At 70.3% G+C, this 111841-nt stretch carries 100 protein-coding genes and 1 tRNA gene (2 of these 101 cut by a window edge); 48 read left to right on the plus strand and 53 right to left on the minus strand.

Translation table 11 applies throughout. The features are described 5' to 3' along the window. Positions 1–1117, minus strand: partial view of a TolC family outer membrane protein gene (locus tag MCBMB27_RS23100; protein ID WP_051045025.1) — the 5' portion only. The gene continues 473 nt to the left of window position 1, outside the view; 1117 of the gene's 1590 nt are visible here — the first part of the coding sequence; the start codon lies at positions 1115–1117; its stop codon lies beyond the left edge, outside the window. Positions 1118–1948: 831 nt separating this feature from the next. On the opposite strand from MCBMB27_RS23100, the gene MCBMB27_RS23105 reads away from it, so the two are divergent. Further along, the gene (locus MCBMB27_RS23105) at positions 1949–2173 is read left to right on the plus strand and encodes a hypothetical protein (protein WP_043355250.1); all 225 of its coding nucleotides are present in this window, start codon (positions 1949–1951) and stop codon (positions 2171–2173) included. A gap of 33 nt (positions 2174–2206) precedes the next feature. Here MCBMB27_RS23105 and MCBMB27_RS23110 read toward each other — a convergent pair whose 3' ends face one another. Beyond that, positions 2207–4120, minus strand: a complete 1914-nt coding sequence (locus MCBMB27_RS23110; RefSeq protein WP_236952793.1) for a putative bifunctional diguanylate cyclase/phosphodiesterase — start codon at positions 4118–4120, stop codon at positions 2207–2209. A gap of 306 nt (positions 4121–4426) precedes the next feature. On the opposite strand from MCBMB27_RS23110, the gene MCBMB27_RS23115 reads away from it, so the two are divergent. Beyond that, on the plus strand, positions 4427–5494 hold the full coding sequence (locus MCBMB27_RS23115) for a spore photoproduct lyase family protein (RefSeq protein ID WP_043760351.1): 1068 nt from the start codon (positions 4427–4429) through the stop codon (positions 5492–5494). A 64-nt stretch (positions 5495–5558) separates the two neighbouring features. Continuing rightward, positions 5559–6017, plus strand: coding sequence for a nucleoside deaminase (locus MCBMB27_RS23120; protein ID WP_043355254.1), 459 nt, complete (start codon positions 5559–5561; stop codon positions 6015–6017). Positions 6018–6033: 16 nt separating this feature from the next. On the opposite strand, the gene MCBMB27_RS23125 is transcribed toward MCBMB27_RS23120, so the two are convergent. Continuing rightward, positions 6034–6345, minus strand: coding sequence for an ETC complex I subunit (locus tag MCBMB27_RS23125; protein WP_043355257.1), 312 nt, complete (start codon positions 6343–6345; stop codon positions 6034–6036). 25 nt (positions 6346–6370) lie between these two features. Then, positions 6371–6447, minus strand: a tRNA-Pro gene (locus MCBMB27_RS23130). Positions 6448–6799: 352 nt separating this feature from the next. Between MCBMB27_RS23130 and MCBMB27_RS23135 the strand changes: the two genes are divergently transcribed. The 4 genes from MCBMB27_RS23135 to MCBMB27_RS23150 all read left to right on the plus strand — a co-directional run bounded on the left by MCBMB27_RS23135 (position 6800) and on the right by MCBMB27_RS23150 (position 10038). After that, the gene (locus tag MCBMB27_RS23135) at positions 6800–7750 is read left to right on the plus strand and encodes an SMP-30/gluconolactonase/LRE family protein (protein WP_043387050.1); all 951 of its coding nucleotides are present in this window, start codon (positions 6800–6802) and stop codon (positions 7748–7750) included. A 107-nt stretch (positions 7751–7857) separates the two neighbouring features. After that, positions 7858–8565, plus strand: coding sequence for a glutathione binding-like protein (locus MCBMB27_RS23140; RefSeq protein WP_043355255.1), 708 nt, complete (start codon positions 7858–7860; stop codon positions 8563–8565). Positions 8566–8572: 7 nt separating this feature from the next. After that, entirely contained in the window at positions 8573–9148 is a 576-nt protein-coding gene (locus tag MCBMB27_RS23145; RefSeq protein ID WP_083683686.1) for an NUDIX domain-containing protein, read from the plus strand. Further along, a complete protein-coding gene (locus tag MCBMB27_RS23150; RefSeq protein ID WP_075381362.1) occupies positions 9145–10038 on the plus strand; it encodes an inositol monophosphatase family protein in 894 nt (297 codons plus the stop codon). The genes MCBMB27_RS23145 and MCBMB27_RS23150 overlap by 4 nt, the downstream gene beginning before the upstream one ends. Before the next feature lie 92 nt (positions 10039–10130). On the opposite strand, the gene MCBMB27_RS23155 is transcribed toward MCBMB27_RS23150, so the two are convergent. The 3 genes from MCBMB27_RS23155 to clpB form a co-directional block, all read right to left on the minus strand. Continuing rightward, on the minus strand, positions 10131–12077 hold the full coding sequence (locus MCBMB27_RS23155) for a DUF4139 domain-containing protein (protein WP_236952794.1): 1947 nt from the start codon (positions 12075–12077) through the stop codon (positions 10131–10133). Between the two features lie 258 nt (positions 12078–12335). Further along, positions 12336–12680, minus strand: coding sequence for a hypothetical protein (locus MCBMB27_RS23160; RefSeq protein WP_075381364.1), 345 nt, complete (start codon positions 12678–12680; stop codon positions 12336–12338). Positions 12681–12865: 185 nt separating this feature from the next. After that, positions 12866–15502 (minus strand): ATP-dependent chaperone ClpB, encoded by a 2637-nt coding sequence (gene clpB / locus MCBMB27_RS23165; protein ID WP_075381365.1) that lies wholly within the window; start codon positions 15500–15502, stop codon positions 12866–12868. Between the two features lie 199 nt (positions 15503–15701). Between clpB and MCBMB27_RS23170 the strand changes: the two genes are divergently transcribed. Continuing rightward, entirely contained in the window at positions 15702–16472 is a 771-nt protein-coding gene (locus MCBMB27_RS23170) for an MOSC domain-containing protein (RefSeq protein ID WP_075381366.1), read from the plus strand. Positions 16473–16643: 171 nt separating this feature from the next. Here MCBMB27_RS23170 and MCBMB27_RS23175 read toward each other — a convergent pair whose 3' ends face one another. Together MCBMB27_RS23175 and MCBMB27_RS23180 are read right to left on the minus strand one after the other, a co-directional pair. Continuing rightward, entirely contained in the window at positions 16644–17234 is a 591-nt protein-coding gene (locus MCBMB27_RS23175) for a c-type cytochrome (RefSeq protein ID WP_075381367.1), read from the minus strand. Then, entirely contained in the window at positions 17234–18508 is a 1275-nt protein-coding gene (locus MCBMB27_RS23180; RefSeq protein ID WP_083683688.1) for a PQQ-dependent sugar dehydrogenase, read from the minus strand. The genes MCBMB27_RS23175 and MCBMB27_RS23180 overlap by 1 nt, the downstream gene beginning before the upstream one ends. Before the next feature lie 317 nt (positions 18509–18825). On the opposite strand from MCBMB27_RS23180, the gene MCBMB27_RS23185 reads away from it, so the two are divergent. Then, on the plus strand, positions 18826–19479 hold the full coding sequence (locus MCBMB27_RS23185; protein ID WP_043349657.1) for a protein-L-isoaspartate O-methyltransferase family protein: 654 nt from the start codon (positions 18826–18828) through the stop codon (positions 19477–19479). Positions 19480–19557: 78 nt separating this feature from the next. On the opposite strand, the gene MCBMB27_RS23190 is transcribed toward MCBMB27_RS23185, so the two are convergent. The 3 genes from MCBMB27_RS23190 to MCBMB27_RS23200 are packed head-to-tail and all read right to left on the minus strand — an operon-like array spanning position 19558 to position 22770. Continuing rightward, positions 19558–21024: a flavin-containing monooxygenase gene (locus MCBMB27_RS23190; RefSeq protein WP_075381368.1), complete on the minus strand. Its 1467-nt coding sequence runs from the start codon at positions 21022–21024 to the stop codon at positions 19558–19560. Further along, complete coding sequence (locus tag MCBMB27_RS23195) at positions 21021–21923, minus strand: alpha/beta hydrolase (protein ID WP_075381369.1); 903 nt, start codon at positions 21921–21923, stop codon at positions 21021–21023. The genes MCBMB27_RS23190 and MCBMB27_RS23195 overlap by 4 nt, the downstream gene beginning before the upstream one ends. A gap of 1 nt (position 21924) precedes the next feature. Further along, positions 21925–22770 carry an SDR family NAD(P)-dependent oxidoreductase gene (locus tag MCBMB27_RS23200; RefSeq protein ID WP_075381370.1) on the minus strand — a complete coding sequence of 282 codons (846 nt, stop codon included), beginning with the start codon at positions 22768–22770 and terminating at the stop codon, positions 21925–21927. Positions 22771–22869: 99 nt separating this feature from the next. Between MCBMB27_RS23200 and MCBMB27_RS23205 the strand changes: the two genes are divergently transcribed. Beyond that, positions 22870–23532, plus strand: a complete 663-nt coding sequence (locus MCBMB27_RS23205; protein WP_051044742.1) for a TetR/AcrR family transcriptional regulator — start codon at positions 22870–22872, stop codon at positions 23530–23532. A gap of 57 nt (positions 23533–23589) precedes the next feature. Next, on the plus strand, positions 23590–24837 hold the full coding sequence (locus MCBMB27_RS23210; RefSeq protein WP_043760361.1) for a NupC/NupG family nucleoside CNT transporter: 1248 nt from the start codon (positions 23590–23592) through the stop codon (positions 24835–24837). 4 nt (positions 24838–24841) lie between these two features. Here MCBMB27_RS23210 and MCBMB27_RS23215 read toward each other — a convergent pair whose 3' ends face one another. The 3 genes from MCBMB27_RS23215 to pqqA (MCBMB27_RS23225) all read right to left on the minus strand — a co-directional run bounded on the left by MCBMB27_RS23215 (position 24842) and on the right by pqqA (MCBMB27_RS23225) (position 26213). Continuing rightward, complete coding sequence (locus MCBMB27_RS23215) at positions 24842–25795, minus strand: class I SAM-dependent methyltransferase (RefSeq protein ID WP_075381371.1); 954 nt, start codon at positions 25793–25795, stop codon at positions 24842–24844. A 158-nt stretch (positions 25796–25953) separates the two neighbouring features. Beyond that, on the minus strand, positions 25954–26043 hold the full coding sequence (pqqA, locus tag MCBMB27_RS23220; protein ID WP_007559225.1) for a pyrroloquinoline quinone precursor peptide PqqA: 90 nt from the start codon (positions 26041–26043) through the stop codon (positions 25954–25956). An 80-nt stretch (positions 26044–26123) separates the two neighbouring features. Next, positions 26124–26213, minus strand: a complete 90-nt coding sequence (pqqA, locus tag MCBMB27_RS23225) for a pyrroloquinoline quinone precursor peptide PqqA (RefSeq protein WP_007559223.1) — start codon at positions 26211–26213, stop codon at positions 26124–26126. Positions 26214–26648: 435 nt separating this feature from the next. Here pqqA (MCBMB27_RS23225) and mgtE point away from each other — a divergent pair, with 435 nt between their 5' ends. Further along, positions 26649–28019, plus strand: a complete 1371-nt coding sequence (gene mgtE / locus MCBMB27_RS23230) for a magnesium transporter (RefSeq protein WP_043387512.1) — start codon at positions 26649–26651, stop codon at positions 28017–28019. 126 nt (positions 28020–28145) lie between these two features. Here the strand turns inward: mgtE and MCBMB27_RS23235 are convergent, their stop codons facing one another. From MCBMB27_RS23235 to paoA, 4 genes are all read right to left on the minus strand, one after another. Further along, the gene (locus tag MCBMB27_RS23235; protein ID WP_075381372.1) at positions 28146–29687 is read right to left on the minus strand and encodes an acyl-CoA synthetase; all 1542 of its coding nucleotides are present in this window, start codon (positions 29685–29687) and stop codon (positions 28146–28148) included. Between the two features lie 88 nt (positions 29688–29775). Then, entirely contained in the window at positions 29776–31998 is a 2223-nt protein-coding gene (locus MCBMB27_RS23240; protein WP_075381373.1) for a xanthine dehydrogenase family protein molybdopterin-binding subunit, read from the minus strand. A gap of 24 nt (positions 31999–32022) precedes the next feature. Continuing rightward, on the minus strand, positions 32023–32997 hold the full coding sequence (locus tag MCBMB27_RS23245; protein WP_075381374.1) for an FAD binding domain-containing protein: 975 nt from the start codon (positions 32995–32997) through the stop codon (positions 32023–32025). Positions 32998–33007: 10 nt separating this feature from the next. Continuing rightward, entirely contained in the window at positions 33008–33658 is a 651-nt protein-coding gene (gene paoA, locus MCBMB27_RS23250; protein WP_043760372.1) for an aldehyde dehydrogenase iron-sulfur subunit PaoA, read from the minus strand. A gap of 313 nt (positions 33659–33971) precedes the next feature. On the opposite strand from paoA, the gene MCBMB27_RS23255 reads away from it, so the two are divergent. From MCBMB27_RS23255 to lptB, 9 genes are all read left to right on the plus strand, one after another. Then, positions 33972–34796, plus strand: a complete 825-nt coding sequence (locus tag MCBMB27_RS23255; protein ID WP_075381375.1) for an aldo/keto reductase — start codon at positions 33972–33974, stop codon at positions 34794–34796. Positions 34797–34933: 137 nt separating this feature from the next. Next, positions 34934–35950 (plus strand): quinolinate synthase NadA, encoded by a 1017-nt coding sequence (gene nadA, locus MCBMB27_RS23260; protein ID WP_043387528.1) that lies wholly within the window; start codon positions 34934–34936, stop codon positions 35948–35950. Next, positions 35947–37470 carry an L-aspartate oxidase gene (locus MCBMB27_RS23265; RefSeq protein ID WP_075381376.1) on the plus strand — a complete coding sequence of 508 codons (1524 nt, stop codon included), beginning with the start codon at positions 35947–35949 and terminating at the stop codon, positions 37468–37470. The genes nadA and MCBMB27_RS23265 overlap by 4 nt, the downstream gene beginning before the upstream one ends. Beyond that, the gene (nadC, locus tag MCBMB27_RS23270; RefSeq protein WP_043387526.1) at positions 37467–38339 is read left to right on the plus strand and encodes a carboxylating nicotinate-nucleotide diphosphorylase; all 873 of its coding nucleotides are present in this window, start codon (positions 37467–37469) and stop codon (positions 38337–38339) included. Before MCBMB27_RS23265 ends, nadC begins: the two co-directional genes overlap by 4 nt. Positions 38340–38512: 173 nt before the next feature. Continuing rightward, positions 38513–40501 (plus strand): potassium transporter Kup, encoded by a 1989-nt coding sequence (locus MCBMB27_RS23275; RefSeq protein WP_075382083.1) that lies wholly within the window; start codon positions 38513–38515, stop codon positions 40499–40501. Between the two features lie 164 nt (positions 40502–40665). Further along, on the plus strand, positions 40666–42498 hold the full coding sequence (htpG, locus tag MCBMB27_RS23280) for a molecular chaperone HtpG (protein ID WP_075381377.1): 1833 nt from the start codon (positions 40666–40668) through the stop codon (positions 42496–42498). Positions 42499–42727: 229 nt separating this feature from the next. Beyond that, positions 42728–43447: an LPS export ABC transporter periplasmic protein LptC gene (gene lptC / locus MCBMB27_RS23285; RefSeq protein WP_075381378.1), complete on the plus strand. Its 720-nt coding sequence runs from the start codon at positions 42728–42730 to the stop codon at positions 43445–43447. Beyond that, positions 43444–44103, plus strand: a complete 660-nt coding sequence (locus MCBMB27_RS23290) for an LptA/OstA family protein (protein WP_075381379.1) — start codon at positions 43444–43446, stop codon at positions 44101–44103. The genes lptC and MCBMB27_RS23290 overlap by 4 nt, the downstream gene beginning before the upstream one ends. An 8-nt stretch (positions 44104–44111) precedes the next feature. Then, complete coding sequence (gene lptB / locus MCBMB27_RS23295; protein ID WP_374701317.1) at positions 44112–44963, plus strand: LPS export ABC transporter ATP-binding protein; 852 nt, start codon at positions 44112–44114, stop codon at positions 44961–44963. Positions 44964–45016: 53 nt separating this feature from the next. Here lptB and MCBMB27_RS23300 read toward each other — a convergent pair whose 3' ends face one another. After that, positions 45017–46168 carry a dimethylmenaquinone methyltransferase gene (locus tag MCBMB27_RS23300; protein WP_043386967.1) on the minus strand — a complete coding sequence of 384 codons (1152 nt, stop codon included), beginning with the start codon at positions 46166–46168 and terminating at the stop codon, positions 45017–45019. A gap of 180 nt (positions 46169–46348) precedes the next feature. Here MCBMB27_RS23300 and MCBMB27_RS23305 point away from each other — a divergent pair, with 180 nt between their 5' ends. Continuing rightward, entirely contained in the window at positions 46349–47662 is a 1314-nt protein-coding gene (locus MCBMB27_RS23305) for an MFS transporter (protein ID WP_075381380.1), read from the plus strand. A 24-nt stretch (positions 47663–47686) separates the two neighbouring features. On the opposite strand, the gene MCBMB27_RS23310 is transcribed toward MCBMB27_RS23305, so the two are convergent. The 4 genes from MCBMB27_RS23310 to MCBMB27_RS23325 are packed head-to-tail and all read right to left on the minus strand — an operon-like array spanning position 47687 to position 52611. Beyond that, positions 47687–48814 carry a glycosyltransferase family 4 protein gene (locus MCBMB27_RS23310; protein WP_043760383.1) on the minus strand — a complete coding sequence of 376 codons (1128 nt, stop codon included), beginning with the start codon at positions 48812–48814 and terminating at the stop codon, positions 47687–47689. 1 nt (position 48815) lies between these two features. Next, the gene (locus MCBMB27_RS23315; RefSeq protein ID WP_075381381.1) at positions 48816–50198 is read right to left on the minus strand and encodes a right-handed parallel beta-helix repeat-containing protein; all 1383 of its coding nucleotides are present in this window, start codon (positions 50196–50198) and stop codon (positions 48816–48818) included. Further along, the gene (locus MCBMB27_RS23320) at positions 50195–51136 is read right to left on the minus strand and encodes a glycosyltransferase family 2 protein (protein ID WP_075381382.1); all 942 of its coding nucleotides are present in this window, start codon (positions 51134–51136) and stop codon (positions 50195–50197) included. Before MCBMB27_RS23320 ends, MCBMB27_RS23315 begins: the two co-directional genes overlap by 4 nt. Beyond that, positions 51133–52611: a lipopolysaccharide biosynthesis protein gene (locus MCBMB27_RS23325; RefSeq protein WP_043386982.1), complete on the minus strand. Its 1479-nt coding sequence runs from the start codon at positions 52609–52611 to the stop codon at positions 51133–51135. Before MCBMB27_RS23325 ends, MCBMB27_RS23320 begins: the two co-directional genes overlap by 4 nt. Positions 52612–52822: 211 nt before the next feature. Here MCBMB27_RS23325 and MCBMB27_RS23330 point away from each other — a divergent pair, with 211 nt between their 5' ends. Next, complete coding sequence (locus MCBMB27_RS23330; RefSeq protein ID WP_236952795.1) at positions 52823–53344, plus strand: serine O-acetyltransferase; 522 nt, start codon at positions 52823–52825, stop codon at positions 53342–53344. Beyond that, on the plus strand, positions 53341–53943 hold the full coding sequence (locus MCBMB27_RS23335; protein ID WP_236952796.1) for a serine acetyltransferase: 603 nt from the start codon (positions 53341–53343) through the stop codon (positions 53941–53943). The genes MCBMB27_RS23330 and MCBMB27_RS23335 overlap by 4 nt, the downstream gene beginning before the upstream one ends. A gap of 28 nt (positions 53944–53971) precedes the next feature. Here the strand turns inward: MCBMB27_RS23335 and MCBMB27_RS23340 are convergent, their stop codons facing one another. Continuing rightward, a complete protein-coding gene (locus MCBMB27_RS23340; RefSeq protein WP_043354830.1) occupies positions 53972–55114 on the minus strand; it encodes a DUF1972 domain-containing protein in 1143 nt (380 codons plus the stop codon). 72 nt (positions 55115–55186) lie between these two features. Here MCBMB27_RS23340 and MCBMB27_RS23345 point away from each other — a divergent pair, with 72 nt between their 5' ends. Further along, positions 55187–55924 (plus strand): class I SAM-dependent methyltransferase, encoded by a 738-nt coding sequence (locus MCBMB27_RS23345; protein WP_043354823.1) that lies wholly within the window; start codon positions 55187–55189, stop codon positions 55922–55924. A 12-nt stretch (positions 55925–55936) separates the two neighbouring features. On the opposite strand, the gene MCBMB27_RS23350 is transcribed toward MCBMB27_RS23345, so the two are convergent. From MCBMB27_RS23350 to MCBMB27_RS23370, 5 genes are read right to left on the minus strand one after another with little or no spacing between them, the layout of a single operon-like run. After that, the gene (locus MCBMB27_RS23350; RefSeq protein ID WP_075381385.1) at positions 55937–56869 is read right to left on the minus strand and encodes a glycosyltransferase family 2 protein; all 933 of its coding nucleotides are present in this window, start codon (positions 56867–56869) and stop codon (positions 55937–55939) included. Beyond that, on the minus strand, positions 56866–58506 hold the full coding sequence (locus MCBMB27_RS23355) for an O-antigen ligase family protein (RefSeq protein ID WP_236952797.1): 1641 nt from the start codon (positions 58504–58506) through the stop codon (positions 56866–56868). The genes MCBMB27_RS23350 and MCBMB27_RS23355 overlap by 4 nt, the downstream gene beginning before the upstream one ends. Next, entirely contained in the window at positions 58503–59144 is a 642-nt protein-coding gene (locus tag MCBMB27_RS23360) for a CpsD/CapB family tyrosine-protein kinase (protein ID WP_043386986.1), read from the minus strand. The genes MCBMB27_RS23355 and MCBMB27_RS23360 overlap by 4 nt, the downstream gene beginning before the upstream one ends. Further along, positions 59141–60673 carry a GumC family protein gene (locus tag MCBMB27_RS23365; RefSeq protein ID WP_075381386.1) on the minus strand — a complete coding sequence of 511 codons (1533 nt, stop codon included), beginning with the start codon at positions 60671–60673 and terminating at the stop codon, positions 59141–59143. Before MCBMB27_RS23365 ends, MCBMB27_RS23360 begins: the two co-directional genes overlap by 4 nt. After that, entirely contained in the window at positions 60670–61824 is a 1155-nt protein-coding gene (locus tag MCBMB27_RS23370; protein WP_043349351.1) for a polysaccharide biosynthesis/export family protein, read from the minus strand. The genes MCBMB27_RS23365 and MCBMB27_RS23370 overlap by 4 nt, the downstream gene beginning before the upstream one ends. Before the next feature lie 447 nt (positions 61825–62271). Between MCBMB27_RS23370 and MCBMB27_RS23375 the strand changes: the two genes are divergently transcribed. The 4 genes from MCBMB27_RS23375 (at position 62272) to MCBMB27_RS23395 (ending at position 65818) form a co-directional block, all read left to right on the plus strand. Next, complete coding sequence (locus MCBMB27_RS23375; protein WP_043349349.1) at positions 62272–63375, plus strand: helix-turn-helix transcriptional regulator; 1104 nt, start codon at positions 62272–62274, stop codon at positions 63373–63375. 106 nt (positions 63376–63481) lie between these two features. Beyond that, positions 63482–63682 carry a glycine zipper 2TM domain containing protein gene (locus MCBMB27_RS23380; protein ID WP_043349362.1) on the plus strand — a complete coding sequence of 67 codons (201 nt, stop codon included), beginning with the start codon at positions 63482–63484 and terminating at the stop codon, positions 63680–63682. A gap of 413 nt (positions 63683–64095) precedes the next feature. After that, positions 64096–64305, plus strand: a complete 210-nt coding sequence (locus MCBMB27_RS23385; RefSeq protein ID WP_043386991.1) for a hypothetical protein — start codon at positions 64096–64098, stop codon at positions 64303–64305. An 898-nt stretch (positions 64306–65203) separates the two neighbouring features. Continuing rightward, positions 65204–65818 carry a DUF2147 domain-containing protein gene (locus tag MCBMB27_RS23395; protein WP_043349347.1) on the plus strand — a complete coding sequence of 205 codons (615 nt, stop codon included), beginning with the start codon at positions 65204–65206 and terminating at the stop codon, positions 65816–65818. A gap of 13 nt (positions 65819–65831) precedes the next feature. On the opposite strand, the gene MCBMB27_RS23400 is transcribed toward MCBMB27_RS23395, so the two are convergent. Both MCBMB27_RS23400 and MCBMB27_RS23405 read right to left on the minus strand, forming a co-directional pair. Further along, positions 65832–67055 (minus strand): serine hydrolase domain-containing protein, encoded by a 1224-nt coding sequence (locus MCBMB27_RS23400; RefSeq protein ID WP_075381387.1) that lies wholly within the window; start codon positions 67053–67055, stop codon positions 65832–65834. Between the two features lie 51 nt (positions 67056–67106). After that, positions 67107–67616 carry a DUF427 domain-containing protein gene (locus MCBMB27_RS23405; protein ID WP_043349342.1) on the minus strand — a complete coding sequence of 170 codons (510 nt, stop codon included), beginning with the start codon at positions 67614–67616 and terminating at the stop codon, positions 67107–67109. A 114-nt stretch (positions 67617–67730) separates the two neighbouring features. Between MCBMB27_RS23405 and otsB the strand changes: the two genes are divergently transcribed. From otsB to MCBMB27_RS23420, 3 genes are all read left to right on the plus strand, one after another. Further along, positions 67731–68474, plus strand: a complete 744-nt coding sequence (gene otsB, locus MCBMB27_RS23410) for a trehalose-phosphatase (protein ID WP_043349341.1) — start codon at positions 67731–67733, stop codon at positions 68472–68474. A 64-nt stretch (positions 68475–68538) separates the two neighbouring features. After that, positions 68539–68943, plus strand: a complete 405-nt coding sequence (locus MCBMB27_RS23415; protein ID WP_075381388.1) for a DUF4260 domain-containing protein — start codon at positions 68539–68541, stop codon at positions 68941–68943. 118 nt (positions 68944–69061) lie between these two features. Next, positions 69062–70063 (plus strand): glucokinase, encoded by a 1002-nt coding sequence (locus MCBMB27_RS23420; RefSeq protein ID WP_075381389.1) that lies wholly within the window; start codon positions 69062–69064, stop codon positions 70061–70063. A gap of 123 nt (positions 70064–70186) precedes the next feature. Here the strand turns inward: MCBMB27_RS23420 and MCBMB27_RS23425 are convergent, their stop codons facing one another. Then, positions 70187–71659: an MFS transporter gene (locus tag MCBMB27_RS23425; RefSeq protein ID WP_043349334.1), complete on the minus strand. Its 1473-nt coding sequence runs from the start codon at positions 71657–71659 to the stop codon at positions 70187–70189. 159 nt (positions 71660–71818) lie between these two features. Here MCBMB27_RS23425 and MCBMB27_RS23430 point away from each other — a divergent pair, with 159 nt between their 5' ends. Both MCBMB27_RS23430 and MCBMB27_RS23435 read left to right on the plus strand, forming a co-directional pair. Beyond that, positions 71819–72103, plus strand: a complete 285-nt coding sequence (locus MCBMB27_RS23430; protein WP_236952798.1) for a hypothetical protein — start codon at positions 71819–71821, stop codon at positions 72101–72103. 115 nt (positions 72104–72218) lie between these two features. Beyond that, positions 72219–73160, plus strand: a complete 942-nt coding sequence (locus MCBMB27_RS23435; protein ID WP_075381390.1) for a 2-hydroxyacid dehydrogenase — start codon at positions 72219–72221, stop codon at positions 73158–73160. A 229-nt stretch (positions 73161–73389) separates the two neighbouring features. Here the strand turns inward: MCBMB27_RS23435 and MCBMB27_RS23440 are convergent, their stop codons facing one another. Then, positions 73390–74283, minus strand: a complete 894-nt coding sequence (locus MCBMB27_RS23440) for a LysR substrate-binding domain-containing protein (protein WP_043760413.1) — start codon at positions 74281–74283, stop codon at positions 73390–73392. A 111-nt stretch (positions 74284–74394) separates the two neighbouring features. Here MCBMB27_RS23440 and MCBMB27_RS23445 point away from each other — a divergent pair, with 111 nt between their 5' ends. Further along, complete coding sequence (locus tag MCBMB27_RS23445) at positions 74395–75147, plus strand: SDR family NAD(P)-dependent oxidoreductase (RefSeq protein ID WP_043349326.1); 753 nt, start codon at positions 74395–74397, stop codon at positions 75145–75147. 135 nt (positions 75148–75282) lie between these two features. Beyond that, entirely contained in the window at positions 75283–77244 is a 1962-nt protein-coding gene (locus MCBMB27_RS23450; protein ID WP_053610492.1) for a hypothetical protein, read from the plus strand. A 90-nt stretch (positions 77245–77334) separates the two neighbouring features. Here the strand turns inward: MCBMB27_RS23450 and MCBMB27_RS23455 are convergent, their stop codons facing one another. From MCBMB27_RS23455 to urtA, 10 genes are all read right to left on the minus strand, one after another. After that, entirely contained in the window at positions 77335–77904 is a 570-nt protein-coding gene (locus MCBMB27_RS23455) for a ClpP family protease (protein ID WP_043349319.1), read from the minus strand. 26 nt (positions 77905–77930) lie between these two features. Continuing rightward, positions 77931–78986 (minus strand): aliphatic amidase, encoded by a 1056-nt coding sequence (locus MCBMB27_RS23460; protein WP_075381391.1) that lies wholly within the window; start codon positions 78984–78986, stop codon positions 77931–77933. Positions 78987–79208: 222 nt separating this feature from the next. Continuing rightward, positions 79209–79526, minus strand: a complete 318-nt coding sequence (locus tag MCBMB27_RS23465) for an FmdB family zinc ribbon protein (protein ID WP_043353431.1) — start codon at positions 79524–79526, stop codon at positions 79209–79211. Positions 79527–79727: 201 nt separating this feature from the next. Further along, positions 79728–80957: a formamidase gene (gene fmdA, locus MCBMB27_RS23470; RefSeq protein WP_043760420.1), complete on the minus strand. Its 1230-nt coding sequence runs from the start codon at positions 80955–80957 to the stop codon at positions 79728–79730. 62 nt (positions 80958–81019) lie between these two features. After that, entirely contained in the window at positions 81020–82039 is a 1020-nt protein-coding gene (locus MCBMB27_RS23475; protein ID WP_043381787.1) for an alpha/beta fold hydrolase, read from the minus strand. 10 nt (positions 82040–82049) lie between these two features. Then, positions 82050–82814, minus strand: coding sequence for an urea ABC transporter ATP-binding subunit UrtE (gene urtE / locus MCBMB27_RS23480; RefSeq protein ID WP_075381392.1), 765 nt, complete (start codon positions 82812–82814; stop codon positions 82050–82052). Positions 82815–82816: 2 nt separating this feature from the next. Next, positions 82817–83602 carry an urea ABC transporter ATP-binding protein UrtD gene (gene urtD, locus MCBMB27_RS23485; protein WP_075381393.1) on the minus strand — a complete coding sequence of 262 codons (786 nt, stop codon included), beginning with the start codon at positions 83600–83602 and terminating at the stop codon, positions 82817–82819. 7 nt (positions 83603–83609) lie between these two features. Beyond that, a complete protein-coding gene (gene urtC, locus MCBMB27_RS23490) occupies positions 83610–84782 on the minus strand; it encodes an urea ABC transporter permease subunit UrtC (protein ID WP_043353440.1) in 1173 nt (390 codons plus the stop codon). A gap of 13 nt (positions 84783–84795) precedes the next feature. Then, positions 84796–85722, minus strand: coding sequence for an urea ABC transporter permease subunit UrtB (gene urtB, locus MCBMB27_RS23495; protein ID WP_075381394.1), 927 nt, complete (start codon positions 85720–85722; stop codon positions 84796–84798). A 234-nt stretch (positions 85723–85956) separates the two neighbouring features. After that, positions 85957–87225, minus strand: a complete 1269-nt coding sequence (gene urtA, locus MCBMB27_RS23500) for an urea ABC transporter substrate-binding protein (protein WP_043381780.1) — start codon at positions 87223–87225, stop codon at positions 85957–85959. 285 nt (positions 87226–87510) lie between these two features. On the opposite strand from urtA, the gene MCBMB27_RS23505 reads away from it, so the two are divergent. From MCBMB27_RS23505 to MCBMB27_RS23520, 4 genes are all read left to right on the plus strand, one after another. Beyond that, positions 87511–90885, plus strand: coding sequence for a hybrid sensor histidine kinase/response regulator (locus MCBMB27_RS23505; RefSeq protein ID WP_043354168.1), 3375 nt, complete (start codon positions 87511–87513; stop codon positions 90883–90885). Then, positions 90878–91795: a response regulator transcription factor gene (locus tag MCBMB27_RS23510; protein ID WP_075381395.1), complete on the plus strand. Its 918-nt coding sequence runs from the start codon at positions 90878–90880 to the stop codon at positions 91793–91795. The genes MCBMB27_RS23505 and MCBMB27_RS23510 overlap by 8 nt, the downstream gene beginning before the upstream one ends. Positions 91796–91908: 113 nt before the next feature. Beyond that, positions 91909–92133: a hypothetical protein gene (locus tag MCBMB27_RS23515; protein WP_075381396.1), complete on the plus strand. Its 225-nt coding sequence runs from the start codon at positions 91909–91911 to the stop codon at positions 92131–92133. 48 nt (positions 92134–92181) lie between these two features. After that, positions 92182–92556: a DUF6894 family protein gene (locus MCBMB27_RS23520; RefSeq protein WP_043381776.1), complete on the plus strand. Its 375-nt coding sequence runs from the start codon at positions 92182–92184 to the stop codon at positions 92554–92556. 7 nt (positions 92557–92563) lie between these two features. Here the strand turns inward: MCBMB27_RS23520 and MCBMB27_RS23525 are convergent, their stop codons facing one another. Then, positions 92564–93007 (minus strand): DUF488 domain-containing protein, encoded by a 444-nt coding sequence (locus MCBMB27_RS23525; protein WP_043354156.1) that lies wholly within the window; start codon positions 93005–93007, stop codon positions 92564–92566. 202 nt (positions 93008–93209) lie between these two features. Here MCBMB27_RS23525 and MCBMB27_RS23530 point away from each other — a divergent pair, with 202 nt between their 5' ends. Both MCBMB27_RS23530 and MCBMB27_RS23535 read left to right on the plus strand, forming a co-directional pair. Continuing rightward, positions 93210–94094, plus strand: a complete 885-nt coding sequence (locus MCBMB27_RS23530; protein ID WP_051044925.1) for a glycoside hydrolase family 25 protein — start codon at positions 93210–93212, stop codon at positions 94092–94094. A 133-nt stretch (positions 94095–94227) separates the two neighbouring features. Continuing rightward, positions 94228–95010: a Crp/Fnr family transcriptional regulator gene (locus MCBMB27_RS23535; RefSeq protein WP_075381397.1), complete on the plus strand. Its 783-nt coding sequence runs from the start codon at positions 94228–94230 to the stop codon at positions 95008–95010. Between the two features lie 15 nt (positions 95011–95025). Here MCBMB27_RS23535 and MCBMB27_RS23540 read toward each other — a convergent pair whose 3' ends face one another. The 4 genes from MCBMB27_RS23540 to MCBMB27_RS23555 are packed head-to-tail and all read right to left on the minus strand — an operon-like array spanning position 95026 to position 98301. Then, a complete protein-coding gene (locus MCBMB27_RS23540) occupies positions 95026–95799 on the minus strand; it encodes an ABC transporter ATP-binding protein (protein ID WP_075381398.1) in 774 nt (257 codons plus the stop codon). Then, positions 95799–96857: a FecCD family ABC transporter permease gene (locus tag MCBMB27_RS23545; RefSeq protein ID WP_075381399.1), complete on the minus strand. Its 1059-nt coding sequence runs from the start codon at positions 96855–96857 to the stop codon at positions 95799–95801. Before MCBMB27_RS23545 ends, MCBMB27_RS23540 begins: the two co-directional genes overlap by 1 nt. Continuing rightward, on the minus strand, positions 96854–97918 hold the full coding sequence (locus MCBMB27_RS23550; RefSeq protein ID WP_075381400.1) for an ABC transporter substrate-binding protein: 1065 nt from the start codon (positions 97916–97918) through the stop codon (positions 96854–96856). The genes MCBMB27_RS23545 and MCBMB27_RS23550 overlap by 4 nt, the downstream gene beginning before the upstream one ends. Further along, the gene (locus MCBMB27_RS23555) at positions 97918–98301 is read right to left on the minus strand and encodes a VOC family protein (RefSeq protein ID WP_075381401.1); all 384 of its coding nucleotides are present in this window, start codon (positions 98299–98301) and stop codon (positions 97918–97920) included. Before MCBMB27_RS23555 ends, MCBMB27_RS23550 begins: the two co-directional genes overlap by 1 nt. Before the next feature lie 240 nt (positions 98302–98541). Here MCBMB27_RS23555 and MCBMB27_RS23560 point away from each other — a divergent pair, with 240 nt between their 5' ends. Both MCBMB27_RS23560 and fabI read left to right on the plus strand, forming a co-directional pair. Further along, positions 98542–99462 carry a DnaJ C-terminal domain-containing protein gene (locus tag MCBMB27_RS23560; RefSeq protein WP_075381402.1) on the plus strand — a complete coding sequence of 307 codons (921 nt, stop codon included), beginning with the start codon at positions 98542–98544 and terminating at the stop codon, positions 99460–99462. 130 nt (positions 99463–99592) lie between these two features. Further along, positions 99593–100417, plus strand: a complete 825-nt coding sequence (fabI, locus tag MCBMB27_RS23565) for an enoyl-ACP reductase FabI (protein WP_043381765.1) — start codon at positions 99593–99595, stop codon at positions 100415–100417. A 69-nt stretch (positions 100418–100486) separates the two neighbouring features. Here fabI and MCBMB27_RS23570 read toward each other — a convergent pair whose 3' ends face one another. Beyond that, positions 100487–101641, minus strand: coding sequence for an AAA family ATPase (locus MCBMB27_RS23570; RefSeq protein ID WP_075381403.1), 1155 nt, complete (start codon positions 101639–101641; stop codon positions 100487–100489). A gap of 16 nt (positions 101642–101657) precedes the next feature. Further along, on the minus strand, positions 101658–102650 hold the full coding sequence (locus MCBMB27_RS23575) for a polyphosphate kinase 2 family protein (RefSeq protein ID WP_075381404.1): 993 nt from the start codon (positions 102648–102650) through the stop codon (positions 101658–101660). A 96-nt stretch (positions 102651–102746) separates the two neighbouring features. Here MCBMB27_RS23575 and MCBMB27_RS23580 point away from each other — a divergent pair, with 96 nt between their 5' ends. The 3 genes from MCBMB27_RS23580 (at position 102747) to MCBMB27_RS23590 (ending at position 108852) form a co-directional block, all read left to right on the plus strand. Next, positions 102747–103334: a histidine phosphatase family protein gene (locus MCBMB27_RS23580; RefSeq protein ID WP_043353469.1), complete on the plus strand. Its 588-nt coding sequence runs from the start codon at positions 102747–102749 to the stop codon at positions 103332–103334. Between the two features lie 111 nt (positions 103335–103445). Continuing rightward, positions 103446–107513 carry a Pls/PosA family non-ribosomal peptide synthetase gene (locus MCBMB27_RS23585; protein ID WP_075381405.1) on the plus strand — a complete coding sequence of 1356 codons (4068 nt, stop codon included), beginning with the start codon at positions 103446–103448 and terminating at the stop codon, positions 107511–107513. Positions 107514–107697: 184 nt separating this feature from the next. Next, positions 107698–108852 (plus strand): GGDEF domain-containing protein, encoded by a 1155-nt coding sequence (locus MCBMB27_RS23590; protein ID WP_075381406.1) that lies wholly within the window; start codon positions 107698–107700, stop codon positions 108850–108852. 16 nt (positions 108853–108868) lie between these two features. Here the strand turns inward: MCBMB27_RS23590 and MCBMB27_RS23595 are convergent, their stop codons facing one another. After that, positions 108869–110344, minus strand: a complete 1476-nt coding sequence (locus MCBMB27_RS23595; protein WP_075381407.1) for a methyl-accepting chemotaxis protein — start codon at positions 110342–110344, stop codon at positions 108869–108871. A gap of 380 nt (positions 110345–110724) precedes the next feature. Here MCBMB27_RS23595 and MCBMB27_RS23600 point away from each other — a divergent pair, with 380 nt between their 5' ends. Next, positions 110725–110931, plus strand: coding sequence for a SlyX family protein (locus MCBMB27_RS23600; protein ID WP_043353476.1), 207 nt, complete (start codon positions 110725–110727; stop codon positions 110929–110931). Positions 110932–110975: 44 nt separating this feature from the next. Here MCBMB27_RS23600 and MCBMB27_RS23605 read toward each other — a convergent pair whose 3' ends face one another. Next, on the minus strand, positions 110976–111841 hold the 3' portion of the coding sequence (locus MCBMB27_RS23605) for an NAD-dependent succinate-semialdehyde dehydrogenase (protein WP_075381408.1). 568 nt of this gene lie beyond the right edge of the window; 866 of the gene's 1434 nt are visible here — the last part of the coding sequence; its start codon lies off the right edge, out of view — the gene reads right to left on this strand; it ends in the stop codon at positions 110976–110978.

Raw genomic sequence — 111841 nt, forward strand, 5'->3', positions numbered from 1 at the left:
CCACGAATCCGACGAAGAAGCTCTGGTTCGGGCCGGTCTGGTCGTAGACCTGACTGAGGGAGCCCTGCAGGCTGACCTGCGGCGCCAGCTGACCTTCCAGCACCTTCACCTGCGATTCGGCCGCGTCGACCGCGTGGATCGCCGACACGATCTGCGGATGCTCGCGGAGGCCGATGGCGATGGCGGCGTCCAGGCTGTGCGGAACGAACCGGTCCAGCGGCCGGCCGGGCGCAAGCTGGCGCGGCTCGACACCGATATTCTGCCGGTAGATGCCGATGCTCGTCCGCAGGGCCGATTCCGCCGCGCTCACCTGCGAGCGGGCACCCGCGAGACGGGCCTCGGCCTGGGCGACATCGGTCCGCGTCACCTCGCCGACGTTGAAGCGGTCGCGCGTCTGGCGCAGCTGCTCCTCCAAGACCTCGACGTTGTTCCGGTTGAGTTCCAGCGTCGCCGTGTTGCTGAGCACGTTCATGTACGACTGAACGGCGTTGTAGAGCACGGTCAGCTCCGTGTAGCGCAGCGTCTCGCGCTGGCTGTACACGGTCGACTCGGCGCGGCGGGTCAGGTTGTCCGTCTGGAAGCCGTTGAACAGCGTCTGCGAGACCGTCAGGCTCGCGGTGCTCGGCAGGTAGGTGGTCCGGACAGTCCGCTTGGAGGTGATGGTCTGGGCCGAGGCGATCTCAGCCGTGCTCGATGTCGCCCCGGCTCCGCTGGTCGCCGACGTGCCGGCCACGCCGGACGAGCCCGCCCCGATGTCGGTCGTGCCGACACCCGTCGTGCTCGTTCCGACGCCGATCCCGGTGCCGCCCGTAACGCCGCCCGTGGTGCCCCCGAGACCGGCTGTGCCGGTCGCCGACGTGCCGGTGCTGGCCGAGCCTGCCGCGGCCGCGGCGGTGCTGGAGCTGCGGGTCTGAAGGTACTGGACGCCGATCTGCGCCCCGAGATTGACCTGGGGGCGATAGCCCGACTGCGCGATCGCGACGCTCTCGTCGGTCGCGCGCACGCCGGCGCGGCTGGCGTTGAGGCTTGGATTGCCCTGATAGGCTTTCGCGAGCGCGCTTTCGAGTGTCTCGGCAGACGCCGGCATCGCTGCCAGAATCGCGAGCCCGGAGACCATCCCGACCAAACGGAATGTCGAGCAACTCGCTTGTGGACGTCGTGTCACGATGAACAAGCCCTTGCGGTCTCTTTCGGTTCGGATGTCCGAGACGAAAACGGCCAAGGTACGGCGTTTCGCTCGTCTCCGATCAAGCCCGCCCCACCGTCACGCTTAGCGCAAACCGGGCGCTTTGGCTCGCCCCGGCTTAGGGATGGCGGCGGAAAGTCCGGCGTTGGGGCATTAAGGTGACACATCCGGTCTCCGTTACCCCGCGTGCTGGGCTGTTACGGTAAGTGCCGTCCCGAATACCGTATCGCTGCAAATATAAATGGCTGTGGATCAGCAACGTCCGCGCGCCGCCCGAGACGGGGCCAGCTTTGCCACCCGGGAGGGGAGCCGGGTTTCGGGCACCCGATTTGTGGCGGGAGACGGATGTCGGGCGTCGCGTTCACCGCCCGGTTCGGGACCGGCTCGCGGGCGCGCAAGACAGGCGGCCGAGAGAGCCGCCATCCACGGCCGCCATCGACCGCCGCACGGTCGTCGCATCTCGCAGGATCCGCGACCATTCCGGCCACCGAGGGGACGTGTCACGCGGGCGGGACGACAGCGTACGGGTTGATCCGGTCAGAACAGGATGTTCCGGCGCGGGGTGTCGTCCGAATTGAGTATTCGATGGAATCGAACCCCGGCAGTAGCGTCCACTCACCGGGCCGGTTCGGTGCCGGTCGTTCGGGTCGGTGCGCGGAACGGATCCAAAGGCCCTGTAAGCCGGGGCGGCCGGCGATCCGTCGGCCATCACCGTGCGAACATCCGGGTCAGCGGGGCGGCGCCGTGGTGGAGGGTTTCATCGTGGACGAGAACGATCCGCCCTGGGACACCGATCCCCTCTGGTATGACCGGGCGGAGTCCGGGCCGGCACCGGGTCCCGTCCTCGAATGTCTGGCGTGGCTGTTCCTGCTGGCGGTCGCCGTGGTCGCCGGGCTGGTCTGGCTCTACGGAGTTCCCGACCGCCTGTGGCGCGCGGCGACGCGCCGGTTCCTGCGCCGCCGGCCGGCGGGCGCGAAGCGCTTCTGATCCGGTTCGGAAGCTCCGCGGCGACTGCGGGTTTCAGGCCGCCGCGATGCGCGTGACGAGCAGCGTGTCTTCCATGGCCTCCACCGGCATCGGACGGCCGAGATAATAGCCCTGCAGGAACGGGCAACCCATCGCCTGGAGGATGTGCAGGTCGTCGACCGATTCCACGCCCTCCGCCACGACGTCGAGACCGAGCAGGCGCCCGAGGCCCAGGACGGCGAGGACGAGCCCGCGCTTGTCGTCGCATGTGCCGAGCCCGGTCACGAAACTCCGGTCGATCTTGATCCGATCCGCCTTGAGCTGCCGCAGGGAGGAGAGCGACGAGTAGCCGATGCCGAAATCGTCCAGGGTGATCCGGATGCCGGCGCGCGACAGGGCCTGCAGCTTCCCCTGAACCGCGCCGATGTCGAGGGCGGTCTCCTCGGTGATCTCGATCTCGAGCATGGTGGGCGGCAGGTCGAGCAGGCCCAGGCGCTCGATGATGATCTCGTCCACCGGAACCTGCGCCATCTCCCGGGGCGAGACGTTCATCGCCACGCGGACCCCATCGAGGCCACGGCTGCGCAGGATTTCCAGCATCGCGCAGACCTGCTCAAGGATGTAGCGGAGCAGCGATTCGGTCAGGCCCGCCATCGCGGCGGCGGCGATCAGGTCCGGCGGGGCGATCCAGCCGAGCCGCGGATGCTCCCAGCGGATCAGCGCCTCCAGCCCGACCAGCGTGTGGCCATCCGCGGCGTAGATCGGCTGAAACCAGACCCTGGGCGCGTTCTCGACCAGGGCCTGCGACAGGTCGCGCTCCAGGTCGCGCCGCATCTGCAGGCCCTCGCGCAGGCCCGCATCGAACACCCGGAAGCGATTCCGGCCTCCGGCCTTCGCGGCGTAGAGGGCCTCGTCGGCGCAGCTCAGCATCTCGGTCAGACTGGGCTCCGGACCGGCATGGACGCCGATGCTGACCCCGAGCCGGCCCGCGTCGAAACCGTCGAACGGGTGTGCCACGGCCGTGATGAAGTTGGCCGCCATGACGTCGTGGGCCAGACCGGAGGTGGCGGGATCGTAAAGCACGGCGAATTCATCGCCGCCGAGCCGGGCCGCAAGGCCGTTCTCCGGCAGCGCATCCCTCAGCCGGCGCGCCACTTCGACGAGCACCCGGTCGCCCGCCTTGTGTCCGTAGACGTCGTTGACGAACTTGAAGCCGTCGAGGTCGAGCAGCAGCAGGCTGAGCGTCCCGCTGTAGAGCCGGCTTTCCGCCGCCTGGAGGAATCCCGCGCGGTTCAGCAGGCCGGTGAGGTCGTCGTGCGTGGCGCGCCACCGCATCTCGTCGACGAGGGCGCTGGCGCTGGCATGCGCTTCGGCCCGCGACCGGGCGAGGGCATGGGCCTCGTTCTTGAGCCGGCTCGCCTGGCGGAACACGGCCTGGCTCCGGAACGCGGTGTGCGTCAGCGCCATGAGATAGAGGGCGACGCAGGCCGCAAGGCAGTTCCGGTCGAAGTCACCCGCATAGGTCAGGCAGACGGAGACCGACAGCAGCGGCAGAGCGATGAAGGCGATCGGAATGCGCGCATAGGCAATCCCGTGCGTCACCGCCCCGGCGGTCACGCCGCAGGTGATCGTGAGATAGAACAGGGTCTCGGGCGAGGTGTAGCCGGCGGACAGGAGCGGCTGGCAAGCCCAGACCAGGCCGGAGAGAAACGCCGCGAGCGTGCAGACGCGCAGGTGCCGGTCGACGGAGCGCGCGGCGGTCGCGGCCAGGCTCGGCGTCATGTCGGCGGTCAGCGCGAGGCCGAGGCAGGGGATCCGACACAGCACGATCCGCAGGAGATTGACGCAGGTCGATGCCGCAAACCAGGCGGCCCCCAGGGCGCCGTGCCCGCTCTGATAGGCGACCAGGATGCTCGCCAGCCCGAGCAGCATGTTGACGGGGATGGCCGCCAGCACGGTCCCGCGCATGGCCTCGAGCTGGTCCCGCCGGACTAGCGCGTCCCACCTCGGATCCGCAGGGTCGAGAGATTCACCGGAGCCGGGTGAGCCTGGCCCGGATCTCTCCTGGTCCCAAGCGATCATCATATGTCCACTCAAAGCTGAGCGACTCATGACAGCGAATCGTTAGATATCGTTGAACGATCATCGACCACCGCAAGCGATCTCGATCTTTTCGCGCTGCGGATGCGCAGAAGCGCCGGCACGCGGGGCATTCCGGCCGCGCCCGAAAGCACCATATCGACACCCGGGCCGCTCCCGGGCCCCGGATCGTCCATGGCCCTCACCCGCGACCTGCTCGATATCCGGACGATCTACCACGAGCCTGCCGTCCGCGACTTTCCGCTCGGCGGGGAGATCCTGGCCCGTTTCCCGGACGCCGAGCGCATCGTCGTGCCGTCGCACTGGAACATCCCCGAACTCCACGGCAATGCGGGATCGGTGGAGGATTGGGTGCGGATCAAGCGCTCGACCCTGGTCCTCGGCGTGAAGAAGGGTCTCGCGATGCGTCCCAACGGCCGCAGCGCCCATTTCATCGCGCCCTCGACCTCCAACGGCTGCGCCATGGCCTGCGCCTATTGCTACGTGCCGCGCCGCAAGGGCTTCTCCAACCCGATCTCGCTGTTCGTGAACGTCGAGCAGGCCTGCGCGGCGATCGCCCGGCACGCCGGCCGTCAGGGACGCCTGCCGGCGCCGGATCCGATCGATCCGGAATACTGGGTCTACGACATCGGCGAGAACGGCGACCTCTCGGTTGATGCGGCGGTCAGTGGCGGCGTGCGCGCCCTGATCGCGCTGTTCCGCACCCTGCCCAACGCCAAGGCCTCCTTCGCCACCAAGGCCGTGAACCGCGATCTCCTGGCCTACGATCCGCAAGGCAAGACGCGCATCCGCTTCTCGCTCATGCCGGCGCGGATCGCCCGGATCGTGGACGTGCGCACCGCCCCGATCCCGGAGCGGATCGCCGCCATCGACGACTTCGTGGCCGCCGGCTACGAAGTCCACGTCAATTTCTCGCCCGTGATCCTTTACGAGGACTGGGAGGCGGACTGGCGGGCCCTGTTTGCCGAGATCGACGCGACCCTGTCCGACGCCGCCAAGGCGCAGCTCAAGTGCGAGATCATCATGCTGACCCACAATGCGGATCTGCATGCGGTCAATCTCGGCTGGCACCCGAAGGCCGAGGACCTGCTCTGGCGGCCGGACATTCAGGAGGCGAAGGTTTCCGAGGGCGGGGGCACGAACCTGCGCTACCGGGCCGGCTGGAAGGGCCGGTGGCTCGTCCGGTTCAAGGCCCTGCTGGCCGAGACCATGCCCTACTGCACCGTGCGCTACGCGTTCTGAGGCCCCGGTCGCTGAACTTCCCGCCGCGCCCGGCGTTGCCGCGCCAGCGCAGAGGGGATCGTCCATGGGGATGCACGAAGATCATATCCGCGAGGCGGTCGCCCTCGCCGAGGCCAATGTCGAGGCCGGCGGCGCCCCTTACGGCGCGGTGATCGTGCAGGACGGCACCGTGCTGGTCCGCGCGGCCAACACCGTGCACGCCACCAACGATCCGAGCGCCCATGCCGAGATGGTTGCGCTGCGCGAAGCCAGCCGCCTGCTCGGCCGGCGCGATCTCGGCGACTGTGTGATGTACGCGAGCGGCCGCCCGTGCCCCATGTGCCACGCGGCGATGCGGCTTGCCGGCTTCAAGGAAGGCTATTTCGCCTTCTCGGCCGAGGAGGCCGAGACCTACGGTGCCGGCAGCGCGACGATCTACGCCGAACTCTGCCAGCCCCTCGATGCGCAGCCGATGCGGATCAGCCAGATCCGTCCGCCGGGCGATTCGCCCTACCCGGCCTGGAAAGCGCGCCGGACAGCCTGATCCGAACTCGCCGGACTCAATGCGTCCACGGCGCCGTGCGGTTGAATTTGAAATTGTCGGAATAGGACAGGCCCTTGCGCTGGACCACTTTGGCCGGCTGCTCGACGCGGAAGGCGATGCCCTCGCGCTTCGCGTAGGCGACGGCCTCCGCCTCGGTGTCGAATTCCAGGCGGACCTGCTGAAGCATGTCGGAGGAGCCGTTCCACCCCATCAGCGGATCGATCTCGCGCGGGCTGGTCTGGTCGAATTCCAGAACCCACTGCTTGGTCCGGGCGAGGCCAGACTGCGTGGCATCCCGAGACGGACGGAAGATGCGGGCGCTCGGCATCGGACTCGACAAGCTCCTGATCGAATGGTCGGGGCGATAGGATTCGAACCTACGACCCCCTGGTCCCAAACCAGGTGCGCTACCAGACTGCGCTACACCCCGACTGCCACACGGCCTCAATGCCGTAGCGGTTCCGCCGGTCCCCCGCAAGGCGCGGCACGCCGGTGGCCCATTCCCCCGCCTGCGTGCTTCCGGCGCGCCCGCAGCGCCCGGCCGACTTGTCAGACAATTCACGGGGCGATAGCGTCCGATTCGGGACGAGGGCCGGGCCTCCCTGCTGACGAACCAGCGTCCACCATCACTGGGGGGTGGAGGATGGGGCGTTAAGGATCGCCGCGCCGGGAACACCGGCCCTCGTCGCCACCGTCGGGCCTTCGGCCATGCGGGGGCGGTTGTTGGCCCTTGATGACCCTTGCCGGCGGGCGCCGAAACCGCGACGATCGCCGCGAGCGACATGGACCTTCCCGTGTGGACACCGAGCCCGCGCTATCCCGATCCGGCGGTCGAGATCCTCGACGACGCCTTCGCCCGTTACCGGGTGTTCAACACGGCGGTGGAGCGCCTCGCCACCGGCTTCCGCTGGTGCGAGGGCCCGGTCTGGTTCGGCGACGGTCGCTACCTGCTGTGGAGCGACATCCCCAACGACCGCATCCTGCGCTGGGATGAGGAGAGCGGCGCGGTCGGCCTCTACCGGAAGCCGTCCGGCTTCGCCAACGGCAACACCCGCGACCGTCAAGGGCGGCTCGTCACCTGCGAGCACGGGAACCGTCGGGTCACCCGGACCGAGCATGACGGCGCGATCACCGTGCTCGCGGACGCGTTCGAGGGCCGGCGGCTCAACTCCCCCAACGACGTCGTAACGGCCGCCGACGGTGCGGTCTGGTTCACCGATCCGCCCTTCGGCATCGCGGGGTTCTACGAGGGCGCCCGCGCGGAGGCCGAACTGCCGCAGAACGTGTATCGGCTCGACCCGGTTACCGGCGTGCTGGAGACGGTGGCCACCGACCTCGCCGGCCCCAACGGCCTGTGCTTCTCCCCCGATGGCCGCGTGCTCTACCTCGTGGAATCGCGCGGGCGGCCGACCCGGCGGATCGTCGCCTACGACGTGGCCGGCGGCCGTGCCCTTTCGGGCCGGCGCGTGCTGATCGATGCCGGGCCGGGCACGCCGGACGGGCTGCGCTGCGACGTCGACGGCAATCTCTGGTGCGGCTGGGGCATGGGTGACGACGCCCTGGACGGCGTCATGGTGTTCAATCCCGACGGCCGGCCGATCGGGCGCATCCGGCTGCCGGAGCGCTGTGCCAACCTCTGTTTCGGCGGCCGGCACCGCAACCGCCTGTTCATGGCGGCGAGCCAGTCGCTCTATGCCCTCTACGTCGAGGTCCAGGGCTGCGCCGGCGGATGAGGCCAGGCCGGGATACCGCGGCTCGCCCGCGCCGCCGGTTGCGTGCTTGACCGGAGCGCCGCGCCGACCCACTTCCCGTCCGCCGGGGCATAACGGGACACCAGCCGATGATCGAACTCCACTACTGGCCGACGCCGAACGGCCATAAGATCACGATGTTTCTCGAAGAGGCGGGGCTTGCCTACCGCATTCACCCGGTAAATATTGGTAAGGGCGAGCAGTTTAATCCGGATTTTCTCAAGATCGCGCCCAACAACCGGATGCCGGCGATCGTCGACGATGAGCCGGCCGGCGGCGGCGCGCCGGTCTCGCTGTTCGAATCGGGAGCGATCCTGCTCTACCTCGCCGAGAAGACCGGGCGCTTCATCCCGGGGGATCTGCGCGGCCGGGCAGAGGTGCTGCAATGGCTGTTCTGGCAGATGGGTGGCCTCGGCCCGATGCTCGGCCAGAACCACCACTTCTCGCAATATGCGCCGGAGAAGATCGACTACGCGATCAAGCGCTACGTCAACGAGACCAACCGGCTCTATGGCGTCCTCGACCGGCGCCTGGCCGATCGCGCCTTCGTCGCCGGCCCTGATTATTCCATCGCCGACATGGCCTGCTACCCCTGGATCGTGCCCTACGAGAAGCAGGGTCAGAACCTCGATGACCACCCGAACCTGAAGCGCTGGTTCACGGCGATCGCCGAGCGGCCGGCCACGCAGGCGGCCTATGCCCGCGCCCCGGAGGTCAATCCCGACTACGGCAAGACCATGAGCGAGGACGCCAAGAAGGTGATGTTCGGCCAGACCGCTTCCAGCACGAAGCGCTGACCGGGACATGACCGAGGCCGCGCCTGCCCTGCCGCTGGAGGTGATCCACCGCGGCTGGAACACCTTCGGCATCGCCACGCTGACGCTGCCGGACGGGAGCACCGTTCGGCGGGCGCTGGAGGATCACGGCGAGGCGGCCTGCGTGCTGCCCTACGATCCCGTTCGGCGCGTGGCGCTGCTCGTGCGGCAGGCGCGGGTCGGTCCGGCCTTCTGGGGCGAGCCGGCCGATCTCGACGAGGCGCCCGCGGGCGGCCTCGACGGCGCCGCGCCGGAGGAGACCGCGATCCGCGAGGCGATGGAGGAGGCGGGCGTCCGCCTCCGGGATCTCGAGCCGGTGGCGCATGCCTACAGCATGCCGAGCATCTCTTCGGAGCGGCTTTGGCTCTACCTTGCGCCCTACAGCGCCTCCGACCGGGTCGGATCCGGCGGCGGCCTCCACGAAGAGGGCGAGCAGGTTCTCGCCCTCGAAGTGCCCCTCGCCACGCTGGGCGATCAGGCCCGCGCCGGTCGCCTGCCCGATCTCAAGACGCTGGTCCTGGTCCAGGCCCTGATGCTCCGAAGCCCCGACTTGTTTGCCGCATGACCTCGTCCGACACGTCCGAATCCGATGTCCTCGCGCAGATGCTGGCCTTCGTCGAGGAGGCCGCGCCCCTGGCCTTAACCATGCGGGCGACGGGCCTGGACATGACCAACAAGGGCCCGGATCTCGGCCAGGCCCTGACCGAGGCCGACCTCGCCGTCAGCCAGCTGATGCACGCGCGGTTCGGCCCCGATTTGATCGAGGAGGAGACCGCCGAGGATCTGGGACAGGCGGCGGCCCGGGCGCTGCTCGCCCGGGATGCCTGGACCTTCGTGGGCGATCCGATCGACGGCACCCGACCCTTCGCGGGCGGCCTGTCGGGCTGGGGCGTGATGGTTGCGGCCTGCCGCACGGGCTGGCCCCGGAGCTGCGTGATGAGCCTGCCGGCCTGGAACGAAGACCGTTCAGCGCCGGCCCGGAGCATCCCGGCGGAGGCGACGGAGGGCATCCTGCTCGCGGCCAGTGAGGGCCGGGCCTTCTGGGCGCCGACCCGCGGCGGCCGCATGATTGCGGCGTTGCGCCCGCTCCACCGGCCGGAGCGCCGGACCGGCCATGTCGGCTGGCTGTCGGTCACGGCGCAGCGCTACACCCTGGATTACGGCTGCGGCTGGTTCCCCTGGAGCGAGGGCGGCGCGATCTCGGATGCCGCGCTCCTGGCCACGGGACGCCTCGACGCGACCCTGAGCAACAACCGCTTGTGGGACCTGGGCCCGATCCTGCCCCTGTTCGAGGCGCTGGGCTTCCGCCTGTTCCACTGGCCGGACCTCGGGGATCCGCCGGCCGCCTTCGTCGACCTGTTCGACGCTGAGCTGTCCGCTCACAACGATCTCTGGCTGGTGTGTCGGGATCGCGATCAGGCGGCCGATCTGGCCGCGGCGATCGGCCGGGCCTAGGACATCATCCCGGAGGCGGGCGCCCGGATCGCGGGACGCCCTTCGCGGACGGGACTTCGGGCCCGGACCGCGAACGGATCCGGGACGGGCGGTCAGAGCGCCGCGATCAGCGTCCGGATCCGCGCCTGTGCGGCCTTCAGCTCGCTCTCGGCCCCGGCCCGGTCGGCGGCCAGCTTCGCCAGTTCGTCTTCCTGGGCGCCCATACGGGTGAGATAGCGCCGCGCCAGTTCGCTGTCCTTGGGGACGGCGCCGAGATTGCTGCGGATGCGCTCCTGCTCGGCCTGCACCTTCGCCGCGCGCTCGCCGATCTCCTCGACGGTGCGCGTCGCCGCGGCAACCTCCGCGCGGACCTGCGACAGGGTCCTAAGCTTGCCGCCGAGGTCCGGTTCGGCGGCGAGGGAGGCCCACCGGACCAGCAGCGCCTCATCGGCATCGACGAGATCGTAGGCATCGATCTGAACGCGTTCGAACACGGCCTGGGTCTCCGCCGACCCGCCGGCGGGAACCGCGACCTTGAGGCGATAGGCCGTTGGGGTTTCGCTGTCACGGGCGGAGGACGTGAAGGTCCAGCCGTCCCGTCGGGGATGCTCGATGATCACGGCCCGGGCGGCGTCCGGCGCACCCTTGATCGTGTAGGTCGTGACCTCCCGGGCAATCATCGTCGCGCGCGCCACGCCGTCGACCACCGTGATCTTGGTCAAGGCCTCGCTCGGCTTCGTCTCCGCCTGGACGGCGACCTTCCGGTCGACGGCGAAGCTGGCCAGCCGCTGCTCGCCGACGGGGGTCGCGGGCAGGCGCGCATCCCCGAGGTAGCCGGCCTTGCGGTCGTAGAGGGTGATGAGACCGGCGGGCAGCATCGCGGCGGTGCCGTTGCGGATCCTGAGGGCCGCGATCGGATGGATCCCCTGACCCGGTTTCCAGAGGGCGATCCGCTCGGCCTCGATCTCGGTATCGATGAACGGCACGGACAGCGTGCCGCCGGCGCGGAGATCGACCGGATGCGGCAGCGTGAAGTTGGCCGACACATCTCCCTCGCTGGCCCCGGCACTCGCCGTCGCGGCCGCCGCCTCGTAGCCGGATTCCGCAGCGTCCAGGCGCACGTCGAGGCGCGCCATCGGAGCCGGAAGGGGCACAGCGGCAGCGGGCGCCGCGGGGGCACGCAGACGGGACAGCGTCTTCGGGGCGACCGTGCCCTGGTCGAGATCGGGCATGCCGACATCGTCGACCATCACCGGCGCCTCCGGTCTCGTGCGCCAGTAGCGCCGGTGCAGGCGCTGGAGGAGCGCCACCGGCGATCCGGACGACAGGGTGACGTCGACGCCCTTCCAGTCCGCGCCGAGGGCATTCTCGAGGACCGCCCAGGCCTGCAGATTCGCCCGGCCTTCGCCGCCGTCGACGATGCGATAGCTCGTCTTCCAGACGGGCGCGGCGACGACGTAGGTCAACCGGACCTCGCGCCGGCCGCGTCCCGCGACATCGATCTCGACCCGGTGGGCATCGCCGACCTTGGCCTTGCCGGCCGCGTCGACGGCCGCGGCGATCCTGGCCGCCATGACCGGATCCTGGATCGTCACGGTCGCGCCGTCCTCGATCGGCACGGATTCGAGCGTGCCCGACCCGGTCAGCACGGTCAGGATCGCGACCTCGCCCGCCTCGGTTCCGGCATTGCGCTCGGATACGCCGAGCACCCGGCCTTCGAGCGTGCGCCCGGCGCTCTGGATCTTGACAGGAATGCCCTGCAGCTTCCCCACGAGGCGCGCCGGCGCGGTCAGATCGTCCGCGGTGAACGGCATCGTCCGCAGCGTCTCGTCGACCTGATCCACCCCGTCCAGACGCAGGGCACCGACGGTGCCGAGCGGATCACGCACGACGAGGCTCTTGAGGATGTCGTCGATCTGCTCGGGCCTGACGTTGAGCCCGATCGTCGTATCGCCGTCGACCGCATGAACCAGGGTCACTTCGGCAAGGCCGCCGCTCGAAAGGGTGACGGCGCGGATGCCGTCGGGGGCTGCCATCAGGGGCGGCGCGGCTGCGATCATGGCCAACAGGGCTCCGGCTAAGATCAGATGCGATGGGATCAATTCGCCTGTCTCCCGTCAGGGGGCACTCCGCCGAGCACGATGCCACTCTGGCCGACCGTGCGCCGTCCGGCAAAGGCTGCGTGACGCCCGCGGCCGCAAACCGATCGCGGTCGGAGCTCGCCTGCTGTCCGGACCGGAGCACGCCCCCATGCGGCACGGATGCCGCTGAACGAATGCGCAGTGCCTCGTCGACATGCTGCGGCCCGCGGCTGCACGCTAGCGTATCCGGCTGTCTGTGCTCCCGCTCCAGAAGGCGATCGGATCGACGGCCTCGACGAACTCGTCCTTCTTCGATGCGGAGACCCGCATCTCGCAGCCTGCGGTGCCGCCGTCCGATGCGGCGTCATCACCGCACGGAACGGCACTCAAACGCAGGACGACGTCGGCCATAGCGCTGCCGTTGACGGCCCGCCGCGTGATGACATCGGGCTCGTGCGTTGCCGCCTCGGATCCGCAGGAGGCCTTGGCCCTGGCGAGGGCAGCCGCGACGGGCGGCGGGTGATGGTCCGCCGCAGCGACGCGGGGTTCGGCGAGAATCAGGGCGGCGTGGGCGCGACGCATGCCGCCAGGATCCCCAGGCCCGTCCACGCTGTCCAGGCAACTAGCTCATCGTGACGCTGGCGGCCGATACGGCACGCGTCGTCACTCGGGATCGCGATCGCGTCGCGAGGGCCGGTGGAACGAAGCCGAGACGGAAAAGGCGGCGCACCCTGTGTGGGCGCGCCACCCGATCGTCTGTCTCAGGATCAGTTCAGCGTCGCGTTGACCGGCCGCCGCTCGGCTCCGACCGTGACGTCGCCGATCATCAGGCCCAGCGCGCCCAGGCGAACCGGCACTTTCTCGCCGTCATGGATCTTGCCCGAGAGCACCAGCTCGGCCAGCGGATCCTGGACATTCTTCTGGATCACCCGCTTGAGCGGCCGCGCCCCGTAGGCCGGATCGTAGCCCTTGTCGGCGAGCCAGGTCTTGGCCTCCTCGTCGACCTCCAGGGTGATCTTGCGCTCGTCCAGCAACTTCTGCAGCCGCCCGAGCTGGATCTCGACGATCGCCCCCATCTCCGACCGCGCAAGGCGGTGGAACAGGATGATCTCGTCGACCCGGTTCAGGAATTCCGGCCGGAAGTGGCCCCGCACCACGCCCATCACCTCGTCGCGGACCGCGTCGGTGTCCTCGCCCGCAGGCTGGTTCACCAGATACTCGGACCCGAGATTCGAGGTCATGATCAGCAGCGTGTTGCGGAAGTCGACCGTCCGCCCCTGGCCGTCGGTGAGCCGCCCGTCGTCGAGAACCTGCAGCAGGACGTTGAACACGTCCGGATGCGCCTTCTCGACCTCGTCGAACAGCACGACCTGATAGGGCCGGCGCCGCACGGCCTCGGTCAGCGCACCGCCCTCCTCGTAGCCGACATAACCGGGAGGCGCGCCGATCAGCCGGGCGACCGCGTGCTTCTCCATGTACTCAGACATGTCGATGCGCACGAGCGCCGTATCGTCGTCGAAGAGGAAGCCGGCGAGCGCCTTGGTCAGCTCGGTCTTGCCGACGCCCGTGGGGCCGAGGAACATGAACGAGCCGATCGGCCGGTTCGGATCCTGAAGCCCGGCGCGGGCGCGCCGGACCGCGGTCGAGACCGCCTCCACCGCCTCGCGCTGGCCGACGACGCGCTTGGCGAGCGCCTCCTCCATGGCCAGCAGCTTCTCGCGCTCGCCCTCCAGCATCTTGTCCACCGGCACGCCGGTCCAGCGGGAGACGACCCCGGCGATGTGGGCGGGGGTGACGGCCTCCTCCATCATCGCGTCGCGGCCGTTCTCCGACTTGGCATCGGCCTTGGCCTCGATCTCGGCGAGCTGCTTCTCCAGGCCCGGGATGACCCCGTAGGCGAGCTCGCCCGCGCGCTGATACTGACCCTGGCGCTGCGCCGCGGCGAGCTCGTTGCGGGCCTCGTCGAGCTTCTTTTTCAAGGTGGCCGCGGTGCCGAGCTTGTCCTTCTCGGCCTTCCAGCGGGCGGTGATCGCCGCCGAGCGCTCCTCCAGGTCGCCGAGTTCCTTCTCCAGCCGGACCAGCCGGTCGCGGGAGGCGGAATCGGTCTCCTTCTTGAGCGCCTCGGCCTCGATCTTCAGCCGGACGATCTCCCGGTCGATGTTGTCGAGCTCCTCGGGCTTCGAATCGACCTGCATGCGCAGGCGCGAGCCGGCCTCGTCCATGAGGTCGATGGCCTTGTCGGGCAGGAACCGGTCGGTGATGTAGCGGTTCGAGAGCGTCGCCGCCGCCACCAGGGCCGAATCCTGGATGCGCACGCCGTGGTGCTGCTCGTACTTCTCCTTCAGGCCGCGCAGGATCGAGACCGTGTCCTCCACGGTCGGCTCTGACACGAAGACCGGCTGGAATCGCCGGGCGAGCGCCGCGTCCTTCTCGACGTGCTTGCGGTACTCGTCGAGCGTGGTCGCGCCGACGCAGTGCAGCTCGCCGCGGGCGAGCGCCGGCTTCAGCAGGTTCGAGGCGTCCATCGCCCCGTCCGCCTTCCCGGCGCCGACCAGCGTGTGCATCTCGTCGATGAACAGGATGATGCTGCCCTCTGCCGCGGTGACCTCGGAGAGCACGCCCTTCAGCCGCTCCTCGAACTCGCCCCGATACTTCGCGCCCGCGATCAGCGCGCCCATGTCGAGGGCGAGCAGGCTCTTGTCCCGGAGACTCTCCGGCACGTCGCCGTCGACGATGCGCAGGGCCAGACCCTCGACGATGGCGGTCTTGCCGACGCCGGGCTCACCGATCAGCACCGGATTGTTCTTTGTGCGCCGGGACAGGACCTGGATGGTCCGCCGGATCTCCTCGTCGCGGCCGATCACCGGGTCGAGCTTGCCGTCCCGGGCGGCCTCGGTGAGGTCGCGGGCATACTTCTTCAGGGCGTCGTAGGCGTTCTCGGCCGAGGCGTTGTCGGCGGTGCGGCCCTTGCGCAGGGCGTTGATCGCCGCATTCAGCGAGGCGGGGGTCACACCCGCCGCCTGGAGCGCGCGGCCGGCCTCGGAATCCTTCTCCACCGCCAGGGCGAGGAGCAGCCGCTCCACCGTGACGTAGGAATCGCCCGCCTTCTCGGCGGCCTTCTCGGCGGTGTCGAACAGGCGCATCAGCTCGCGCGTCGCCTGCGGGGCGGCCGCGTTGCCGGAGACCTTCGGCTGCTTGGCGAGCCACTGCTCGGTCTGAGCCAGCGCCACCCGCGACTGCCCGCCCGCGCGGTCGATCAGACCGGCGCAGAGGCCTTCCGGATCGTCGAGCAGCACCTTGAGCAGGTGACCCGGCTGAAGCTGGGGATGTCCCTCGCGCATCGCGAGGTTCTGAGCCGCCTGCACGAAGCCGCGGGCGCGCTCGGTGTACTTTTCGAAGTTCATGCACAACCCTCCCGTACCGGCATCCGCCGCCCGATGAGAGGCGCGGCGCCACCGAAACGTCGCCCTCCGGCTATCCGCCGCGCGTGGGCCCCGGCGCCATTGGCGGCCGCCGGTGATCCCGATGTGGTGTTGCAATTGGGCACCACAAGGGGCGATGAGGCTCTTGCGTGACGGATCATTTCAGGGCCACGCTTCGCGCATGACCGCATTGATTCATGTCAGCGCTCTCTACCGCTATCCGGTGAAGGGCTTGAGTCCCGAACCCGTCGAGCGGGCGGACCTCGAGACCAGCGGCTTCTTCCCGGGCGACCGGCTCTACGCCATCGAGAACGGGCCCTCGGGCTTCAACGCGGTGGCGCCCCGCCATCAGCCGAAGACGAAGTACCTGATGCTCATGCGTGACGAGGCGCTCGCCCGCCTGCGCACCCGCTACGAGGATGCTACGGCGACTCTCACCGTCGAGGGCCATGGCGAGCCGCAGGCCTTCAACCTCGACACCGAGGCCGGCCGAGAGGGGCTTGCGGATCTGATGCGGCGGTTCATTCCCGGGAGCCTGCGGGGCGAACCGAAGGTGCTCGCCGCCCCGCCGCAATACCGGTTCACGGATTCCCCAACCGGCTACGTGTCGCTCATCAACCGTGCGAGCGTGGCGGCGGTGGAGGATTATCTTGGCGTGCCCGTGGACCCGCTGCGCTTCCGCGGCAACCTGCTCGTCGAGGGGCTCGACCCCTTCGCCGAACTGGAGATGGTTGGGCAGGTGGTCGAAGCGCCGAGCGGGCTGCGGCTCAAGATCACCAAACGGACGGTGCGGTGCGCGGCGACAAACGTCGAGCCGACCAGCGGCATCCGCGACTGCGACATCCCCTGGACGCTCGACGCCCGCCTCGGCCACCGCGACCTCGGCGTCTACGCGGAGGTGATCGCCGGCGGGGCGCTGGCGAAGGGCGACGCACTGCGGGTCGTGCGGTGACGGGACCGGAAGAGCGGTCCCATAAGCCCCCGTCATCCTGAGGGGCCGGAGCGCGGCGCAAGCCTCGGATTGGGGCTTCAGCCGGCCGCGCGATCCCTGGATTACGCCTTGGAGGCCCGCTTCGCGCTCACCTCAGGATGAGAGGAGGCGGGGAAGCGCCCGAGCCCGCCCTCAGAGCCGCGACACGTAGGCCGCCAGATCCTTGATGTCGGCCTCGCTCAGGCCCTGCGCCACCTCGTTCATGGCGGGATCGTAGCCGGGCCGGGCGTTCGACTTGTAGCCGGCGAGCGCCTTGGCGAGATAGTCCTCGCGCTGTGCCCGGATCCGCGGGATCGCGTCCCGACCCGCGAGATCCGGTCCGTGGCAGGAATTGCACTGGTGCTTGGCGACCAGCGCCTGGGCCCGTGCCGTCAGAGCCGCATCGGCCGGCGGACCGGACCAGGCGGGCGGCGGCAGCGTCGCCACCGCGTCGGCGTAGCTGCGCAGGTCGTCGTCGGAGAATCCGGCAGCCACCTCGTTCATCGGCGGCGCCTCCCGCTGCTTCTCCCGGAACTGGAAGAGCTGCGTCACCACGTAGTCCGGAAGCTGCCCCCCGAGCGAGGGCACGCCCTCCGTCGCAGACATGCCCGCACCGTGGCAGCCGATACAGGGGGCGAGGCGCTCCTGCAGCGCCGCGTCCGGGGCGGCGAGCGCCGCACCCGTCAAGAGCAGCCCGCCGAGGGCAGGGGCCAGCCCGCGGATCGACCGGAGGTGGCGGCGCATCACCGGCCGTAGCTGACGCGGTAGATCGCGCCGTTGTAGTCGTCGGACACGAGCAGCGATCCGTCCTTGGCGACCAGAACGTCCACCGGGCGGCCGACATACTTGTTGTCCTGGAGGAAGCCGGTCAGGAACGGCTCCGTTGCTGCGGTCTTGCCGTCCGGTCCGGGCTTGGCCACGACCACGTCGCCGCCGAGCTTGGCGGTGCGGTTCCACGAGCCGTGCCGGGCGACGAATATCGCGTCCCGGTAGGCCTCCGGGAACTGCGTGCCGGTGTAGAACCGCAGGCCGAGGGAAGCCGTGTGCGGGCCGAGGAGCGCCGCCGGCGCGGTGAATTCCGAGCAGGAATGACCCCAGCCGTATTCCGGATCCGTGAACGTGCCCTGGTGGCAGTACGGATAGCCGAAATGCTGCTTGCCCGGCTCCGTGAGCACGTTCAGCTCGTCGTTCGGGATGTCCTCCGAGACCCAGTCGCGGCCGTTGTCGGTGAACCAGAGCTGCTTGGTCTTTGGGTTCCAGTCGAACCCGACGGTGTTGCGCACGCCGCGGGCGATCACCTCGGCGTTCTTGCCGTCGAGGTCCATGCGCCGGATCTGCGCGTGGGTGTCCGGCGGCATCACGATGTTGCCCGGGGCACCGACCGGCACGTAGAGCTTGTTGTCCGGGCCGATGGCGATGAACTTCCAGCCATGGGCCTCGTCCTTCGGCAGCTCGTCATAGACCAGGGTCGGCTTCGCCGCGCCGTCGAGGTGGTTCGCGATGTCGTCGTAGCGCCAGATCTTCGAGAGCTCGGCGACGTACAGCGCGCCGTCGTGGTAGGCGACGCCGTTCGGCCGATGCAGGCCCGACGCGATGGTCTTCACCTCGCGCTTGCCGTCCCCATCCGCCTTCGGAAGCACCGCGTAGACCTTCCCCACCGTCCGGGTGCCCACGTACAGCGTGCCGTCCGGCGCCTGGGTCATCTCACGGGCATTGGCGAGGCCGCTGGCATAGACCTCGATCTTGAAGCCCTCCGGCACCTTCAGCTTGTCGAGCGGCAGCTTGGCGGCTGCGGCCGCCAACGGCGGCCCCGCCACCGGCGCGAGCTTGGCTGCGGCGCCGCCCTCGGGGCGGCCGTACAGCGCCGAACCGCGGTCGACCTGGACGCTGGGCGGCGGGGCCGCGGTGGCGGCCGTCTCCTGTGCCGCGGCGCGGCCGTGGTCCATCAGGCCGAAACTCAGGCCGGCGAGGGCCGCGGTGAGGCTGCGGATCAGGATCGGCTGGCGGATCGGCGTCATGGTGTCTCCCGGTGGGGACGGTCTCACGGACCGCCCGCTCGCTCTGCACTCTTTATTCAACGGTCGGCTGGAGAGCGCGACCGGGATTGGGGGCGCCGAGGCGACACTCCGCGGCCGCCGTAACGCGGCCCGGGATTACGCGCGCTGCCGTGTCCTCCGCGACCGACGTCGGCTGCCGTGTCGGCTCACCTTGCGTTTTGGGCAATGATCTCCGAAAACGCCCCCCGTCCGGGAAGCTTAGGCTTGGCCGGGGCTGCCGGCCGTCCGCCGGAGCCCGGCCGACGCGGCGTTCCGATCCGGTTCGAGGACACGTATCGATGATCGATTACGCGCAGGCGCGGCGGATGATGGTCGACTGCCAGTTGCGGACCTTCGACGTGAACGACAACACGGTGCTCGATGCGTTCGACACCGTGCCCCGCGAGGACTTCGTGCCGAAGGGCCGCGAGCCCTTCGCGTATATCGACCAGACCCTGAGCCTCGGTGAGGCCGGCGGCGAGACCCGCTGCATGCCGGCCCCGATGGTCGTGGCCCGGATGATCCAGGCCCTGCGGATCCGGCCGGGCGTCGCCGCCCTCGACGTCGCCACCGGCACCGGCTACGCGGCGGCGGTCATGGCGCAGCTCGGCGCGCAGGTCACGGCGCTGGAATCGGTGCCCGACCTCGCCGAGGCGGCGCGCACCCGGCTCGGCGCCTCCGCACAGGTGATCGAAGGCCCGATCGCCGCCGGCGCGCCCAAGCAGGGGCCCTTCGACGTCATCCTGATCAACGGCCGCGTCGAGGTCCGGCCGCAGGCGCTGCTGAACCAGCTCAAGGATGACGGCCGCCTGGTCTGCGTGTTCGGCCCGCACCGCAACGCCAAGGTCACGCTCTTCGTGCGTGCCGGCGACGCGTTCGGGGCCCGGCCGCTGTTCGACGCGTCGCTGCCCGGTCTCGAGGCCTTCGCGGCGGAAGCCGGTTTCGCGTTCTGACACCGCGCGCCGGATCACCCCCGCCTCCGTCCTCGCGGGCGGAGCGGGTGGATTCGTGACGGGGCGCGCAGGCCGCGATCAGCCGAGCCTGTAATCCCCCAGCCGGGCCCTGCGGGCGCTCCGGCGATATGCCATGACCGAGTCGGGCCAGAGGGTGTTGTTGCGCCCGCTCGCGTCGAGGTACCAGCTGCGGCAGCCCCCGGCCTGCCAGATGCTGTCGGCCATGCGGCTGTGGATCCGGTCGACGAACCGGGCCTGGGCCTCCGGCCGGACCTCGACGGTCTTCGTCCCGCGACGCAGGGCTTTGAGACAGTCGAGGACGTGCTGCACCTGGATCTCGATCATCGAGACGACCGAGTTGTGGCCGAGCCCGGTGTTGGGCCCGAGCAGCATAAAGTAGTTGGGAAACCCCGCGACCGTGATGCCCTGGTAGGCGCCCATGCCGTCGGCCCAGGCCTCGGTCAGAGACCGGCCGCCGCGGCCGACGAGCTTCATCCGCGCAAAGGTCGCGGTCACGTCGAAGCCCGTGGCGTAGACGATCACGTCGAGGTCGTGGTGCCGTCCGGCCTCGGTGGTCACGCCGGTCTCGGTGATCCGGGCGATGCCGTCCGTCTCCAGGGTGACGTTCGGGCGCTGGAGCGCGGGGTAATAGTCGTCGGAAATCAGCACCCGCTTGCAGCCGAGCCGGTAGCTCGGCGTCAGCTTCGCCCTCAGGGTCTTGTCGGGGACCGCCTTGGCGAGATGGCGCCGGGCCAGAGCCTCGGCCTGACCGGTGAGCTTCGAGACCTTGGTGAAGCCGAGGAGCGCACGCACCTCGTGCAGCCAGAACAGCCGCGCCCGTTCGAGCCGCCGGCTGAACGGCACGCGCCGGTAGCGGCTCTTGGTGCCCTCCGCGATCGCGTGGTCGTTCTTCGGCATGATCCAGGGCGGCGTGCGCTGGAACAGGGTGAGGTGGGACGCGATGGCGGCGAGCTCCGGCACCACCTGGATCGCGCTGGCCCCCGTGCCGATCACCCCGACGCGCTTGCCCTCGAGCGCCACGGCATGGTCCCAGGCCGCCGTGTGGAAGGCGGGCCCGGCGAACGCCTCGCGACCCGGGATGTCGGGATAGGCGGGATGATGCAGCCCGCCCATCCCGGAGACGATCGCGCGCGCCGTGATCGGCCCCCGGTCGGTCTCCACGTGCCACAGAGCGCGCGCCGCGTCCCACGTGGCCCCGGTGAAGGTCGTGCCCAGCTGGATCAGGGGCATCAGCCCGTTCCGCTCGGCGGTGTCCTTCAGGTAGGCCAGGATCTCCGGCTGCGGCGCATACATCCGGCTCCAGTCGGCCTTCGGGGCGAAGGACAGGGAGTAGAGGTGCGAGGGGATATCGCAGGCCGCCCCCGGATAGGTGTTGTCGTGCCACGTGCCGCCGATGCCGTCGGCCTTCTCGATCACCCGCAGCGGGCCGATGCCCGCCTGCCGGCACCGGATCGCCATCGCGAGCCCCGAGAAGCCCGCGCCGACGATCAGGACGGCCAGGGTCTCGGACGCGGTCTCGGTCATCGCAGAGGGCTCCCGGAGGGGGCGTGGGGCGCGTGCGCCTTCAGGAAGGCCGCGGCCTCGTCGAGGGAGGCCCGCGCCTCCGGCAGCATGCCGGCGGCGAATTGCCAGGCGTGGGACACGACCGGGAAGAGCTTGAGTTCGGTCTCGACGCCGGCCGCGCGGGCCCGCTCGGCCATGCGGACGGAATCGTCGCGCAGGACCTCGCGCGCGCCGACATGGAACAGCAGCGGCGGGAAGCCGGTCGGGTCGCCGTAGATCGGCGAGATTCGCGGATCGGCCGGATCGGCGCCGCCCAGATACATCGGCCGGATCGCCGCGAGGGCCTGCGGGTCGAACATGGCATCGCGCCATGCATTGGAAACCCGTGACCCGTCCTCGGAGACGAAATCCGTGGCCGGGGAAAAGAGGGCCGCCGCCCAGGGCATCGGCAGACCCCTGGCGCGGGCTTCGCCCATCAGCACGAGGGCGAGGTTTCCGCCGGCCGATTCCCCCGCCACGCAGGCGGCGCCCTCGGCGCTGAACGCCGCCCAGACCGCCGTCACGTCGTCGACCGCCGCGGGGAACGGATGCTCGGGGGCGAGGCGGTAATCGGGGGCGAAGATCGTGAAGCCCCGGTTCGCCAGGGCGCCCGTGACGGGACGGTGCGTCCGGGGCGAGCAGGCGATGAAGCCGCCGCCATGGATGTAGAGCATCCGCCGGCCGGGACCCGCCTTCGGCCGGATCCACTCGCCTTTGACCCCGCCGACGATGCCCGGCTCGTAGGTCACGCCCTTGGGGTCGGGGAAGGCCGGCGCCTCGAAGATGCGGCGGAACGCGGCCACGTCCCGCGCCCGTGCCAGCGGCCCCCGGACCCGGCTTCGGACCATGTAGGCCCCGAGATACGCACGCAGGCTCGCCATCTCAGAGCGCCCCTCCGGACAGACGCACGATCGTCTTCCAGTAGCCCACCGGCATCAGCCGCTGGATCAGCGCGGCATTCTTGGCGTCCTTGCCGACGACGATCCGGGGCGCCCGGGCCTCGATGCCGCGGATGATCGCGGCGGCCGCGTCGGCGGGCGCCAGGGTCAGAAGCTTGCCGAACGCCTCTCGCGCCTTCTCGTCCTCCACGGACGCGCGCTTCGCCGCCTCCGGATCGGTCGGCGGTCGCCGGCCGCGGGCGTTGCGCGAGATGGCGGTGGCGACACCGCCCGGATGGACCACCGTCACCCCGAGTCCGGTGCCGGCATATTCGTGCCGCAGGGCCTCCGAGAAGCCGCGCACGCCGAACTTGCTGGTGCTGTAGGCGACCTGACCCGGCGGCGCGATCAGCCCGAACAGGCTCGACAGGTTGACGATCTGCGCCGCCGGCCGGGCACGCAGCATCGGCAGGAAGGCGTGGCACAACCGCACGACGGCGCGCAGGTTGATGTCGAGCAGCCACTCGAAATCGTCGAGATGCGTCTCGTCGAACCGGCCGCCGAGGGCGACGCCGGCATTGTTGATCAGAATGTCGAGATGCCCGGACCGTTCTGCGACCCAGTCCGGCAGCGCGCGGATCCCTTCGGCATTCGTGAGATCGAGGACGCGGGTCTCGACCGAGACGCCGCGGATCTTGCCGGCAGTGGCCGCCAGCCCGGTCGCGTCCCGGTCCACGAGGAGAAGATTGCAGCCCTTCGCGGCGAGGCCTTCGGCCAGGGCCGCACCGATGCCGCTCGCCGCGCCGGTGATCAGGGCCACCGCGCCCGCGAGTTGGAACCGCTGTGCCAAACCGCGCCTCCCCGTACCGTCGACCTGGATCGGTCTTCAGGGGGATAGGCCCGGCCGGCCTGATTGTCTAGGGTGAACACCCTAGACGAGGATGGGATCATGCCGCGGGGCGAGGGCCGCAGGTTCGACTTCGATGTGGAGGCCAGCCCGGAGGCCGGTCCTGCCGTGCCGATCCCGGATACGCGCACGCGAATCCTCGCAGTCAGCCTCGCGCTGTTCAACGCCCGCGGCCTCGGCCGTGTCACGACGGCGGAGATCGCGGCCGCGGCGGGGATCCGCGAGGGCAATCTGCAGTATCACTTTCCGCGCAAGAGCGGCTTGGTCGAAGCCGTGTTCGCCGCCTTCGAGGCTGAGGCCCTGGCGGTGGCCGGCCGCATGCCCGCCGACCCCGCCGCTCCGGAAGCGCTGCTCGGCTACCAGCGGGCGTGGTTCGACCTGATCTGGCGCTACCGCTGCATCTACCGCGACGGGATCGCCATGGTGGACATCGCCCCGGCACTGCGCCCGCGGATCCATGCCCTGCGGGCCGAGACCCAGGCGCTGGCCCGCGGTGTCTTCGAGGCGGCCGTGCGGGCGGGACGGCTGCGGATCGCGCCGGAGGCCCTCGGGCGGCTCATCGACAATGCCTGGATCGTGTCCAGCCACTGGATGAACCATCGCCTCCAGGGGGGCACCACCCTGACGGAGGCCGATCTGGACTGGGGCTTCGCGCAGCTCCGCGACCTGTTCGCCCCCTATCTCGCACCGGACAGCCCGGATTGACGGCGTCTGGCCTGAACCTTCCATACGCTCCGGCCAAGCTCGGAGCCGAAGGACACGATGCTCGACCGCCTGATCCATGCCGGCCTCAGCCTTCTGGTGCTGCTCGCCGTCGCCATCCTGTTCTCGACCAATCGGCGGGCGATCCGTCTCCGCGTGGTGCTCGCCGGGCTGGCCCTGCAGGTGGGGCTCGGTGCTCTGGTGCTGTTTCTTCCCGCCGGGCAGGCCGCGCTGCGGGCTGTCGCCGACGCGGTCGTGACCGTGCTGTCCTACGGCGATCGCGGCACCGCCTTCCTGTTCGGCGGTCTCGTCGAGCCGAGGATGTTCGAGCTGTTCGGCGGCTCGGGCTTCATCCTGGCGCTGCGGGTCCTGCCGCAGATCCTCTATGTCTCCGCGCTCATCGGCGTGCTCTACCATCTCGGCGTGATGCAGGCGCTGGCTCGCCTCCTCGGCGCGGCGCTCCGGCGCATTCTGGGCACGTCCCCCATCGAGTCGTTCTCGGCGGTGATCACCATCGCCATCGGCCAGAGCGAGATCGCTGTCGCGCTGCGCCCGTTCCTCGCCCTGCTCACCGGGGCCGAGTTGTTCGCCGTCATGTCGAGCGGCGCCGCGTCCACGGCAGGATCGATCCTGGCGGGCTACGCGGCCCTCGGCGTGCCCATGACCTACCTGCTCGCAGCCTCGGTGATGGCGATCCCGGGGGGGCTCGTCTACGCCAAGATCCTGATGCCATCGACGGAGTCGACCCGGATCACCACCACCCGGGTCGAGTTCGGCGAGACGCGGGCGGCCAACATCATCGAGGCGGCGGCCGACGGGACCCAGAAGGGGCTCGCGGTGGCGGTCTCGGTAGGGGCCATGCTGATCGCCTTCGTCGGGCTGATCGCCCTGGCGGACGGCCTCTTCGGCATGCTGGGCGGATGGGTCGGTTATCCCGCCGCCTCGTTCGAGGGCGTGCTCGGCTGGGCCCTCGCCCCGCTGGCCTGGCTCCTCGGCGTGCCCTGGGAGCAGGCGACCCTGGTGGGCGGGGCGATCGGCCAGAAGCTCGCCTTCAACGAGTTCCTGGCCTACGCCAACCTGTCGCCGGTCCTGAAGGCCGGCACCCTCGAGCCGCGCGCGCAGGCGATCGTCTGCTTCGCCCTGTGCGGCTTCGCCAACTTCGCCTCGATCGCGATCCAGCTCGCGAGCTTCTCCAGCCTCGTCCCGGAGCGCCGCGCCGAGGTCGCCCGGTACGGCCTGCGGGCGATCCTGGCGGGGACGCTGTCGAATCTCACGAGCGCGGCGATCGCGGGGCTGTTCGTGGCGTGAGGGATCAGGTGCCCGTCCGCGCCACGAGCAGCAGCGCGTTCGGGCGCGTCCGTTTCGGCACCGGCAGGCAGCGGTCGAGGACCGACCCGACGCCGTAGGCGAAGGCGAGCGCCAGCGCCCAGGACCACGTCCGCCGGAAGAAGCGGTCGCGGCAGCGGACGGGGCTGACCTTGGCCATCCAGTGAATCAGCGAATCGTGCCGGTCCATGCCGATGGCATGGACCCCCTCGGCGGTGCAGCCCAAGGTTCCGGCCAGTGCCTCGAGAGCGGCGGGCGTCCACCACGTCAGATGGTGGGGCGGCGCGTTGATGACGAAGTTCGGGATCGTGGTGTTGGGCGAGGGCCAGAGCGGCGTCCCGATCAGAATCAGGCCGCCCGGCTTGACGCAGGCCGCCAGCGCCCGGGCGAATCCCAGCGGGTCCGCCACATGCTCGATGACCTGGAAGGCGCAGGCCACGTCGTAGACCGGACCGAGGCGCGCCGCGTGCGCCTCCACGGTCTCGGCGAGGATCGTCCCGGTCGGGTCCTCGGCGGAAAAATTCGGGTCGAGGCCGGTATAGGTGGCCTCCGGCACGTAGGCGCGGAAACCGCCGTGGCCGCAGCCCACGTCGAGCACCCGGGCACCCGACGGCACATGCGTGGCGGCCTGGCGGAACTCCAGGCGCTCCGTCTCCGGCCCGGCGAGCTTATCGTGCGCGGCGATCCGGCCGTAGAACGCCCGGTAGAAGGCCGCATCGCCAGCCACCGGCGGATCGAAGAAGATCAGCCCGGTCGGTGATTCCCAGAGCCGGAACGTCCCGGCGGGGCGCAGCAGCGGCCCGACATCGACGCGGCCGGAATAGTGCCAGAGCAGCGTCAGGAAGGCGGCGTCCAGGCGCTCGACGCAGCGCAGGGCGGGGGCACCGGTGATCGGGCAGGGTGGGATCGCTTGATCGGCCGAATACGCAGTGTCCGCCAAACCCGTCCTCGCTCGCTCTGCAGGCTCACATGGCCCGGTGGCGGTTCAGCGGCACAGTTTGGTGTGGCAGGTCAAGCCGAGGCGCAGCATGTCATGCGCGCACAAAAGAAAAGCGCCGCTTCGGATGAAGCGGCGCCCCAGAACGTGATGTCGACGTCTCAGTTGAACGTGTCGATCTCAGCCGACTCGTAGCTGGTGACTTCCATGCCGACGCAGATCTCAGACACGACGGGGGCGGACCAAGCCATGATTTCCTCCAAGTGAATTGATGCGATGGATGAAGAAGCCGCAAAGGCCGGAGCGTCGGGCGCTCCGAACCGTGAGCGACTTAGTTGAACGTATCGATCTCAGCCGACTCGTAGCTGGTGACTTCCATGCCGACGCAGATCTCGGACACGATCGGGGCGGACCAGGCCATGGCGTTTCTCCTCGCTGTTGGTGAGATCCATATAGGCAATATCTTGGACGCAATACAAGTGAGCACAACACTTATATTTCTCATAGGCTGGGTTGCTGGCCGGCGGGGCCCACCCGTCCGTGGCCGCGCGGCCACCCGACGGAGCGTCGTTCGGCATCGGCTGCGGATGGGCGCTGTTTCGGCTTGACGGGCCTCTTGCTCGGGCGCACGACGCACCCGCGCGACGGCGTCTTCGACGGTGCCGCGTTCCCTTTCCAGCAGCGACCAGCGAAGCGACGTGCCCGACCGATCGTGCCTGCCGTGCCCGGCCCCGTGTCGTCATCCCGCCTGAGCCGCTGAGAGGCCTGGCCGCGGGGCGATCGACGCGGCGGCCGGCCACGGCCCTGATCTAGGATGACCGGCGACGCGTCGCCTCGTAACCCACGAGGCGAGGCCATGAACGAGATCGCGCCCTTCGACACGCGAGTCGATCCCTCCGTCTTGGCCGCACGTCTTTCGGACGAACGGGCGCCCGACATCGTCGAAGCGCTGAACGACGAGGCTCCGGAGGTTGCCGCCGCCATCCTGCTCGGTCTGCCGACGGAGCGGGCGATCGAGGTGCTGGACCAGCCGGAACTCGACTGCGCCGCCGACATCATCGAGATGCTGCCCCGGGACCGGGTGGCCGGCTACCTGTCGGGCATGTCGGCCGACCGGGTCACGGACGTGTTCCGCGAGATCGAGGAGCCCGGCCGCTCCGACCTGCGCGCGCGCCTCGACGCCGAGACCCGCGGCGCCGTGGACCGGCTCTCGGCCTACGGCGAGGAGACCGTGGGCTCTCTGATGACCACGGAGTTCGTCACCGTGCCGGGCACCTGGACGGTGGGCCAGACCCTGGAGCACATCCGCCATGTGGAGAAGACCCGCGAGACGATCTACGCGATCTTCGTGCTCGACCCGCGCACCCGCGCGCTGACCAAGGCGGTGCCCCTGCGGCGGCTGATCTCGGGCGATCCGAGCGACAACGTCCTCAGCGTCGCGCCGGGACGCCGGCCCCTCGCCGTCTCGCCGACGGCCAGCCGCGAGGAGGCGGCCCGACTGATCTCGAAATACGATCTTCTCGCGCTGCCGGTGGTCGACGCGGTCGGGCACGTGATCGGCATCGTCACGGTCGACGACATGATCGACGCGATGATCGAGAAGCAGACGCAGGACGTGCAGCGCTTCGGCGGCATGGAGGCGCTGCCCGAGCCCTACATGGATATCGGCTTCTTCACGATGATCCGGAAGCGCGCCGGCTGGCTGTGCGCGCTGTTCCTGTCGGAGATGCTCACCGCCTCGGCCATGCAGGGCTTCGAGGGGGAACTGGAGAAGGCGATCGTCCTGACGCTGTTCATCCCGCTGATCATGAGTTCGGGGGGCAATTCCGGATCTCAGGCGACCTCGCTGCTGATCCGGGCGCTGGCCCTGCACCAGATCCGGCTGCGGGACTGGTGGCGGGTGGCCCTGCGGGAACTGCCCACCGGGATCGTGCTCGGGGCGATTCTCGGGGTGATCGCGGTCATCCGCATCGTCGCGTGGCAGAAGTTCGGCCTCTACGATTACGGCGAGCACTGGCCGCTGGTGGCCGCAACGGTGGGCGCGGCGCTCGTCGGGATCGTGACCTTCGGATCGCTCGCCGGCTCGATGCTGCCCTTCCTGTTGCAGCGGATCGGCTTCGATCCGGCCACCGCCTCGGCGCCGTTCGTGGCGACGCTGGTCGATGTCACCGGGCTCGTCATCTATTTCTCGGTGGCCCTGCTGATCCTGCGCGGGACGCTGCTGTAGGGGGCGTCCGGTCCGGCAAGCCTCGGCAAGACCCGATCCCTCCCCCCGACCCTCTCCCGGACGGGAGAGGGGGCCTGTTGCGGCGCCCTCGAAACGCCGGGGCGAACCAGCGGGCGGCGGCGCCGGTCAACCGGCCGCAGTCGCGGCGAGCCGCTTGCGCTGGACCTTGCCGTTGGGCGTGCGCGGCAGGGCGTCGAGGAAGCGGATTTCCCGCGGCCGCTTGTAGGCGGCGAGCCGCTCGGCGCACCAGGCCAGCAGGCCCTCCGCGTCGGGCTCGGCGTCCGGCTGGAGCACCACGAAACCGCAGATGACCGAGACGTCTGCCCGCACAGGCAGTTCGGCCACGCCGACCTCCGCCACGGACGGGTGGTCGGACAGCACCGCCTCGACCTCGTTGGGCGAGACCCGGTAGCCCATCGCCTTCATCAGGTCGTTGTTGCGGCCTTCGAACCAGAGGTAGCCGTCCGCATCGAACCGGGCGAGATCGCCGCCGACGAACCAGTCGCCCCGCATCACCTCGGCCTCTTCCTCGGGGCGGTTCCAGTAGCCGAGCATCAGCGCCGGCTCGGTCCGATGGACGGCGAGGAGCCCGCTCTCGCCGGCCGGCAGCGGGACCGGCTCGCCCTCGACGGGCAGGATCGCCACCCGCCGACCGGGCTGCGGCTTGCCCGGCGAGCCGGGACGCACGGGAATCGTCGGGCCGCTGGAGATGTAGGTCGAGATCTCGCTCATCCCGAGCGCCTCGTAGAGGGGCTTGCCGGTGGCCTGCCGCCAGGCATCGAGCAACTCCACCGAGAGGGGCTCGCCCGCCGTGCAGCCGTGGCGCAGGCTCGACAGGTCCTGGGCGCCGAGGTCGCCGTATTTGAGGATCTGGCGGTAGAGCGTCGGGACGGCGGCGAACAGGGTCGCGCCGTACCGGGCGATCAGGCGCGGCCAGACGGCGGGATCGCGTGGACCGTTGTAGAGCACCGCCGTCGCGCCCACCGACCAGGGATCGCTCAAGCCGACGCCCAGCGTGTAGGTCCAGTTCATGGTGCCGGCATGCAGCATCACGTCGGATTCGGTGAGGCCGAGCCAGTGGTCGCGCATCGGCCGGCGGCCGTAGGTGGCGCGGTGGGCGTGGAGCACGCCCTTCGGCCGGCTCGTCGTGCCGGAGGTGTAGATCAGCATCGCCGGGTCGTCCGCGGCGGTGTCGGCGTAGGCCGGCAGGGGCGGCCCCGCCTTCATCCGCGCGATGGCGGCGGCGTCGAGCAGGAGGCGTCCGCCCAGGGCCTCGGGCGCGACCGTGCAACCGCCTCCGATCACCACCGCGGCGGCGCCGGAATTCTCCATGAGGAACGCCGCCTCGCCCGCGGTGAGCTGCGGCGAGGAGGGCAGGGCGACGAGGCCCGCCGCCAGGGCCCCGAAATAGACGAGGACGTAGTCGGCCTCGTTGCCCATGCGGATCATCACCCGGTCGCCGGGTTCCAGGCCGAGATCCAGCAGGCCCGCCGCGATGCCGCGCACCGCCCGCTCGACGTCGCCGAAACTCAGCCGCTCCGCGGTGCCGTCCCCGACCATCACGAGCGCCGTCTTGTCGGGGCGCAGGCGCGCATTCTCGGCCAGGCAGTACCGCGCGGCGTTGAACCGCGCGGGCGGATGACGGTCGTTGGCAAGGCTGTCGGGCACCGGGCGCTCCCCGTATTCGGGCTTTCGGCCGGGTGTCCCGCCTGCGCGGGCGGCCGTCAACCGCGACCGCCCAGGCCTTTGCCTCCGGTCAGGTCCGCCGCTGCGCCTGGCCCTCCTGCTCTTCGAAGCCCTTGAGCATCTTGTCGAGGGTGAGCGGATAGTCCCGCACGCGGATCCCGGTGGCGTTGTAGATCGCGTTGGCGAGCGAGGCGCCGGCGCCGCAGATGCCGAGCTCGCCGAGCCCCTTGCTCTTCAGCGGGTTCGCCTTGTCGTCGAGTTCGGGCAGGAACACCGCGTCGATCGCCGGGAGGTCGGCGTGGACCGGCACATGGTACTCGGCCATGTCGTGGTTGACGAAGTAGCTGTAGCGCGGATCGACCACCGCATCTTCCATCAGAGCCGCCCCGACCCCGAAGGTCATGCCGCCGATCGCCTGACTGCGCGCCGTCTTGGCGTTGAGGATGCGCCCCCCGGTGAAGACGCCGAGCATCCGCCGCAACCGGATCTCACCGGTATCGACATCGACCCCGACCTCGGCGAAGTGCGCACCGTAGGAGTATTGCGAGAACTTCTGCTTCATCTCGCCGGGCTTGATCTCACCGGCGGCCTCCATGCCCGACCGGGCGAGATCGGTCAGCGACTCCGTCCGGTTGCCCGAGGTCACCGCGCCGTCGCGGAACACCGCCCCGTCCGGGTTCAGGTCGCCGGCCTTGAGCAGGGCCTGCCGGAGGTTGTCGCAGGCGACGTAGAGGGCAGAGCCCGCCGACGCAGCGCCGAACGAGCCGCCGGAACCCGAGGCGAAGGGAAAGTCGGTGTCGCCCATCTCGACGCGGACCCGCTCGGGCGGCAGGCCCAGCATCTCGCCGGCGATCTGGGTGAGGATCGTATAGGTGCCGGTCCCGGGATCGGTCATGGCCATGCGCACCACCAGCACGCCGTCCGGCCCGACACGGACCTTGGCGGCGGAGGGCATCAGCGGGTTGAGGCGGGCGGCGGCCGACATGCCCATGCCCACGAGCCAGTTGCCGTCGCGGCGGCTGCCCGCCGCCTGCCGCTTGTCCCAGCCGAACAGGCGCGCCCCCTCGCGCATGCAGGGCACGAGCTGGCGGGTGGAGAACGGGACTTTCTTCTCGGGATCCTCGGCCGGCTCGTTGCGCACCCGCAGCTCGATCGGATCGACCTTCAGATGCTCGGCCAGCTCATCCATGGCGCACTCGAAGGCGAGCTGGCCCACGGCCTCGCCAGGGGCGCGCATCGACGAGGCGATGGGCATGTTGAGGTTCACGAGCCGATGGCGCGTGATCCGGTTCTGTGCCGCGTAGAGCGACCGGGTGACGTTGGCCGACGTCTCGAAGAACCCGTCGCCCTCGGCCGTGTCGGACCAGGATTCATGGCTGATCGCCGAGAGCCGCCCGTCCTGATCGGCACCGAGCCTGATCCGCTGGATCGTGTCGGTCCGGTGGGTCCCGACGTGGAACTCCTGCTGCCGCGTGAGCGCGACCTTCACGGGGCGCTGGATCAGCTTCGAGGCCAACACGGCGAGCGTCGCCTCCGGCTGAGCCTGGAGCTTCGAGCCGAAGCCGCCGCCGATATAGGGGCTCACGATCCGCACCTTTTCGGGCGGCAGCTTGAGCACCGAGCCGAGCGCCTTCTGACCGCGGTTCAGCATCTGGTTGGCGGTGTAGAGCACCACGCCGTCGCCCTCCCACGACGCGATCGTGGCGTGCGGCTCCATCTGCGCGTGGATCTGGTTGGGCGTGACGTATTCCACGTCGAGCTTCACCGGCGCGGCCGCGAAGGCGGCGTCGAAGTCGCCGAGCTTTGAATCCGGCGGCGAATTGACGGGCTTCGGCTCGTAGGCCGCCGCCAGGTTGTCCTTGAGCAGCCCCTTGGGCTTGGCCGCGTCGTAGTGGACCTTCACCAGCATCGCGGCGGCGCGGGCCTGCTCGAAGGTCTCCGCCACCACGAAGGCGACGGGCTGCCCATAGAACGTGACCTTCGTCCCCTGGAGTTGCGGCCAGACCTGCTCCTTCTTCTCGCCCTGCTCGGGGACGTTCTCGTGGGTCATGACCAGGATCGTGCCGGGCGCCCGGCGGGCGGTCTCGGCGTCGATCGACGTGATGGTGCCGGCCGCGATCGTCGCCGGCACGATGAAGCCGTAGGCGGGGTTCTTCAGCGCCTGGGTCTCGTACGCGTAGGGGGCGTGGCCCGTGACCTTGAGCTTCCCTTCGACGCGGTCGAGCGGCTTCCCGACGAGCCCGTCGGCGCGGTCGTCGAGGGGCGTCCGGCCGATCGGCTGGTTCATCTCCATGGGGACGGTCCTTGATCGGGGGGCTTAAGCGCGGGTCGCCTGCGCCACCACGGCGCGCAGGGTCCGCCGGGTCAGCGGAATCTTGAAGTCGTTGCTGCCGTAGCCGCGGGCACCCTTCAGCACCGCGTCGGCGGCCTCATCCGCTGAGCCGGTCCGGACCAGGGCTTCTTCGGCCTCGGCCACCCGCCAGGGCTTGTGCGCCAGGCCGCCGAAGGCGAGCCGCGCAGCGCTCGGCTTGCCGCCCTCGGCGCCCGCGATCACCGCCGCCACCGAGACGGTTGCGAAAGCGTAGGACGCCCGGTCGCGGACCTTGCGGTAGATATGCATGCCGGCCACCGGCTTCGGCAGGGTCACGGCCGTGATGATCTCGCCCTTGCGCAGGTCGGTCTCGATCTGCGGGGTGTCGCCGGGGAGCTTGTGGAAGTCGGCGATCGGGATCCTTCGGGTCTGACCCGCCGGATCCATCGTCTCGACGGTGGCGTCGAGGGCCCGCATGGCGACAGCCATGTCGGACGGGTTGGTGGCGATGCAGGAGTCGCTGGCGCCCACCACCGCCATGATCCGGTTGAACCCGCCGATCGCCGCGCAGCCCGAACCCGGCTCGCGCTTATTGCAGGGCATGGCCGTGTCGTAGAAATAGTAGCAGCGGGTCCGCTGGAGCAGATTGCCGGCGGTGGTCGCCTTGTTGCGCAGCTGCCCCGAGGCGCCGGCCAGCAGAGCCTTCGCCAGGACGGCGTAGTCCTTCCGGACCCGCGGCTCCGCGGCGAGGTCGGAGTTGCGCACCAGCGCACCGATACGCAGGCCGCCCTCCTGCGTGGCCTCAACCTTGTCGAGGGGCAGCCGGTTCACGTCGATCAGCGTGGCCGGCGTCTCGATCTGCAGCTTCATGAGGTCGAGCAGGTTTGTGCCGCCCGCGATGAACTTGGCGTTCGGCCGCTCGGCCGCGAGCTTGGCCGCGTCCTGAACCGTGGCGGGACGCTCGTAGGTGAAAGCCTTCATGTCCGCCCCCTCAGAGGTTGCTGGCGGCGGTGTCGCGGATCGCCGCGACGATGTTCGGGTAGGCGCTGCAGCGGCAGATGTTGCCGCTCATCCGCTCGCGGATCTCGGCGTCACTGAGCGTCGGGGTCGAGGCGAGATCCTCGGTGACGTGGCTCGGCCAACCGGCCTTGGCCTCGTTCAGCATGCCGACCGAGGAGCAGATCTGGCCCGGCGTGCAGTAGCCGCATTGGAAGCCGTCATGTTCCAGGAAGGCGGCCTGCATCGGGTGAAGCTTCTCGCCGTCCGCGAGGCCCTCGATCGTGGTGACCTGATCGCCCTCGTGCATCGCCGCGAGCGTCAGGCACGCATTGATCCGACGCCCGTCCACCAGCACCGTACAGGCGCCGCACTGGCCGTGGTCGCAGCCCTTCTTGGTGCCGGTGAGAGCCAGATGCTCGCGCAGCGCATCGAGGAGCGTGGTGCGCGTGTCGAGGACGAGATCGTGCGGCTGCCCATTGATGGTGAGCCGTACCGGCATCGTCTGCGGAGCGGGGTCTCCCGGCGCCGCCGCTGCGGGGGCCGGTCGGAAGCCGAGGGCGCCGAGCGCCCCGGCCGCCGCGCAGCCTTCCACCACGGCGCGCCGCGTCAGGGCGAACGGCTTCTTCGAAGTCGCGTCTGTCATGCTGCCATCCCGTCCGTGCGCCGCGCTCGACGGCGCGGCGCAACCTGGAATCCGGTGCGCCAACGTGCGGTCGTGCCGATTAGATCCAGTCCAGACTGCGCCCGTTCACCGCGGGCCGAGGTGGTCCGCTGGTCCATGGGCCGCCCTATCCGATCCGCGACGTGGGGGTAGAGAATCGGCCCACGGCCGCGCGGCAGGGCCGGGCGTGGCGCCTCCGGGCCGCCGCGCTCCGCTTGCAAAGGACGCGATCATCGGAACGCGTCGCACCGCCGGCGTTTGGGTAGATCGGAAAGCGTTTCCGGAGGCTCACCCCATGGCCGTCCCGACTTTGGCCCTGAACGACGGGCGTCGCATCCCGCAGATCGGCTACGGCTGCTGGCAACTCTCCGACGCTCAGGCGCCGGACCTCGTCGGCCGGGCGCTTCGGGCCGGCTACCGCCTGATCGACACCGCCGCCGCCTACGGCAACGAGGCGGGCGTCGGACGTGGCATCCGCGATGCGCAGGTGCCGCGCGCGGAGCTCTTCCTCACCACCAAGCTCTGGAACGACCGCCAGGGACGCGACGAGGCGCGGCGTGCCTTCGACGAGAGCCTGCAGCGGCTCGGCCTCCCGTATGTCGATCTCTACCTGATCCATTGGCCGTGTCCGCAGCGGCGCCTCTTCGTCGAGACCTGGAAAACGCTGATCCAGCTCCGCGAGGAGGGGCGGGCCAAGTCGATCGGCGTCTCGAACTTCACAGCCGAGCACATCGCCACGTTGATCGGCGAGACCGGCGTGGCGCCTGCCGTGAACCAGATCGAGCTGCACCCGCATTTCCAGCGCAAGGCGCCGCGCGCGGACGACGCGCGTCACAGCATCGTGACCGAGTCCTGGAGCCCCCTCGGCCAGGGCAGGGAGCTGAACGACCCGGTCATCCTCGCGATTGCGAAGGCCCATGGGAAGACGCCCGCCCAGGTGGTGCTGCGCTGGCAGGTGCAGATCGGCTGCGTGGCGATCCCGAAGACCGCCCGGCCTGAGCGCATCCTCGAGAATATCGCGCTGTTCGATTTCGAACTCGGTGCCGGCGAGATGGAGGAGATCGCGGCCCTCGACCGCCCCGACGGCCGCATCGGCCCCGACCCGGCGTCCTTCTGCTGACCGGCATTCCTTCGGCGGCGCAGCGTAACATCGCGCCGCAAAAGATTTATGCTCACAGCTAGCATATCTGGACAGGCGCGTCCGGCGCCCATAAGTTAGACGGCACAATGCTCAAACTGAGCATAATGGAGGACGCCATGGCGGCGACCGTTGCACCCGTCTCCCGCACGCCCATCCCGGGCCTGCCGCTTCCGGATCTCTACGCCCGCGTCAGCCGGCACGTTCCGGCGATCGAGTGGCCGGCGCTCGCCCCCGACATCGAGGCGATCCTGCGCCTGAAGCGGGAGCGCAACGCCGTGATCCTGGCGCACAATTATCAGGCGCCCGAGATCTTCCACACGGTGGCCGACATCGTCGGCGACAGTCTCGCGCTCGCCCGCGAGGCGGTGAATGTCGACGCGGACGTGATCGTGCTGGCGGGCGTCCACTTCATGGCCGAGACCGCCAAGCTCCTGAACCCGGCCAAGACCGTGCTGATCCCCGACATGGGCGCGGGCTGCTCGCTGGCCGATTCGATCACGGCCGCGGACGTGCGCGGCCTGCGGGCGAAGTATCCGGGCGTGCCGATCGTGACCTACGTGAACACCTCGGCGGCCGTGAAGGCCGAGTCGGATTTGTGCTGCACCTCCGGCAACGCCGTCGCGGTGGTGAAGTCGCTGAACGCGCCCCGCGTGCTGATGATCCCGGACGAGTTCCTGGCGCAGAACGTCCAGGCCGAGATTCCCGAGGTCGAGATCCTGACCTGGGCCGGCCACTGCGAGGTGCACGAGCGCTTCACCCCGGCCGACATCCGCGAGGTCCGCGACAGCTATCCCGGCGTGACGGTGATCGCGCATCCGGAATGCCCGCCCGACGTGGTGGCCGAGTCCGACTTCTCCGGCTCCACCGCGATGATGATGGACTTCGTCGTGGAGAAGCGGCCGAAGCAGGTGGTGCTCGTCACCGAGTGCTCGATGGCCGACAACATCGCGGCGCAGAACCCGGATATCGAGTTCATCAAGCCCTGCAACATGTGCCCGCACATGAAGCGGATGAGCTTGGCGAACATCCGCCGCGCGCTGGAGACGATGACCCACGAGGTCACGGTCGATCCGGCTTTGGCCGACCGGGCCCGGGCGGCCGTGGAGCGCATGCTCCAGGTGCGCACACGATGAACGCCGTCTCGCCCAGCACCGCCGACCGCGTCGTCGTGGTCGGCGGCGGCGTCGCGGGGCTCAGCGTCGCGCTGCGTCTCGCGCCCCGGCCGGTGACGCTGGTCACCGCGTCGGCCCTGGGCCTCGGCACCGCCACCGGCTGGGCGCAGGGCGGCATCGCCGCCGCGGTCGGCGCCGATGACGCGGCGGAACTGCACGCCGCCGATACGGAAGCGGCCGGCGCCGGGCTGACCGAGTCCGACGTCGCGCTCCGCGTGGCTCAGGAAGGGCCGGGCCTGATCGATTGGCTGGTGCGGATCGGCGTCCCGTTCGACCGGACCGACGATGCCGCGCTCGCGCTCGGGCTTGAGGCCGCGCATGGCCGCCGCCGCATCGTCCGCTCCGGCGGCGACGCGACCGGGGCGCGCGTGCTCGAAGGGCTGGTGCGGGCCGTTCTCGCTGCACCGTCCGTCGAGATCGTCACGGCGCGGGCCTGCGACCTGCTCCGGGACGCGCGCGGGGCCGTGGCCGGCATCGTCGCCGAGCGCGATGGTGCCCTGTTCCGCATCCCGGCCCGCGCCGTGGTGCTGGCCACCGGCGGCGTCGGCGCCCTCTACGCGGCGACCACGAACCCGCCCGGCGCCGTCGGCCGCGGTCTGGCGCTCGCCGCCCGGGCCGGTGCCGTCATGCGCGATATGGAGTTCGTGCAGTTCCACCCGACCGCCATCGCGGCCGGCGCCGACCCGATGCCGCTCGCCACCGAGGCCCTGCGCGGGGAGGGCGCCCGACTCATCGACGAGACCGGCGCACCCGTCATGGCCGGTATCGCCGGCGGCGATCTCGCCCCCCGCGACGTCGTCGCCCGCGGCATCTTCCAGGCGCTGCAGCGCGGCCGCACGGTCTATCTCGACGCCCGCGGGGCGCTCGGCGCCGCGATGCCGACGCGCTTCCCGACGGTGGCGGGACTCTGCGCCGCCGCCGGCATCGACCCAGCCGTGCAGCCGATCCCGGTCCGCCCGGCGGCGCACTACCATATGGGCGGCGTGAAGGTGGACGCGCACGGCGCCACATCGGTGCCGGGCCTCTATGCCTGCGGCGAGGTCTCCTCCACGGGCCTGCACGGCGCCAACCGCCTCGCCAGCAACTCCCTACTGGAAGGGCTCGCCTATGCCTGCTTCATCGCCGACGGGCTCGATGCGCCGCCGCCGGCGGCCATCGTGCCCCAGGCCGTGACCGCCCGCACCTCCGGTGACCTGACGGCGATCCGTGGCCTGATGGAGCGCCAGGTCGGGGTCGTGCGCGACGCCGCCGGCCTCGGGGGGGCGGTCGCCGCCCTGACGCCGGAGGCAGAATCCTGCGACGCCGCGCTGGTGGCGCTGCTGATCGCCCGCGGCGCGCTGGACCGCCAGGAGAGCCGCGGCGCCCATTGGCGCAGCGATCATCCGCATCTCGCAGCCGCGACCCATACCGAGACCACGCTGGCCGATCTCCGGGCGGCGCAGAGCGGCCGGACGGTCGCCGAGGAGGCCCTGACGCCATGACCCGATCGGTCTTCTCCGACGCGATCCTGCCCCTGCCGCGGCTCCTGGTGGAGCCGGTGGTGCGCGCCGCCCTGCTGGAGGATCTCGGCCGGGCCGGCGACATCACCACCGACGCCATCGTGCCCCCCGGCGAGCGGATGCGCGGCGTGATCGCCTCCCGCCAGGACGGCGTGATCTCCGGCACCGATGCCGCCGCCATCGCGTTCGCGCTGGTCGATCCGGCCGTCACCGTCACGGTCGAGCGCGGCGACGGGGCCCGCGTCGCCCCGGGCGACGTGGTTCTGCACCTCGAGGGGCCGGCCCGCGCCATCCTCACCGCCGAGCGCGTCGCCCTGAACCTGCTCTGCCGGATGTCGGGCGTCGCCACGGCCACCCACGGCCTCGTCGAGGCGGCCCGCCCGCACGGCAAGGCCTCGATCGTCTGCACCCGCAAGACCACGCCGGGCCTGCGCGCCCTGGAGAAGCACGCCGTGCGCGCGGGCGGTGGTTCGAACCACCGCTTCGGCCTCGACGATGCCGTGCTGATCAAGGACAACCACGTGGCGGTGGCGGGCGGCATCGTGCCGGCCATCGAGCGCGCCCGCGCCCGGGCCGGCCATCTCGTGAAGATCGAGTGCGAGGTCGACAGCCTGGAGCAACTGGAGGAGGCCCTTTCGGTCGGGGTCGACGCGGTGCTCCTCGACAATATGGGGCCCGACCAGCTCACCCGCGCGGTGGCGATGATCGACGGACGCGCGCTCTCCGAGGCGTCGGGCCGGATCACCCGCGAGACGGTGGGGGCGGTCGCGGCCTCGGGCGTCGACCTGATCTCCTGCGGCTGGATCACCCACTCGGCGGCGATCATCGACCTGGGTCTCGACGCGGCCTGAATGGGCGACCTCCGGGTCGCCGCGGGGATCCGCCGTCGGGCAGGGCTCGACGATCATCACGTTCGGGTGACAAGTCTTCGTCATCAGCGCGGCTGAGACACCCGAAGTCTATCGCCGCGCGACCGACTCGCTAAGGTTTCGCCCAACCGCGACGCCATCGACCGGACGTGACCGTGAGCCAAGCCCTGCCCTCCGCGGCTGCCCCGGCGGTCGATCTTCCGGCGGCGCCGGTGGCGCGCAAACCCGGTGCCGTCCGACATGGGCCCGGCGCCGCGCTGATGCTGGGCGCGCTGGGCGTCGTGTACGGCGACATCGGCACGAGCCCGCTCTACGCGTTCAAGGAAGCCGTGAAGGCGGCGACCGCCGGCGGGGCCGCGGTGCCGGCGGCGGCCACGGGGGCGGTGTCGCTGATCCTGTGGTCGCTGATCCTGATCGTGTCGCTGAAATACGCGGTGCTGATCCTGCGCGCCGACAACCGCGGCGAGGGCGGCATCGTCGCCATGCTGGCGCTGCTCGGCGCCCGGCAGGCCCGGCCGGGCACGGGGAAGGCGCTGCTTCTGGTGGTCGGTCTGGTGGGGGCGGCGCTGCTCTACGGCGACGGCGCGATCACCCCGGCGATCTCGGTCCTCTCGGCGATCGAGGGCGTGAAGGTCGATGCGCCGGCGCTCGGCCCGTACGTGGTGCCGATCACGCTCGTCATCCTGGTCGGGCTGTTCCTGGTCCAGCACAAGGGCGTGGCCGCCATCGGCCGCGTGTTCGGGCCCGTGATGCTCGTCTGGTTCGTCGTCCTCGTCCTGCTCGCGATCCCCAGCATCCTGCGCACGCCGGAAATCCTGGCGGCGGCCAACCCGTTGCGGGCGGTGAACTTCCTGGTCCATGCCGGCTGGCATGTCAGCTTCCTGATGCTGGGCGCGGCCTTCCTGGCGGTGACCGGCGGCGAGGCGATGTATGCCGATCTCGGCCATTTCGGCGCCCCCGCGATCCGCTTCGCGTGGTTCGGTCTCGTGCTGCCGGCGCTGTTGATCCACTATTGCGGGCAGGGCGCCCTGATCATCGCCGATCCCGGTGCGATCGAGAATCCGTTCTATCGGCTTGCCCCCGACTGGGCCCATTATCCGCTGGTCGCCCTGGCCACGATGGCGACCGTCATCGCCTCGCAGGCGGTGATCTCGGGCGTCTATTCGTTGACCCAGCAATCGATCCAGCTCGGCTTCATGCCGATGATGCGGGTCGTCCACACAGACCGGGACGAGCGTGGCCAGATCTACGTGCCGGCGGTGAACTGGCTCCTGGCCGCAGCGACCCTCACCGCGGTGGTGGTGTTCGGCTCCTCCGACGCCCTGGCCGGGGCCTACGGCATCGCGGTCTCGGCCCTGATGGGCATCACCACGCTGCTCGCCGCGCTCATCGCGCTGCGTTGGGGCTACAATCCGATCCTGGTCTTCGCGGTCAACGGCGCCTTCCTTACCCTCGACGCCGTGTTCTTCGCCGCCAACAGCGTGAAGCTCTTCGAGGGCGGCTGGTTTCCGCTGCTGCTGGCCGCCGCGGTCGCCTTCCTGATGCTGACATGGATGACGGGCAACCGCGTTCTCGAATCCGTCCGCCAGACCATGCGGATGTCCGAGGCGACCTTTCTCGCCCGACTGACCTCGCACCCGCCGGTGACGCTCCCGGGCACCGCGGCCTTCCTGACCGCCGCCACCGATGGCATCCCGATGGCCCTCGGCCGTCTGCTGGAGCGCAGCCGGTGCCTCCACGAGCGGATCCTCCTGATCACCGTCGTCTACGAGGAGGAGCCGGTCATTTGCGCCGCCGAGCGGGCGCAGGTGACGCTGGTTGCGCAGGGCATCCGCAAGGCGATCTCGAAGTTCACGCCCGGCATGGAACGGGTCGTCCTGCGGTACGGCTTCATGCAGACCGCCTCGATCCCCGAGGGGCTGCGATGCGCCGTGGCGAGCGGCCTCCTGCCTCCGGAATACCTCGAGGACATCACCTACTTCGTGGGCCACGAGGTGGTCATCCCGTCGCCGACCCATCCCGGCATGGCGCCCTGGCGGGAGGCGATGTTCAGCTTCATGAAGCGCAATGCCGAGCGCACCGGCGCCCATTTCGGCCTGCCGACCCGGCAGATCGTCGAGGTGGGAACCGAGATCGAGATTTGAACCGGGGCCCTGAACAGGGCCGCGCCGCGGCACGCCCGAAGGGCAGGGCCTCCACAGGCGACGGACCGCCATGACGGCGATGCCGAGCCCGCGCGGCGCATTGAAAACGGCCGCGTTCGCCAGCATATCGCCACCGCGATTTTCCCACAGCGGAGGCATGACCCGTGAGCGAGACGATTGAGCGGCACGAGTTCGGGGCGGAGGTAGGCCGGCTCCTCGACCTCGTCGTGCACGCGCTCTATTCCGACCGCGAGATCTTCCTGCGCGAACTCGTGGCCAACGCCGCCGACGCCATGGACCGGCGGCGGTTCGAGGCCCTGACCTCGGCGGCGAGCGCCCTGCCGGCGGACGCCAAGGTCCGCATCGCCCCCGACAAGGAGGCGCGGACCCTGACCGTGTCGGATGCCGGCATCGGCATGACCAAGGAGGATCTCGCCACCAACCTCGGCACCATCGCGCGCTCCGGCACGCGGGCGTTCTCGCAGACGCTGGAATCCGCCAAGGCCGAGGACCGGCCGAGCCTGATCGGCCAGTTCGGCGTCGGCTTCTACTCGGCCTTCATGGTCGCCGACCGGGTGACGGTCACGTCGCGTCGCGCCGGCAGCGACGAGGCCTGGACCTGGGCCTCCGAAGGCCAGGGCAACTACACCCTGGAGCCTGCCACCCGGGCGGAACCCGGCACCGACATCGTGCTCCATCTCAAGGGCGACGCCGACGAGTACCTGGAGCATTACCGGCTCGACCATCTCGTGCGGAAATGGGCCGACTTCATCACCGTGCCGATCGCGGTCGTGCGCGACGGCAAGGACGAATCGGCCAATCAGGGCACCGCGCTCTGGCGCAAGGCGAAGTCCGAGGTCACCGAGGAGCAGTACGAGGCGTTCTACCACTCCATCGGCATGAACTTCGACAAGCCCTGGGCGACGCTCCACTGGCGCGCCGAGGGGCAACTCGAATTCGCCGCGCTGCTGTTCATCCCCGGTTCGAAGCCCTTCCATGCGCTCGAGAACGAGCGGCAGAGCAAGGTCCGGCTCCACGTGCGGCGGATGTTCATCACCGACGAGGCCGAACTGCTGCCGCCCTGGCTGCGCTTCGTCCAGGGCGTGGTCGATACCGAAGACCTGCCCCTCAACGTGTCCCGCGAGATGCTGCAATCGACCCCGGCCCTGGCGCGGATCCGCCGCGCCGTGACCGGCCGCGTCGTGTCCGAACTCGCAACCCGCGCCAAGGACGCCGAGGGCTACAAGGCCTTCTGGGAGAATTTCGGCCCCGTCCTTAAGGAGGGCATCTACGAGGATTTCGAGCGCCGGGGTGAGATCGCCCCGCTCCTGCGCTTCCGCTCCTCGGCGGTGGAGGGCTGGACCTCCCTGCCGGATTACGTATCCCGCATGAAGGATGGCCAGGAGGCGATCTACTACCTCGTCGCCGACGATGCCGAGGCGCTGAAGTCGTCGCCCCAGCTCGAGGGCTTCAAGGCGCGCGGCCTCGAGGTGCTGCTGCTTTCCGATCACGTCGACGCCTTCTGGCCCGACCAGCTCGGCAGCTTCGCGGAGAAGCCGCTCCGCTCGATCACCAAGGGTGGGCTCGACCTGTCGAAGTTCGCCCTCGAGGGCGGGCAGCCGGAGGCGCCCGAGGGCATCGATGCGTTCGTGGCCGCCGTGAAGACCGCGCTGGGCAGCGAGGTCTCGGACGTGCGCACCACCGACCGGCTGGTCGACTCGGCGGTGGTCCTGTCCGCCGGGACCGGAGGCCCAGACCTGCAGATGCAGCGGCTCATGCGGCGGGCAGGGCGGGCCGGGGCCGGGCAGCCGGTCCTGGAGATCAACCCGCGCCATCCGCTGATTCGGGCGCTGGCCGCGGCACCCGAATCGGAGGTGCCGCAGGCGGCCGGCACGCTCCTCGACCTCGCCCGCATCCAGGATGGCGACAGCCCCCGCGACCCGGCGGCCTTCGCCCGGACCGTGGCGGCGGCCCTGGCGGCGGCGCGCAGCGCGTAGGACTACGGAGACACGCGCCGGGCGCAGGCGGAAAGCCGCGCGCGGCGTGTGTCTCCACACACATCCGCGCCGGACGATTGTCGGTTCGGTTGATCATTCGGAAACGGTCGAGCCATAACTTCGCCACCGGTCGGGATCATTGCCCGGCCGATGGCGCGGGCGCGGTGGGGGCCGCAGGCGTCTGAGCCGAACCCTCTCGCGCGCGTCAGGCGCGCCTCACGGACGCTGCATGAACCCGGTCGAGGCTGAAGCCGGCAACGGACAGGCGGTCGCGGCGGCGCGGACCCGGGCCCATGCCCGGGCGTATCGCCACAGCGGACGCGTGCGCACCATGCGCCGCATGATTCCGGTGGTCGCCGGGGGCTCGGTGGCGCTGCTGCTGGCGTACCTGTTCAATCCTTTCGCGGCCCAGCTGCCGGGCGTCTCGGTCGGTCCGGTGACGCTGGCGGGCTCGAAGGTCCGCATGGAGAATCCGCGGCTCTCGGGCTTCCGCCAGGGAACGCGCGGCTACGAGGTGACGGCGGACGCCGCCCTGCAGGACGTCCGCAAGCCGAGCCAGATCGAGCTGCAGCAGATGCGCGGCCACATCGCCACCGACGATCAGGGCGGCATCGCCCGGCTCTCGGCGGTGTCGGGCCTGTTCGACACCGCCCGCGAGGCGCTCGATCTGAAGGACGACATCCGGATCTGGACCGACAAGGGCGAGGAGGTGCGCCTGCGCTCGGCCGCCGTGGCGTTCAAGACCGGCGCCATCAGCTCGCAGGAGCCTGTCACCGTTTCGAGCCCGCGGGCCACCGTGAAGGCCGACACCCTCGACGTCGTCGAGAACGGTAAGCGGATCTCCTTCGTGGGCAAGGTCCAGGTGGTGATCCTCAACGAGGATCAGGCCGAGAAGCCGCAGGCCCGCATCCTGACGTCGGACGCCCAAGCCGCGGACGGTGCGCGATGAGCGCCGCCCGCCTCGTCTGGGCCGCCCTGGCGGCGGGGCTGGTTCTCGCCGGCCCGGCTTTCGCCGAGAAGTCCGCGCGGAAAGATTCGCCCTTCGGGAATATCGGGGGCGGAGGCAAGGACCCGATCAAGATCGACGCCGACCGGCTCGACGTGTTCGACCGGGAGAACAAGGCGATCTTCGCCGGCAACGTCGTGGCCGTGCAGGGCGACAGCACCATCCGGTGCTCGACCATGACGGTCACCTACAAGCGCGGCAAGGACGCGCCCGGCAAGGCTGCTAAGGGCGAGGCGAAGGAGGAGGGGGCCGAAGCGGCGCCCCGGAATCCCGCCGAGAACGGGATCCAGAAGGTCGATTGCGCCGGTCCGGTGACGGTGGTGCAGAAGGATCAGGTCGCCACCGGCGACCATGCGGTGTTCGATCAGGACGCCAAGCGGATCGTGCTGACCGGCAATGTCGTCCTGAGCCAGTGCCAGAACGTCACCCGCGGCCAGCGGCTCGTCTACGACATGAACACCGGGCGCGCGAACATGGACCCGGTGGCGGGCGGCCGCGTCTCGGCCCTGTTCGTGCCCGGCGAGAAGTCCGACGCCAAGGACGGCAAGGCGAAGGGCTGCACGCAGCCGCCGCCCAGGCCGAAGGCGCAGGTCGATTGAGCGGCGCCGTGGCGTTCCAGGCTGGCCCGCAGGACCCGGCGGGCCGAACGAGCTGGCTCGGCCGCCTGTTCGGCCGGCGCGCGCGGCAGCCGGACGCGGCCGAGGCCGAGGGCTGGTCCGCGGCCGAGGCGGGCGGCCTCGGCATCCTCAGCGTGAGCGGCCTGCGTAAGAGCTACGGCGCCCGCACGGTGGTCCACGAGGCCGGGCTCACCGTCCGCACCGGCGAGGCCGTGGGACTGCTGGGCCCGAACGGCGCCGGCAAGACCACGATCTTCTACATGATCACCGGGCTGGTGGCGGCCGATCGCGGCCACATCACCCTGGACGGCCTGCCGATCACGCACCTGCCCATGTACCAGCGGGCGCGGCTCGGGATCGGCTATCTGCCGCAGGAGGCCTCGATCTTCCGCGGGCTCACCGTCGAGGACAACATCCGCGCGGTGCTGGAGGTGGCCGAGCCCGACCGCAAGGCGCGCGCCCGCAAGCTCGATTCCCTGCTGGAGGAGTTCGACATCGCGCGCCTGCGCAAGTCGCCCTCGATCGCGCTCTCGGGCGGCGAGCGGCGACGCTGCGAGATCGCCCGGGCGCTCGCCTCCTCGCCGACCTTCATGCTGTTGGACGAGCCCTTCGCGGGCATCGACCCGATCGCGGTGGGCGACATCCAGGATCTGGTGAAGCACCTGAAGCAGCGCGGCATCGGCGTGCTGATCACCGACCACAACGTCCGCGAGACGCTGGGCCTGATCGACCGGGCCTACATCGCCCATTCCGGCCGCATCCTCACCGAGGGCACGCCGGAGGAGATCGTGGCGAACCCCGATGCGCGGCGCCTGTATCTCGGCGAGGATTTCAGGCTTTAGGCCGGACTTCGCCATTAACAGGGGAGCGAAGACGGGGCGGAGGCGGCCGCGCCTCACCCCTTCCAGTTCTTGAGCGCCGCGAACGGGCTGTCGGAACCCGCGGGCTTCTCCGGGTTCAGCACCGGCTCCACCTGCGCGATGGCGTCCGCCATCGAGAAGGCCGAGCCGCTCTGGAGCCGGCCGCCCGCCGCGTCGCGGTGGCCGCCGCCGCGGAACAGCCGGGCGCCGTCGAGCGCCGTGCCGTCGTTGGAGCGGAACGACAGCGTGCCCATCCGCTGGACGTTGACGACGCGCTTGGCGCGGCCCGCATCCATGATCAGGTCGGAGACCCGCTGGAAGGTGCCCGAATCGAGGGCGAAGGATAGGAGGGTGCCGTCCTTCAGCGGGCGGAACAGGGCGTCCGAGCGGGCGAGCGCCCGGGCGAGGCGCATGCGCGTGGTCAGCGTCGGATCGTCGTCGGGCGCCTCGCGCAGCAGGGCGTCGACCACGCCGGTGCGGATCTCCGAGGCGCGCCGCTCGAGTTCGGCCGGGTTGGCGCCGTCCCGCAGGGACGCGGCGGCCGCGAGCAGTATGTCGGACACGAACCGGTCGTGCCAGGGATGACCGACCGGCACGTAGCTCGACACGACTTCCCAGAACAACTCGTCCAGGGCGAGCCCGCCGCGGAAGGCCGGGCTCTCCTTGCGCCAGAGGTCGACGGCATCGACCGCGGAGAGCAGGCTCGACAGGTCGGTCGCGGGTTCGTGCGTGGCGAACAGGGCCCGGTGTTCGAAGGTCATCCGCGTGGCGCAGATGTCGTCCTCGATCAGCACGGCGATCTCGGGATCGCCCAGATCGATCCGGTGGAGCGCCGGGCGCGCTGCATCGGCGGTCGCCTCCAGGCCCAGCCGGCGCATCTGGTCGAGGGACGAGGCGTGGTGGTCGAGGACCACGAGGCGGTGCTTCTGCCCGTCCTCCCGGCGCCGGTTCATCGCGGCGAACTTCCTCAGGCCCGCGATGGTCTGCTCCTCCAGGCCGAGATCCGTCATCAGCAGGATCTCGCGCTCCGCCGCGCGGCCGAGACGCTTGATCTCGTCCTCGAAGACCGGGCCGACATCGCTGTAGCGGGGCACGTGGACGACGCGCTCGACCGTGGCGCAGGCGGCGGCGACCGTGGAGGCGCCGTAGCCGTCGAGGTCGTGGTGGGTGATCTGGATCAGGCGCAACGGTCCGGACTCGAAGGATGACGGAGCGGCCGGTCTACGACGCCCGGCGCCGCGAGGCGAGGGGTAGCGGACCTTCCGTCCGGCCGCGTTCGGTGCAGAATGGTGCCGGGCCGCCACGAGTCGCACAGGACCGGCCGGCCACGGAGACCCTCAACGGGCCCGCCATTCCGGGAGGATACGATGGCCTTGGCCGCAACGCCGCGCGTGCGCCGCATCCAGACGATCTCGCTTGCCCTTCTCGTGACGGCGGGCGTCGTCAACTACGTCGACCGCGCCACCCTGGCGGTGGCCAACCCGCTGATCCGGGAGGATCTCGGCCTCTCGATCCCCGAGATGGGCTTGCTGCTCTCGGCCTTCCTCTGGGCCTACGCCTTCGCACAGCTGCCGGCCGGTGTGCTCGCCGACCGGTTCGGACCGCGCCTGACGCTGACGCTCGGCCTGACCTGCTGGTCGTTCGGCCAGATGCTCGGCGGCGCGGTGACGTCGTTCTGGCAGTTCGTGAGCGCGCGGATCGTGCTCGGCATCGGCGAGGCGCCGCATTTCCCGACCTGCGCCCGGGTCTCCCGCGACTGGTTCAACATCCGCCAGCGCGGTACCGCCACGGGGATCTGGAACTGCGCCTCCTCGCTCGGGACCTTCCTGGCCCTGCCGCTGCTGACCTTCCTCATGGTGAGCTTCGGCTGGCGGGCGATGTTCGTGATCATGGGGGCGGTCGGCCTCGTGCTCGCCGCGATCGTCTACGTGGTCTTCCGCAACCCGCGCGAGACCGACCTGACGCCGGGGGAGCGCGCCTTCCTGGAAGAGGGCGATGCCCCGAATGCCAGCCGCCCGGTCACCTGGAGCGCGTGGCGCCGGCTCTTCGGGTTCCGAACCAGCTGGGGGATGATCGTCGGCTATTTCGGCTGCATCTACATGACGTGGCTCTACACCGCGTGGCTGCCGAGCTACCTCGAGATCGAGCGGCACTTCACCCTGCAGAAGACTGGCCTCGTCGGCTCGATCCCCTTCGCCTTCGGCGTGCTGGGCGGGATCCTGGGCGGCCGCGTGGTCGACATGCTGGTCCGCCGGGGCGTCGACCCGATCCGCAGCCGCAAGATCCCGATGGTCGGATCCCTGGTGGCGACCGCCGCCTGCACGGTCGTGGCGGCCCTGACGCCGAGCGACACCCTCGCCATCGCCTGCATCTCGGCCTCGCTTTTCCTCGTCTACGTGAGTTCGTCGTCGGCCTGGGCGATGGCCTCTGTGGCGGCGCCGGCCAGCTGCACGGCGTCGCTCGGCGCGATGCAGAATTTCGGCGGCTATATCGGCGGCGCCCTGGCGCCGACCGTGACGGGCTTCATCGTCGGCGGCACGGGCCATTTCTCGATGGCCTTCATCACCGGGGCGGTGATCGCCCTGGTGGCGGCGCTCGGCTACTGGACGCTGATCAGGGATCCCATCGCCGACGAGGCGCCGGAGGGTCCGGTGGTCGGTCAATTGAGGGCCGCGCGATGAGCAGGCGGACGGTCTCCGCTGGCGTCACCCCCGCAGGTTCGGGGCAGCCAGGATCAGGTCCCGGAGATGCGTGCGGGCCGTGAAGCTGCCGCGCATCAGGTCCACGAAGGTGGCGGCCGGTCCGTCCCAGTCGTGGCGCGCGGCATGGGCCCGGGCGGCGGTCGCGTCGAAGGGCAGCCGCCCCTCGATCGCCGCGCCCATCAGCTCGGCGAGCCGATCCACCCGGTCGGGGGCGTCGGGGTCGAAGTAGCTCGCCGCGCTGCCGCCGGCCTCCGGGATGGCCGTCAGGCTCGAGGCGATGACCGGCGTCCCCCGGGCGAGGCTGTCGAGGACCGGGATGCCCCAGCCCTCGCCGCGGCTCGGGAAGACCAGGGCGGCGGCCCGGGCGTAGAGGTCGGAGAGCCCCCGGTCGTCGATGCCGGCGATGTGCACCGCGTCCGGCGTCCGGGCGAGGCGGTCCAGGGTCTCGGGCCGCTCGCCGTCACCCTTGCCCACCACGATGAGCCGCGCCGCGCCCTCCGGCAGCCGCGCGAAGGCATCGAGGACGAGACCGAGATTCTTCCTCGGCTCCAGCCGGCCGACCATGAGCAGGTACGGCCGCCCGTCCGCAAGCGGGGTCCGCTCCGAGACCGCCTGCGGCGGGGTCGAGCCGCAGCGCACCTCGGCGATGCGGTGGCGTTCGATGCCGTAGACCTTGGCGATGGAGTCGCGGCTGTAGTCGGAGATGGTCAGAACCAGCTTGGCGCGCCGGGCCGAGAGCCGAGTCAGGATCTTGTTCCGCCAGCGCATCGACCAGGGAAAGAATTCGGGATGGGTCTCGAACAGGATGTCGTGGACCACCACCACCTGCCGGTCGCCCGGCACCAGCGGCGGGGCGATGTAGGTGGTGAGCAGCGTGTCCAGGCGATCCCGCAGGAACAGCCACGGCCAGACCAGGGTCAGCCGCACGGTCGCGGGGACCCGCGGCAGCCGCCGGTGCTCGATGTTGTCCCCCGAGACGATGCGGGCGCAGGCCTCCGGATCGCCCGAATAGACCACGTAGGTGGCGTCGGGGTGCTGGGCGGCGGCCCGGCCGATGATGTTCACGAGCCAGGTCCGGCTGCCCTGCGGCTTGCCGGTGAGCACATGCGCGTCGACGCCGATGCGAAGCATATCAAGGGCTCCTGTAGGCGCCGAAGGTCGGGGCCTCCCCGGGGGCGTAGGCCCGGCCGGCGATGTCGCGGGTGGCGCCGAGCGGGATGCCGACGCGGGCGGGGGCGGCGGTCAGGGCGAGGCCGCCGGTCATCGGGCTTGCAGGATCGCGGAAGGCGGGCGTGCCGGTGAGGTCGGGCCCCTGGCCGTTGAGCGGCAGGCTCGTCCCGTCGCCGGTGGCCTGATTGCCCCAGCGGTAGAGCGGGGCGCCGACGGCGCTGCCGAGGAAGTTCGGGCCGATCGCGTTGTTGTTGTCGGTGGTGGTCGCCTCGACCACGATCGCGGCCACGTTCGGCCGGGTCGCGTAGGCGATGTTGTTGAGCACCCGGTTGTTCGACGTGCGGTCGACCTGCTTGGTATAGTCGGAGGCGAGTACGATCTCGCCGCGATAGACGTGCTTGCCGCCGGAATCGCGCATGTTGCCGGTGGTCGTATTGTTCACCACCGTGTTGGAGCTGGCGTCGAACAGGTTGATCCCGGCGCCGTCATTGTCGGCCGCGACGTTGAACGCGACGATGTTCTCGTCGCACCACTGGTCGATCTGGATGCCGTTGCCGTCCTGGCCGGTGGTCTCCTTCTGGCCGGTGACGATGTTGTACCGGATGGTGTTGCGGTCGCCCGCGTCCTGGGCGGCGTCCTTGGCGTAGACGTGGATGCCAGAGGTGCCCGACATCCCGACGCCGTTGCCCGAGACCCGGTTGCCCTCCACCACGTAGCCGGAGCCGTTGATCTCCATCCCGTGGATGCCGTTGCCGGTCACGGTGTTGTCGAGGATGTAGCTCGGGTCCTCGGGGGGCGCGTTGATGACGTCGACGGCGACGCCGTGGGTCTGGTTGTCGGAGAGGGTGTTGCCGGTGATCCGGTGCCCGGCGCCCGCGCCGTCGCCGATCCAGATGCCGAGGCCGGACCGGGACACGGTCGAGCCCGCGACCGTCACGTGGCTCGACCCCCGGCGGATGATGAAGCCGGAATTCACCGCGCCCTGCACGGTCAGGCCGGTGACCGTCACGTAGGCGGCGTTCTCGAACACCACCGAGTTGGACAGGCGCGGTTGCGTGCCGGTTTCGGCCGCCACCGTGACCGGCGCGGCCTCGGTCCCGCGGGATCCGATGAAGACGACGTCGCCATAGCTGCCCCCGCGGACCAGCACGGTCGAGCCGGGGCCGAGGGTGGCGAAGGACACGTCGGCGAGGCGCGCCACCGTGGTGTAGCCGGGCTTCGTGCCGCCGGCGGGATCGACCAGGATGTTCTGCTGCACCTGCGCGCCGGCCGGGCCGCAGGCGGCCAGGACCGGCAGGACCAGCGCCGCGAGGGCGCTGCCGAGGATCGTGCGGGGCTGTCTCATGCCGCGAGCGCCCGGGCGATGGCGAGCCGCTTGCGCCGCTGGAACAGCCGGCGCCACACGCTGCGGCCGGCCTCCGGGCTGATCCGCGTCAGCGCGCGGGCCGCCATCTCCCAGCCGGGCAGCAGGGCCTGCGGCATCGCGAGGTCGGCAACCCGGTGGCGTGCCGCCGCGCCGAGCGGCGGCGGCCCGACCAGGCCGAGCCGGCCGAGATCCGCGACGAGGTCCGGGCGCTTGCGGTACCACAGCACCAGGGCTGCGCCCTCGCGCTCTGCGATGCGCAGATAGGCCGCCTCGTCCAGGAGGTGATGGTGATAGCCGAGCGCCTCGGGGGCGTAGAACAGGCGCATGCCGCGCCGGGCTAGCCGCTCGCCGAGCTCGATATCCTCGTGCCAGAACAGCTTCGGGTCGAAGCCCCCGGCCTCCTCCAGGAAGCCCCGGTCGACGCTGACGTTGCAGGTCAGGAACGCGTCCCAGCCGACCTCGTCGCGGCCCGCGAGCGCATCGTAGGAGGCGTCGTGGTGAAGCGCCGAGAACGGCGAGAACGGCAGGGCCGGGTCGATGGTCATGCGCCCGAGGATCGAGGTCCTCCGTCCCCCCCGCCGCGCATGGGCGCGTCGGTGCGCCTCGACGAGGCCCGGCACCGGGATGGTGTCGTCGTTGACGATCAGGAGGCGCTCGCCCCGGGCCGCCGCAATGGCGCGGTTGCGGGCGGCGTTGGCGCCGGCATTCTCCTGGCGCAGATGGACCACCGGGATCCGGGCCGCGGCGACGGCGCGGTCGATGACCGCTCCGGTGCCGTCCGTCGAGCCGTCGTCGCAGACCACGATCTCGAAGGGCGCGTCCGTCTCCTGCCGATCGAAGGCCCAGAGGCACAGGCGCAGCGTGTCGGCGCGGTTGTAGGTCGGGATGATGACCGAGAGCACGGGATCATCGCTCATGACGAGGCTTCCGGAAGCGGGAGGGGGAGGGGATCGGTCGGGGGGCGGCGCAGGCACAGCCACCCGACCAGGGCGGCCGAGACGGCCGCGACGGCGGGGACCGTCCCGGGCGCCAGCGCGGCGGGGCCGGCCGCCCAGGCGAGGGCGGTGAGGAGGCCCGGCGCAGCCAGGATCGGGATGTCCGCCAGCGCCAGGGGCGGTCCGGCCTGCCGCCAGAAGGCATGGGCCAGCACGAGGAGCATCGCGGCCTCCGCGAGCAGCGCCGCGAGGGCCGCGCCGAGCAGGGAGTTCCAGGGGATCAGCAGCGTGCAGGCGATGAGGTTGGTGGCGCAGGCCGCCGCGCTCCCGCGCACCGCGAAGCCGGTCCGCCCCAGCGGCACGAGGCCCGCGAACAGGATCGTGGCCGCGATCAGCAGGACGCTCATCCCGGTGGCGATGCGCAGCACCGGGACGGCGCCGGGGAAGTCCGGCCCGAAGGCGAGGCGCACGAGCGGCTCCGCGAGGGCGCAGGCCGCCACCGCTCCCGCGCAGGAGGCGGCCAGGATCGGGACCAGCGCGGTGCGAACCCGGGTCCGCAGCGCTGCCGTCCCGGTCCGCGGCCGTCCGTCCACCAGGGGGCCGACGGCCCGTCCGAAGACCGGCACGAGCGGCGCACACAGGGTGATCGCCACCGCGGCCCCGAGCTCGAAGAACCGGAAGCCGGCCGTGAACTGGCCGAGCTCGGCCGCGCCCGCGAAGGCGGCCAGCATCATGAGGCTGATCCGGCCGTTGAGCGAACCGAGGGCATTCGCGACGCCCACGCCCGCCGCGGCCCGGATGGTCGCCAGGGCCTGCGGCAGGGGAGCGAGGCGGGCGGGCACGAGGCGCAGCGCGAGCGCCAGTCCCACGGCGCCGTAGGCGATGCCGGCGCCGACCGCCGCAAGGCTCAGGGCCGCCTCCGGAAGCTGCAACCGGAGCGCGAGCGCGGTCCCGCCGATCAGGATGACGGCGTTGGCGAGCGCCGGCCAGACGGACCAGCCGGGCCGCCCGCAGACCTGGAACAGGGCGTCGAGGAAGCGGGCGGCCGCGAGGGGCATCAGCAGGGCGGCCAGCGCCAGCGCGGGCTGGATGGCGTCCGGCAGCATCGGCAGAATGCAGAGCAGCGCCGCGCCGGTCCCGAGACCGAGGACGAGCCGCGCCGACAGCATTCGGCCGAACTCGGCCGCCCGCATCTCGGGTTCGATCGCACCGAGGCGCGCCCCGAAGGTCAGGGTCGTGCCGAAATCCGCCGCGATCAGCGCCACCGCCAGGATCGCCAGGGCGAGGCCGTAGCGACCGAGGGCCGCCGGCCCGGCCATGTGCCCGACCATCACGAAGGCTGCGAGGCCTGCCGCAAGGTAGACGCCGCGACCGGCAGCCTGCCCGAGCAGATTCGCACCATAACGGAGCCCGCCGGCCCGTCCGCGCCCCGACAATCGGTTTACCAAGCGGATCATCTCTCGGTGACGTCTGACTGAAAACTGCGACCTACGATTGCATCGTGGCAGGCTGCGTATGGCTTGCAACCGGTGTCTCAATTTATGGTTGCAGAGTTATCGCGTTGGCAAAACCGGAGGACTGCGTATGTCCGAGACAGCCGCTGGGTCGGACCTGTGTCTCTCGCGCCGATCAGAAGCGGAGCCGGGACGGCGCCTCCGATGGGGGGAGGTGCGGGCCGCCCTGGCCGCCGATCGGGATCATTGGCGCCGCCGCGGTTGTGGGCCGGCGGCCTTTCGCCGGGGCTACCACGCGATCTGGCTCTACCGCCTGTCCCGCTATGCCCATGAGCGCGGCTGGCGGATGGCGGCGTGGCTGCTGTGGCTCGTGAACGGCTGGTGGACCGGCGCCGACATCCCGCCCTCCAGCCGGATCGCCGGCGGCCTGTTCCTGCCGCAGCCCTATGGGACCGTGATCGCCGGCGCCGTGGGCCGCGACGCCGCCTTCGGCATCCAGGCCTCCATCGGCGGCCTGCTGAAGGAGCCGGACCAGGATATCGGCGGCGGCCCGGGCCTTCCGGTGCTGGGCGACGACGTGATGCTGGAGGCGGGCGCCATCGTCCTCGGCGCCGTGCATGTCGGGGACCGCGCCCGGATCGGGCCGCGGACCATCACCCTGAAGTCCGTCGAGGCCGACGAGGAAGTCATGCCGCAACCCTGGCGCCCGCTCCCCGGCCGGAACGTCGCGCCATGAGGAACGCGATGTCGGACCATGGCACCCTGTCGGGGATGCGGCACCTCCTGGCGGCCGACTTCGCCCGCATCCTGCACCAGACCACGGGGGGGAAGCCGACCGCCCGGCTCCGGCGCCTGATGCACCTCCTGCTTCCGGCCATGCAGGTGGCGATCCTGCATCGAACCGCGCATCTGCTGCACGGCAGGGGCTGGCGCCGCTCGGCCGCCCTCGTGGCGGACCTGTCGCTGCGTCTCACGGGGGCCAGCCTGCATCCGGGCTCGCGCGTGGGGCCGGGCCTGTTCGTGCCGCATCCGGCGCGGGTCGCCTTCTGCGCGACGGCCGGGGCCGACCTGACGCTGCTGCCCGGGACATTGGTCGGACCGCGGGACTGGGTCCTTCCGGACCAGCCGTTTCCCGCCGACGGGCCTGATCTCGGGGACGGCGCGATCGTCGGCGCGCACGCCGCCATCCAGGGATCGGTCGCCATCGGCGCGGGCGCGACGGTCGGCATCGCGGTCTGCAGTCTTCGGGATGTGCCGGCGGGCACCGTGACGATGATCGCCCAGCGGCAGGTTCGCGGTCCGCGGCGACCCCAGGGGACGATTCATGGGCGCTAGACCCGGCCGCACAGGGATGTGGCGCCTGTCACGCGCGCCCGTGCTCCCCGCGGACCGCCCGCAGCGCGCCGCGGCCGGCTCGTGCGGGCGCGATCTGGCGGCGCAGGACGCGCTCGTAGGCGTCGAAGATGACGCGCCACGTGAAGGCCTCGGCGTGCCGGCGACGGGAGGCGGCGCCCATGACGTCGAGGCGGCCCGGCCCGGCCCGCACCAGGCTCAGGATGCCCCGCCGCAACTCGGTCTCGTCGCCGAAATAGAGCGCCTGCGGCCCTGCCACCCACCGGTTGAACGGATTGTCGTGGGCGAGGATCGGCGAGCCCGCCCCCAGGGCTTCGACCAGCGAGGGGTTCGTCCCGCCCACCGTGTGGCCGTGGATGTGGAAGCGGGCGTGAAAGCGGAGCGCGGCCACGCGCTCGGCCTCGTAGATCGCGCCGGCGAAGATCACGTCCGGTCCGCCCGCCGCCCGGACGGCGCGGTGATACGGGTCGGACTCCGCGAGCTTGCCCAGCACGAGCAGCGGCAGGCCCGGGCGCACCTCGCTCCAGGCCCGGACGACCTGGAGCACGAGGTTCTCCGGCACCACCCGGGCGATCAGCAGTCCGTAATCGCGGGGGCGCAGGCCGAACTTCGCCAGCGGCTCGGTCGAGGCTTCCAGAACCGGGTCGGCGCCATACGCGATGGTGGTGATCCGGGCGGCCGAGGTCCCGCGGGCGAGGTGCTTGGCGATCTCCGGGTGGTCCGCCACGAGGTGTGTCGAGAACAGGCTGCCGAGGCGCTCGTTCAGCCAGAACCAGGCCTTGGCGGGCTTCGACCAGCGGTCGCGCTTCCACTCGATGCCGTCCATGTTCATGACGCTGCGCTTGGCCGTCAGCCGGTAGAGCAGCGAGAACGCCGCGGTGTTGTAGCCGAGCACGAGGGGCAGGGCCGGCCGGAAGGCCGCCCGCAGGGTGCATTTCAGGTCGAACACGATCGTCGAGACGGCACCGTCGCCCCGGACCGCGACCGGGATCAGCAGGATCCCACGCCACACCGTCGGCGGGGCCGGCTCGCGCACCTGGCAGTAGACCTCGACCCGCCAGCCCCGGGCCACGAGTTCGAGCGCGAGCCGCTCCGCCAGGGTCTCGAACCCCCCATGCGCCGCCGGCACCCCGCGTGTGCCGAGGATCGCCACCGCCGGGCGCCCGCCCGGCTCCCCCGCCTTCACATGCGCCGTGGGCGCGACACGTTCAGAGGAGTCTGAGGCATGGTCACGGTCGAACAGCGTCTGTTCCGGGAGATGGGAGCCGGAGGCTACTCCCGGCACGACCACCGGATGGAGTACATCGTGCGCGTCAACGCGCTGCTCCGCCCGGACATGCGGGTGATGGAGTTCGGCGCGGGACGCGGCAAGTGGAGCGATGATCCGGTCCCATTGCGCCGGCACCTCGGCGACTTCCGCGGGCGCTGCGCCCACGTGGTCGCCTGCGACGTCGACGAGGCGGTTCTCGGCAACAAGTCGGCCGACGAGGTCCGGCTGATCGGTCACGACGGGATGCTGCCATTCCCGGACGGGAGCTTCGACCTGATCTCGGCCTTCTCGGTCCTCGAACACATCGAGCATCCCGAGCCCACCGCGGCGGAACTCGGCCGGGTTCTCGCCCCGGGCGGCTGGCTCTGCGCCTGGACGCCCAACCGCTGGGGCTATGTCGGGATCGGGGCACGGCTCATCCCGAAGCGGCTGCACGCCCGGGTGCTGCGCCTCGTCGAGCCGCGGCGGGTCGAGATCGACTCGTTCGTGCCGCTCTACACGATGAACACGGAGGCGGCGCGGAAGCGGCTTTTCCCAACTGATCGGTTCGAGCACTTCACCTACAGTTTCGACGGGCAGCCGTTCTATCATGGCGAGAACATCGTCCTGGGCAAGTTCTGGGAGCTACTGTTCCGGCTCACGCCGGGCCCGTTCAAGGGCTACCACATGGTGTTCATTCGTAAGCGACCGTGAGAGACGGTCCGGTCAGAGGCGAAGACTGCGCAGATGGCTGGCAAATCTGCGCATGTCCTCGGCCTTTCGGGCGAGGTCCGGCTGCCCGCGCAGCCGGGCCGCGAATCCGTAGGCCAGGGCGCGCAGGGTGAAGCCGAGCCGCAGCGGGGCCGAGAAGAAGGCCGGGGACGAGAGGCGCCGGCCGGCGTTGCGCAGGCTGTAGATGGTCGCCAGCCCGTCGAGCCAGCGGGGTGAGCGGGTGCCTCCCGAGCCCCCTTGGAGATGGAGAACGGCAATCCCCGGAAGGTAGGCGACGCGCCAGCCGGCATCGCGCAGGCGGCATCCCCAATCCACGTCCTCGCCGTAGAGGAACATCGGGCTGTGCAGACCGCCGATGGCGGCGATCGCCGACCGGCGCAGGAGCAGGCAGGCGCCGCAGATCCAGTCCACGTCGAGGGCTCCGGTGCCGCGGGCCTGCCGGCTGGCGAGATAGAGGCCACGCCGGCCGAGGCGGCCCGACAGGCCGGCGGCGTGCACCAGGATCGAGAGCGGGCGCGGCTCGTAGCCGGCATCGCCGACCTGATGCGTCCCGTCCGGAAAGGTCAGCCGCGGGCCGACGGCGCCGACGTCCGGATGCGCGTCGAGATGGGCCAGAAGACCGGTCAGGGCCTCCGGGTCGCGCAGGAACGCGTCGGGGTTGAGGAGCAGGATCGCCTCGCCGCGCGCGTGCTCCAGGGCGACGGCGTTGCCACCCGCGAAGCCGTGGTTGGTGCGCTCGGCGATCACCCGAACCCAGGGGAAAGCCTTCGCGACGCGCTCCGGCGTGCCGTCGGTCGAGGCGTTGTCGACGAGGATCACCTCGTAGGGGCGGTCGATCCGGCTCAAGGCCAGCAGTTCCAGGCAAGTCGCGATGTCCCGACCGGCGTTGTAGGTGACGATCAGGACGCTGAGGCTGACGGCGCTCATGATCGGTCTCCACGTGTGAAGGGGGTATGGCCGGTCCTGGACGCGGGCGCTCCCGGGGCGCTGGCGAGGGGGGACGCGATTCCTCTCCGTTGGACGGGGAGGGCGCGTGTCGCGCCTGTCGATTCTGGCGGCCCGACCGGCCGGCGCGCCTGAACGGCCCTTTGCCGCTGGGCGGCACGCACCCCGGCGATCAGTCCGAGGCCGGTGTAGAGCAACTCGGCGATGCCGAGATTCAGGCGGAAGCCCGGATCGACCAGGCCGTGCAGCAGGTGCGCGATCAGGCCCACCGCGCAGGCCGCCGCGATCGCCGCGAGGGGATCGCCCACCGGCGCGCGGCGGGCCGCGCGGAACCCCCGGAAGATCCCGATCCCGAAGACCAGCGCGAAGGCCGCGTAGCCGACGATCCCGACCTCGGTGAGGATCAGGATGTGCAGGTTGTGCACCACGTGGTTCGACCGGTCGAAGAGCCCGGCGAGCCGGGACAGGCCGGTCTTGTCGAGGACCGCGAACTGATTGCCGAAGTTGTTCAGGCCGACGCCGAAGACCGGAAACAGCTCGAAGAGGGCGAGGGCCGCCGCGTTCAGCGGGCCGCGCTGGGCGGCCGAGCCGCCATCGTCGGCGGTGAGCCGCTCCCAGATCAGCGGACCGGCATAGAGGGCCGCGACGCTGCCGACGATTGCCAGAAGACCGAAGACGATCAGACTCGCCCGGGAGAACAGACGGTCCCGATAAACCAGCAGGATCAGGAGCGCGGCGGAGACCGGGAAGGTGAGCCAGGATGCGCGCGACAGGGTCAGTACCACCCCGACCAGTGCCGACGCGGCGCCCGCTGCCCCGACGAGGCGGAGGATCAGCGGGCCGCGGGAGAGGGCCAGCGCCAGGGCGAGGGGCCAGACGAACTCGTAATAATAGCCCAGGATGTTCGGGTGGACCTTCAGGCCACCGGCGCGGCGTTGCGCCGAGAAGTTGATGTTCTCCTCGACGATCTGTTCCTCGCCCAGCACCGAGAGGCCGAGTTCCGAGCCCGAGACGTATTGCAGCCCCGCCACCGCGGTCTGGACGAGGCAGAGGGCGCAGATCGCCAGCGCCAGGGTCCGGATGTCGGATTCCGACAGGTTCGAGACCGCGACCGAGACCAGGAGCAGGCCGACGAAGCGCCACGTGTCGAACCAGAGATAGGCCGGGTCGGTGGCGTTGGTGAGCGACAGCAGGCCCGCGATCAGGAAGCCGACCTGCGTCAGGACCAGGGGGCGGTCGAGCCGCAGGCCGGGCGCATTCTCCCAGAGGCCCGTGAGCTTGGCGGTGATCAGCGCCACGGCCACGAGAAGGGCGACGCTCACCGTCAGGCCGGCCCCGCCGCCGATGCTCGGCAGGTACTGCCCGACGGCCTCGAAATGCTGGAAGAAGCTCACGTCGAGCTTGACCGTCAGCCCGACCGCGAGGGCCACGAGGAGGACCGGCGTCAGGCGATAGAGCCGCCCGACGATCAGGGCGCCGACGCCGCCGAATGCCGCCGCCAACCCGACGACGGCGAACTTCAGGGGCGCCGCGCTCAGTGCGACCGCGCCAGCCGCCGCAGCGAACCCGATTCCCGCGATGGGCAGGGCCCGCAGCGTGCGAGTGTGCGCCGCGCTCACCCGAGCCACCGGTAGAGCCATTTCGGGATCGGTCTGCGGGTGCGATTGAGGACCACGCCCAGCGGGGCACCCCCGGCGGCCCTCAGGTCGGCCAGGGCCTGCTGGGCCACGGCTCGGCGGGTGCGCTCGGCGCCGATCACCACGATGAAGCCGTCCACGAAGGGTGAGAGCGCCGCGGCGTCGCCGATCTCGGTGATCGGCTCGCAATCCACGAGGGCGAGATCGAAGCGCTCGTCGACCAGCGCCAGGAAATCCTCGACGCGACCGTCGTCCAAGGTCGCCTTCCGGATCGCCGCCGGGGTTCCCGCGGGCACGACGCTGAGGCCGTCGGCGACCGCGTGGACGCCGCGGCTCGGCGCTACCGACCCGGCGACGATGTCGGCGAAGCCCGGCCGTCCGATCAGTCCGTAAGCCTCGGCGAGGGACGGGCGGGACCAGTTGGCTTCGATCAGCACGGCGCTGCGGCCGCGCCGGGCGTAGGCGCCGGCGAGTTCGCGGGCGAGCGTGCTCACGCCCTCGCCGGTCTGGACCGCGGTGATACCGACCCGGCGCACGCGCGCCTCGTTCCGGGTGAGCTGGACGAGCGCCGGTTCGAGGATCGCCGGATCGATGCGGGGGGCGGCTGCGGCGGCGATCATCCGGCGGTTCCTGTCTGCAGCGGTACCGCGGCCAGCACGGGCACCCGCAGCGAGCGGGCGACCTCCGACGCGCTGCGGTAGGTCTGGGCCAGGATCTCCGCGAGGGCGACGTAGGCCAGCGCGGCGAGCAGACCGAGAACGGCCGCGAGGCCGAGGATCAGCGGCCGGTTCGGGCCGGAGGGCAGCCGCGGCGGCACGGCGCGCGCCACCAGGGCCGAGGAGGTGACGGCCTGCGCGTCGAGGCCGGTGCCGGTCTTCAGCGCATCGATCCGCTTCTGCGTCTCGGAGATCTCGTCGGTGAGCAGGCCCTTCTGCTGGGTCAGCCGGCCATAGGCCAGCGCCGCGTCGCTCTGGCCGATGGCGGCCTTGCGGCGCGTCTGCTCAATCGCCGTGATGCTCTGGATCTTCTCGGCCAGCACGGCGAGCTTCGCCGTGTCGGCGGCGAGGAGCGACTGATACTTCTGCCGCGCCAGGGCGGCGAGATCGCGGTCGAGGCTCACGTATTCGGGCGCGGTCGGCCGGAACCGGACCGCGAGTTCGGCACGCTTCGTCTTCAGGTCCGCCCAGCGCTGGTCGAAAGCGGTCACCGTCGGGTCGGCGTCGGAGGGCGTCGGCTGCCAGCGGTCGGGTCCGGCCTCGCGGGTGCGCTTGAGACGGGTCTCGACCACCTCGCGCTCGATCTGCGCCGCCGATTTCTGCTTGGCGAGATCGGCCAGCGTGCCGAGGTCGTTCTGCTGCTCGATCTCGAAGCTCGCGGTGTTGTTGCCCTTGAGGTAGGTCGCGAGCTGCGCGTCGATGGCGGCGAGGTCGGCCCGGGCGCGTTCCAGCTTGCTCTGGTAGAACGAGGCCGGTGTCTCGTCGGCGTAGACCTCCACGTGCCGGCGCTTGTAGGCGTCGAGCAGCCGGTTGAGCGCCTGCGCGGCGAAGTGCGGATCCGTCCAGGTGAAGCCGGTCACGATCACGTCCGTCTCCTTGACGAACGCCACCTTGAAGGCCGCGAGATAGGCCTCGTAGAGCTTCTCGTCCGGCGTGAGGTGTCGCAGCAGGCCCACCGCCTCGAAGGGCACCCGCACCGTCTCGACGATCCAGGTCTTGACCGCCTTGGCGCTGCGCAGGACCTGGCGCCCCTGGTAGATGAACCAGTCGATCCAGTCCGCGGGGGGCGGGCCCGGATCGCCGGTGGGCGTCATCTGCTTCAGCGCCGCGAACTCGTCGCGCACGATGCTGGGGTCGCGCAGGATCTCGATCTCGTTGTTCACGTTCTGCGCGCGCTCGGAGAACATGTAGTTCTGGTTGGCGCCGCCCTGGAGCGGGGCGCCCGCCTTCTCGCGTCCGAGACGGATGATCAGCTTGGCGTCCGCCGTGTATTCGGCCGGGGTCAGCAGGAGGTAGATCCCGGCGCCGACGATGGCCGCGACCAGGATCAGCAGGGCCGGCCGGATGTGCCGGAACAGGGCCGCGAGGGCGTCGCGGAGGTCGAAGGCCGGGCCTTCGCCCGCGTCGGCGGCGGTCAGGTCGGTCTGGCTCACGTGCCGGACCTCACGGTGGCGGTGTTGGAGGTGCTGGCGGACGGCCCGGTGATGTAGTTCACGCCGAAGCCGGTCCCGTTGAAGAGCAGGATCTGGCGCACCACGAGATCCACCGCGCGGGCGGTCTTCGCGAGCAGCGACGGCGGCACGTAGACGGTGGCGTTGGGCGGCACGACGATCGAGTCCGCGAGCCCCGGCTGGCTGATATCGACGATGCGGACGCTGCCGGCCGCCTCCGCGTCGAAGCGGATGATGCGCACGGCCTCGCCGGCGGCCGTCGGCAGGACGCCGCCGGCCGAGCCCAGGACCTGTGCCAGGGTCCGCGGCCCCTGAAGGCTGACCGGGCCCGGGGCGCGCACCTCGCCGAACACCATGGTGTTGGCCGGGACGAGGCTCGCGAGCCGCACGCTGGTCGTGACCGAGGCGAGCTGGTGCTTGTAGGCGGCGTTCAGGCTGCCGGCGACCTCGTGCACGGTCCGGCCCGCCGCCTGGACGGCTGGCACCATCGGCAGGTTGATCTTGCCGTCCGGCTCGATCGCCAGGACCTTCACGCGGCCCATATCGGCCCGCTGGGTGAGGTCGCGGAAATCGTCCGTCACGGTGCGGAACCGGCGCAGCATCACCGTGACGACGGGGTCGATCAGCACGTCGTCGTAGGTGCTTTTGATCAGCGCGGCCGCGGCTTCCGGCGACAGCCCCGCGACCTTGATGCCGTTCTTGCCGGGCAGCGAGATCCGGCCGTCCGGCCGGACGATCACGGTCCGATTGTACTCCGGATGGGTGCGGAAATCGACGTCGAACTCGTCGTTCGGATTCAGCCGGTAGGTCGGCTGGACGACGCTGGAATCGATCAGGAACGAGACTTCGACATTGTCGCCGACATTGAGCCGGTAGTTCGCCAGCCCGAGGCGCATGGTGCGTCCGACCTCCTCCTGCGCCGCGGCGACCAACGCGGGCGGCAGGCCCTCCGAGATGGTGCCGGTTTGGGTAACGTCGGTTCCCGCGCGCGTCGCGCTCTGCGGACGGCTCGACATGCAGCCCGCGAGCAGCGGGGCGCAGCCGAGCAGCGCAACGGCGACCCCCAGGACGCCGGCCGGGCGACGGGCGTGCCGGGACGGCGCGCCGCGGAATCCAGACAGGGAAAACGCCATCGACCTCAGCCGCATCCTGCTCGACTGCGCTCGCTCGAAGACAACCCATGATCGAGCCGCGCACCGCGATACAATCGCAAAGCTTGGTTAACGAGGCTTGAACCCGGCTTTTCCCAATTCTATCAGAGGTTGTAAATCGCAAGCCGTGGCAAACTGCGGAGGCGGATTCCCGCCCGTGTGGGACGTCGGGCTCGCCTGCGGGCGCGACCTTCGAGAGAGCGCGAGTTGAAGAGGCCCGGCGTTCGAGCTGCTGGACGAGTCGGTCCCGTCGAGATCCCGACACCTCAGACTTCCGTACTCTCGATCGAAAGCTGTATACATCCGGACGCTTGCTCGGATTTAACGACGTGATTTATAGTTCGCTGGTGAAAGCCGGTCCGAGCTGCGGGTCGAAACTCTGCGGCGCGGTGCCGGACGGCATTGTTCGTTGCGAGGAGGGCGTGCCGCATGGCGGGCGTGAGGCCGGATCTCTTCGCTCGCCTGCGCGACGACCTTGAGACAGGGTTCCGGGAAGATCTCGAGGAGGCGGTCGTCGATCCTGCGCGCTGGCCTGATCTGGCCGAGCGCACCGTACGGGCGTCCGGCAGCGAGGGAGCCCTGCTCCTCCGGTCCGATCGAAGAAGCCTTGAATCGCTCTGCACCGCCTCGCTCGCCGACGCATCGCGCCGCTACTTCGACGAAGGCTGGCACCGCGACGACCACCGCCTGCGCGGAATTCCGTTCATGCGGACGCGCGGGATCGCGGTCGATCAGGACTTCACCACCCCTGAGGAAGTCGCACGCCTGCCCTTCTACCAGGATCTGCTCGCCTCCCGCGGACTGCGCTGGTTCGCCGGCATCGGCTTCGCAGTGAAGGGCCGTCTCTGGTGCCTGTCCCTGCAGCGGACGGTGGAGCAGGGGCCGTACGAGGCACACGAGCAACGGCGCCTCGCCACCCTGTCGCCGCTTCTGCAGCGCGCGGCTCTGCTGACGTCGATGGTGGAGCAGGCCCGCCTGGCGGGGCTGACGCAGGCCTTCGAGCTGATCGACCGGCCCGCCCTGATCCTCGATTTCGAGGGGCGCGCGCTCCGCTGGAACGACGCCTTCGGCGCGCTCCTCGGTCGCGACCTGAAGCTCACGGGCGGTCGCCTCACTGCGGACAATCCAGAGGCAACCCGGCAGCTGGAAGCCCTGGCGCGGCCCTTCGGCCGCCCGCCCATCTCCTCCGTGGTGGTGCCGCGACAGGACGCGCCGCCCATCGTGATCCACGTCGTGCCGTTGGTCGGACCGACCCGCGGCCTGTTCGGGGGAGCGAGCACGCTCCTCCTCTGCAGCGTTCCCGGGACCATGACGGTGCCGACCTCCACCATTCTCCAGGCGGTCTATCGGCTGACTCCCGCGGAGGCACGTCTCGCCCTGGCCTTGTCGACTGGCACCTCGCTCGCGGAGAGCGCAGCGCGGTTTGCGATCACTGCGGCAACCGCCCGCTCGCAGCTGAAGGCGATTTTCGCCAAGACCGGCGCGACACGCCAGTCCGACCTCGTGCGACTGGTGGCGAGTCTCGCGCGCTGACCGCGCCCATCGCGGTGAACCGGAACAGGCGCGTCCCGGTCCCGGCCCCCAATGGAACGGGTCGGACCGCGCAGCCGTTTCCGGTCGACTGCAAGGAGACATGTCGATGACGAACCGGATCGCCTTCGCTTCTGCCCTGGCCATCGCGGCCCTGCTCACCGGCGCGCCGGCCGAGGCAAAGGGCTGCCTCAAGGGTGCCGTGGTCGGTGGCGTTGCCGGACATATGGCGGGCCACGGCAAGATGGGCGCTGCCGCTGGCTGCGCCATCGGTCACCACAACGCCAACAAGAAGGCCAAGCAGGGCTAGCCTGTCTGCACGCGATGCCGTCGTAGGCGACGGGATCGCGTAGCGACGACGCTGATTCGACAAGTGTCTATTGCCGAGGCCGGATTCTCCCTGAGAATCCGGCCTCTTCGCATTCTTGAACCTCACCCGGTCGCACCGAGTCGATGCCGGCTGCGCGGGCGTCCTCGGGGCCAGACCAGATCCTGGCTGCAACCTCCGCGGGTACAGCCGGAATCTCGAAACACCGCCGCTCAGCCGTTCGTCGCAGCGGCTGCCCCGTTCGCCTTCGGCCACCACCAGCTTGCGTGGCCCGACGCAAGCTCCGCGCAAGCCTGCCCGTTGACCGTTCTTTCGAGCTATTCTAATTAAGAACTGTCGGGGGAACGATCACGAAACGGTTCCACCACCCCCCAGTCAGCCGATGGAGAGACCCGATGGCCGGTACCGCGAACGCCGCTTGCGAGAGCTGCCGCTTCTTCGACGATCACAAGCTCAACGGCGCCCAGGCAAAGGGTGACGAAGGCCTCTGCCGCTTCAATCCGCCGGTCAGCCAGCCCGCCCCGGAGTCGAAGGGCCTCTGGCCGGTCGTCGCCTCCAAGGACTGGTGCGGCCACTTCACTGCCGAGATGTCCGCCGCCGAGTAATCCACCGGCTCTCCGAGCCTGCGGGATCAGTCGCCAGGCGACCATCCCGCCGCAGCGTCACGGTTGCCCGCCTGCGGTGGCCGTGCCCCCCGAGATAGCTCCGTGCCATTGCCGGCGCTTGGCGGCTTCGCTTAACGGGCCGCCGTGACAGACGTGATACGTTCGACCACCGGGGCCGATCGTTCTGCCATCGCCGCGATCTACGGTGACGCCGTCACTGCGAGCACGGCCAGCGTCGAGACGGAGCCGCCGACGCTCTCGGAATAGAGGCGCCGCTACGACGTCCTGCGCGGAGGCGGCTATCCCCGCGTCGTGGCCGATTGAGCCGACACGGTTGCGGGCTATGCCGATGCCGGTCCCTAGCGCCGGCGCGTCGCCTGCGCTCGACCCGCGAGGATTTGATCCACGGGGCCCGGTCGGGCCGCGGCGGGCGCCGCCCGCTTGCGACCCCGGTCGCGGGTAGCGAGCAGATCGACCGCCGAACTCTGGTCCCCATCATCGCCGACAGCGGCTCTCCCGCCTCGATTGCATTGCATGAAAGCCTCGGCTTCACGCCTGTCGCATCCTTGCTGGCGTGGCGGCCGCAAGCCTGGGCGCTGGCGCGCCGTGATGCTCATGCAGGGCGCGCTCTGACCCGACCGAAGCCTGCCGCCGACGCGGATCTGACCGCGAGACCCCGTTTCCCAGGGCCGATTACGCCCCAACACTGCGGTTGGGTTGTCATGATGCGGACAACTTCGCGCGGGACAGGGCGGGCATGATGCGCACGTCGTCCGGTTCTCGGCTCGGCGCGGGCGCGATGGCGCGGAGAGAGCGGTCTTTCCGCGCGCGAAAGCGGTTTACGCGAGGGCGGGCGGTCAAGGCTCCATCACGACTCGCGAGGGATGGGAGTTCAGGTATGCGGTTTACATCGATCGGTCGCCGGGTTGCGCCGCTCGCAATCCTGGCGCTCTCGGCATTGGCGAGCACGGCCCAGGCCAAGACGCCCACTGATCCCAGCGGCACCTACCTGACCGAGGACGGCCGGGCGCGCGTGCGTCTCGAGAAGTGCGGGACCGCGGGCGACCGGCTCTGTGGCTACGTGGTTTGGCTGAAGGTTCCGCTCAACGACAAGGGCGAGCCGCGGATCGACTTCAAGAACCCCGATCCCAAGAAGCAGGCGCGGCCGTCGCTCGGTCACCAGCTGATCCTGGGCCTGAAGCCGAACGCGGACGCCCATTTCGAGGGCAAGATCTACAATTCCGAGGACGGCAAATCCTACGACGTCACCATCTGGACCGACACGCCCGGCGAGTTGACGGTGCGCGGCTGCCTGATCGCGTTCCTGTGCAAGTCGCAGACCTGGACCAAGGTCACCGATCTCGCGCCCGGACAGCTCCCGGGCCCGACCAATGGTCCGAACGGTCCGCGCACCGATCCGGAGTACGCCAGCGCCGCCCCCAAGCCGACCGCCAAGGCCGGTGCCAAACCGGCCCAGAAGCCCGCCGCCACCGAGGCGCCCCCCGCGGAGTGAGGGGCACCGGCCTTCAATCGGCCAGGGCCGCGTAGGTCAGGACGCGCAGTTCGCGCCGGATCGGCAGAGCCGAAGACGGCACGAGCTGCGTCATGAGCACCACCGACAGATCCTCGGCGGGATCGATCCAGAACGCCGTCGAGGCGAGGCCGCCCCAGGCGACCTCGCCGGGCGTGCCGAGGATCTGGGCGCGGGCCGGATCGAGCATCACCGAGAAGCCCAGACCGAAGCCGATGCCGGTGTATGAAGTCTCGGCGAAGCGCGGCGTGCCCATCGCGGCCAGATCGCCCGGCAGGTGGTTCGACAGCATCAACTCCACGGTCTTGCGGCCCAGGAGGCGCGTGCCGTCGAGGGTGCCGCGGTTGAGGATCATCCGGCAGAAGCGCTGGTAATCGGCGGCCGTGGAGACGAGGCCGCCGCCGCCCGACGCGATGGCGGGCGGCTTCGCGAAGGCCGTCTCTACGGAATCGTCGAACAGGCGCAGCTGCCTTGCGCGGTCATACGCATAGGTGGCGCAGAAGCGCGGCATCAGCTCCGGCCGGACGAAGAAATCGGTATCGATCATGCCCAGCGGCCCGATCACCGCCTCACGGAGATAGTCGGCGAACGGACGACCGCTCAGGGCGGCCACGAACTGGCCGAGCACGTCGGTGGCGACGCTGTAGTTCCAGGCGCTGCCCGGCTGGGCGAGGAGCGGCAGCTTCGCCACCCGGGCTGTCATCTCGGCGAGCGTGCCCTCGCGCGCGAGGTAGTCGACGCCGTGCTCGCGATACTGCGCATCGACGAGGGTCGCCTCCATGAAGCCGTAGGTCAGCCCGGCCGTGTGAGTCAGCAGGTCCCGCACGGTGATCGCCCGGCGGGCCGGCTCGGTCTCCAGCTTCGCCCGGTTGCCGCCAACGGCAACCCGCATCTCGGCGAATTCGGGCAGGACCCGGGAGACCGGATCGTCGAGCTGGAACAGGCCCTGCTCGTAGAGCTGCATCACCGCCACCGAGGTGAGCGGCTTGGTCATCGAGTAGATCCGCGTCACCGTATCGAGGGTGAAGGGCGTCGCCCGGGCGAGGTCGGCCTGCCCGCAGGCGCGCGCGAAGGCGACACGGCCGCGCCGCGCCACGGTGACCGACAGGCCGGCGAGCCGGCCCTCGTCGACGAGGCGGTCCATCCATGGCGCGATCCGGGCGAGACCTTCCGGGCTGAACCCGGCGCCGGTCGGATCGGTCTCGGTCAGCGCGCTCATGCGGTCTCCTCGTCGTGGCGTTCCGGAAGGTAGAAGGGGAGGGCTGGAAAATCACCAGCCCATCGTTCCGGGACCGCCCTTGAACGGTCCGACGATGCCGGGCGTGATCCAGCCGCCGTAGAAGGTTCCGGGCTGCGGCGTCGCCTGGGCCGCGCCGACGAAGCAGGCATCCATCGGGCCGGCGTAGAACGCGACATAGCCGGCGATCGCGCGGAAATCCGGGGTTGGATCCGGGTAGGCCCAGGCGGCCCCGGGGACGAGACGGTCGCCGCCCCGCACGTCGAACAGTACCGCCTGGCCCTTCCACTCGCAGATCCCGCCGCGCCGCGGATTCACGAGCGTTCCCTCCGCGATGTCGGCGGGCGGCAGGTAGTAGGTCGGCGGGTGCGAGGTCTCGAGCACCCGGAAGCCGGAGACGGTCTCGGCGATCGTATCGCCGCCCAGCACCACGCGCAGTCGCTCCCGGACGGGCTCCAGCCGCGGCGGCCGCGGATAGTCCCAGACGCTCTCCTCGCCGGGCCTCACCGGATCCGGAACGGGCCGGAAGGGCGATCCTCTCATGGGAAACCTCGTGACGTGCCTGTGGGGATACAGATAGGGCGGCGCGGCCGGCGTTTGTCGTCGGCCTCGCCCGTGCTAGCCCGTCGCCGACACTCGAGCCCGGGATCGCCCGCGATGGACATCGCCCTCTTCCTCGACTTCGACGGCACGCTCACCGAGATCGCGCCGCGGCCGGACGCCGTGCAGGTCGAGCCGGGGCTGGTGGAGGATCTGGAGCGGCTCCGGGCGCGCCTCGACGGGGCGCTGGCGATTGTGACCGGCCGGCCGGTGACGGTGATCGACGGCTTTCTGACGCCGTCCCGCCTGGACGCGGCCGGCCTTCACGGCGTCGAGCGCCGGGTCGGCGGTGCGATCACGGGGGGCCAGATGGAGGATCACCCGGATCTGCGCCGGCAGGTCGCGCGTCTCCAGGCCGAGACCGCGGCGCTGGCGCGGGTCCTGATCGAAGACAAGGGCGCGTCGGTGGCGGTGCATTGGCGCCTCGCGGATCCCGACGATGCCGCTCGGGCCGAAACGCTCGTGAAGGACGCGGCGGACGCGCTCGGCCTCGCGTACCGCCTGCAACTCGGCAAGGCGGTCGGCGAGATCGTCCCGGCGCAGGCGACGAAGGCGCACGCGATCCGCGCCTTCATGGCGGAGGCGCCCTATGCCGGCCGGACACCCGTCTTCTTCGGGGACGACCGCACCGACGAGATTGCCTTCGCGTCGATCAACGAGGATGGCGGCATCGCGGTACGCGTGGGCGAGGGCGAGACCGTCGCCCGCCGCCGCCTGCCCGACCCCGCCGCCGTCCGCGCGCTGCTGCGCGACTGGGCCGCCGGGGGGGCGATCGATCCCGACGCGCTTCCGCGGGCTTGAGCCGTCTCGCCAGACGGCCCGCGGCCCGGGCCGTCGTCCTGCGCGCCGATCATGGGGAGCCGCGATGTCGAACCGTTCCGTCGACGGCTGGCCGCGGATGCTGCTGCGGCTCGAGGGCGCCTGCATCCTGGCCGGCGCCGTGTCGGCCTATGACTGGCTCGGGCAATCGTGGTGGATCTTCGCCGCGCTGCTGTTCGTCCCCGACGTGAGCATGCTGGGCTACGCGGCCGGCCCGGTGGCCGGTGCCGTGCTCTACAACCTTGCTCACTTCCTGGCCCTGCCGCTGGTCGGCCTGTGTCTGGCGGCTGGCCTCGGCCATCCTGATCTCGTGGGATTAGCCCTGATCTGGCTCGCCCATATCGGCCTCGATCGTGCGCTGGGCTATGGTCTCAAATACGCGAGCGGATTTGGCGATACGCATCTTGGCGTCATCGGCCGGCCGCGTGACACCACGATCGCGCCGCATTGAGAGGCGGCCGATGCCGAATGGGACTTGCCCGCGCCGGGGCGCGGGGCCGATGTAGCGCCGAAGCCGCGTCGGGTGCGGATCCCGTCGGCGGCGGGACAGGTAGCAGGGGCTTGTTGCGATGTTCGAGTTTCCGGTTCTGGTCGGCGACATCGGCGGCACGAACGCGCGGTTCGGCCTGATCGAGACGGCCGGCCAACAGCCCCGCCTGCTTTCCCACGAGGCCACCGCCGACCATCCCGATCCGTCGAGCGCCATCAGGGCGTCGCTGGCGAAAGGGGGCGGGCCTTCGCCGCGCTCGGCCATCCTGGCGATCGCCGGCCGGGTCGACGGGCCGGAGATCCAGCTGACGAACGCGCATTGGAAGATCGCCGGCCAGCGCATCGCGGCGGATTTCGATCTCTCCGCCGCGGTGGTGGTCAACGACTATGTCCCGGTGGCGGCCGGAGCCGCCGATATCGAGCCCCACGACCTCACGCCTGTGGGGCCCTGTCCGCCCGTGCCCGGCGGCGCGCGGGTTGTGCTGGGCCCCGGAACGGGCTTCGGCGCGGCGGCGCTGGTGCCCTACGCGGCGCATCTCGCCATCGTGTCCACCGAGGCCGGCCACACCGATCTCGGCCCGGTCGACGCGTTCGAGGAGAAGGTCTGGCGCGTCTTGGAGCGGGTCGAGGACCGCATCACCGTGGAGACGGTGCTGTCAGGTCCGGGGCTGTCGCGGCTGTACGCGGCGGTGGCCCATGTCCGGACCGGGCAGCCGCACGGGAAGATCGAGCCGGCCGCCGTCACCGAGGCGGGGCTCAACGCCACCGATCCGCATGCCGCCGAGACGCTCGAGCTTTTCGGCCGGGTGCTCGGCCGAGTCTGCGGGGATCTCGCGCTGACCTTCCTGGCGACCAGCGGCGTCTATATCGGCGGCGGCATCGCGCCCCGGATCCTCAAGGTGCTCGCGGAAAGCGGCTTCCGCGCCGCCTTCGAGAAGAAGGCACCCTTTGCCGCCATGATGCGCCAGATCCCGACCAGCGTGATCACCGTACACGATCCGGCCTTCCGGGGTCTGGCGGCCCTGGCGAACGAGGGCGCAAAGTTCGTCTACCACGGGCAGGTCTGGCGCAAGGAGGCGTGACGGACAGGCGCCGTCGCCGCCAACGGGGCGAGGTGACCGGCGACGGCGCCCCGTCAATGGACGGGGCGCCGCCCGGACGGCAGCGCCCCGGTCGCGGCGGCGGCGGCCCGTGAGGGCCGGCGCTCAGGCCGCCGCCAGCGGCTTCGAGACCTCCTCCAGGGACTTGCCCTCCGCGGCCGTGCCCCAGATCCCGCCGACGATTGCCGCGATGAGCATCAGCACCGCGCCGAGGCCGTAGCCGAACAGGACCCAGTCCCGCGAGCCGGTCTCCACCAGGCTGCCGAACAGGAGCGGCCCCGACACGCCGCCGATGCCGGTGCCGACCGCGTAGAAGGCCGCGATGGCGAGCGCCCGGATCTCCAGCGGGAAGGTCTCGGAGACCGTGAGATAGGCCGAGCTCGCCGCCGCCGAGGCGAAGAAGAACACCACCATCCAGGCCCCGGTCTGGCCGACCGGCCCGAGCACGTCGAGGCGGAACAGCAGGCCGACGCCGGCCAGCAGCAGCGCCGAGATGCCGTAGGTGAAGGCGATCATCTTGCGCCGTCCGATCGTGTCGAACAGCCGCCCGAGCAGCAGCGGGCCCAGGAAGGAGCCGAGCGCGAAGGGCAGCAGGTACCAGCCGACATGGTTGCCGGGCACCTGGTAGAAGCGTTCCAGCACCAGCGCGTAGGTGAAGAACAGGGCGTTGTAGAAGAAGGCCTGGGCGATCATCAGCGCGAGGCCGACCATGGTCTCCTTGCGGCTCGTCACGAACAAAGCTTTGAACACCTCCGAAAGGGGGGTGTGGTCGCGGGTGCGGACCTTCATGCGCTTGCTTTCGTCCACCGGCGGCAGGGTCACGCCCTCGTCGGTGAAGCGCTTCTCGATGCCGGTGACGACCCGGTCGGCTTCCGCCGCGTAGCCGTGGGTCGCGAGCCAGCGGGGGCTCTCGGGGATCCAGGTGCGCAGGAGCAGGATCACGAGGCCGATGGCGCCGCCGGTGAAGAAGGCGACGCGCCAGCCCCAGGCCGGGTCGATCACCTCGGGCTTCAGGAGCACGATCGACATGAACGAGCCCAGCGCCGCGCCGATCCAGAACGAGCCGTTGATGACGAGGTTGGTCCAGCCGCGGACCCGGGCCGGGACAAGCTCCTGGATGGTCGAGTTGATCGCCGTGTACTCGCCGCCGATCCCGGCCCCCGTGAGGAAGCGGAAGAAGCAGAAGCTCCAGATGTTCCACGACAGGCCGGTGGCCGCCGTGGCGACGAGGTAGAGGGCCAGCGTGATGAAGAACAGCTTCTTGCGGCCGATCCGGTCCGTGAGCCAGCCGAAGCCGATGGCACCGGTCACGGCGCCCACGAGGTAGCAGGAGGCGGCCAGCCCGACGTCGAACTCGGAGAAGGACATCGGCGGCTGGCGCAGGGCGCCCACCAGGGAGCCGGCGAGGGTGACCTCGAGCCCGTCCAGCACCCAGGTGATGCCCAGGGCCACGATGACGAGCACGTGGAAGCGGCCCCAGGGCAGCCGGTCCAGACGCGCCGAGATGTCCGTATCGATCACGCGGCCGATCTCCGCACGCTCCGGCGTCCCGGATCCCCCCTCGACCTTGCTCGCCATGTCCGCGTGTCCTCCCGTCTCAAGCGTTTACTGTGCCTGGACAGTGCGCATTTACCGCGACTGTAGGCAGGTGTTGGGAACGGGTTGGAAATCGATTCGGTTCGATTTCGTCTTCACATGCGCGGCGCAGAACAGGGAGGTCCACGCGGTGCCCTTCCCATGTCCTCCCGTCCTGCCCTTTCCCGCCGCCCCCGGGCTCGGCTCGTCCTGCTGACCGTCCTGACCCTCGCGGGGCTCGCCACCGTCCCCACCGAGGGGGCGGACCGGCATCTCGAACGGCCCAAGCCGCGCGTCGCCCTGCAGGCGGCCGAGCGCTGGCGGCTGCGGCCGACGGAGTCCGTGGTGACGGTGACCGGCAGCGTCCGCAGGCGGCCCGAGACCGCGATCCCCGAAGATCGCCGGAACGTCCGCCTCGTCTACCCGGCGCTGGTCGAGGCGCGCTGACCGCGCCTGCAATCGATCTCTCGCCCACTCCATCTCGACGATCCGGATCCCGTCAGGCACAGCGCCTGCTTCGTCCGCATGTGGACGGGTTCGTCGGGACGGTGCGGAGGCGCGGATGGCGGAGGCAATCGCCCTGGTCGGGTGCAAGGGGCCGGCCCAGGAGGCGGAGTATCTGCGGATCCTGTCGGCGGCCATGCCGGAGGAGCGGCTGATCCCGTTCCGGACGATGGATGATGCGGCTCGGGCGGCGGCGCGGGTCGCCGTCGTGGCCAATCCCGATCCGGCCGAGGTGGCGGCGCTGCCGGGACTCGTCTGGGTGCAGAGCCTCTGGGCCGGGGTCGAGAAGCTCGTCGGCGCCTTCGACCGGCCGCTGCCGATCGTCCGCCTGGTCGACCGGGAAATGGCCCGCACCATGGCCGAGGCCGTGCTGGCCTGGACCTATTATCTCCAGCGCGACATGCCGGCCTACGCCCGCCAGCAGCGGGATCGGGTCTGGCGCCCGCACGCCTACCGCAAGCCGTCCGACACCACGGTGGGACTGCTCGGCCTCGGGGCGCTCGGCACCGCGGCGGCGGAGCGGCTCACCGGCGCGGGCTTCCGTGTCGTCGGCTGGAGCCGCGGCCCGAAGGCCGTGCCGGGCCTCGAGACGTTTCACGGCACCGACAGCCTCCCGGCGATGCTCGGCCGGTGCGACATCCTCGTCTGCCTCGTGCCGCTGACGCCGGAGACGCGGGGCCTGGTGGATGCCCGACGCCTCGCGGCCCTGAAGCCGGGCGCCGCGCTGATCAATTTCGCCCGCGGGCCGATCGTCGTCACCGAGGATCTGATCGCCGCCCTGGAAACCGGCCACCTCGCGCATGCGGTGCTCGACGTCTTCGGGGTGGAGCCCCTGCCGGCGGACTCCCCGCTGTGGTCACATCCCGGGGTGACGGTGCTGCCGCACATCTCGGGGCCCACCGACATGGACTCGGCCGCGGCCACGGTGGCGGAGAACCTGCGGGCCTATCGCCGGACCGGTCAGGTGCCGGACGGGGTCGACGCGACACGGGGTTATTAGGCCGCGCGTCGCGGCCGCTTCGTCCCGTCGTCCCGGGACCGCGCAGCGGTGCCCAAGATCCTGACACGCCGAGGCGCCAGGATCCGGCTCCGGCGGCGGCTCCGGATCGCCCGCCTCCGGCGTGCCTCTCCCGGTCCGAGCCCGCCTGCGGCGCCCGGAATGACGGCGCAGGTGGACGGGCGCGCCGCGTGACCTTTGCCCTTCGGATGCGTGGGGACGACGCGTGGCCTCACAGCGTCGGGAATGTCGCCGCGAGGTGGTCGATCAGCACCCGCACGGCCGGCGGCAGCCCGCGCCGGGTCGTGAAGACGAGGTGCACGATCCCAGGCTGCCCCTGCCACTCCGGATAGACGGGAACAAGCCGGCCCGCCCCGATGGCGTCGGTGCAGGCATGGTCGGGCAGGAACGCGACCCCGAGGCCGGCGGCCGCCGCGTCGCAGAGCGCGGCGAAGTCGCCGCAGGTCAGGCGCGGCTCGTGACGCAGGGTGAAAACCCGGCCATCCGCCCGCTCCAGCCGCCAATCCGCCTCGCCCGGATCGTCGCGGGTCCCGAGGGTCGGGGCCGCGCCGAGGCTGGCGATATCGGGGCCCAGGCCGCGCGCGACCTCCGGTGCGGCCACCAGGATCCAGCGCGAGAGCCCGAGCGAGCGCATGGTCAGCGACGCGTCGCTGGTCAGATCCCGCCGGACCCGCAGGGCCACATCGATCCGCTCCTCGATCAGGTCGACGGGCCGGTCGGTCGCCACCAGCTGCAGCCTGACCTTCGGATGCCGGGAGAGGAACACGCGCACGATCGCGCCGACAATATCGATGAGGCCCGTCGGGCAGCTCATGCGGATCCGCCCGTGCGGCTCGGTCTGCGCCTCCGCGACCAGAGCCTCGGCCCGTTCGGCCTCCAGCATCATCGCCCTGCAGCGCTCGTAGAAGCCCTGGCCGACCTCGGTCACGCGGAAGCGTCGGCTCGACCGCTCGATCAGGCGGACGCCCAGGCGCGTCTCCAGGGCCGCGACCCGGCGGCTGAGCTTCGATTTGGGCTGGTGCAGCGCCCGGCCCGCCGCGGCGAAGCCGCCATGCGCCACCACCTCGGCGAAGTAGACGTAGTCGTTCAGGTCGGCGCGGCTCATCGTTCCTCCAGCAGAACGCTGAGTGCCATATCTGCCGACTACCGGCATCTTCGTTCCGTCGGCATCTCTCCAACCAGCGGTGCACACGAAGCCGAACGATGGAGAACGACGATGGCCGGCAGGTTTCAGGACAAGGTTGTGGTTGTAACGGGCGGGACCAGCGGCATCGGGCTCGCCGCCGCCCAGGCCTTCGTGGACGAGGGGGCCGCGGTGTTCATCACCGGCCGCCGCCAGGAGGCCCTCGACGCCGCGGTGAAGCAGATCGGCGGCCGGATCACCGGCGTACGCGGCGACATGGCGAACCTCGCCGACATCGACCGCCTCTATGATGCCGTCCAGCAGAAGCACGCGCAGATCGACGTGGTCTTCGCCAATGCCGGCGGCGGTACCTTCGCGCCGCTGGGGGCGATCACCGAGGAGCACTACCAGAGCATCTTCGACACCAACGTGAAGGGCGTGCTCTTCACCGTCCAGAAGGCGCTGCCGCTGCTGCGGGACGGGGCGGCGATCGTGCTCACCGGATCGACAACGGGCAGCGCGGGCACGCCGGCCTTCAGCGTCTACTCGGCCACCAAGGCGGCGGTGCGCAACTTCGCCCGGAACTGGATCCTCGATCTCAAGGACCGGCGCATCCGGGTGAATACGATCAGCCCCGGCGTCACCGAGACTGCGGGCCTCGACGCGCTGTTCGGCGGCGGCGATCAGGCGGCGGCCACCAAGGATTACCTCGCCGGCCAGATCCCGGCCGGGCGCGTCGGCCGGCCCGAGGAGATCGCCCAGGCGGTGCTGTTCCTCGCCTCCGACGCGGCGAGCTTCGTCAACGGTGTCGAGCTCTTCGCCGATGGCGGGCAGGTCCAGATCTGAGGATCCGGCGCCGGCCGGGACGCGACACCCCGTCCCGGCCGACGGGATGAACCCTGGCATTATCCGGGGGTTGATGGCCCGGCCGTCCGGATCCGCATCTCCGCGGGCGGGGGTCTGGAAGGACGCTCGGATTTCATGGGTTGGCCGCGCCGCATCTTGATCACCGCCGGACTCGTGACCGTCGCGGCGGGTGTCACGCTGAGCGTGGGCCGCTTCAGCTACGCGCCGATGCCCGACCGGGCGGACCTGCTCAACCCGGACCGCTACCCGATCCAGACCGCCTTCGACGTGCTGGGACGGCGCATCTCGCGCGCGGAGGCGGACCGGCTCAACGGGACCGAGGCCGGACGGAAGGACCTCGCGCCGGGGAACGGCGCGGTCGCCATCGATCCTGCCATGGTCGAGCGCGGGCGGCAGGCCTTCTACCAGGAGACGTTCGGCAACGAGGTCTTCCTCACCGACGTCATGGGCATGCTCGACGGCGGGCTCACACCAACCGCGGTCGCCCTGGCGGTGGCGAAGCTCGGCGGTCAGGGAACCACAAACCTCCAGGTCGCCATGGCCAAGGACGTGCGCATCGGCGACCGCGTCTACCGGGCCGGCGAGCTGGTCCCGACCGGGCTCGACGTGCCGAGGGGCGGGGCCTTCATCATCGGGATCAAGACCTTCTCCGACCGCGGCCACCTGCGCATGGGCATCACCTGCGCCCTGTGCCACGCGGCGGTCGATCCCGGCACCGGCAAGGTCGTGGAGGGCGCGCCCAATACCGACCTCAATGCCGGGCTGCTGATGGCGCTCGCGAAGAACTCGTCGGCCTACTTCATGCACGCCAGCGTGCCGGAGGCCGATGCCCGGCCTTCCGCCGACCCGCAGCATACCGGCGCGACCGGGACGGGGCCGGCGCTGCCGGACGCCGCTTCCGTCGAGGCGGCCACGAAGGTGCAGGTGGCGAGCTGGCCGCCGGGCAGCTTCGACTCCTCCGCCGACCGGGTCACCAACCCGACCTCGATCCCGTCGAGCTTCTCCGCCCACGGCGAGCCCTACAGCTGGAGCGGGCGCGAGGCGATCGGGCCCTTCGCGGGCCTGTCCTCGCTGAACAACAACGTCCACGCGGCCAATTCCGACACGACCCAGCTCGCCGCCGCCGCGCCCTGGCTGTTCGGCATGGATCCCGAGACGTATCTCGGCATCGTGCTGCGCGGCGCGGCCACGGAGGCGTTCCGCTTCAAGCCGGAGGGTGGCCGGAGCCCGTCCGAGGTGCTGCGCAGCGTCGATCCGACCCCGGCCTCGCCGGGCCTGAACAGCTACGCGGTCCTGCCGACCTATCCGGCGACCAATTACGTCACCGACAACGGTCTGTTCACCTCGGTGCCCGGGGAGCCGGTCAACCACGCCAACAACGCCATGTCGGCGTTCCAGAACCTGCTGCACCCGCCCGCCGCCGGACAGGATCCCGAAACGGTGCGCGCCGGGCGCGCGGTGTTCGAGAAGGCCGGCTGCGGGACCTGCCATGCCGGGCCGGCGCTCACCAACCACCGGATCGTCCCGGAGGCCGAGATCGGCACCGAGCCGACCCGGGCCCGGGCGGGCGCCAAGATGGAGGCGCGCCTGTCGCCGCCGACGATGTTCGCCACCGACACGCCGTTCCCGGTCCCGGCCGATCCGGTGATCGTCCCGGTGCCGCTCGCGGGCGACGCGCTGGCGCAGGTGCAACTCGCCTGGGGGCAGGGGGGCACGGAGGGGGGCTACAAGGTGCCGAACCTCGTGGGCCTCGCCTGGACGGCGCCGTACCTGCACGATTCCGGCGTGGCGGTCGGGCCCGATGCCGAGGGCCAGCTGGGCGTCCCGGGCACGCTGTACAGGGGCGTCGCCCCCGATCCCGCCAACAGCCTGCGCGCCCTGGTGGACCGGGATCTCCGGGCCAAGGTGATCGCCGCCAACGCGGCCTCGGATACGGCGCGGATCGCCCGCGTCACCGGCAAGGGGCACGCCTTCTGGGCGGATGCCGGTTCGGGCGTCTCGCCCGAGGAGCAGCGGGCGCTGATCGCCTATCTGCTGTCGGTCGATCGTCTGACCGAGCCGGCCGCGACGCCCTGATCCGGGCGGTGCCACCAGTGGTCCGGGTCACTGCATCGGGGAGCCCTCGCCGCCCCGCCGCATGGCCGGGCGCAGCGCATCCCGCGCGGTTCAGATGACCGCCTCGATCAGGCCCCGCCGCTTGGCCTCCTCGGCCTCGAGGTACCAGTTCGACGGTGCCTTCTCGAGCACCTCGTCGAGGGTCACGTCCGAGCCCTGGATCAGGTTCGAAAACCCCTCGTTCTGGATCGCGATCGAGCACTGGATCTCATTGAGCGTCGCCGTCACGGAGGCGATGCAGGTGGTGAGCGGCCCCTCGATCTGGAGCTGCTTGTTCATCTTGCGCTCGTGGATCATCAGCCGCGTGCCGCAGGTCAGGTATCGGTTCGGCCGGGCGAAGAAGCTCATGAAGGTGGTGCCGGCCGAGTAGATCGCCGCCTTGCCGAGGAAGACGAACCGCCGATCCGGGTCCATGGCGCTGTTGAAGCGGATGTCCTCGCCCATCATCCGGGCCACCTCCGGATCGCCGCCGAGCGTCGTCAGCTCGACGACGACGATCTCGCGGTCGGCCGCCGCCCCGAGCTGGCGGCGGAAGTCGCGGTACATGTCGTAGTCCACCGCGCCCGACAGCAGGACGGCGGGGGCCCGGAAAGCGGTGGGGCCGAGGGGCGTCGTGTCCATGGTTCTCCTGGTCGAATGACCGGCGTTCAGCGTGCCGGGTCGGGGGGACCCTCGCCCTTGCCCACGAAGGGGATGCCCGCGATCGGGCATTCCTCCGTGCCGACGCTCTGACGGGTAATGGCCCGCACCGCGTCGCGGGTTCCGTCGGGATCCTCGATCCAGCGCCGGTAGAAGTCGTAGGGGCATTCCGACATCCCGTGCCGGTTCTCCTTCGAGTTGATCATGCCCGTGTAGCCGCGGTGCAGCAGCTTGAAGAGGTGGTTCTCCGACTGGCCGTGGGCGCGGAAATCCCGGATCAGGAACTTCGACAGGGCCGCGTACTGGATGCCCATCTCCTCCTCGCCGCACTCGCCGAGCGTTCGGCCGTCGAAGCCGATGATCGCCGAGTGGCCGAAATAGGTGTAGACGCCGTCGAACCCGGCGGCATTGGCCACCGCCACGTAGGTGTTGTTGGCGAAGGCCATCGCCTTCGAGATGACGACCTGCTGCTCTTTCGCCGGGTACATGTAGCCCTGGCAGCGGATGATCAGCTCGGCGCCCCGCATGGCGCAATCGCGCCAGATCTCCGGGTAGTTGCCGTCGTCGCAGATGATCAGGCTGATCTTCAGCCCCTTCGGCCCGTCCGAAACGTAGGTGCGGTCGCCCGGATACCAGCCCTCGATCGGCGTCCAGGGCATGATCTTGCGGTACTTCTGCACGATCTCGCCCTGGTCGTTCATCAGGATCAGGGTGTTGTAGGGCGCCTTGTTGGGGTGCTCCTCGTGGCGCTCGCCGGTGAGGGAGAACACGCCCCAGACCTTGGCCTCCCGGCAGGCGGCGGCGAACACCTCGGTCTCGGCGCCTGGGACTGTGGAGGCGGTCTCATACATCTCGGCGGCGTCGTACATGATGCCGTGGGTCGAGTATTCGGGGAAGATCACGAGGTCGAGGCCGGGCAGGCCGCTCTTCATGCCGACGATCATCTTGCCGATCGCCTTGGCGTTCTCCAGCACCTCCGCGCGGGTGTGCAGGCGCGGCATCTTGTAGTTCACGACGGCGACGCCGACGCTGTCCTGGCTGGACGAGATGTCTCCGTGCATCATGGCGTGATGTCCTCCTGAGGATTGTTGCGCCGAGGCGCGCCGTGACCCTCCCCCCTCTGCGGGGGAGGGTACCCTGCGCAGCAGGGGGGAGAGGGGCAGCGCGACGCGGCAGGATCGCGCGTCCGTCGCGACAAATCCGGATGCGGCGCTCCCCTCTCCCGACCCTCGCTGACGCGAGGGCCACCCTTCCCCGCAGAGGGGGGAGGGCCATGCGCGTCCGACTTAGTGGCTGATCATCCAGGGCCGCGCCTTCGGGAAGCTCTTGGCGGCGGCCGGGGCCGCGGTCGCCTTCTTGGGGGTGCAGCAGCCGCAGCCGGCCCCGTGGCTCCCGGAGCGACGGGGCGCGTGGCGGCTGCGCTCGTTGGTGGCGTGGGCGGCCCGCAGCCCCGCATCCATGCCGGCGATGCGCGGCGCGGTGAGAAAGGCGCGCTGGCTCGAGCTGCCGCAGTCCGGGCAGGCATGCGGATCGCGGAACTCGGCCATCGGCCGCATCACCGTGAAGGGCCCGCAGGCCTCGCAAGCGTAATCATAGACGGGCATGGCGACGCTTTCAGAAAGGCTGCCGGATCAGACCGCTGTCGGGCGAAACGCGGGTTCCCTCTCCCGTGCGGGAGAGGGACAGGGTTGAGGGATGCGACCTCTCCGGAAAGACCGGGTCCCTCACCCCAACCCTCTACCGCACGGGAGAGGGGGCAGGTCGCGTCCGATGAAAGCGGGCGCGACACGCAGCAGACGGCCTGATCACAGATCCGGCGAGAGCGGCATCTGGATCGAGCCGTCGAGGAACTGGGTCGGTCCGTCGGCGCCCGGGTTGATGTCGAACTCGAAGATCTTGGTCGGTATCCAGAGCGTCGCGCACGCGTTCGGGATGTCGACCACGCCCGAGATGTGCCCCTGGACCGGCGCCGTGCCGAGGATCGAGTAGGCCTGCGCGCCCGAATAGCCGAACTTCTTGAGGTACTCGATCGCGTTCAGGCAGGCCTGCCGGTAGGCGATGTGGACGTCGAGGTAATGCTGGCCGCCGCTCTCGTCGACCGAGATGCCCTCGAAGATCAGGTGATCGTCGTATTTCGGCGTGATCGGCGACGGCTTGAAGATCGGGTTCTTGATCCCGTACTTCGCCATGCCGTCCTTGATCAGCTCGACCTTGAGATGGACCCAGCCGGCCATCTCGATGGCGCCGCAGAAGGTGATCTCGCCGTCGCCCTGGCTGAAGTGGAGGTCGCCCATCGAGAGGCCGGCGCCGGGAACGTAGACCGGGAAGTAGATCTTCGAGCCGCGCGACAGGTCCTTGATGTCGCAATTGCCGCCGTGCTCGCGGGGCGGGACGGTGCGGGCGCCGGTGGCCGCTGCGGCGTCTTTCGCGTCGCCCTTCAGGCGGCCCATATGGGCCGTCGGCCCGAAGGGGAGGGTGGCCAGCGCCGGCACGCGCTCCGGATCGGTGTCGTAGAGCGCCTTCTCGCGGGTGTTCCAGGTCTCCAGCATCTTCGGATCGGGCAGGCAGCCGATCAGGCCGGGATGGATCAGGCCCGGGAAGCGCACGCCCGGCACGTGGCGGGACTTGGTGAACATGCCCTCGAAGTCCCAGATCGACTTCTGGGCCTGCGGGAAGTGCTCGGTGAGGAAGCCGCCACCGTTCTTCTTCGAGAAGAAGCCGTTGAAGCCCCACTGGCTCTCGGGCTTTGCGCCGATGTCGAGGAGATCGACCACCAGCAGGTCGCCGGGCTCGGCGCCCTCGACGCCGATCGGACCCGAGAGGAAGTGGACGATCGACAGGTCGATGTCGCGCACGTCGTCGGCGGAATCGTTGTTCTTGATGAAGCCGCCAGTCCAGTCGTAGGTCTCGACGATGAAGTCGGCGCCCGGCTTCACATAGGCGACCATCGGGATGTCCGGGTGCCAGCGGTTGTGCACCATGTCGTTGTCGTAGGCCGATTGCGTGAGATCGACCTTGATCAGCGTCTCGGGCATGTTCTGTCTCCAGCTCCCTAGAACCTTGGGGCGGACCCCATCCGCGCGCCGGTGCGCGAATCTCACCCGCTCGCGAGCAGCTCGTTCAGCGCGTCGTCGAGGACCTTGATGTCGTCCGGGCTGGTGCCGGGCCCGCCCGCGAAATGGCCCCACCACGTGTCGATCACGCGCAGCTCCGCGTTCGGCATGGCAGCCGCCTCGATGGCGTTGTCCTCGGGCGGAAAATACAGATCCGTGGAGGCGGGCATCAGGATCGCCTTGGCGCGGATGGCGCCGAGCGCCGCCTTGAAGTCGCCCTTGAAGGTGTCGTTGGCGCTGATGTCGCCGTGCTGCCACGTCCACAGCATGGCGAGCAGGTTGTTGGCGTCGCGTTCGTAGAACAGGCCTTCCCAGAACCCGATCAGGAAGTCCTCCAGCGAGGCGTAGCCCATGTGGGTGATGTCGGCCTCGAGCCGGTAGAAGGTCTGCGACAGGCCCCAGCCGGCATAGACCCGGCCGAAGGCGCGCAGCCCCCGCGTCGGCGGGCTCGTGTACCAGCCCTCCGCCCAGGCGGCGTCGGCCTGGAGCGCCGCCTTGGCGCCCTCCAGGAAGACGTAGTTGTGCCGCGAGCACTTGGCCGAGCCCTGAAACGGCAGGATCTTCGGCACCATGTCGGGGTACATCGACGCCCAGTGGTAGGTCTGGAGCGCGCCCATCGACCAGCCGGTGACCAGAACCAACTTCTCGATGCCGAAATGCTCGGTGACGAGGCGGTGCTGGGCGCGGACGTTGTCGTAGGCGGTGACGTTGGGGAAGCGCGGCCCGTTCCAGGGCGCGGGCGTGTTGCTCGGCGAGGACGAGAGCCCGTTGCCGAACATGTTCGGGATGATGATGAAGTACTTGTCCGGGTCGAGCGCCTTGCCGGGGCCGATCAGCCATTCGTTCTCGGTGTGCTGGCCCGAGTACCAGGTCGGGTAGACGATGGCGTTGTCCTTGGCGGGGCTCAGGGTCCCGAAGGTCTTGTAGGCGAGCTTGGCCGCGCGCAGCGTCTTGCCGCACTGAAGGACGAAGTCGCCGAGTTCAAAGATCTCGTAATCGGCCATTCCGCGCTCCTCAGACCGACAGGAACCGGGCGACGGCGGCCTCGTCGATGCCGTCGCGCGTGGCCTCGTGGACGATGGCGCCGTTCTCCAGCACGATCACCCGGTCGGCCACGTCCAGGGCGAAGCTCAGGACCTGCTCGGACACGACGATGGACAGGCCGCGCGCGTCGCGGATCTTCTTCAGGGTCCGGCCCATCTCCCGGATGATCGAGGGCTGGATGCCCTCGGTGGGCTCGTCCAGAAGCAGGACCTTCGGGCGGCTCGCGAGCGCCCGGGCGATGGCGAGCTGCTGCTGCTGCCCGCCCGACAGGTTGCCGCCGCGCCTTCCCTTCATCTCCAGGAGCACCGGGAACATGTCGTAGAGGTCCTGCGGCACCTTGCGGGTGCCGGTGACCGTGAGCCCGGTCTCGATGTTCTCCTGGACCGTCATGGTCGAGAAGATCATCCGGCCCTGCGGCACGTAGGCGAGGCCCTTGGCGACCCGGGCATGGCTCTTGAGGGCACCGACATCCGCCCCCTCGACCCGGATCGACCCGGCCTTGACGGGAACGAGGCCCATCAGGGTCTTCATCAGCGTGGTCTTGCCCATGCCGTTGCGGCCCATCACGGCGACGATCTCGCCCGGGGCCACCGAGAAGGTGAGCCCGTGCAGGACCTCGCTCTGGCCGTAGGCGGCGTGCAGGTCCTCGACGGCGAGCGCCGGCGTGGCGGATGGGATCGTGGCGAGCGGGGGCGCCTGGACGGGGGCCGAGTGCGCGGTCTGGAGCGACGCCATCGTCAATGTCCCAAATACACTTCGATGACCTTCGGGTCGTTCTTGACCCGGTCCATCGACCCTTCGGAGAGCACCTTGCCCTGGTGCAGGACGGTCACCCGGTGGGCGATGTCCTCGACGAACTTCATGTCGTGCTCGATCACCAGCACCGAGCGGCCCTTGATGATCTGGTTGAGCAGCTCGGCGGTCTTGATCCGCTCGCCGACGCTCATCCCGGCCACCGGCTCGTCGAGCATCAGCAGCTCCGGGTCCTGGATCAGCAGCATGCCGATCTCCAGCCACTGCTTCTGGCCGTGGCTCAGGAATTCGGCCCGCTCCTTGAGCTGGTCCTTCAGGAAGATCGTCTCGGCGATGGCGTGGATGCGGTCGCGGACCTCCGCGTCCCGCTTGAACGTGAGGGCGCCGAACACCGAGCGGCCGCGGGGGAACGAAATCTCGAGGTTCTCGAACACCGTCAGGTCGTCGTAGATCGACGGCGTCTGGAACTTGCGGCCGACGCCGGCCTGCACGATCGCGCTCTCGGAGAGCTTGGTGAGTTCCTGGCCCTTGTACTTGATCGAGCCGGCGCTGGCCTTGGTGCGCCCGCAGATCAGGTCGAGCACCGTGGTCTTGCCGGCCCCGTTCGGGCCGATGATCACCCGGATCTCGTCGGGATCGACGTAGAACGACACGTCGTTCACCGCCTTGAACCCGTCGAACGAGACGGTGAGCGCCTCGACGGCGAGGAGGTAGTCGGGCGGGGCCGCCCCGGCGCCGACCACGGGGGAGGGGAGGATCGCGGCGTTCATGGCGTGCTCACTCGGCCGGGGCGCCGTGGGGCGGGACGATGGCGGGTTCGGGCGCCTGCAGGCTCTTGGCGCGGCGGGTGAGGCGCGGCTCGATATGCTCGCGCCAGATCCCCGCGAGGCCGTTCGGGAAGGCCAGCACCACCGCGATGAACAGGGCGCCGAGGCCGAACAGCCAGAGGTCCGGGAAGCTCTCGGAGAAGCTGGTCTTGGCCCAGTTGACCAGCAGCGTGCCCCAGACGGCGCCGAACAGGGACAGGCGCCCGCCGACCGCGGCGTAGATCACCATCTCGATGGAGGGGACGATGCCCACGAAGGAGGGCGACATGAACCCGACCTGCAGGGTGAACATCGCCCCGCCGATCGCCGCCAGTCCGGCGGCGAAGCAGAAGGCGAAGACCTTGAACCCCGCCACCGAGTAGCCGGAGAAGCGGACCCGGTCCTCCTTGTCGCGCATGGCGACGAGGATGCGGCCGAGTTTCGACTTCTTCACGTATTGCGCCGCCAGGATGCAGGCGATCAGCAGGCCGCCATTGACGAAGTACAGGATGAATTTCGCCGAGTCGGTGCGGATGTCCCAGCCGTGGAGGGTGCGCAGATCGGTGATGCCGTTGATGCCGCCGGTATAGCCCTGCTGGCCGACGATCAGGATCGTCAGGATCGCCGCGATGGCCTGGGTGATGATGGCGAAATAGGTGCCGCCGACCCGGCGCTTGAACATCGCGAAGGAGATCAGCATCGCGAACAGGACCGGCACGGCGACCGCCAGCACGATGGTGAGCGGCAGGCTCTTGAACGGCTGCCAGAACCAGGGGAGCGCCGTGATCTGGTTCCAGTCCATGAAGTCCGGAATGCCGGGCGTGGACTGGATCTTGGTGTTCTCGATGCTCGAAGCCTCCAGCTTCAAGTACATCGCCATGCCGTAGCCGCCGAGGCCGAAGAACACGCCCTGGCCGAGGGACAGGATCCCCGCATAGCCCCAGCAGATCACCAGCCCGAGGGCCACGAACGCGTAGGTGAGGTACTTGCCGACGAGGTTGAGGCGGAAGCCGTCGAGCATCAGCGGCAGGACGACCAGGATCACCCCGGCCAGGAGGAAGAGGCTCAGCCACTCCACCGGCTTCATGAACGGGTTGTCGTTGACGGTGACGGATTTGGTGAGGGTCTGGACCGGGTTCGTCATCGGGAAAACATCCTCAGCGCCGGACCTTGAGGGTGAAGAGGCCCTGGGGCCTCAGCATCAGGATGCCGACCACCGCGAGCAGGGTGATCACCTTGGCCATCGAGCCGGAGAGGAAGAACTCCAGGGTCGACTGCGTCTGGGAGATCGAGAAGGCCGACGCGATGGTGCCGAGCAGGCTCGCGGCGCCGCCGAACACGACGATCAGGAAGGTGTCGACGATGTAGAGCTGGCCCGAGGTCGGCCCGGTGGAGCCGATCATCGTGAAGGCCGAGCCGGCGATGCCCGCGATGCCGCAGCCGAGGCCGAACGTGTAGCGGTCGACCTTCTCGGTATCGATGCCGACCGCCCCCGCCATGGCGCGGTTCGACATCACGGCGCGGACCTGCTGGCCGAAGCGCGAGCGGAAGATCAGCAGCGCGACGCAGACGGTGATCAGGATGGTCACGGCCATGACGAACAGGCCATTGATCGGGATCTCGATCGTGTCGGTGACCTGCACCGAGCCGATCAGCCAGGACGGCAGCTCGACGCCGACCTCGCGGGCACCGAAGATCGACCGGTAGGCCTGCTGGAGGATCAGCGAGAGGCCCCATGTGGCGAGGAGCGTGTCGAGGGGACGCTTGTAGAGGAACCGGATCAGGCCCCATTCCACCAGCATGCCCAAAGCCCCGGAGGCGAGGAACGCCAGGCCCATGGCGATGAAGAAGTAGATCGGGAACAGCGCCGGCAGATAGGTCTGGCAGAAGGTCGAGCAGAGATAGGTGACGTAGGCGCCGAGGATCATGAACTCCCCGTGGGCCATGTTGATCACGCCCATCTGGCCGAAAATGATCGCGAGCCCCAGCGCCATCAGGAGGTAGACGGAGAACAGGATCAGGCCGGCGAAGCCCTGCATGGTGAAGATCGCGCCGAGGTCGCCGAGGGAATAGTCGCCGAGCATGTCTTGGTCTTCCGCTGCAGATCGGGGCGGAGGGCGAGCGTCCTCCGAGCGGATTGTTCGGTGCCGGTTCTGAAGTCCGCGACGGACTCCCTCTCCCGTTCGGGAGAGGGTTGGGGTGAGGGATGTGCCTTCTCCGGAAGGACCTCGTCCCTCACCCTGTCCCTCTCCCACACGGGAGAGGGGACCCGCGTTCCATCCGGTGAGCGGCGGCGCGGACTGTGTGCGGGCCTGGGGCTATTGGTAGCCCTTCGGGAACGGATCGGGCTTGATCAGCTCGGGACTGGTGTAGACGATCTCGAACTGGCCATCGGTCTTGGCCTTGCCGACCCGCGTCTTCGACCAGAGGTGATGGTTCTCGTCGATCTTGACGTAGCCTTCCGGCGCGCCCTTGAACTCGATGCCCGGCGAGGCCGCCACCACCTTGTCGACGTCGAAGGAGCCGGCCTTCTCGCAGGCCATCTTCCACAGGAACGGGCCGAGATAGGCCGCCTGCGTCACGTCGCCGATGACGGTCTTCTCGCCCCACATCTTCTTGAAGGCGGCGACGAACGCCTTGTTGTTCTCGTTGTCGATCGACTGAAAGTACTTCATGCAGGCATAGGCCCCGGCGATGTTCTCGCCGCCGATGCCGTCGATCTCGTCCTCGGTGACTGAGATCGTCATCAGCACCTGCTTCGACAGGTCGATGCCCGCCGCCTTGAGCTGCTTGTAGAACGCCACGTTCGAGCCGCCGACCACGTCGGCGAAGATCACCTTCGGCTTGGTAAGCTTGATCTTGTTGATGACCGAATTGAACTGCGTGTGGCCGAGGGGGAAGTACTCCTCGCCGACGACCTTGCCCTTGAGGACGTTCTCGACGTGCTTGCGGGCGATCTTGTTCGACGTGCGCGGCCAGATGTAATCGGAGCCGATGAAGTAGAAGCTGTCGCCGCCCTTCTCCTTGTGCACCCAGTCGAGGCCGGCGAGGATCTGCTGCGTGGCCTCCTGGCCGGTGTAGAAGACGTTCTTCGACTGCTCCAGGCCCTCGTAGAAGGTCGGGTAGTAGAGAAGGCCGTTATACTGCTCGAAGACCGGCAGCACCGCCTTGCGCGAGGCCGAGGTCCAGCAGCCCATCACGGCGGCGCAATGGTCGTTGACGAGGAGCTTCTTGGCCTTCTCGGCGAAGGTCGGCCAGTCGGAGGCGCCGTCCTCCTGGATGATCTTGATCTTGCGGCCGAGCACGCCGCCGGCGTCGTTGATCTGCTGGATCGCGAGTTTTTCCGCTTCCTGGGCGCCGGTCTCGGAGATCGCCATCGTGCCGGTGATCGAGTGCAGGATGCCGACCGTCACCTCGGTGTCGGTCACCGCGAGGCCGGTGGTGTTCACCGCTGCGGTCGGCGGCGCCGCCCAGGCATTCCGCGGCATCAGCGCCAGCGCCGGAGCGCCGGCCAGTCCCATGAGCAGCCTGCGCCGCAGCGGGGAGCGCAAGCCGTGATCGGCGCCGGTCTCGGTGTCGTCTGCCATGTGCCTGACCCTGTTCGCGTCCGGGGCCTTGAGAGGCGGCCGCGGATCGACGAGCGCAGGCTAGGTCCTGGGTTGCGGTGCGGCCTATACGCGATTTTGCGTATGGCCGTACTTTTGCATGCGGTGCACCATCGTTGCGGAATACTTTGAGGTTGGGGTGACGGGGAGCGCGAAGAGCGTGAGCACCGTTCGGGTGCTCGATGTTTCGCGCGCGCCCGCGCCCGTTGGCGTCGCATGCGCCGCGCCGGCCATGGGCGGCGGCCGGGTCGTCGGGTCTCCGGCACCATGAGCGGGCCGCAGCGCATCATCCCGATCCGCCGGGACTACAACCGCTTCGTCGCCGACGAGACCCTGGAGGATTACGCCCTCCGCTTCACCGCCAAGAAGGCGCGGCGCTGGTCCAGTCTGGAAGTGGCGCAGACCGCGCTCGGGTCGATATCGTTCCTGGCGCTCGAGGCGATCGGCGGGACGCTGGCGCTGACGGCCGGGCTCCCCAACACGGTGGCGGCCGTCCTGGTCGTCGGCCTGATCATCTTCGCCACGGCGGCACCGATCACGGTCTACGCCGCCCGTCACGGCGTCGACATGGATCTCCTCACCCGCGGCGCCGGGTTCGGCTATCTCGGCTCGACCGTCACGTCGCTGATCTACGCGAGCTTCACGTTCCTGTTCTTCGCCATCGAGGCGGCGATCATGGCGCTGGCGCTGCAGCTCTGCTTCGGGCTGCCGCTGGGCGTCGGCTACCTGCTCTGCGCCGGGGCGGTGATCCCGCTCGTCGTCTACGGGATCCGTCTGATCAGCCGGTTCCAGATCTGGACGCAGCCGATCTGGATCGGGCTGAGCCTGCTCCCGCTGATCTTCGTGGCGGCACAGGGCGCGGGGCCGCTGCGCGCGCTCACCGTCTTCCCGGGCCTCGACGGCGGCGGCGCCGGCTTCGATCTCGCCCGATTCGGGCTCGCCACGGGCGTCCTGCTGGCGCTGCTGGCGCAGGTCGGCGAGCAGGTCGACTTCCTCCGCTTCGTGCCGGAGCCGGCAGGTCCGCGCGACCGCCGCTGGTGGCTGGCGGTCCTGGCGGGCGGCGCGGGCTGGATCCTGCCCGGCATGCTGAAGATCCTGCTCGGCGCCGCCCTCGCGGTCCTGGCCCTGGGGCACGGCGTCCCGCCCGAGCACGCTGCCGAGCCGACCCGGATGTATGCGGTGGCCTTCGGCTATCTGACGGGGGAGGGCAGCCGGGCAGCACTGCTGCTCACCGGGCTGTTCGTCATCGTCTCGCAGCTCAAGATCAACCTCACCAACGCCTATGCCGGCTCGATCGCGTGGTCGAACTTCTTCTCCCGGCTGACCCACAGCCATCCGGGACGGGTGGTCTGGCTCGTGTTCAACGTCGCCATCGCGGTGCTCCTGATGGAGCTCGGTATCGACAAGACCATCGAGAGCACGCTGCCGCTCTACGGAGCCGTGGTCTCGGCCTGGGTCGGGGCGCTCGCCGCGGACCTCGCGGTCAACAAGCCGCTGGGCCTCTCGCCTCCGGGGATCGAGTTCAAGCGCGCCCATCTCTACGCCGTGAACCCGGTGGGGACCGGCGCCATGGCGCTGGCGCTGACGGCTGGCGGCGCGGCCTATCTCGGCTGGCTCGGCCCGATCCTGCAGCCCTTCGCGCCGCTGCTCACCCTCGCCGTCGCCTTCGGCGCCGCGCCGGCGATCGCCTGGGCGACGGGGGGGCGCTGGTATCTCGCCCGGACGCCCAAGCAGGATTGGGGCACCGCCGAGGTCACCTGCCGGGTCTGCGAGTTGCCCTTCGAGGGCGAGGACATGGCCCATTGCCCGGCCTACGACGCGCCGATCTGCTCGCTCTGCTGCTCGCTCGACGCCCGCTGCGGCGACCTGTGCAAGCCGCACGGAAGGCTGGAGGTGCAGGCGCAAGCCGTAGCCGCCCGGATCCTGCCGGGCCGGACCGCAGCCTGGATCGGCGCGCCGCTCGGCCGCTACCTCGCGGTGATGCTGACGCTCTGCGCGGTGATCGGCCTGATCCTCGGCATCGTGCATGCGGGCGCGACGATTGCCCACCCGGAGAATCGCGAGTTCCTGCGCACGGCGCTGACCAGCGTGTTCTTCACCCTGGTGGTGATCCTCGGCGTGGTGGCGTGGCTGTTCGTGCTCGCCCAGGAGAGCCGGCGCGTCGCCCAGGCCGAGACGATGCGCCAGACCGCACTCTACCAGGCGGAGATCGCCGCCCATAAGATCACCGACGCCAAGCTGCAGGAGGCCAAGGAGCGGGCCGAGGCCGCCAACCAGGCCAAAAGCCGCTACGTGGTCGGGATCAGCCACGAGCTGCGCACGCCGCTCTCCACGGTGCTCGGCTACGCGCAGCTCCTGGAATCGGATCCGGCGATCCCGGCGCACCGCCTCAACGGTCTCCGGGTGATCCGCCGCAGCGCCCAGCACCTGTCCGGGCTGATCGACGGCCTCCTCGACATCTCGCGCATGGAGGCCGGACGCCTTCAGATTCACCGCGACGAGGTGCGCCTCGCCGATTTTCTCGACCAGCTGGTCGACATGGTTCGGCTCCAGGCGCGCGAGGCGGGGCTGGAGTTCCGCTTTTCGCGGCCGGAGATCCTGCCGGCCGTGGTCGCCACCGACGAGAAGCGGCTGCGCCAAGTGCTGCTCAACCTTTTGTCGAACGCCATCAAGTTCACGGAAACCGGCACCGTCTCGCTGGACCTGAGCTACCGGAGCCAGATCGCGATCTTCACGATCCGCGACACCGGTCCCGGCATCCCGGAGGCGGATCTCGCGCGGATCTTCGAGCCGTTCGAGCGCGGCTCGACGCCGGCCGCCCGCAGCACGCCGGGAACCGGGCTCGGGCTCACCATCGCCAACCTGCTGGCCCAATTGCTGGGCGGCGAGATTACCGTGACGGCGGCACCGGGCGGCGGCACGCAGGCGCGTCTGCGGCTGATGCTGGCCTCCGTGGCCCAGCCGGCACCGATTGTCCCGCCCGCGCCGGCGGCGGCCCCGGAGCGGGTCTATGCGGGCGCGCGACGCACCGTCCTGGTCGCCGACGACGACAGCGCCCACCGCGCGCTGATGCGGGCGATCCTGGAGCCGCAGGGCATCTCCGTCCTGGAGGCCGGCTCGGGGCCGGAGTGCCTGGCCATCGTCGCGCGGGGCGGGGTCGACCTGATCCTGCTCGACATTGCGATGCCCGGGATGACCGGCTGGGCGGCGGCCGCGGCCCTGCGGCAGGCCGGACATACCGGCCCCATCGCCATGATGTCCGCCAATGTCCACGAGATCAGCCCGGTTCGCGGCGACGACGCGCCCCACGACGCCATCTTCGCCAAGCCCTTCGACCTGCGCGACGTGATGGAGCGGATCGGCAAGCTCCTCCACCTCGAATGGACCGAGAGCCCCGCGCCGACGCAGCCAGAGCCTGTTCCGGCCTTCGCGGACGGGCCGGGGCCCGGGCCCGAGCATATCGGCGAGCTCCTGCGCCTCGGCCGGATCGGGCATATCCGGGCCATCGAGGCCAAGCTGATCCAGATGGAGGAGGACGCGACCGTGCCGCCCGCTTTCGTCGCCCGGATGCGCGGGCTGGTCGAAGGGTACGACCTGCGCCGCTATCTCTCGGTCCTGCAGGAGCTCGCCCGTCATGGCTGAGGCGCCGAAGCTCCAGCCGAACCGGGACATCGTCCTGGTGATCGATGATTCGCCCGACACGCTGAGCTTCCTCACCGAGGCGATCGAGCGCTCCGGGGCCACCGTGCTGGTCGCGGTCGGCGGCGACCTCGCCCTGGCCCTCGTGGACGAGATCACGCCCGACGTGATCCTGCTCGACGCGGTGATGCCGGGGCTCGACGGCTTCGAGACCTGCCGGCGGCTCAAGGCCAAGCCGCATCTCGCCGGCGTGCCGGTGATCTTCATGACCGGCTTGAGCGAGACCGAGCACATCGTGAAGGGCCTCTCCGCCGGCGGCATCGACTACGTCACGAAGCCCATCGCGCCGGACGAGATCCTGGCCCGGATCCGCGTGCACCTCGCCAGCGCCCGCGCCGCTCAGAGCGCCCGGGCTGCCCTCGACACGGCCGGGCGGACCCTGTTCGCCGTCTCGGAGGACGGGCATGTGCTGTGGTCGACGCCTCAGGCCGGCCGGCTGCTGGCCGGGCTCGGCGCCGATCGCTCCGACGCCGTCGAACTGCCCGCCAAGGCGCGCGACTGGCTGCGCGGATGCCTCGCCGGCGCCGCGCAGCCCCTGACGCTGACCGATCGCGACGGCCTCGCCTACGCTCTGAGCTTCATCGGCCGCACGCCGGACGAGATCCTGCTCCGCCTGTCGCGGGACGCGCTCTCGGCGGGGGTCGAGCGGCTCCGGGCGCGCCTCCCGGTCACCGGCCGCGAGGCGGAGGTTCTGCTCTGGCTGTCCCGCGGCAAGTCGAGCCGCGACATCGGCGAGATCCTCGGGCTCAGCCACCGGACCGTGACCAAGCACCTCGAGGGCATCTACGCCAAGCTGGGCGTGGAGAACCGCACGGCGGCCTCGATCATCGCCGCCCGCCATCTGGAGGGGTGAGCCGAAGGCCGCATCCCGCTCTTGTCCACAGGCTGCGCAGCCCGGCGAAACGCCTTGGTAAGCCCCGTTCCCTCACGGTCCCGGCTCAGCCTGACAAGCCGAGTCCGGATGCGATGATGACCAGCCAGCAGCTCGCCGACGAACTGAAGCGGATCGCCACCACGCAGGTCAGCGACATCACCCGCGCGGTGAAGGAAGGCCAGAAGTCGATCGCGCTCAACGAGGTGCGGGACATGGCGCGGCGCCTTGTCCTGCTCGCGGACGCCTTCGATCCGAAATCCGCGGCTGAGAAGTCCGAACCCGTCGCCGAAGCCGTCGACGACGCCCAGGCCGCCTGACACCCGTTGCCGGCGGTGTCCCCGCCGGTCCCCTCCCAGGAGCGCTTCATGGTCCGCGCCCACTTCACCATCCGCCTCGGCAACGCCTCGCTCCCGGCCTCGGCGGCCCAGTGGGTCGAGGATGTCGAGGCCGCCCGGTCCACCGCGCGCACGATCGTGCAGGGGCTGATGCGCCAGCACGGCGGCGACCCGCGGCTGATGGAGGCGGCGATGGTGATCACCGACGACGACGGCGCCACGCTCCTGGAGATGTCCTTCTTCGACGCGCTGTACCTGCCGGTCGAGCCGGTCGCGGATGCCGACCGTCGCCGGCCGCGTGCGCCGCGCAAGGCCGCGCCGCTGGGTCTGACGGCCGCCCTCGGCCCCGTCCGGCGTCTCGCGGGCGCGCTGGGCATGCGCGCGCCTTCCCTGTCGGGCCGCTGAGACCGGCTCAGCCGAAGAGGTCGCTGACCACGAAGCCGCGCGGTGCGAGGCGCTCGGCCAGCACGCGCCGATGGCAGCCGGCCGGATCGCGCTCGAAGCACAGCAGGCAGATCGGGGCCCCCTCGGCCAGCGCGGCGAGCTCGTCGAGGGCCGCGAGGCCTGCGGCCGTGTCCAGCACCTCCTCGCAGTAGATCCGGCGCATCAGCGCCGCGTCCCCGGCCCGGGCCGCCTGCCGGCCGGATTTCGGTGTCCCGAGGCTGCGCAGATGCGCGTAGCCCAGGCCGGCCTCGCGCAGGGATGTGCCCAGCGCACCCTTCGAGAAGCCGCGCTTGCGTGAGTTCGCCACCGCCCGGACATCCGCCAGCGTTGCGACCCCCGCCGAGCGCAGGACCCCGACGAGGCGCTCCGAATCGAGGCCTTCGTAGCCTATGGTAAAGAGTTGCTTACTCACGGCGCCGTGTCCGGACTCGCGTTGCGGGACCGCGACTTAGCCGGATCTCCCCCTGTGAACCAACCGGGGATGGGCGCCGTATGTCGCGGGCAGGCAACGCGTCCCGGAATTCCGCCGCAATGATCGCAAAGCTCCGTTAACCGCGCCGGGGCCATCGAATACGCCTGTCTGTGGCGCTTCTTCGGTGGCGGGCTAAACACTGATGTCGCGGATTTCAAAACTTTCGCGGTCGCCGTTCGGGGAAGTCGCTCGGAGTCTGACCGACCGTCTGAAGCCGGCCCGGCGCCTCGCCGGGCGCTTCGCCGCCGCCGCCATCCTGGCCGGCCTCGCGGCCTGTGCCTCCAACAACGACTTCTATCCGACGAAGGGTGACGCCAAGCCCCATCCGGGCGTGGCCAAGGCCAAGCTCCACCCGATCCAGGGCATCGACATCTCGAAGTGGCAGGGCAACGTCGACTGGGCCTCGGTCCGGGCCGCCGGAACGCAGTTCGCCTTCATCAAGGCCACCGAGGGCGGCGACCACGTCGACGAGCGCTTCCGGACCAACTGGGACGGCGCGGCGCGGGCCGGCGTGCCGCGGGGCGCGTACCACTTCGTGTTCTGGTGCCGCTCCGCCAGGGAGCAGATGGACTGGTTCAAGCGGAACGTTCCGAACGACCCCACCGCACTGCCGCCGGTCCTCGACGTCGAGTGGAACGGCCACTCGCAGACCTGCCCGAAGAAGCTGCCCAAGGCGCAGGCCCTGGCGATGGTCACCGAGATGCTGGAGGAGATGGAGCGCTACACCGGCAAGCGCCCGATCATCTACACCGACATCACCTTCCACAAGGACGTGCTGGAGGGCGAACTCCCGGACTATCCGCACTGGCTGCGCTCCACCGCGGCCGAGCCGGAGCAGCGGTTCGTCAACCGTAAGTGGATGCTGTGGCAGTTCACTTCGACGGGTCGGGTCCCGGGCGTGCGGGGTGACGTCGATCGCAACGCCTTCTACGGGACCCCGTCCGACTGGGCCTCGTTCCTGGCCACCGACTGCGATCCGCGCGAGCACAGGAGACTCTCGGAGCAGGGTCTATGCACGGACAAGTAGATGAACGGGTGCAACGAAACCTAAGTTAGTTCGAGGGCGCAGCCTGCGGGCTATGGCTGGCGAGTCCGCACGCTGACGGGCGCATATCCGTGAGGGTCCCGACGGGACCCTCTCTGCCGCATCTCGCCGCCCCATGCCGATCGAACCTGCCGCCTCCACCGGCAACCTGCTCCTCGACGCGCTTTCGGGTTCGGACCGCGCGCTGATCGAACGCGATCTGGAACCGGTGACCGTCGCCAGGGGGGACACGATCCTCACGGCTGACTCCGGCGCGAGCCCTGTGATCTTCCCCTGTGACCAGACCGTTGTCGCGCTGGTCGTCGCCACCCACGACGGCCGGATGGCGGAGACCGCGAGCGTCGGTCACGACGGGGCGGTCGGCGGGATCATCGGCCAGGCCCGGCTGCCGAACGCCGTCAGCGGGCTGGTGCAGGTGGGCGGGCGGGTGCTGCGCCTCGACGCGGACCGGCTGCGGGAGGCCGAGCGCCGATCCGCCACGTTCCGCGATCTGTTCGCCCGCTATGCCGATTGTTTCCTGGCTCAGCTGCTCCTGATCGGGGCCTGCAACGCCGTGCACCCGATCGAGCAGCGCTGCCTCCGCTGGCTGCTGTCGTTGCAGGACCGGACCGGCGGCGACACCCTTCCGGTCACCCACGAGCTGATGGCCGCGATGCTCGGCGTCCAGCGGACCTACCTCACCCGGATCCTGCGGATGCTGCAGGAGCAGGGACTCCTCCGGGCGGAGCGCGGGCGCATCACGATCGTCGATCGCCGGGCGGTCTCGGCCGCCGCCTGCGCCTGCCACGCCCGCGTCCGGCTCCATTGCGAGGCGGTGCTCGGCGCGGTGTACGGGCCCGATGGTCCGCGCCGGGCCGCACCGGACGCGGATGCCGGGCCGGTGTCGCGAACGGCCTGAGGGGCCGGAGCGCGGTCAGTCGACGACGGGCACGCAGACCGGCGCTGCGAGGCCCGGGACCGGCGCCACCACCACGTCGATCCCGTAGATCAGACGCAGGAGCGCCGGGGTGACCGTGGCGGCGGACGGCCCGTCGGCGACGAGGCGGCCCCCGTGCAGGGCGACGAGGCGGTCGGCGCAGAGCAGGGCGTGGCCGGGATCGTGCGTCGAGAACAGCACGGCGATGCCGGCCTGGGCGAGGCGGCGGATCTGCCCGAGGACGCGGGCCTGATTGCCGAAATCGAGGCTCGCGGTCGGCTCGTCCATGATTAGCAGCCGCGGCTCCCCGCTCAGCGCCCGGGCGATCAGGGCGAGCTGCCGCTCGCCGCCGCTGATCTCGGTGTAGACCGTGTCGGCCAAGTGCCCGATCCCCAGGGCGTCGAGGGCCTTTTCGGCCGCCGCCGCGTCGGACGGGCCGGGCGCGGCGAACGGGCCGATCCGGCTCGCCCGGCCCATCACGACGACCTCCCGGACGGTGAACGGGAAGAAGGCCGCATGCGCCTGGGGGACGGCGGCGACCATGCGGGCGATGGCGCTGCGCGACAGCCGGGACAGGTCGGTGCCGCCGAGGACGATGCGACCGCCCCGGGCGGGCAGCAGCCCGAGCAGCGTCTTGAACAGGGTGGTCTTGCCGCCGCCGTTCGGCCCGATGAGACACAGCACCTCGCCCGCGGCGAGGTCGAACGACACGCCGCTTCCGACGATGCGGCCGCCGTAGCCGAAGGCGAGGTCCCGCACGTGGAGCAGCATCACGCGAAGCCCCGGCGCCCGGACGCCAGCAGCCAGAGGAAGAACGGGGCCCCGACCAGGGCCGTCAGGATGCCCAGCGGCACCTCGACGGTTCCCATATTCCGCGCGATCAGGTCGACCAGCACGAGGTAGCCCGCTCCGAGCGCCAGCGAGGCCGGCAGCAGCCGGCGGTAATCCGGCCCGACCAGCAGCCGGGCGATGTGCGGCACGATCAGCCCGATCCAGCCGATGACCCCGGTCATCGCGACGGCCGCCGCCGTGATCAGGGTCGCGCCGGCGATCAGGACCGGGCGCAGCACCCGCGTCTCCACGCCGAGGGTCCGCGCCTCCGCGTCGCCGAGGCTCATCAGGTTCATGCGCCAGCGCAGCAGGACGAGGGGCACGAGGCCGATCAGCATCATCGGCAGGGTGGCGGCGACGTCGCCCAGGGTGACCGAGGACAGGCTCCCCAGCAGCCAGAAGGTGATCGCCGGCAGCTGGTTGTAGGGGTCGGCCAGCACCTTCAGGAGCGAGATGCCCGCCCCGAGCACCGCGCCCACCGCCACCCCCGCCAGGACCAGGGTCAGGACCGGATCGTGCCGCCGCACGGCGAGGCCGACGCCGTAGACCGCGGCGACGGCGCCGAGCCCGCCCAGGAAGGCCAGGAGCTGGATCGGCGCCACGGGCAGGCCGAGATAGATCCCGAGCACGGCGCCGAGCCCTGCGCCGGCCGACACGCCGAGGATGTCGGGGGAAACCAGCGGGTTGCGGAACAGGCCCTGGTAGGTCGCCCCGGCCGCCGACAATGCTGCGCCGACCACCAGAGCGGCGACCACCCGGGGCAGCCGCACCTGCATCACCACGGTCTCCGCCGCGGCCGGCGCGCGCAGGGGCAGGCCGAGCAGATGGTGCCCGAGGATTGCGGCAAGGTCCGCGGGCGCGACCGGATATTGGCCGACCGCCAAGGCGAGCACGGCCAGCGCCACCAGAGCCAACCCGGAGAAAAGCGCCGCGGAAATCCGCAGGCGGCTGCGGGTGCGAAGCCCGATCGCCTCGGCCGCAGCCGGGATGTCGCTCATTTCGGCGCGTCCGGTTCCGCGCCCGGGGGCCTCGGTCCGAGGAGGGCGGCGACCTGATCGCCGTCGAGATCGACGTGGTAGAAATCCCGGTAGAAGGCGCGCACCACGTCGGGCATCGGTTCCGGGAACAGGTCCGGGTGGAGCCGGGCCGCCAGCCAGCGCAGGCCGATCAGGCGGTTGACCCCCGGAGGCGCGTCGAACCACGGGAACGGCTGAAGCGGCGCCACGTAGATCCGCCCCGTCTGGACGGCCCTGATGGTCCGCCACAGCGGGTCGGTGCGCAGCCCGGCCGCGAAGGCCGGGTCGAGGGTGACGATCACGTCCGGGTTCCAGGCGAGGACCTGCTCGGGCGAGACGTTGCCGAGGCGACCGCCGCCGTCCTGCGCGACGTTGCGGCCGCCCGCGGCCTCCACCAGCTCGGTGTTGATCGATCCGGCGAAGCCCGTCTCCAGGCCGCGCGGGCCGCGCGCGTAATAGACCCGGGGCCGCCGGTCCTCGGGGAGCGTCGCCACGGCGCGGTCCACCCTGTCGGCGAGAGCCTTGGCCTCGGCCGCCAGGGCATCCGCCGCGGATTGACGGCCGAGCGCGGCGCCGAGCTGCCGGTAGGCTTCCGGACTCTTCGCGAAGCTGCCGTCGAGCAGGATGTAGGGAATCCCGGTCTGCGCCTGGATCCGGTCGGCGAGGGACGCGTAGGTCGGCCCGAGACTCCCCGAATCGACGATCAGGTCGGGCTTGGCGGCCAGGACCGCCTCGACATTGGCCGTGCCGCCCCGACCGGTCAGGCGGCCATAGGCCGGCAGCGTTGGGGTCCGGGGCTCGAGGAGGGGCAGCGCCTCGGGATGCGGTGCGGTCACCCAGCCGGCCATCAGGTCCGGCGCCAGGGTGTAGAGCAGCACGGCGGCCAGCGGCCCCGCGGCGAGCACCCGCCCGATCCTTTCGGGAAGTTCGACCGTGCGGCCGGCCGCATCCGTGAACGGACGCGCCGCGGCCGCCCCGGATGCCACCAGCAGCAGGATCAGCGCCGCGGCCAGGGATGCCCGGCGACCGGGGCTCGATGGCATCAGACGGATGTCCGCTCGAGGATCTCGATCAGCGCGCCGTCCGGTCCCTCCACGAAGGCGATCCGCAGGCCGGGCCCGCGCTCGGTGATGCCGGTCCGCACCGTCACGCCCCGGGCGGTGAGATCGGCCATCGCCGCCGCGATGTCGGCGACGCGCAATCCGACATGCTCGATCCCGAGGCAGGGCGTGGTCGCCGCGGGCGCGATCTCGGCCGGGGCCTGCTCGATGAAGACGGCGAGGCCGCCGAGGTCGAGCACGACACGCTGCACCGGATCCGTGCCGACGCGCTTGACCTCGCGGGCTCCGAACGTCGCGATGTAGAAGGATGCGGCCGCGACGGCGTCGCGGCTGCGCAGGTGGAGGTGGTCGCAGGCGTAGTGCATCGGCTCTCCGGCCTCGGGTGATTCCGGCGCGATCGGCCTCCGGCCCGATCCCGCCGGAGGCGCCGGTCGGCGCTGCCTCCGACGATAGGGCCGGCCCGCAGCCGCGGCGAGATCGGCCGCTTGACGTTCGGCACGAACCCGCAGACTTTCGCCGACAGGACCGTTGCAGGGATGCAACATCCATCCCACATCCGGCTGGCGAAGCGATATCGCACAGCCAACCGCACAGCCAAGAGATCCATGCGCAATCCCTACGACGTGCTGGGCGTGGCCAAGGGGGCGAGCGAGGCCGAGATCAAGAAGGCCTATCGCAAGCTCGCCAAGGACTTCCACCCCGACCGCAACAAGAACGACGTGAAGGCCAAGGACCGTTTCGCCGAGGCGAACTCGGCCTATGAGATCCTGGGCGACGCCGAGAAGCGCAAGCAGTTCGACCGCGGCGAGATCGATGCCGAGGGTAAGCCGCGCGCGACCGGCTTCGAGGGGTTCGGCGGCGGCCGCGGGGGCAATTTCGACTTCGAGCACATGGCCCGCGCCCAGCGCGGCGGCGGCATGGGCGGCGGCGGGATGGGCGAGGACATCTTCTCGCACATCTTCGGCGAGGCCTTCCGCGCCGGCGGGGCCGGACCGGGCGGTCAGCGCCAGCCCGCCAAGGGCGAAGACGTCGCCGCAGAGCTATCGGTGACCCTGGAGCAGGTCGCCAGCGAGGAGAAGCTGCGCCTCGCCTTGCCCACCGGCCGGGAGGTCGACGTGATGATCCCCCGTGGTGTGATCGACGGCCAGACCATCCGGCTGCGCGGTCTCGGCCAGAGCGGCGGCCTCCGGGGTGAGCCGGGCGACGCCCTGCTGACGATCCGGATCCGCCCGCATCCGCGCTTCACCGTCGAGGGGGCCGACCTGCGCACCACCGTCGACGTTCCCCTGGAGGATGCCGTGCTCGGCGGCACGATCCGCGTGCCGACGCTCACCGGCGTCGTCGAGATGAAGATCCCGGCGATGACGAGTTCCGGCCGCACCTTCCGCCTGCGCGGCAAGGGCCTGCCGAAGAAGGACGGCACCCCCGGGGACCTGTTCGCCACCACGGCGATCGTCCTGCCGGAGGGCGAGGATGCGGCCCTGGCGGACTTCGCCCGCAGCCGGCGGGCCGCCAAGGCGGCCTGACGGCCTCGCGAACCGGACACCGAGGCCGGCTTGACGGCGCTCGGTGTCGCCCCGGACTTCCGTCGCCGGGCCGCCTCCGCTAAGGAGGCCCCCCGGCCCCGAAAGGGGTCGCGCGGCTTCGGGATCGATCATGGCGGAACACGGGCAGGGCCTTCTGGCGGGCAAGCGGGGCATCGTCCTCGGGGTCGCCAACAACCGCTCGATCGCCTGGGGCATCGCCCGCAGCGCCCGCGCCCACGGCGCCGAACTCGCCTTCACCTATCAGGGCGATGCCCTGCGCAAGCGGGTCGAGCCCCTCGCCAAGGAGCTCGACGCCCACGTCATCGGGCATTGCGACGTCACCGAGGCGGCCACGATCGACGCGGTCTTCGCGGAAGCCGCGAAGGTCTTCCCCGACGGCATCGATTTCGTCGTCCACTGCGTCGCCTTCTCCGACAAGGACGAGCTGACCGGCCGCTATATCGAGACCTCCGAGGACAACTTCACCAAGTCGCTCCTGGTCTCGTGCTACTCGTTCACCGCCGTGGCCCAGCGTGCCGAGAAGATCATGCGCCCGGGCGGCTCCCTCGTGACGCTGACCTATTACGGCGCCGAGAAGTGGATGCCGCATTACAACGTGATGGGCGTGGCCAAGGCGGCCCTGGAGGCGTCGGTGCGCTACCTCGCGGCCGATCTCGGCCCGAAGAACATCCGGGTCAACGCGATCTCGGCGGGCCCGATCAAGACCCTCGCCGCCTCCGGGATCGGCGATTTCCGCTACATCCTGAAGTGGAACGAGTACAACGCGCCCCTGCGCCGGACCGTGACGATCGGGGAGGTCGGCGAGACCGCGTCCTACCTCGTCTCCGACATGGCGGCGGGCATGACCGGCGAGATCCTCCACGTGGATGCCGGCTACCACGTCGTCGGCATGAAGAATCCCGAGGCCCCGGACCTCACCCTCGACAAGGATTGAGGCGCGCTCCGTCACCGCACGCGCCGCGCGCGGCCAGACGGCTCTTCGCGCGGTCCGATCGGATCGGGGTCAATCCTCATCCGCGTCGGCGAAGTCCCCCGAGAGCTTGAGCCCGTCGATCCAGGTCTCGCCGTCGCGCTTGATGACGGTGCGCGGCCGGACGCGCCCGTGCTCCGCGATCCCCGCCGCCAGCCGCTCCGAATGGGTCGCGAGCCAGACCTGGGTGCGTTCTGCGGCCCGCGCGATCAGCCGCGCCAGCGGATCCATGAGATCGGGATGCAGGCTGGTCTCGGGCTCGTTCAGGGCGATGAACGGCGGCAAGCGGTATCCGAGCAGGGCGCCCGCGAGGGCGAGGTAGCGCAGGGTGCCGTCCGACAGTTCCGGCGGATCGAAGATCCGGACGGGGAAGTCGGGAAAGCGCAGGCCGAAGCTGGCGTGACGGCCCGGCTCGGGGATGACGAGCCCCGCACCCGGGAAGGCGGCGTCGACGGCCTCGTCGATCTCGGCGGTGTCCTGCCGGATATGCGCCAGGGTGGCGAAGACGGCGGCGAGGTCCGAGCCGTCCGAGGCCAGCGTCGGCGTCGTCACCGCGAGGCAGGGCCGGCGTAGGGGCGAATCGGCATCCGTCCGGAAATCGTGGTGGAAGCGCCATCCCGCCAAGGCGAGGCGGACCAGGGCGATCTCGGGAAGCCCTGTGGCGTCGAGGAGGCTGCCCAGCGCGGTCTCGGTCGCCAGCAGATCCCCGCCGAGGGAGCGTTTGGCGCCCGCCTCGTCGCGGACGAAGCCGCTGCGCCCGTCGCGATCGAGGAGTACGGCCGTGCGGCCGCGGGTGCGGACCGTCAGGCGCTCGGCCTTCACCTGCGGCTCCTTCCGAAAGGCCGCGCCGAAAATCGAGTCGCCGGCCTGCTGCACCAGCCCGACCTCCACCGTGTATTGGAAGTCCTGGCCGGTGCCGTCGTGGCGCAGGGTGGCCGACAGGCAGATCCGCGCGGCCTCGCCCTGCCGACGGCGACCCGCCCACAGGGCCGAGTCCATCCCGCCCTCCGCGGCGAGATCGCGGGTGAGCGTACCCCGGGCCGCCGCCTGTAGGAGCTCGAGCGAGCGGTACAGGTTGGTCTTGCCCGTGCCGTTGCCCCCGACGAAGACCGACAGCCGATCGACCGGGAAGCTGATCCGCCGCAGCGAGCGGTAGCCCGAGACCGCGATTTCCCGAACCACCAGCATCTCGGGCCTCCCCCCGTCAGTCGGGCACCGTGAGATCCGCGATGCCCTTCGAGGCCTCCGGGAATCGCGGATCCATGGCCTCCAGTGTATCGGCCACGGTCCGGGCAATCACGTAGTTGCGGAACCACTTGTGGTTGGCCGGCACCACCAGCCAGGGCGCATGGGGCGTCGAGCAGCGGCCGAGGGCGTCCGCGAAGGCCTGCTGGTAGGCGTCCCAGGACTTCCGCTCGACCAGATCGGCGGGATCGAATTTCCAGCGCTTCTCCGGATCGGCGATCCGGGCCTCCAGGCGCTTCTTCTGCTCGGCCCGGGAGATGTGCAGGAAGAACTTGATCACGGTTGTGCCGGACTCGGTGAGCAGGCGCTCGAAGTCGTTGATGCGGCCGTAGCGGCTCTGCCACACCGCATCCGGAACGAGGCCCTTCACCCGCACCACCAGCACGTCCTCGTAGTGGCTGCGGTTGAACACCCCGATCATGCCGCGTCCCGGCACGCGGGCGTGGTAGCGCCACAAGAAGTCGTGATCGAGTTCCTCGCTCGAGGGCACCTTGAACGAGGCCACGGTGCAGCCCTGCGGGTTCACGCCCTGCAGGACCGAGCGGATCGTCCCGTCCTTGCCGCCGGTATCGATCGCCTGGAACACCAGCAGCAGGCTGCGGGCGCGTTCGGCATAGAGGCGCTCCTGGAGGGCGACGATGCGCGCCCGCTCCCCGGCCAGGGCCTCCTTCGCCCAGGCCTTGTCCAGCCCGCCATCGGCGTCGGCCTCCACCGCGGAGAGGTCGAAGGCCGCGCCCGGCTCCACCGTGACGATGCCCGGGGCGGCGAGGATGGGGATCTGGCGGTGGCCGTCCAGGGCGGCCGGGACGGTCCCGGCGATCGTGTCCGCGGAACCCGCCCAGCGGGCCGTCGACGGGCGGGGCGGCCGGGGCGATCCATGCAGGTCTGCCTCACCTGTCATGTCATCGGGACGTTTGTGGCCGCGATGATGCTTGCCGTGCTTCTTGGACATGGGGCAGGACCTGTATCCGGATATTGCCGACCGACGGCGAGAACGGCCGGCGATCCAGGCCGTTCCGGATTCCTGCGCAGGACGGGGTTGAGACGGTTGGGTACGATCTACTTCATCCGGCACGGCCAGACCGCCTGGAACGCCGAGGGACGCCTCCAGGGCGGGCGCGACACGGACCTCAACGCCCAGGGCGAGGCGCAGGCGGCGGCCGTCGCGGAACGCCTCGCCGCGGCGGCGGGGGCGACGCTGGCGGAGGCCGATTTCGTCGCGAGCCCGCTCAAGCGCACCCGGCGCACCATGGAGATCCTCCGGACGGCCCTCGGCCTGCCGCCGGCGGCGTACCGGACCGATCCGCGCCTGCGCGAGATCGGTTTCGGCAGCTGGGAGGGCTCCACCTGGGCGGAGATCCGCCGCCGCGACCCGGCGGGGGCGGCCGGCCGCGACCGGGACCGCTGGCATTACCGTCCGCCCGGCCTCGGCGCCGAGAGCTACGCCGCCCTGGTCGAGCGCGTCGGCCCGATGATCGCGGCCCTGGAGCGGGATACGGTGGTCGTCGCCCATGGCGGCGTGGCACGGGCGGCCCTCGTCGCCCTCGGTCATCTCGACATCTACGCCGCGCCCCGCCTCGGAATCCGGCAGGGCGAGGTCCTGATCCTCGAGCCCGGTGGCTGGCGCTGGGCTTGATCCCGTGCGCCTGCGCAGTGCAAGGCCGCCTCGATAACGGCATGATCGGCAGGCTATAGGGCGGCGGCCAGGACAGGCGCCGGCTCGAGCGGCCGGCCAGCGGAGCAGCGGATGAGCGACGTCGCCGAAAAGACCCGGCCCGGCCCGGTGGCCGGGGAGCGCGACCGTCCCGGGGACGCGGCGATCCTGCGCGGCGACCACCGGCCCGACCTGATCCGCGACGAGGTCCTGGCCGAGATCTTCCTGCACGCCGCCGAGACCCGGCCCGACCATCCCTGCCTCGTCGACGGCGCCCGCGTGGCGGCCGGCGGCGTCCACCCGCACCTGACCTACGCGGAGGTCGCCGCCCGGGCCGGCCGGATCGCCGCCGGCCTCGCCCATCGCGGCATCGGCCCCGGCGACGTCGTCGGCCTGTGGATGGCCCGCGGCCCGGACCTCCTCGTGACGCAGATCGGCATCACGATGTCGGGGGCGGCGTGGCTGCCCTTCGACGCCGAGGCGCCGGCCGACCGGGTCGGCGTATGCCTTACCGATGCGAGCGCGAAGGCGCTGCTGGTCTCGCCGGCGCTGGCGGCCGCGGCGCCCGACGGGACGCCCGCCCTGACGCCCGCCGATCTCGACGCGGGGACGCCCGCCGATGCGCCCGAGCCGGACCCGCGCGCCGCCGGACTGACGCCCGAGCATCCCGCCTACCTGATCTACACCTCGGGCTCGACCGGCGTGCCCAAGGGCATCGTCATCAGCCACGCCAACATCTGCCACTTCCTCCGGTCGGGGAACGCCCTCTACGGGATGCGCGCCGACGACGTGGTGTTCCAGGGGGCCTCGGTGGCCTTCGATCTCTCGATGGAGGAGATCTGGGTCCCGTACCTCGTGGGTGCGACCCTGTTCGTGGCGAGCCCGGCCATGATGGGCGACCTGGAATCGCTGCCGGGCATCCTGGAGGCGGAGGGGATCACGGTGCTCGACACCGTGCCGACGCTGCTGGCGATGATCTCCGGCGACCTGCCGCGGGTCCGCCTCGTCCTGCTCGGCGGCGAGGCATTGCCCGAGCCGCTGATCGCCCGCTGGGCGACGGGCGGGCGCCAGCTGTTCAACACCTACGGGCCCACGGAGGCCACCGTGGTGGCGACCGCCGCCGAGATGCGGCCCGGCGAGCCGGTGACCATCGGCGGCCCGATCCCGAACTATTCCGTCTATGTCGCCGGCGAGGACCTCGCCCTGCTCGGCCGCGACCAGCAGGGCGAGCTGCTGATCGGCGGCCCCGGCGTGGCGCGGGGCTACCTCGCCCGTCCGGAGCTGACGGCGGAGAAGTTCATCGCCAACCCCTTCGCGTCCGACGGGACCGATCCGGTGCTCTACCGCTCGGGCGACGCGGTCTCCCTCGATGCCGAGGGCCGGATCGTGTTCCACGGCCGGATCGACGATCAGGTGAAGATCCGCGGCTTCCGCGTGGAGCTGGGCGAGATCGAGTCCCGGATCCGGGCGGTGCCCGACATCAACCAGGCCGCCGTCGTGCTCCGGCAGGACGACGGCGTCGACCGCCTCGTCGCCTTCCTGATCCCGGAGCGCGGCCGCGCCATCGACGCCGCGGCCCTGCGCCGGACGCTTGCCGGGCAGATGCCGCCCTACATGGTGCCCGGCCATTTCGAGGTGGCCGAGACGCTCCCGCGGCTGACCTCCGGCAAGGTCGACCGCAAGGCGCTGAAGATCGCCCCGCTGACGGTGGTGGCCGCCGACGGCGAGCAGGAGCCCCCCGCCAACGAGACCGAGGCGGCCCTCGTCGCGGCTGCCAAGCAGGTCTTCGGCAACCAGCCGATCGCCCTCGAGGGCGATTTCTTCGCCGATCTCGGCGGGCATTCCCTGCTCGCCGCCCGCTTCGTCTCGGCGGTGCGCGAGAACCCGCCGCTCGCCGGCATCACCCTGCCGGACGTCTATGCCCTGCGCACGATGCGGGCCATGGCGGACGCGCTGATCGCCCGCACGGGCGGGATGGGCGCCGGGGCCGCGACCCGTGACCTGAGCTTCGAACCGCCGCCGCTGCTGCGCCGGGCGCTGTGCGGCCTCGCGCAACTCGTCGCGCTGCCCTTCGTCATCGCCCTGGCCACTGCGCAATGGCTCGGCATGTTCGTGACCTACCTGCTGCTCACCGGCGGCGGTCTCAGCTTCTTCGCCGAACTCGGGGTGCTGCTCCTCGTCTACGTGGCGATCAACGGCGTGACCGCAGTGGCCGCGGTGGCCGGCAAGTGGCTCATCCTCGGCCGGACCAAGCCGGGCCGCTATCCGCTCTGGGGCGCCTACTATTACCGCTGGTGGCTCGCGCAGCGGCTGGCCCCGCTGGTCCACGTGAAGTGGCTCCAGGGTTCGCCGGCCATCGCCATCTACCTGCGGCTGATGGGCGCCCGGATCGGGCGTGACACCCTGATCTCCGACATCGAGATCGGCGCGCCCGACCTCCTGACCATCGGAGACGGCGCGTCGCTCGGCGGTCGCCTCGTCATCGCCAACGCCGAGATCGTCGGCAACGAGCTTGTCATCGGCCGGGTCGAGATCGGCGCGGATGCGGCGGTGGGAACCTCCTGCGTCATCAGCCACGACACGGTGATCGGGCCGCAGGCGGAGATCGCCGACCTGACCACGATCCCCGTGGGCTCGCGGGTCGGGGCGGCCGAGCGCTGGGACGGTTCACCCGGCCGCAAGGTCGGGATGGCGGACCCCTCGGACCTGCCCGCGCCCGCCGAGGCCTCCTTCGCGCGCCGCAGCGCCTTCATGGCGGCCTATGTCGTCCTGCTCGGCGCGATCCCCGCGGTCGGCCTGCTGCCGATCTTCCCGGCCTTCTTCATCTTCGACCAGATCTCGGATTCGTTCTCCGACATCACCGACGTCGACTACCACTGGTACCTGCCGATCCTCACCTGGCCCACGGCCATGCTGATGACCGCCGGCACGGTGCTGCTGATCGCCGGCATCCGCTGGATCGTGCTGCCGCGGACGCGCTCGGGCACCTACTCGGTCCATTCCCTGTTCTACCTGCGGAAATGGTCGCTGGCGCTCGCCGTCGAGGTGACCCTGGAGACGCTCTCGTCGCTGTTCGCGACCGTCTACATGCGGGCCTGGTACCGGCTGATGGGCGCCAATATGGGCCACGGCGCCGAGATCTCGACCAACCTCGCGGGCCGCTACGATCTCGCCGAGGTCGGCGCGAAGAACTTCGTCGCCGACGAGGTGGTGTATGGCGAGGAGGAGATCCGGCGCGGCTGGATGCACCTGGAGCCGACCCGCACCGGGGCGCGGGTCTTCGTCGGCAACGATGCCGTGGTGCCGCCGGGCGCCGTCATCCCCGACGACGTGCTCATCGGGATCAAGTCGAAGCCGCCCGAGAACGCCGCCATGAGCCCCGGCGAGACGTGGTTCGGCTCCCCGCCGATCCGGCTGCCGGCCCGCCAGAAGGTCGATCTCGGCTCGACCGCCCAGACCTACGAGCCCGGCGCCTGGCCGAAGATCCGGCGCGGCGTGTTCGAGGCCTTCGCGACCTCGTTCTCGCCGATGCTCTATATCACCCTCGCGATCACGGTGATCGACTGGTACTTCTACCCGGCCATCCTGGAGCAGGACTGGTGGGGACTGGCCTTCAGCTTCGTCGCGGCGAGCGTCGCCATCGCGCTGATCCAGTCGTCCGCCGTCATCGCGATGAAATGGCTGCTGATGGGCGTCTACAAGCCCGGCATGCAGCCGATGTGGTCGTGGTGGGCGATGCGCACCGAGGCGATCGCCGTGGCCTATTGGGGACTCGCCGGCAAGGTGCTGCTCGAGCATCTCCAGGGCACGCCCTTCCTGCCCTGGGTGCTGCGGCTGTTCGGGGTGAAGGTCGGCAAGGGGGTGTGCATGCTCACCACCGACATCACCGAGTTCGACTGCGTCACCATCGGCGACTACGCCACCATCAACCGGGTCTCGGCGCTGCAGACGCACCTGTACGAGGACCGGATCATGAAGATCGGCCGCGTCGTCGTCGGCCGGGGCGTCTCGGTGGGCGCGTTCTCGACCGTGCTGTACGATACGAAGGTCGGCGATTTCGCCCGCCTGCGTCCGCTCACCATCGTCATGAAGGGCGAGTCGATCCCCGCCAACACCGAGTGGGAGGGGGCGCCCGCGGTGCCGGTGATCCACCGCGCCTGACCGTGGCCCCGGTCAACGGATCTTGGCGGTGTACTAGCTCGTCTACGAGCGAGTGATGCCGCCAAGCTAACTTATTGTAATGTCTAGCCTGCGATATTAGTATAGATTGAGATGCCGAGCCGTTCCCCCAGCAATGCCGGGATGGGACGGCGCCATCGTTCGAGCCGAGGATCGACAGTCGTCCGTGCAACTCGATCCCGCGACTCTGCTGGTCGTCAGCGCGGCGACGACCTTTCTGGTCGGCGTGTTGTTCATGGCCTCATGGCGGCAGGCTCCCGGATCCCGGACGCTCGCCCTCTGGGGCATGGCGCACCTCGTCGGGGCGGCCGGGTCGGCCGGCCTCGCGTTGCGCAATCAGATCCCCGACCTGATCTCGGTGGGCTTGGCCAACGCGGTGGTGCTGGCTGCCTACGGCCTCATCTGGAGCGGAGTCCGTACCTTCGAGCATCGCGAGCCACGGACGGGCGTCGCGATGGCGGGTGCCCTCGGATGGTGCGTCCTGTGTCTGATCCCGGCCTTCTATGCCGCGATCGAGGCCCGCATCCTCTACGCCTCGGCCGTGGCGGCCCTCTATTGCGGCGCTGCGACCGCGGAGATCTGGCGCGGTCGCGCCGAGCAGCTCGCCTCCCGGATCGCGGCTGCGACCATTCTCGGCCTGCACAGCGCCTTCTACGTCCTGCGGATCCCCGCGACCGTCATGGCGCCGCCGCAGCCGGGCCTGAGCCCGCTCGCCTCTCCCTGGGTGGCGATCCTGTGCTTCGTCACTCTGATGTTCTCCATCGCCTCGGCCTTCACCTTCATGGCGCTGGTCAAGGAGCGGGCCGAGCGCGAGCAGCGTATCGCCGCGTCCACGGACGCCCTCACCGGGGTGCGTAACCGCCGGTCCTTCACCAGGGCCGCCGAGCGGGCGATGGCCGAGTATCCCGACGTCGCCCTGCTGCTGTTCGACCTCGACCGGTTCAAGGCGGTGAACGACCGTTACGGTCATGGGGTCGGCGATGCGGTCCTGATGGGCTTCTGCGCCATGGCGACGTCGCTCTTGCCCAGGGAGGCGCTGCTGGGCCGCCTGGGCGGCGAGGAATTCGCCTGCCTGCTGCCGGACGTCTCGCCCGCCGAGGCCCTCGGTCGGGCCGAGGAACTGCGCCGGACCTTCGCGCAGCTTCACGTCCCCGAATTGCCGGGCCTCAGCGTCAGCGTCAGCATCGGGATCGCGCAGGCCCGGCCCGGGGTCGCGTTCGATGCGCTGATGCAGCGGGCCGATGCGGCGCTCTACGCCGCCAAGGAGGGGGGGCGCGACCGGGTCGCCGTGGCGGAATCGGTCGCGGTCCGCGCCGCCTGACGCGCGGCCGGGTCGCTCACGCCAGGGCGCGGGCCGCCTCGGAGACCTTCCGCACCGACGTGTTGACGACGGCCGCCGAGGCCGCGATCTCCGCCATGGCGGCGTGAACGGCCGCGACGCTCTGCGCGGCGGCCTGCATGTTCTCGGTCATGTCGCGGGTCACCGTCGCCTGTTCGGTCACGGCTGACGACACGCTCAGCGAGAGCGCACTCAGCTGTTCGATCGTCCCACCGATCCCGTCGATCGCCGCGACCGCCCGCGCGGTCTCGGCCTGCACGGCGGCGATCTGGGTGCCGATCTCTCCGGTCGCCTTTGCGGTCTGCCCGGCGAGGGCCTTCACCTCGGCGGCCACCACGGCGAAGCCCCTGCCGGCCGCCCCGGCCCGGGCCGCCTCGATGGTGGCATTCAGCGCCAGCAGATTCGTCTGGTCGGCGATGGAACGGATCAGGCTCACCGCCGCTCCGATCCGGTCGGCGGCGCCGGTGAGGCCCACGACGATCGCGGCCGCCTCCTCGGCGCGGGAGACGACCAGGTCGACGGACGATTTCGCCTGCAGCGCGTGACGGCTCAATTCCTCGATGGAAGCGGCGAATTCCTCCGAACCGGCCGCGACCGCTTCGACATTCTGGGTGGTCTGGCTCGACACCTCCGCTGTGTCGTCGGCCTGCCGGACGACCCGGCTCATGGACTCGCGGATCGCCGCGATATCGGCATCGATGGCGCGCTGGCTCTCGGCCCGGCGCTGCCGATCCTCGACCTGCCGGGTCACGTCGGTGGCGAACTTGACTACCGCGCAGGGCTTGCCGTCGGTGTCGAGGATCGGGTTGTAGGCACCGAAGATCCAGACCGTGCGGCCGCCCTTTCCGATCCGCCGGAACTCGCCGGCCTGATACTCGCCGTTGCCGAGGGCGGTCCAGAACGCGGCATAATCCGCGCTCGCCGCCTCGGCCGGCGGCAGGAACATCCGGTGATGCCGCCCGCGGATTTCCTCGAGGGTGTAGCCCAGGGTGGCGAGGAAGTTCGCGTTGGCGTCCACGATCGTGCCGTCGAGGGCAAAGCTGATCGTCGCCTGCGAGCGGTCGAGGGCCGCGATCTGGCCGGCGTAGAGCGCGTTGCGGGCGCGCTCCGCGGTGATGTCGGTGGCGAGCTTGACCACCTTGATCGGCTTGCCGCGTCGATCGAGGATCGGATTGTAAGACCCCTGGATCCAGACAATCCGGCCGGACTTGGTCAGGCGGGGGAAGGCGCGGGTCTCGTGCCGGCCGGCGCGCAGCCCGTCCCAGAAGGCGGCATAGTCCGAACCCGACCGCTCGGATTCCGGCACGAACAGGCTGTGATGCCGGCCCCGAACCTCTTCGAGGGTGTAATCGACGAGCGCGAGGAAGATCGCGTTGGCATCGGTGACCATGCCGTCGAGATCGAATTCCACGCGGGCCATCGTCCGATCGATGGCCGCGAGCAGGGCGTTGTCGCGAAAACCAAATATCGCCATTTGAAAACGTCCCTGTCTGTTTTTATTTATGAATTATATTGATCTCACAGCGATTCATTTGATCGCAGGCGCGCCGTTTCGTCTGTGTTAAAGCCCAGCTTAGAGTATTGCAAATCTGTTTCACATTGGTCAATCGGCTTGTCGGCGCCTTAAAGATGGCGGATCATTTGGTAATTTTATTTGTTTCGGTCGTTATTCATGTGTATTCGGATCGAGAAATGCCGCAAATGGCTCATTCGATCGGATTTCGGGCCATCGTGCGCTGAGGTACTCAGCCGGATGGCGCGGCTCGCGGTCTGCGCTAGGACGGGGCGAACGTCGACGGGCCGATCCAAGTCGGTCGAGGCGACTGTCGGCACGGCACTGACTGGAGGTCGGACATGGACGAGGACACCCGGATCGATCGCCTGGAGATCCGTTTGACCGAGCAGGACGCGACGATCGAGGACCTGAACCGCACCGTGACCGAGCAATGGCGCGTCATCGACCGGTTGGTGCGGCAGCTGGACATGCTGCGGGAGCAGGTCGAGGAGGCGGCCGCCCGGGCGGCGCCGCGGGGGCTGGAGCCGCCGCCGCCCCATTACTGACGGAGGGAGCCGGCGCGCCGGGGTGCGACGCGCCGGCCCGCGCGTCAGAAGTTCGCCTGCGTGACGAACTTGGTGACCAGGTAGGCGTCGAGCGCCTCCGGGCCGCCCTCGCTGCCGTAGCCCGAATCCTTGACGCCGCCGAACGGCGTCTCCGGCAAGGCGAGGCCGTGGTGGTTGATCGAGATCATGCCGCTCTCGACCGCGTTCGACACCCGCGCCGCCCGCTCGGCGGAGCGGGTATAGGCGTAGGCCGCGAGCCCGTAGGGCAGACGGTTGGCCTCGGCGAGCGCCTCGCCGTCGTCGGAGAACCGGTTGATCATCGCCAGGGGCCCGAAGGGCTCCTCGTTCATGATCCGGGCGGTCAGCGGCACCTCGGTAAACACCGTCGGCTCGAAGAAGTTACCCTGGTTGCCGATGCGCTTGCCGCCGGCGCGCAGCGTCGCGCCGCTCGACTCGGCGTCCGCCGCCAGCGCCGTGACGGCGTCGAGGCGCCGCCCGTGGACCAGCGGTCCCATCTTGGTCTCGGGATCGAGCCCGTCGCCGACCTTCACGGCCTTGGCGAAATTGGTGAAGCCCTCGACGAAGCGGTCGAAGACCGAATCGTGCACGAGGAAGCGGGTCGGCGAGACGCACACCTGGCCGGCGTTGCGGAACTTCGAGGGGGCCAGGACGGCGACCGCCTTCTCCACGTCGGCGTCGCCGAACACGATCGCGGGGGCGTGGCCGCCGAGTTCCATCGTAGCGCGCTTCATGTGTTCGCCCGCGAGTGCCGCGAGCTTCTTGCCGACCACGGTCGAGCCGGTGAACGAAATCTTCCGGATCACCGGATGCGGGATCAGGTAGGCCGAGATCGTCTCGGGGTCGCCGTAGACCAGCGAGAGCGCGTCCCCCGGGATGCCGGCATCCAGGA

The sequence above is a fragment of the Methylobacterium phyllosphaerae genome (assembly GCF_001936175.1).
GTDB lineage: Bacteria > Pseudomonadota > Alphaproteobacteria > Rhizobiales > Beijerinckiaceae > Methylobacterium > Methylobacterium fujisawaense.

Bases quoted from the DNA above. Each gene is read 5' to 3' on its own strand.
- MCBMB27_RS23460 (WP_075381391.1), bottom strand. From the start codon at position 78,986: ATGATGCACGGAGACATCTCGTCCAGCCAGGACAGCGTCGGCGTCGCC.
- MCBMB27_RS23185 (WP_043349657.1), top strand. From the start codon at position 18,826: ATGATCGATTACGCGCAGGCGCGGCGGATGATGGTCGACTGCCAGTTG.
- MCBMB27_RS23345 (WP_043354823.1), top strand. From the start codon at position 55,187: ATGGTCACGGTCGAACAGCGTCTGTTCCGGGAGATGGGAGCCGGAGGC.
- MCBMB27_RS23400 (WP_075381387.1), bottom strand. From the start codon at position 67,055: ATGAGCGCGCTGACCGAGACCGATCCGACCGGCGCCGGGTTCAGCCCG.
- MCBMB27_RS23310 (WP_043760383.1), bottom strand. From the start codon at position 48,814: ATGCTTCGCATCGGCGTCGACGCGCATGTGCTCACCGGCAAGCCGCAG.
- MCBMB27_RS23125 (WP_043355257.1), bottom strand. From the start codon at position 6,345: ATGCCGAGCGCCCGCATCTTCCGTCCGTCTCGGGATGCCACGCAGTCT.
- MCBMB27_RS23155 (WP_236952794.1), bottom strand. From the start codon at position 12,077: ATGATCGCAGCCGCGCCGCCCCTGATGGCAGCCCCCGACGGCATCCGC.
- MCBMB27_RS23140 (WP_043355255.1), top strand. From the start codon at position 7,858: ATGATCGAACTCCACTACTGGCCGACGCCGAACGGCCATAAGATCACG.
- MCBMB27_RS23110 (WP_236952793.1), bottom strand. From the start codon at position 4,120: ATGCGCGGGACCGTGCTGGCGGCCATCCCCGTCAACATGCTGCTCGGG.
- paoA (WP_043760372.1), bottom strand. From the start codon at position 33,658: ATGACAGACGCGACTTCGAAGAAGCCGTTCGCCCTGACGCGGCGCGCC.
- MCBMB27_RS23425 (WP_043349334.1), bottom strand. From the start codon at position 71,659: ATGGCGAGCAAGGTCGAGGGGGGATCCGGGACGCCGGAGCGTGCGGAG.
- MCBMB27_RS23120 (WP_043355254.1), top strand. From the start codon at position 5,559: ATGGGGATGCACGAAGATCATATCCGCGAGGCGGTCGCCCTCGCCGAG.
- MCBMB27_RS23505 (WP_043354168.1), top strand. From the start codon at position 87,511: ATGAGCGGGCCGCAGCGCATCATCCCGATCCGCCGGGACTACAACCGC.
- MCBMB27_RS23305 (WP_075381380.1), top strand. From the start codon at position 46,349: ATGGCCTTGGCCGCAACGCCGCGCGTGCGCCGCATCCAGACGATCTCG.
- MCBMB27_RS23585 (WP_075381405.1), top strand. From the start codon at position 103,446: ATGAGCGACGTCGCCGAAAAGACCCGGCCCGGCCCGGTGGCCGGGGAG.
- MCBMB27_RS23440 (WP_043760413.1), bottom strand. From the start codon at position 74,283: ATGAGCCGCGCCGACCTGAACGACTACGTCTACTTCGCCGAGGTGGTG.
- MCBMB27_RS23245 (WP_075381374.1), bottom strand. From the start codon at position 32,997: ATGAAGGCTTTCACCTACGAGCGTCCCGCCACGGTTCAGGACGCGGCC.
- MCBMB27_RS23175 (WP_075381367.1), bottom strand. From the start codon at position 17,234: ATGCGCCGCCACCTCCGGTCGATCCGCGGGCTGGCCCCTGCCCTCGGC.
- MCBMB27_RS23335 (WP_236952796.1), top strand. From the start codon at position 53,341: ATGAGGAACGCGATGTCGGACCATGGCACCCTGTCGGGGATGCGGCAC.
- nadC (WP_043387526.1), top strand. From the start codon at position 37,467: ATGACCCGATCGGTCTTCTCCGACGCGATCCTGCCCCTGCCGCGGCTC.
- urtE (WP_075381392.1), bottom strand. From the start codon at position 82,814: ATGGCGTCGCTCCAGACCGCGCACTCGGCCCCCGTCCAGGCGCCCCCG.
- MCBMB27_RS23240 (WP_075381373.1), bottom strand. From the start codon at position 31,998: ATGGAGATGAACCAGCCGATCGGCCGGACGCCCCTCGACGACCGCGCC.
- clpB (WP_075381365.1), bottom strand. From the start codon at position 15,502: ATGAACTTCGAAAAGTACACCGAGCGCGCCCGCGGCTTCGTGCAGGCG.
- pqqA (WP_007559225.1), bottom strand. From the start codon at position 26,043: ATGGCTTGGTCCGCCCCCGTCGTGTCTGAGATCTGCGTCGGCATGGAA.
- MCBMB27_RS23555 (WP_075381401.1), bottom strand. From the start codon at position 98,301: ATGCACTACGCCTGCGACCACCTCCACCTGCGCAGCCGCGACGCCGTC.
- MCBMB27_RS23445 (WP_043349326.1), top strand. From the start codon at position 74,395: ATGGCCGGCAGGTTTCAGGACAAGGTTGTGGTTGTAACGGGCGGGACC.
- MCBMB27_RS23320 (WP_075381382.1), bottom strand. From the start codon at position 51,136: ATGAGCGATGATCCCGTGCTCTCGGTCATCATCCCGACCTACAACCGC.
- urtD (WP_075381393.1), bottom strand. From the start codon at position 83,602: ATGAACGCCGCGATCCTCCCCTCCCCCGTGGTCGGCGCCGGGGCGGCC.
- MCBMB27_RS23520 (WP_043381776.1), top strand. From the start codon at position 92,182: ATGGTCCGCGCCCACTTCACCATCCGCCTCGGCAACGCCTCGCTCCCG.
- MCBMB27_RS23510 (WP_075381395.1), top strand. From the start codon at position 90,878: ATGGCTGAGGCGCCGAAGCTCCAGCCGAACCGGGACATCGTCCTGGTG.
- MCBMB27_RS23265 (WP_075381376.1), top strand. From the start codon at position 35,947: ATGAACGCCGTCTCGCCCAGCACCGCCGACCGCGTCGTCGTGGTCGGC.
- MCBMB27_RS23325 (WP_043386982.1), bottom strand. From the start codon at position 52,611: ATGATCCGCTTGGTAAACCGATTGTCGGGGCGCGGACGGGCCGGCGGG.
- MCBMB27_RS23415 (WP_075381388.1), top strand. From the start codon at position 68,539: ATGTCGAACCGTTCCGTCGACGGCTGGCCGCGGATGCTGCTGCGGCTC.
- lptC (WP_075381378.1), top strand. From the start codon at position 42,728: ATGAACCCGGTCGAGGCTGAAGCCGGCAACGGACAGGCGGTCGCGGCG.
- fmdA (WP_043760420.1), bottom strand. From the start codon at position 80,957: ATGCCCGAGACGCTGATCAAGGTCGATCTCACGCAATCGGCCTACGAC.
- MCBMB27_RS23550 (WP_075381400.1), bottom strand. From the start codon at position 97,918: ATGCCATCGAGCCCCGGTCGCCGGGCATCCCTGGCCGCGGCGCTGATC.
- MCBMB27_RS23540 (WP_075381398.1), bottom strand. From the start codon at position 95,799: ATGCTGCTCCACGTGCGGGACCTCGCCTTCGGCTACGGCGGCCGCATC.
- MCBMB27_RS23350 (WP_075381385.1), bottom strand. From the start codon at position 56,869: ATGAGCGCCGTCAGCCTCAGCGTCCTGATCGTCACCTACAACGCCGGT.
- MCBMB27_RS23255 (WP_075381375.1), top strand. From the start codon at position 33,972: ATGGCCGTCCCGACTTTGGCCCTGAACGACGGGCGTCGCATCCCGCAG.
- pqqA (WP_007559223.1), bottom strand. From the start codon at position 26,213: ATGGCCTGGTCCGCCCCGATCGTGTCCGAGATCTGCGTCGGCATGGAA.
- MCBMB27_RS23170 (WP_075381366.1), top strand. From the start codon at position 15,702: ATGACCGCATTGATTCATGTCAGCGCTCTCTACCGCTATCCGGTGAAG.
- mgtE (WP_043387512.1), top strand. From the start codon at position 26,649: ATGAACGAGATCGCGCCCTTCGACACGCGAGTCGATCCCTCCGTCTTG.
- urtC (WP_043353440.1), bottom strand. From the start codon at position 84,782: ATGACGAACCCGGTCCAGACCCTCACCAAATCCGTCACCGTCAACGAC.
- MCBMB27_RS23560 (WP_075381402.1), top strand. From the start codon at position 98,542: ATGCGCAATCCCTACGACGTGCTGGGCGTGGCCAAGGGGGCGAGCGAG.
- MCBMB27_RS23205 (WP_051044742.1), top strand. From the start codon at position 22,870: ATGCCGCGGGGCGAGGGCCGCAGGTTCGACTTCGATGTGGAGGCCAGC.
- MCBMB27_RS23370 (WP_043349351.1), bottom strand. From the start codon at position 61,824: ATGGCGTTTTCCCTGTCTGGATTCCGCGGCGCGCCGTCCCGGCACGCC.
- MCBMB27_RS23160 (WP_075381364.1), bottom strand. From the start codon at position 12,680: ATGCGTCGCGCCCACGCCGCCCTGATTCTCGCCGAACCCCGCGTCGCT.
- MCBMB27_RS23575 (WP_075381404.1), bottom strand. From the start codon at position 102,650: ATGTCCAAGAAGCACGGCAAGCATCATCGCGGCCACAAACGTCCCGAT.
- MCBMB27_RS23475 (WP_043381787.1), bottom strand. From the start codon at position 82,039: ATGGCCGATTACGAGATCTTTGAACTCGGCGACTTCGTCCTTCAGTGC.
- MCBMB27_RS23455 (WP_043349319.1), bottom strand. From the start codon at position 77,904: ATGGACACGACGCCCCTCGGCCCCACCGCTTTCCGGGCCCCCGCCGTC.
- otsB (WP_043349341.1), top strand. From the start codon at position 67,731: ATGGACATCGCCCTCTTCCTCGACTTCGACGGCACGCTCACCGAGATC.
- MCBMB27_RS23465 (WP_043353431.1), bottom strand. From the start codon at position 79,526: ATGCCCGTCTATGATTACGCTTGCGAGGCCTGCGGGCCCTTCACGGTG.
- MCBMB27_RS23430 (WP_236952798.1), top strand. From the start codon at position 71,819: ATGTCCTCCCGTCCTGCCCTTTCCCGCCGCCCCCGGGCTCGGCTCGTC.
- fabI (WP_043381765.1), top strand. From the start codon at position 99,593: ATGGCGGAACACGGGCAGGGCCTTCTGGCGGGCAAGCGGGGCATCGTC.
- MCBMB27_RS23385 (WP_043386991.1), top strand. From the start codon at position 64,096: ATGGCCGGTACCGCGAACGCCGCTTGCGAGAGCTGCCGCTTCTTCGAC.
- MCBMB27_RS23570 (WP_075381403.1), bottom strand. From the start codon at position 101,641: ATGCTGGTGGTTCGGGAAATCGCGGTCTCGGGCTACCGCTCGCTGCGG.
- MCBMB27_RS23360 (WP_043386986.1), bottom strand. From the start codon at position 59,144: ATGATCGCCGCCGCAGCCGCCCCCCGCATCGATCCGGCGATCCTCGAA.
- MCBMB27_RS23435 (WP_075381390.1), top strand. From the start codon at position 72,219: ATGGCGGAGGCAATCGCCCTGGTCGGGTGCAAGGGGCCGGCCCAGGAG.
- MCBMB27_RS23600 (WP_043353476.1), top strand. From the start codon at position 110,725: ATGGACGAGGACACCCGGATCGATCGCCTGGAGATCCGTTTGACCGAG.
- MCBMB27_RS23545 (WP_075381399.1), bottom strand. From the start codon at position 96,857: ATGAGCGACATCCCGGCTGCGGCCGAGGCGATCGGGCTTCGCACCCGC.
- MCBMB27_RS23210 (WP_043760361.1), top strand. From the start codon at position 23,590: ATGCTCGACCGCCTGATCCATGCCGGCCTCAGCCTTCTGGTGCTGCTC.
- MCBMB27_RS23290 (WP_075381379.1), top strand. From the start codon at position 43,444: ATGAGCGCCGCCCGCCTCGTCTGGGCCGCCCTGGCGGCGGGGCTGGTT.
- MCBMB27_RS23380 (WP_043349362.1), top strand. From the start codon at position 63,482: ATGACGAACCGGATCGCCTTCGCTTCTGCCCTGGCCATCGCGGCCCTG.
- MCBMB27_RS23315 (WP_075381381.1), bottom strand. From the start codon at position 50,198: ATGAGACAGCCCCGCACGATCCTCGGCAGCGCCCTCGCGGCGCTGGTC.
- MCBMB27_RS23190 (WP_075381368.1), bottom strand. From the start codon at position 21,024: ATGACCGAGACCGCGTCCGAGACCCTGGCCGTCCTGATCGTCGGCGCG.
- MCBMB27_RS23595 (WP_075381407.1), bottom strand. From the start codon at position 110,344: ATGGCGATATTTGGTTTTCGCGACAACGCCCTGCTCGCGGCCATCGAT.
- urtA (WP_043381780.1), bottom strand. From the start codon at position 87,225: ATGGCAGACGACACCGAGACCGGCGCCGATCACGGCTTGCGCTCCCCG.
- MCBMB27_RS23405 (WP_043349342.1), bottom strand. From the start codon at position 67,616: ATGAGAGGATCGCCCTTCCGGCCCGTTCCGGATCCGGTGAGGCCCGGC.
- MCBMB27_RS23145 (WP_083683686.1), top strand. From the start codon at position 8,573: ATGACCGAGGCCGCGCCTGCCCTGCCGCTGGAGGTGATCCACCGCGGC.
- MCBMB27_RS23530 (WP_051044925.1), top strand. From the start codon at position 93,210: ATGTCGCGGATTTCAAAACTTTCGCGGTCGCCGTTCGGGGAAGTCGCT.
- MCBMB27_RS23375 (WP_043349349.1), top strand. From the start codon at position 62,272: ATGGCGGGCGTGAGGCCGGATCTCTTCGCTCGCCTGCGCGACGACCTT.
- MCBMB27_RS23535 (WP_075381397.1), top strand. From the start codon at position 94,228: ATGCCGATCGAACCTGCCGCCTCCACCGGCAACCTGCTCCTCGACGCG.
- MCBMB27_RS23135 (WP_043387050.1), top strand. From the start codon at position 6,800: ATGGACCTTCCCGTGTGGACACCGAGCCCGCGCTATCCCGATCCGGCG.
- MCBMB27_RS23195 (WP_075381369.1), bottom strand. From the start codon at position 21,923: ATGGCGAGCCTGCGTGCGTATCTCGGGGCCTACATGGTCCGAAGCCGG.
- MCBMB27_RS23180 (WP_083683688.1), bottom strand. From the start codon at position 18,508: ATGACGCCGATCCGCCAGCCGATCCTGATCCGCAGCCTCACCGCGGCC.
- MCBMB27_RS23450 (WP_053610492.1), top strand. From the start codon at position 75,283: ATGGGTTGGCCGCGCCGCATCTTGATCACCGCCGGACTCGTGACCGTC.
- MCBMB27_RS23150 (WP_075381362.1), top strand. From the start codon at position 9,145: ATGACCTCGTCCGACACGTCCGAATCCGATGTCCTCGCGCAGATGCTG.
- MCBMB27_RS23515 (WP_075381396.1), top strand. From the start codon at position 91,909: ATGATGACCAGCCAGCAGCTCGCCGACGAACTGAAGCGGATCGCCACC.
- urtB (WP_075381394.1), bottom strand. From the start codon at position 85,722: ATGCTCGGCGACTATTCCCTCGGCGACCTCGGCGCGATCTTCACCATG.
- MCBMB27_RS23420 (WP_075381389.1), top strand. From the start codon at position 69,062: ATGTTCGAGTTTCCGGTTCTGGTCGGCGACATCGGCGGCACGAACGCG.
- nadA (WP_043387528.1), top strand. From the start codon at position 34,934: ATGGCGGCGACCGTTGCACCCGTCTCCCGCACGCCCATCCCGGGCCTG.
- MCBMB27_RS23395 (WP_043349347.1), top strand. From the start codon at position 65,204: ATGCGGTTTACATCGATCGGTCGCCGGGTTGCGCCGCTCGCAATCCTG.
- MCBMB27_RS23115 (WP_043760351.1), top strand. From the start codon at position 4,427: ATGGCCCTCACCCGCGACCTGCTCGATATCCGGACGATCTACCACGAG.